At 73.5% G+C, this 113,244-nt stretch carries 94 protein-coding genes and 8 pseudogenes (1 of these 102 only partly in view); 60 read left to right on the top strand and 42 right to left on the bottom strand.

Annotated features, from left to right (window positions below; genetic code table 11):
* Positions 1-2,067, top strand: partial view of a pyridoxal-phosphate dependent enzyme gene (locus ACVV2G_RS16845; RefSeq protein WP_453843498.1) — the 3' portion only. It extends 168 nt beyond the left edge of the window; 2,067 of the gene's 2,235 nt are visible here — the last part of the coding sequence; its start codon lies beyond the left edge, outside the window; its stop codon occupies positions 2,065-2,067.
* Positions 2,068-2,200: 133 nt separating this feature from the next.
* Here ACVV2G_RS16845 and ACVV2G_RS16840 read toward each other — a convergent pair whose 3' ends face one another.
* On the bottom strand, positions 2,201-4,732 hold the full coding sequence (locus ACVV2G_RS16840; protein WP_453843497.1) for an ATP-binding protein: 2,532 nt from the start codon (positions 4,730-4,732) through the stop codon (positions 2,201-2,203).
* An 848-nt stretch (positions 4,733-5,580) separates the two neighbouring features.
* Entirely contained in the window at positions 5,581-6,090 is a 510-nt protein-coding gene (locus tag ACVV2G_RS16835; protein ID WP_453843527.1) for a helix-turn-helix domain-containing protein, read from the bottom strand.
* Between the two features lie 327 nt (positions 6,091-6,417).
* Between ACVV2G_RS16835 and ACVV2G_RS16830 the strand changes: the two genes are divergently transcribed.
* Positions 6,418-6,852: a peptidoglycan-binding domain-containing protein gene (locus ACVV2G_RS16830; RefSeq protein ID WP_453843496.1), complete on the top strand. Its 435-nt coding sequence runs from the start codon at positions 6,418-6,420 to the stop codon at positions 6,850-6,852.
* A gap of 145 nt (positions 6,853-6,997) precedes the next feature.
* On the opposite strand, the gene ACVV2G_RS16825 is transcribed toward ACVV2G_RS16830, so the two are convergent.
* The gene (locus ACVV2G_RS16825) at positions 6,998-7,519 is read right to left on the bottom strand and encodes an ATP-binding protein (protein ID WP_453843495.1); all 522 of its coding nucleotides are present in this window, start codon (positions 7,517-7,519) and stop codon (positions 6,998-7,000) included.
* A gap of 1,062 nt (positions 7,520-8,581) precedes the next feature.
* Between ACVV2G_RS16825 and ACVV2G_RS16820 the strand changes: the two genes are divergently transcribed.
* Entirely contained in the window at positions 8,582-11,353 is a 2,772-nt protein-coding gene (locus ACVV2G_RS16820) for a glycosyl hydrolase (RefSeq protein ID WP_453843494.1), read from the top strand.
* 282 nt (positions 11,354-11,635) lie between these two features.
* Here ACVV2G_RS16820 and ACVV2G_RS16815 read toward each other — a convergent pair whose 3' ends face one another.
* The 4 genes from ACVV2G_RS16815 to ACVV2G_RS16800 form a co-directional block, all read right to left on the bottom strand.
* On the bottom strand, positions 11,636-13,177 hold the full coding sequence (locus tag ACVV2G_RS16815; protein ID WP_453843493.1) for an FAD-dependent oxidoreductase: 1,542 nt from the start codon (positions 13,175-13,177) through the stop codon (positions 11,636-11,638).
* Between the two features lie 23 nt (positions 13,178-13,200).
* Positions 13,201-14,115, bottom strand: a complete 915-nt coding sequence (locus ACVV2G_RS16810; RefSeq protein WP_453843492.1) for an AurF N-oxygenase family protein — start codon at positions 14,113-14,115, stop codon at positions 13,201-13,203.
* A gap of 538 nt (positions 14,116-14,653) precedes the next feature.
* Positions 14,654-15,046, bottom strand: a complete 393-nt coding sequence (locus tag ACVV2G_RS16805) for a hypothetical protein (RefSeq protein ID WP_453843491.1) — start codon at positions 15,044-15,046, stop codon at positions 14,654-14,656.
* A gap of 640 nt (positions 15,047-15,686) precedes the next feature.
* Positions 15,687-16,352 carry a fascin domain-containing protein gene (locus tag ACVV2G_RS16800; RefSeq protein ID WP_453843526.1) on the bottom strand — a complete coding sequence of 222 codons (666 nt, stop codon included), beginning with the start codon at positions 16,350-16,352 and terminating at the stop codon, positions 15,687-15,689.
* Between the two features lie 795 nt (positions 16,353-17,147).
* On the opposite strand from ACVV2G_RS16800, the gene ACVV2G_RS16795 reads away from it, so the two are divergent.
* From ACVV2G_RS16795 to ACVV2G_RS16775, 5 genes are all read left to right on the top strand, one after another.
* The gene (locus ACVV2G_RS16795; protein WP_453843490.1) at positions 17,148-17,393 is read left to right on the top strand and encodes a hypervirulence associated TUDOR domain-containing protein; all 246 of its coding nucleotides are present in this window, start codon (positions 17,148-17,150) and stop codon (positions 17,391-17,393) included.
* A gap of 7 nt (positions 17,394-17,400) precedes the next feature.
* Positions 17,401-17,733 carry a DUF3140 domain-containing protein gene (locus tag ACVV2G_RS16790; RefSeq protein WP_453843489.1) on the top strand — a complete coding sequence of 111 codons (333 nt, stop codon included), beginning with the start codon at positions 17,401-17,403 and terminating at the stop codon, positions 17,731-17,733.
* 177 nt (positions 17,734-17,910) lie between these two features.
* Positions 17,911-18,372: a hypothetical protein gene (locus ACVV2G_RS16785; protein ID WP_453843488.1), complete on the top strand. Its 462-nt coding sequence runs from the start codon at positions 17,911-17,913 to the stop codon at positions 18,370-18,372.
* Positions 18,373-18,445: 73 nt separating this feature from the next.
* Positions 18,446-18,952, top strand: coding sequence for a MarR family winged helix-turn-helix transcriptional regulator (locus tag ACVV2G_RS16780; RefSeq protein WP_453843487.1), 507 nt, complete (start codon positions 18,446-18,448; stop codon positions 18,950-18,952).
* 141 nt (positions 18,953-19,093) lie between these two features.
* Positions 19,094-21,256, top strand: a complete 2,163-nt coding sequence (locus tag ACVV2G_RS16775; RefSeq protein WP_453843486.1) for an MMPL family transporter — start codon at positions 19,094-19,096, stop codon at positions 21,254-21,256.
* 9 nt (positions 21,257-21,265) lie between these two features.
* Here ACVV2G_RS16775 and ACVV2G_RS16770 read toward each other — a convergent pair whose 3' ends face one another.
* Entirely contained in the window at positions 21,266-21,697 is a 432-nt protein-coding gene (locus tag ACVV2G_RS16770; RefSeq protein ID WP_453843485.1) for a PPOX class F420-dependent oxidoreductase, read from the bottom strand.
* 432 nt (positions 21,698-22,129) lie between these two features.
* Here ACVV2G_RS16770 and ACVV2G_RS16765 point away from each other — a divergent pair, with 432 nt between their 5' ends.
* From ACVV2G_RS16765 to ACVV2G_RS16720, 10 genes are all read left to right on the top strand, one after another.
* The gene (locus tag ACVV2G_RS16765) at positions 22,130-22,696 is read left to right on the top strand and encodes a DUF2243 domain-containing protein (RefSeq protein WP_453843484.1); all 567 of its coding nucleotides are present in this window, start codon (positions 22,130-22,132) and stop codon (positions 22,694-22,696) included.
* Positions 22,696-23,640 (top strand): cytochrome c oxidase assembly protein, encoded by a 945-nt coding sequence (locus ACVV2G_RS16760; RefSeq protein ID WP_453843483.1) that lies wholly within the window; start codon positions 22,696-22,698, stop codon positions 23,638-23,640. The genes ACVV2G_RS16765 and ACVV2G_RS16760 overlap by 1 nt, the downstream gene beginning before the upstream one ends.
* An 818-nt stretch (positions 23,641-24,458) precedes the next feature.
* Positions 24,459-25,085 carry a mechanosensitive ion channel family protein gene (locus ACVV2G_RS16755; RefSeq protein ID WP_453843482.1) on the top strand — a complete coding sequence of 209 codons (627 nt, stop codon included), beginning with the start codon at positions 24,459-24,461 and terminating at the stop codon, positions 25,083-25,085.
* Positions 25,086-25,261: 176 nt separating this feature from the next.
* A complete protein-coding gene (locus ACVV2G_RS16750; RefSeq protein WP_453843481.1) occupies positions 25,262-25,894 on the top strand; it encodes an SAM-dependent methyltransferase in 633 nt (210 codons plus the stop codon).
* A gap of 128 nt (positions 25,895-26,022) precedes the next feature.
* Positions 26,023-27,744, top strand: coding sequence for a RecQ family ATP-dependent DNA helicase (locus ACVV2G_RS16745; protein WP_453843480.1), 1,722 nt, complete (start codon positions 26,023-26,025; stop codon positions 27,742-27,744).
* A gap of 200 nt (positions 27,745-27,944) precedes the next feature.
* Entirely contained in the window at positions 27,945-28,133 is a 189-nt protein-coding gene (locus tag ACVV2G_RS16740; RefSeq protein WP_453843479.1) for a hypothetical protein, read from the top strand.
* Positions 28,134-28,154: 21 nt separating this feature from the next.
* Positions 28,155-28,862, top strand: coding sequence for a hypothetical protein (locus ACVV2G_RS16735; RefSeq protein ID WP_453843478.1), 708 nt, complete (start codon positions 28,155-28,157; stop codon positions 28,860-28,862).
* Entirely contained in the window at positions 28,859-29,827 is a 969-nt protein-coding gene (locus tag ACVV2G_RS16730; protein WP_453843477.1) for a DUF6895 family protein, read from the top strand. The genes ACVV2G_RS16735 and ACVV2G_RS16730 overlap by 4 nt, the downstream gene beginning before the upstream one ends.
* The gene (locus tag ACVV2G_RS16725) at positions 29,824-30,744 is read left to right on the top strand and encodes a DUF6895 family protein (RefSeq protein WP_453843476.1); all 921 of its coding nucleotides are present in this window, start codon (positions 29,824-29,826) and stop codon (positions 30,742-30,744) included. Before ACVV2G_RS16730 ends, ACVV2G_RS16725 begins: the two co-directional genes overlap by 4 nt.
* A complete protein-coding gene (locus ACVV2G_RS16720) occupies positions 30,741-31,853 on the top strand; it encodes a serine hydrolase domain-containing protein (RefSeq protein ID WP_453843475.1) in 1,113 nt (370 codons plus the stop codon). Before ACVV2G_RS16725 ends, ACVV2G_RS16720 begins: the two co-directional genes overlap by 4 nt.
* A 220-nt stretch (positions 31,854-32,073) precedes the next feature.
* Here the strand turns inward: ACVV2G_RS16720 and ACVV2G_RS16715 are convergent, their stop codons facing one another.
* The 3 genes from ACVV2G_RS16715 to ACVV2G_RS16705 all read right to left on the bottom strand — a co-directional run bounded on the left by ACVV2G_RS16715 (position 32,074) and on the right by ACVV2G_RS16705 (position 36,449).
* Positions 32,074-33,450 (bottom strand): alpha-lytic protease prodomain-containing protein, encoded by a 1,377-nt coding sequence (locus tag ACVV2G_RS16715; RefSeq protein WP_453843474.1) that lies wholly within the window; start codon positions 33,448-33,450, stop codon positions 32,074-32,076.
* Between the two features lie 215 nt (positions 33,451-33,665).
* On the bottom strand, positions 33,666-35,330 hold the full coding sequence (locus tag ACVV2G_RS16710; RefSeq protein ID WP_453843473.1) for an alkaline phosphatase D family protein: 1,665 nt from the start codon (positions 35,328-35,330) through the stop codon (positions 33,666-33,668).
* Between the two features lie 318 nt (positions 35,331-35,648).
* A complete protein-coding gene (locus ACVV2G_RS16705) occupies positions 35,649-36,449 on the bottom strand; it encodes a class I SAM-dependent methyltransferase (RefSeq protein WP_453843472.1) in 801 nt (266 codons plus the stop codon).
* Positions 36,450-36,852: 403 nt separating this feature from the next.
* Between ACVV2G_RS16705 and ACVV2G_RS16700 the strand changes: the two genes are divergently transcribed.
* The 3 genes and pseudogenes from ACVV2G_RS16700 to ACVV2G_RS16690 form a co-directional block, all read left to right on the top strand.
* Positions 36,853-37,533, top strand: a complete 681-nt coding sequence (locus ACVV2G_RS16700; RefSeq protein WP_453843471.1) for a helix-turn-helix transcriptional regulator — start codon at positions 36,853-36,855, stop codon at positions 37,531-37,533.
* 8 nt (positions 37,534-37,541) lie between these two features.
* Complete coding sequence (locus tag ACVV2G_RS16695; RefSeq protein ID WP_453843470.1) at positions 37,542-38,519, top strand: pyridoxal-phosphate dependent enzyme; 978 nt, start codon at positions 37,542-37,544, stop codon at positions 38,517-38,519.
* A gap of 77 nt (positions 38,520-38,596) precedes the next feature.
* Positions 38,597-38,955 (top strand): annotated as a pseudogene (locus ACVV2G_RS16690) (cupin domain-containing protein); the annotation flags it as partial.
* Positions 38,956-39,100: 145 nt separating this feature from the next.
* On the opposite strand, the pseudogene ACVV2G_RS16685 reads toward ACVV2G_RS16690, so the two are convergent.
* A pseudogene (locus ACVV2G_RS16685) lies at positions 39,101-39,262 on the bottom strand (ABC transporter ATP-binding protein); the annotation flags it as partial.
* A 336-nt stretch (positions 39,263-39,598) separates the two neighbouring features.
* On the opposite strand from ACVV2G_RS16685, the gene ACVV2G_RS16680 reads away from it, so the two are divergent.
* The 4 genes and pseudogenes from ACVV2G_RS16680 (at position 39,599) to ACVV2G_RS16665 (ending at position 49,538) form a co-directional block, all read left to right on the top strand.
* Positions 39,599-40,624, top strand: a complete 1,026-nt coding sequence (locus ACVV2G_RS16680; RefSeq protein WP_453843469.1) for a LacI family DNA-binding transcriptional regulator — start codon at positions 39,599-39,601, stop codon at positions 40,622-40,624.
* A 114-nt stretch (positions 40,625-40,738) separates the two neighbouring features.
* Positions 40,739-42,040: an alpha/beta fold hydrolase gene (locus tag ACVV2G_RS16675; protein ID WP_453843468.1), complete on the top strand. Its 1,302-nt coding sequence runs from the start codon at positions 40,739-40,741 to the stop codon at positions 42,038-42,040.
* Positions 42,041-42,113: 73 nt separating this feature from the next.
* Positions 42,114-42,197: pseudogene (locus ACVV2G_RS16670) on the top strand (PIG-L family deacetylase); the annotation flags it as partial.
* A 537-nt stretch (positions 42,198-42,734) separates the two neighbouring features.
* Positions 42,735-49,538 (top strand): glycoside hydrolase domain-containing protein, encoded by a 6,804-nt coding sequence (locus ACVV2G_RS16665; protein WP_453843467.1) that lies wholly within the window; start codon positions 42,735-42,737, stop codon positions 49,536-49,538.
* A gap of 379 nt (positions 49,539-49,917) precedes the next feature.
* Here ACVV2G_RS16665 and ACVV2G_RS16660 read toward each other — a convergent pair whose 3' ends face one another.
* On the bottom strand, positions 49,918-51,468 hold the full coding sequence (locus tag ACVV2G_RS16660; RefSeq protein ID WP_453843466.1) for a cytochrome P450: 1,551 nt from the start codon (positions 51,466-51,468) through the stop codon (positions 49,918-49,920).
* A gap of 122 nt (positions 51,469-51,590) precedes the next feature.
* Here ACVV2G_RS16660 and ACVV2G_RS16655 point away from each other — a divergent pair, with 122 nt between their 5' ends.
* Together ACVV2G_RS16655 and ACVV2G_RS16650 are read left to right on the top strand one after the other, a co-directional pair.
* Positions 51,591-52,199, top strand: a complete 609-nt coding sequence (locus ACVV2G_RS16655) for a TetR/AcrR family transcriptional regulator (RefSeq protein WP_453843465.1) — start codon at positions 51,591-51,593, stop codon at positions 52,197-52,199.
* 159 nt (positions 52,200-52,358) lie between these two features.
* On the top strand, positions 52,359-53,084 hold the full coding sequence (locus ACVV2G_RS16650; RefSeq protein WP_453843464.1) for a DUF2470 domain-containing protein: 726 nt from the start codon (positions 52,359-52,361) through the stop codon (positions 53,082-53,084).
* A 170-nt stretch (positions 53,085-53,254) separates the two neighbouring features.
* On the opposite strand, the gene ACVV2G_RS16645 is transcribed toward ACVV2G_RS16650, so the two are convergent.
* The 3 genes and pseudogenes from ACVV2G_RS16645 to ACVV2G_RS16635 all read right to left on the bottom strand — a co-directional run bounded on the left by ACVV2G_RS16645 (position 53,255) and on the right by ACVV2G_RS16635 (position 56,358).
* On the bottom strand, positions 53,255-54,289 hold the full coding sequence (locus ACVV2G_RS16645; RefSeq protein ID WP_453843463.1) for a hypothetical protein: 1,035 nt from the start codon (positions 54,287-54,289) through the stop codon (positions 53,255-53,257).
* Between the two features lie 181 nt (positions 54,290-54,470).
* Positions 54,471-55,724, bottom strand: a complete 1,254-nt coding sequence (locus ACVV2G_RS16640; protein ID WP_453843462.1) for an FUSC family protein — start codon at positions 55,722-55,724, stop codon at positions 54,471-54,473.
* Between the two features lie 140 nt (positions 55,725-55,864).
* Positions 55,865-56,358: pseudogene (locus ACVV2G_RS16635) on the bottom strand (FBP domain-containing protein).
* A gap of 192 nt (positions 56,359-56,550) precedes the next feature.
* Between ACVV2G_RS16635 and ACVV2G_RS16630 the strand changes: the two are divergent.
* Together ACVV2G_RS16630 and ACVV2G_RS16625 are read left to right on the top strand one after the other, a co-directional pair.
* On the top strand, positions 56,551-57,840 hold the full coding sequence (locus ACVV2G_RS16630; protein WP_453843461.1) for an ROK family protein: 1,290 nt from the start codon (positions 56,551-56,553) through the stop codon (positions 57,838-57,840).
* A gap of 73 nt (positions 57,841-57,913) precedes the next feature.
* A complete protein-coding gene (locus tag ACVV2G_RS16625; RefSeq protein ID WP_453843460.1) occupies positions 57,914-58,219 on the top strand; it encodes a hypothetical protein in 306 nt (101 codons plus the stop codon).
* Between the two features lie 84 nt (positions 58,220-58,303).
* Here the strand turns inward: ACVV2G_RS16625 and ACVV2G_RS16620 are convergent, their stop codons facing one another.
* The 4 genes from ACVV2G_RS16620 to ACVV2G_RS16605 form a co-directional block, all read right to left on the bottom strand.
* Positions 58,304-59,335 (bottom strand): SDR family oxidoreductase, encoded by a 1,032-nt coding sequence (locus ACVV2G_RS16620; RefSeq protein ID WP_453843459.1) that lies wholly within the window; start codon positions 59,333-59,335, stop codon positions 58,304-58,306.
* A 308-nt stretch (positions 59,336-59,643) separates the two neighbouring features.
* Positions 59,644-60,834 carry an FUSC family protein gene (locus ACVV2G_RS16615; protein WP_453843458.1) on the bottom strand — a complete coding sequence of 397 codons (1,191 nt, stop codon included), beginning with the start codon at positions 60,832-60,834 and terminating at the stop codon, positions 59,644-59,646.
* Positions 60,835-60,895: 61 nt separating this feature from the next.
* Positions 60,896-61,552, bottom strand: a complete 657-nt coding sequence (locus tag ACVV2G_RS16610; RefSeq protein WP_453843457.1) for an HAD family hydrolase — start codon at positions 61,550-61,552, stop codon at positions 60,896-60,898.
* Between the two features lie 45 nt (positions 61,553-61,597).
* Complete coding sequence (locus tag ACVV2G_RS16605) at positions 61,598-62,629, bottom strand: PHP domain-containing protein (protein ID WP_453843456.1); 1,032 nt, start codon at positions 62,627-62,629, stop codon at positions 61,598-61,600.
* Between the two features lie 392 nt (positions 62,630-63,021).
* Between ACVV2G_RS16605 and ACVV2G_RS16600 the strand changes: the two genes are divergently transcribed.
* The gene (locus ACVV2G_RS16600; protein ID WP_453843455.1) at positions 63,022-63,258 is read left to right on the top strand and encodes a hypothetical protein; all 237 of its coding nucleotides are present in this window, start codon (positions 63,022-63,024) and stop codon (positions 63,256-63,258) included.
* Positions 63,259-63,273: 15 nt separating this feature from the next.
* On the opposite strand, the gene ACVV2G_RS16595 is transcribed toward ACVV2G_RS16600, so the two are convergent.
* From ACVV2G_RS16595 to ACVV2G_RS16585, 3 genes are all read right to left on the bottom strand, one after another.
* Entirely contained in the window at positions 63,274-64,521 is a 1,248-nt protein-coding gene (locus tag ACVV2G_RS16595) for a ricin-type beta-trefoil lectin domain protein (protein WP_453843454.1), read from the bottom strand.
* 131 nt (positions 64,522-64,652) lie between these two features.
* A complete protein-coding gene (locus tag ACVV2G_RS16590; protein ID WP_453843453.1) occupies positions 64,653-65,210 on the bottom strand; it encodes a VanZ family protein in 558 nt (185 codons plus the stop codon).
* 175 nt (positions 65,211-65,385) lie between these two features.
* On the bottom strand, positions 65,386-66,048 hold the full coding sequence (locus tag ACVV2G_RS16585) for a DUF4230 domain-containing protein (protein WP_453843452.1): 663 nt from the start codon (positions 66,046-66,048) through the stop codon (positions 65,386-65,388).
* Positions 66,049-66,336: 288 nt separating this feature from the next.
* Between ACVV2G_RS16585 and ACVV2G_RS16580 the strand changes: the two genes are divergently transcribed.
* Positions 66,337-67,290: a ribose-phosphate diphosphokinase gene (locus tag ACVV2G_RS16580; protein ID WP_453843451.1), complete on the top strand. Its 954-nt coding sequence runs from the start codon at positions 66,337-66,339 to the stop codon at positions 67,288-67,290.
* Here ACVV2G_RS16580 and ACVV2G_RS16575 read toward each other — a convergent pair.
* Complete coding sequence (locus ACVV2G_RS16575) at positions 67,256-67,642, bottom strand: anti-sigma factor antagonist (RefSeq protein ID WP_453843450.1); 387 nt, start codon at positions 67,640-67,642, stop codon at positions 67,256-67,258. The genes ACVV2G_RS16580 and ACVV2G_RS16575 overlap by 35 nt on opposite strands.
* A gap of 527 nt (positions 67,643-68,169) precedes the next feature.
* On the opposite strand from ACVV2G_RS16575, the gene ACVV2G_RS16570 reads away from it, so the two are divergent.
* Genes ACVV2G_RS16570 through ACVV2G_RS16550 form a run of 5 tightly spaced genes read left to right on the top strand, consistent with a single transcriptional unit; the run spans position 68,170 to position 72,577 of the window.
* Complete coding sequence (locus tag ACVV2G_RS16570; protein ID WP_453843449.1) at positions 68,170-69,957, top strand: ATP-binding protein; 1,788 nt, start codon at positions 68,170-68,172, stop codon at positions 69,955-69,957.
* A 5-nt stretch (positions 69,958-69,962) separates the two neighbouring features.
* A complete protein-coding gene (locus ACVV2G_RS16565) occupies positions 69,963-70,373 on the top strand; it encodes a roadblock/LC7 domain-containing protein (RefSeq protein ID WP_019327713.1) in 411 nt (136 codons plus the stop codon).
* Positions 70,370-70,741 carry a DUF742 domain-containing protein gene (locus ACVV2G_RS16560; protein WP_453843448.1) on the top strand — a complete coding sequence of 124 codons (372 nt, stop codon included), beginning with the start codon at positions 70,370-70,372 and terminating at the stop codon, positions 70,739-70,741. The genes ACVV2G_RS16565 and ACVV2G_RS16560 overlap by 4 nt, the downstream gene beginning before the upstream one ends.
* Entirely contained in the window at positions 70,722-71,327 is a 606-nt protein-coding gene (locus tag ACVV2G_RS16555) for a GTP-binding protein (protein WP_453843447.1), read from the top strand. Before ACVV2G_RS16560 ends, ACVV2G_RS16555 begins: the two co-directional genes overlap by 20 nt.
* Positions 71,324-72,577, top strand: a complete 1,254-nt coding sequence (locus ACVV2G_RS16550) for a cytochrome P450 (RefSeq protein ID WP_453843446.1) — start codon at positions 71,324-71,326, stop codon at positions 72,575-72,577. Before ACVV2G_RS16555 ends, ACVV2G_RS16550 begins: the two co-directional genes overlap by 4 nt.
* Here ACVV2G_RS16550 and ACVV2G_RS16545 read toward each other — a convergent pair.
* Both ACVV2G_RS16545 and ACVV2G_RS16540 read right to left on the bottom strand, forming a co-directional pair.
* Complete coding sequence (locus ACVV2G_RS16545) at positions 72,561-72,908, bottom strand: hypothetical protein (protein ID WP_453843445.1); 348 nt, start codon at positions 72,906-72,908, stop codon at positions 72,561-72,563. The genes ACVV2G_RS16550 and ACVV2G_RS16545 overlap by 17 nt on opposite strands.
* A 30-nt stretch (positions 72,909-72,938) precedes the next feature.
* Entirely contained in the window at positions 72,939-73,970 is a 1,032-nt protein-coding gene (locus tag ACVV2G_RS16540; protein WP_453843444.1) for a 7-epi-alpha-eudesmol synthase, read from the bottom strand.
* A 530-nt stretch (positions 73,971-74,500) separates the two neighbouring features.
* On the opposite strand from ACVV2G_RS16540, the gene ACVV2G_RS16535 reads away from it, so the two are divergent.
* Complete coding sequence (locus ACVV2G_RS16535; protein WP_453843443.1) at positions 74,501-74,896, top strand: VOC family protein; 396 nt, start codon at positions 74,501-74,503, stop codon at positions 74,894-74,896.
* Positions 74,897-74,948: 52 nt separating this feature from the next.
* Here the strand turns inward: ACVV2G_RS16535 and ACVV2G_RS16530 are convergent, their stop codons facing one another.
* Together ACVV2G_RS16530 and ACVV2G_RS16525 are read right to left on the bottom strand one after the other, a co-directional pair.
* Positions 74,949-75,251, bottom strand: coding sequence for a DUF4235 domain-containing protein (locus tag ACVV2G_RS16530; protein WP_453843442.1), 303 nt, complete (start codon positions 75,249-75,251; stop codon positions 74,949-74,951).
* A 53-nt stretch (positions 75,252-75,304) separates the two neighbouring features.
* Positions 75,305-76,330 carry a glutathione S-transferase family protein gene (locus tag ACVV2G_RS16525; protein WP_453843441.1) on the bottom strand — a complete coding sequence of 342 codons (1,026 nt, stop codon included), beginning with the start codon at positions 76,328-76,330 and terminating at the stop codon, positions 75,305-75,307.
* Positions 76,331-76,542: 212 nt separating this feature from the next.
* Between ACVV2G_RS16525 and ACVV2G_RS16520 the strand changes: the two genes are divergently transcribed.
* Positions 76,543-77,460 (top strand): cation diffusion facilitator family transporter, encoded by a 918-nt coding sequence (locus ACVV2G_RS16520; RefSeq protein WP_453843525.1) that lies wholly within the window; start codon positions 76,543-76,545, stop codon positions 77,458-77,460.
* A gap of 62 nt (positions 77,461-77,522) precedes the next feature.
* Here the strand turns inward: ACVV2G_RS16520 and ACVV2G_RS16515 are convergent, their stop codons facing one another.
* Positions 77,523-77,972: a nitroreductase family deazaflavin-dependent oxidoreductase gene (locus tag ACVV2G_RS16515; protein ID WP_453843440.1), complete on the bottom strand. Its 450-nt coding sequence runs from the start codon at positions 77,970-77,972 to the stop codon at positions 77,523-77,525.
* Positions 77,973-78,490: 518 nt separating this feature from the next.
* Here ACVV2G_RS16515 and ACVV2G_RS16510 point away from each other — a divergent pair.
* Both ACVV2G_RS16510 and ACVV2G_RS16505 read left to right on the top strand, forming a co-directional pair.
* Entirely contained in the window at positions 78,491-79,711 is a 1,221-nt protein-coding gene (locus ACVV2G_RS16510) for a cytochrome P450 (RefSeq protein WP_453843439.1), read from the top strand.
* A gap of 12 nt (positions 79,712-79,723) precedes the next feature.
* Positions 79,724-79,924: a ferredoxin gene (locus tag ACVV2G_RS16505; RefSeq protein ID WP_453843438.1), complete on the top strand. Its 201-nt coding sequence runs from the start codon at positions 79,724-79,726 to the stop codon at positions 79,922-79,924.
* On the opposite strand, the gene ACVV2G_RS16500 is transcribed toward ACVV2G_RS16505, so the two are convergent.
* Entirely contained in the window at positions 79,899-80,507 is a 609-nt protein-coding gene (locus tag ACVV2G_RS16500; RefSeq protein WP_453843437.1) for a TetR/AcrR family transcriptional regulator, read from the bottom strand. The genes ACVV2G_RS16505 and ACVV2G_RS16500 overlap by 26 nt on opposite strands.
* A gap of 132 nt (positions 80,508-80,639) precedes the next feature.
* Between ACVV2G_RS16500 and ACVV2G_RS16495 the strand changes: the two genes are divergently transcribed.
* From ACVV2G_RS16495 to ACVV2G_RS16485, 3 genes are all read left to right on the top strand, one after another.
* On the top strand, positions 80,640-81,074 hold the full coding sequence (locus ACVV2G_RS16495) for a nuclear transport factor 2 family protein (protein ID WP_453843436.1): 435 nt from the start codon (positions 80,640-80,642) through the stop codon (positions 81,072-81,074).
* 9 nt (positions 81,075-81,083) lie between these two features.
* On the top strand, positions 81,084-81,626 hold the full coding sequence (locus ACVV2G_RS16490) for a flavoprotein (protein ID WP_453843435.1): 543 nt from the start codon (positions 81,084-81,086) through the stop codon (positions 81,624-81,626).
* Positions 81,627-81,704: 78 nt separating this feature from the next.
* Positions 81,705-82,673, top strand: coding sequence for an aldo/keto reductase (locus tag ACVV2G_RS16485; RefSeq protein ID WP_453843434.1), 969 nt, complete (start codon positions 81,705-81,707; stop codon positions 82,671-82,673).
* Between the two features lie 40 nt (positions 82,674-82,713).
* On the opposite strand, the gene ACVV2G_RS16480 is transcribed toward ACVV2G_RS16485, so the two are convergent.
* Together ACVV2G_RS16480 and ACVV2G_RS16475 are read right to left on the bottom strand one after the other, a co-directional pair.
* Positions 82,714-83,370: a DUF4232 domain-containing protein gene (locus tag ACVV2G_RS16480; protein ID WP_453843433.1), complete on the bottom strand. Its 657-nt coding sequence runs from the start codon at positions 83,368-83,370 to the stop codon at positions 82,714-82,716.
* 174 nt (positions 83,371-83,544) lie between these two features.
* Positions 83,545-85,920: a SpoIIE family protein phosphatase gene (locus tag ACVV2G_RS16475; protein WP_453843432.1), complete on the bottom strand. Its 2,376-nt coding sequence runs from the start codon at positions 85,918-85,920 to the stop codon at positions 83,545-83,547.
* Positions 85,921-86,985: 1,065 nt separating this feature from the next.
* On the opposite strand from ACVV2G_RS16475, the gene ACVV2G_RS16470 reads away from it, so the two are divergent.
* From ACVV2G_RS16470 to ACVV2G_RS16455, 4 genes are all read left to right on the top strand, one after another.
* Entirely contained in the window at positions 86,986-89,232 is a 2,247-nt protein-coding gene (locus ACVV2G_RS16470; RefSeq protein WP_453843431.1) for a glycoside hydrolase family 9 protein, read from the top strand.
* Positions 89,233-89,330: 98 nt separating this feature from the next.
* Positions 89,331-89,579 (top strand): hypothetical protein, encoded by a 249-nt coding sequence (locus ACVV2G_RS16465; RefSeq protein ID WP_453843430.1) that lies wholly within the window; start codon positions 89,331-89,333, stop codon positions 89,577-89,579.
* 3 nt (positions 89,580-89,582) lie between these two features.
* On the top strand, positions 89,583-89,960 hold the full coding sequence (locus ACVV2G_RS16460; RefSeq protein WP_453843429.1) for a toxin Doc: 378 nt from the start codon (positions 89,583-89,585) through the stop codon (positions 89,958-89,960).
* Between the two features lie 407 nt (positions 89,961-90,367).
* On the top strand, positions 90,368-91,969 hold the full coding sequence (locus ACVV2G_RS16455) for a ricin-type beta-trefoil lectin domain protein (protein WP_453843428.1): 1,602 nt from the start codon (positions 90,368-90,370) through the stop codon (positions 91,967-91,969).
* Between the two features lie 159 nt (positions 91,970-92,128).
* On the opposite strand, the gene ACVV2G_RS16450 is transcribed toward ACVV2G_RS16455, so the two are convergent.
* The gene (locus ACVV2G_RS16450) at positions 92,129-93,298 is read right to left on the bottom strand and encodes a lactate 2-monooxygenase (protein ID WP_453843427.1); all 1,170 of its coding nucleotides are present in this window, start codon (positions 93,296-93,298) and stop codon (positions 92,129-92,131) included.
* 358 nt (positions 93,299-93,656) lie between these two features.
* Here ACVV2G_RS16450 and ACVV2G_RS16445 point away from each other — a divergent pair, with 358 nt between their 5' ends.
* Positions 93,657-94,091 (top strand): protease inhibitor, encoded by a 435-nt coding sequence (locus ACVV2G_RS16445; RefSeq protein WP_453843426.1) that lies wholly within the window; start codon positions 93,657-93,659, stop codon positions 94,089-94,091.
* 146 nt (positions 94,092-94,237) lie between these two features.
* On the opposite strand, the gene ACVV2G_RS16440 is transcribed toward ACVV2G_RS16445, so the two are convergent.
* The 6 genes and pseudogenes from ACVV2G_RS16440 to ACVV2G_RS16415 form a co-directional block, all read right to left on the bottom strand.
* Positions 94,238-94,483: a CDGSH iron-sulfur domain-containing protein gene (locus tag ACVV2G_RS16440; protein ID WP_453843425.1), complete on the bottom strand. Its 246-nt coding sequence runs from the start codon at positions 94,481-94,483 to the stop codon at positions 94,238-94,240.
* On the bottom strand, positions 94,464-95,108 hold the full coding sequence (locus ACVV2G_RS16435; protein WP_453843524.1) for a HemK2/MTQ2 family protein methyltransferase: 645 nt from the start codon (positions 95,106-95,108) through the stop codon (positions 94,464-94,466). The genes ACVV2G_RS16440 and ACVV2G_RS16435 overlap by 20 nt, the downstream gene beginning before the upstream one ends.
* A 30-nt stretch (positions 95,109-95,138) precedes the next feature.
* Positions 95,139-96,170, bottom strand: coding sequence for an iron-containing redox enzyme family protein (locus ACVV2G_RS16430; protein WP_453843424.1), 1,032 nt, complete (start codon positions 96,168-96,170; stop codon positions 95,139-95,141).
* Positions 96,171-96,226: 56 nt separating this feature from the next.
* On the bottom strand, positions 96,227-96,406 hold the full coding sequence (locus ACVV2G_RS16425) for a hypothetical protein (RefSeq protein ID WP_453843423.1): 180 nt from the start codon (positions 96,404-96,406) through the stop codon (positions 96,227-96,229).
* 78 nt (positions 96,407-96,484) lie between these two features.
* Entirely contained in the window at positions 96,485-97,504 is a 1,020-nt protein-coding gene (locus ACVV2G_RS16420; RefSeq protein WP_453843422.1) for a Ppx/GppA family phosphatase, read from the bottom strand.
* Positions 97,505-97,585: 81 nt separating this feature from the next.
* A pseudogene (locus tag ACVV2G_RS16415) lies at positions 97,586-98,121 on the bottom strand (NHLP bacteriocin export ABC transporter permease/ATPase subunit); the annotation flags it as partial.
* Positions 98,122-98,559: 438 nt separating this feature from the next.
* On the opposite strand from ACVV2G_RS16415, the gene ACVV2G_RS16410 reads away from it, so the two are divergent.
* The gene (locus ACVV2G_RS16410; RefSeq protein WP_453843421.1) at positions 98,560-99,900 is read left to right on the top strand and encodes a S1 family peptidase; all 1,341 of its coding nucleotides are present in this window, start codon (positions 98,560-98,562) and stop codon (positions 99,898-99,900) included.
* Positions 99,901-100,060: 160 nt separating this feature from the next.
* Here ACVV2G_RS16410 and ACVV2G_RS16405 read toward each other — a convergent pair.
* Positions 100,061-101,389: pseudogene (locus tag ACVV2G_RS16405) on the bottom strand (PP2C family protein-serine/threonine phosphatase); the annotation flags it as partial.
* Between the two features lie 3 nt (positions 101,390-101,392).
* Between ACVV2G_RS16405 and ACVV2G_RS16400 the strand changes: the two are divergent.
* The 8 genes and pseudogenes from ACVV2G_RS16400 to ACVV2G_RS16365 all read left to right on the top strand — a co-directional run.
* Positions 101,393-103,114, top strand: a pseudogene (locus ACVV2G_RS16400) (ATP-binding SpoIIE family protein phosphatase); the annotation flags it as partial.
* 32 nt (positions 103,115-103,146) lie between these two features.
* Entirely contained in the window at positions 103,147-103,326 is a 180-nt protein-coding gene (locus tag ACVV2G_RS16395) for a hypothetical protein (protein WP_453843420.1), read from the top strand.
* A gap of 157 nt (positions 103,327-103,483) precedes the next feature.
* A complete protein-coding gene (gene rfbB / locus ACVV2G_RS16390; protein WP_453843419.1) occupies positions 103,484-104,461 on the top strand; it encodes a dTDP-glucose 4,6-dehydratase in 978 nt (325 codons plus the stop codon).
* A 68-nt stretch (positions 104,462-104,529) separates the two neighbouring features.
* Positions 104,530-105,051, top strand: coding sequence for a metallophosphoesterase family protein (locus ACVV2G_RS16385; RefSeq protein WP_453843418.1), 522 nt, complete (start codon positions 104,530-104,532; stop codon positions 105,049-105,051).
* Positions 105,052-105,282: 231 nt separating this feature from the next.
* A complete protein-coding gene (locus ACVV2G_RS16380) occupies positions 105,283-105,567 on the top strand; it encodes a hypothetical protein (RefSeq protein ID WP_453843417.1) in 285 nt (94 codons plus the stop codon).
* 210 nt (positions 105,568-105,777) lie between these two features.
* Positions 105,778-106,866: an S-(hydroxymethyl)mycothiol dehydrogenase gene (locus ACVV2G_RS16375; protein WP_453843416.1), complete on the top strand. Its 1,089-nt coding sequence runs from the start codon at positions 105,778-105,780 to the stop codon at positions 106,864-106,866.
* Complete coding sequence (locus tag ACVV2G_RS16370; RefSeq protein ID WP_453843415.1) at positions 106,866-107,495, top strand: MBL fold metallo-hydrolase; 630 nt, start codon at positions 106,866-106,868, stop codon at positions 107,493-107,495. Before ACVV2G_RS16375 ends, ACVV2G_RS16370 begins: the two co-directional genes overlap by 1 nt.
* Before the next feature lie 172 nt (positions 107,496-107,667).
* A complete protein-coding gene (locus ACVV2G_RS16365) occupies positions 107,668-108,582 on the top strand; it encodes an SDR family oxidoreductase (RefSeq protein WP_453843414.1) in 915 nt (304 codons plus the stop codon).
* Positions 108,583-108,584: 2 nt separating this feature from the next.
* Here the strand turns inward: ACVV2G_RS16365 and ACVV2G_RS16360 are convergent.
* Positions 108,585-108,845 (bottom strand): annotated as a pseudogene (locus ACVV2G_RS16360) (hypothetical protein); the annotation flags it as partial.
* 83 nt (positions 108,846-108,928) lie between these two features.
* On the opposite strand from ACVV2G_RS16360, the gene ACVV2G_RS16355 reads away from it, so the two are divergent.
* From ACVV2G_RS16355 to ACVV2G_RS16345, 3 genes are all read left to right on the top strand, one after another.
* The gene (locus tag ACVV2G_RS16355) at positions 108,929-109,729 is read left to right on the top strand and encodes an SDR family NAD(P)-dependent oxidoreductase (protein WP_453843413.1); all 801 of its coding nucleotides are present in this window, start codon (positions 108,929-108,931) and stop codon (positions 109,727-109,729) included.
* A 161-nt stretch (positions 109,730-109,890) separates the two neighbouring features.
* Positions 109,891-110,586 (top strand): L,D-transpeptidase family protein, encoded by a 696-nt coding sequence (locus ACVV2G_RS16350; protein ID WP_453843412.1) that lies wholly within the window; start codon positions 109,891-109,893, stop codon positions 110,584-110,586.
* Between the two features lie 444 nt (positions 110,587-111,030).
* Entirely contained in the window at positions 111,031-111,216 is a 186-nt protein-coding gene (locus ACVV2G_RS16345) for a hypothetical protein (RefSeq protein WP_453843411.1), read from the top strand.
* 577 nt (positions 111,217-111,793) lie between these two features.
* Here ACVV2G_RS16345 and ACVV2G_RS16340 read toward each other — a convergent pair.
* Positions 111,794-113,149, bottom strand: coding sequence for a S1 family peptidase (locus ACVV2G_RS16340; protein ID WP_453843410.1), 1,356 nt, complete (start codon positions 113,147-113,149; stop codon positions 111,794-111,796).
* Between the last annotated feature and the right edge of the window lie 95 nt (positions 113,150-113,244).

The raw sequence follows: 113,244 nt of genomic DNA, 5'->3' as shown, positions 1-113,244 counted from the left end.
GCCCTGCGCGAGGGCGCCCCCATCGTGGAGAGCTCCTCCGGCACCATGGCCCTCGGCGTCGCCCTGGTCGGCACCTACCTCGGTCACCCCGTGCACATCGTCACCGACCCCCGCATCGACCCCGTCACCCTCGCCAAGCTCGAGGCGATGGGCTGCAGCGTGCACGTCGTGGAGGCCATGACCGCGCAGGGGTGGCAGAGCGCCCGCCTCGAACGCCTCGCCGGCCTGATGCGAGACCTGCCGGGCGCCTGGTGGCCGCAGCAGTACAGCAACCCGGACAACCCGGCCGCCTACCGGACCCTCGCCGCCGAACTCCTCGACGACCTGGGCACCGTGGACGTCCTGGTCGGCTCCGTGGGCAGCGGCGGCTCGCTCTGCGGCACCTCCGCCGCGCTCCTGGAGCACCTGCCCGACCTGAAAGTGGTCGGTGTCGACTGCGTCGGCAGCGTGCTGTTCGGCCAGCCCGACCTCGCCACCCGCAAACAGAGCGGACTCGGCAACAGCCTCCACCCCGACAACATCGACCACCGGCTCCTCGACGAGGTCCACTGGCTCTCCGACGACGAGGCCTTCGACGCGACGAAGAGCCTCGCGAGGGAACAGAAGATCTTCGCCGGCAACACCTCCGGCTCGGTCTACCGGGTCCTCGCCCACCTCGCGGCCGGCGCCGCGCCCGGGACCCGGCTCGTCGGCATCATGCCGGACCGCGGGGACCGGTACGCCGAGACCGTCTACCGCCACCGGGCCGCGGGCCCCGTCGCCACCGCCCCCACCGAGGTGCCCTTCGGCACCACCGTCCACCGGTGGTCCTACGCGTCGATTCCGCGCAGACACCGCCCCGTGCTCGTCTTCGTCGAGTCCAACACCACCGGCACCGGCATGCTGGCCCTGCGCACCGCGACCAGGCTGGGCCTCGCCCCGGTCCTCCTGGCCAAGGACCCCGCCCGCTACGCCGGGCTGGAGGGTACCGGCTGCCACGCCGTCCGCTGCGACACCGAGAACGAAGCGGCCGTCCGGGCCGCCGCCGAGTCGGCGGCGGCGGGACGCCCCGTCGCGGGCGTCACCACCACCAGCGACTTCTACCTCGTCCACGCGGCAGCCCTGGCCCGGTCGTTCCGGCGGCCCGGCCACGCCCCCGACACCGCCGCACTCTGCCGCGACAAGTCCCTCAGCCGCGCCGTCCTGGGCGAAGCGGGTGTGCCGCAGCCCGCCCACGTCGTCGTCGAATCCGCCGACGGTGTCGCGGCGGCCGTCGCCCGCGTCGGACTGCCCTGCGTGGTCAAGCCGGCCGACGGCTCGGGCTCGCAGGACGTGCGCTGGTGCGCCGACGAGGCGGGCGCTCTCACACAGGCCGCACACATCCTCGCCACCACCGAGAACGTCCGGGGCCAGAAGCGCGCGGGCAGGGTACTCGTCGAGGAGTTCGCGCGGGGGCCCGAGTACAGCGTGGAGATGTTCTGCACCGGCGGCGAGGCCGTGTGCGTCGGGGTCACCCGACGGACCGCCACCGCACTGCCGTACTTCGTCGAGACCGGGCACCTCTTCCCGGCCGCACTGCCCCCCGAGGCCGAGGCGGAGCTGGCGGAGAGCGCGCGGCAGGCACTCAAGGCGATCGGCTTCGAACTGGGCCCCGCTCACGTGGAGGTCCGGCTGACCCCGGCGGGACCCGTCGTCATCGAGGTCAACGGACGCCTGGCCGGCGGCATGATCCCCGAACTGGTCCGCGCCGCGACCGGCATCGACCTGCTGGACCAGCATCTGCGCGCCGTCACCGGTCGCCCCCTCGCGCTCGAAGCGGACCGTGCCCGCCACGCCGGGCTGCGGTTCCTGACGGCGACGGAGTCCGGACGGCTGACCGGTATCACGGGTGCCGCCGAGGCCGCCCGCGTCCCCGGCGTCGAATCCGTCGTCACCACCGGGGCCCCGGGCCGTACGGTCCGCCCGCCGCGGGACGCCTACGACCGCCTGGGCCACGTGCTCGCCGTGGGCTCGACACCCCAGGACGTCGAGACCGCCCTGAACACCGCGACGGCACTGATCCGGGTGGAGACCACCCCGGCGCCCTGAGTGCACGGCACCGCCGGCCGGCCGAACAGCCGGCGGTGAACCCTCGGGCACCCCGTCACGCCCTGCGCACCGAAGCCGCCCGGCCCGGGCCGCCGCACCCACCGCCGCTCACGCGACGGCCGGACCACGGCGGCTACGCGCCCCGCAGCTCCGGCCGGACGACGCCGCCTCCGACTCCCACCCCTCGCAGCTTCTCCCGAGGGTCGGACAGCCGCCGCAGCACCGCCGCCGAGGACGCGGACGGCGCCGGCGCGGACACCTCCGGCGCGTCGGCCTGCCGCTGCGCCACCCAGGCCGCGATGTGGGCCCGGGACCGCAGCCCCAGCGTGGTGCGGATGTGGCGGATGTGCGTCTCCACCGTGCGCACGGACACATGGATCCGCGCCGCGATCTGGCGGTTGGTCAGGCCCTCCACGATCAGCGCCGCCACGTCCCGCTCCCGCTTGCTCAGCGGATGCGCGGCCCCCCTGCCCCGCGGCTCCACCGATTCCCCGCCGAGCGCCAGGCCCAGCGCCTGCCGCCATGGCATCGCACGACCTGCCTCCAGCCAGGACTCGGCCCGGCCCACGGGCAGTGCGCGCAGCGCGGTCTCACGCGCCTGCCGGACACGCTGCCGCCACCAACCGCTCCCCTCGAAGCCGCCGCCACGTACCCGCTCCGCCACACCCAGCAGCCGTACCCCGCGGTCGAACCGGTAGCCGCGCACGGCGACCAGCGCCAGCCCCTCCAACGCCCGTACGGCATCGGCGTGATGATACGCACGGCAGCGCAACGCCTCGGCGAAGTACTCCTCCGCGCGGTGCGCGTCGCCCTTCTCCAACGCCAGTGAACCGGCGGTGGACAGCACGGGGCTCAGCCACTGCGGTGCCACTCCGTCCCGCAGTACGGGAAGGGCTCGTTCAAGCTCGCGCTCCGCACCGGACGGGTCGCCGCTCTCCAGCCGGTGCCGGGCCAGGGCACCCAGGCTCAGCGCCACGAGGGTGCCGTGGTGCGACCGCAGCCCGATCTCCAGCGCCTCCTCCAGGTCGTCGACCGACGCCCGGCGCTCGTCCCGCATCTGACGCAGGATCCCGCGTACCAGCAGCAGCCTTCCCAGCAGAGGGGAACGGCCCTGCCGTCGTTCCTCCCGCACCGCCCGGTCGATCCGCCGCGCCGCCCCGTCGGGCTCGGAGTCCCGAACGGCCAGGGCCGTCGCCTCCAGCGCCACGGCGCGGTACATGGAGTCCGGCGTTGTCCGCTCCAGGGCGTGCACCACGAGCCCGGCCACCTCGGCGCTCCGCCCCCGCGCCCCCTCCACCGCGGCCAGCGCCCCGGCCAGGAGCAACTGGCGTTCGTCCGAGCCCGCTGCCAGGTGCCGCACCGCGTGGGCGAGGTTGACGCGCTCCTCGGCCAACCGGTCCAGCGCCGCGACCGGCACCACGGCCTCGTCGCGGAACGGAAGGGACATCGTTGTCAGCCAGGCGGTCAGCCGTTCGTACGTCGCCGTGTCCTCGCCCTCCGCGACGAGCCGCTCCTGCCCGAAGCAGAGCGTGGACTCCAGCATCCGGAAGCGAGCGGTGCCGACGCCCGTGCCGGCCAGCGGGGTGATGAGGGACTTTGCCTCCAGGGCGACCAGGAGTTCCGGCAGCGCGACCGCCGCCCCCGGCACGTCCGCCGTGACCGCCGCGGCCGCGTCCGGCCCGAATCCGCCCGGCAGGACCGACAGTCTGCGCAGCAGCGCCTGTTCCACCGGATTCAAGAGCGCGTACCCCCACTCCAGCGCGGCGCGAAGACTCTGATGGCGGTCGTCGGCGAGCCGCCAGCCGTTCGTCAGGAGCGCCAACCGGTCGTGCAGCCTGGAGCGGATCTCGGCCGGCGGGAAGACCCGGACCAGCCGGGCGGCCATCTCGATGGGCAGCGGCAGTCCGTCCAGACGAGCGCATATCTCGGCCACGTCGGCGGCGTTGTCCCGGCTGAGCCGGAAGTCCGGGGCGACGGCGCGGGCCCGGTCCATGAAGAGCGAGACCGCGTCCGAACGCAGACCGTCGGCGAGTGGGTCGACGGACTCGGGATCGCCGAGCGCCAGACCGGTCACGGAGAACACCGACTCGCCGGGCAGACACAACGGCTCCCTGCTGGTGGCGAGCACCCTGAGCCGAGGTCGTCCGGGGAACAACTCGGTCAGCAGGGTTCCGCACGTGTACAGCACGTGGTCGCAGTCGTCCAGGACGAGCAGCCTGTCCGGGGCCGTCGCCGCGCTCCCGTCGGGTTCGTCGCCGAGCGTGTCGAGGATGCGCCGGCGTACCGTGCCGGCGTCCCTGACCGCGCCCAGCCGCACCACCGACACGTCGCTCCGCCGGCCGCGCGCCTCCTGGCCGGCCACCTCCGACGCCAGCCGGGACTTGCCCACGCCGGCGGGCCCGGTCAGTGTCAGCAGCCGTACCTCGTGCAGCAGCCGGGTCAGCTCGACCAGTTCGTCGGCCCGGCCGACGAAGCTGCTCAACTGGGTCAGCAGTTCGCTGCCCAGCCCGGCGTCCACACCGCCGGACCGGTGCCGCAGCCGGTAGGAGCGCTGGCGGCAGGCGTTGGAGCAGTAGCGGGCCCGGGGCTGCGAGGTGCGGGACCGCTTGGTTCGGGTCAGGGAGGTTCCGCAGGTAGCGCACGTGACGGTCGTGGGGGTGGACATGGCACACACCTTTCGTGAGGTCGGCGGGTGCAGCGACGTGCTGTGTTCGGAAGACGAACCCGACTCTGGGGACACGCGAAGGGGCCGGTTCAAATGGGCCGGTCCAAACCAGAAAGGAAACCGGTGCGGCCGGACGCACCGGGACACCGGGGGAGCACGGGGGGAGGGGGGAGGCACGGGCGGGCGCCCGTTGATTGAGAAGAAGCCTTCCAGTGCATCGGCGCGCGATCGGGGCGCGGCCCGCCCGTCGGAAGGGCGAAGGAAAGTGGCACCGTCCGCAGCGGCTACCGGGGTTTCGCCGCGCTCGGCTCGGTCATCTGCCGGTGGGCCGGCCGCATCGGCTCAGCTGCCGGCCGTCGGTGCGCGGGGTATCTGCAAGGCGGGTGGTCACTACCGAACACCGTCTTTCTGCACTGAGATGTGGGGGTGTCACGGAGAACGAATGCCGAGGCGCGGACAGCAGGTTCGCTCCGCGTGATTGCCTCAGAGCCTAGGAATGGCCCAGTCCACGGGTCAAGCAATGCTTTGCACGTACCCAAAAGACTGTGGTTCGGGGGTTCGGTGGGACATCGTTTCCGTTTCCGTTTCCCTTGTGGGGCGGCCCGTTTCGAGCCCGTTTCGGAAGACGTTGCCGCACCATCGGCCGCGTGCAGGCCTCCGGGCGTCGCCGGGCGGACCCGTTTTCGCGGGAAGAAGGTGCCGGATCTCCTCCGTTTCCCCGCCACGGCTCACGACCCCGTTCTCACGGCTCACGGCTCACGGCGGAGGGGAGGGCCTGCGGCTTGACGGCTGCCGAGTCGACTTCTTCCTGACCCTGGTCGGCTATGCGGCGCGGCCGTGCGGAGGCGTCAGGCGGAGGGGTCGGCGTGACTCTGGTCGCGCCAGGCGCGAGGCGTCACTCCGTACGCCTGTTTGAAGACTGTGCTGAAGTGTGTGGCGTCCACGAACCCCCACCTCCGCCCAGTCGCCGCGATGGTGGGCAGCCGCGCGGTCGGTCCGGCCAACTCCCGCCTGCACTCGGCCAGTCGGCGGGTACGGATCCAGTCCCCGAGGCTGATGCCCGACCGGGACAGCACGGTGTGGAGGTGGCGCACGGAGAGGCCCTGCGCGGCGGCGATCCGTGCCGCCGACAGGTCGGGGTCGGCCAGATGCTCCCGGATGTACTGAGTGATCCGCAGGCTGAGTGTCGCCTCCAACGGCCTTCTGGCCAGGCGGGAGTCACCGTGCCCGGACCCCGTGTGGACGGAGGGGTTCTCGGCCCGAGGACGGTGGTCGATGTCGACGGCCACCACGGACTCCCACACCGCGTGACGGACCACTTCCTCCCGGTCCTGCGGCGGTATGTAAGCGGTGTCCAGGACCGGGCTCGCGTCGCGGCCCTTCGTCGGTGGCGGTGACCGAGCCGGCCCGGCAGTCGCCCTTCGACGCCGACGCTTCCCTGGATCAGGGTGTCGGAACTGTCTCGTGCGGGGCAACGGTTTCGGCGGGCACGCGCCGGGGCCCGCCTCGTGGCGCCTGACGCTGTGCACCACTGACAAAGCATCCGGCATGCATGACACAGTCCACGTCGCACGACGCCCCTAGGTTCTGCGGCGGACGTCGTCCCTGGCCTTGACGGCCGTGTGCCGACGGTGTCCGGCTGCGCGGAAGCATGACGTCTTTCATCGTGAAAGGAACTGACAGATATGCGTAAGCAGGGGAGAAGCAAGGTGCTTCTCGCGACGGGGACCCTGCTGGCGGCTCCGGCGGCAGGAGTGGTGACCGCCACTCCGGCCCAGGCGGCAGACGGCGTGTGCACGGGCTCGACCTCGGTCCCCAACGGGTCGACCGGCCGCCACTTCGTCTACCCGATCAACGGCGCCAACTTCACGATCTACTGCTACCCGCAGTACGGGCACTCCGGCGCCGGCGTCAAAGCCCTGCAGAAGAACTCGAACAGCTGCTACGGCGCGGGTCTCGCACTGGACGGCGAGTTCGGACAGGCCACCAGAACCGCTGTGCGAAACGTGCAGAGCAGGATCGGCGCGGCGGTCGACGGCGTCTACGGCCGCGAGACCATGGGCAAGATGAAGTGGGCCTGCTACAGCAACGAGACCGGCGCGCGGTACGGCTGCGTCTGAGACCCGGCACAGCCCTCGGTGTCCCCCCGCCCAACGGCCCTGCTCCGCTCTGCCCTGTCCTGCCTGCCTTGTCCTGCCTGCCCTGCCCTGCCCTGTCCTGTCCTGTCCTGATCCTGTCCGCTCGCCGTGCCGGACGACGCTGCGGTCACGGCTGGTGTCCCGGGTCGTTGCCCGGTGCCCCGTCGAGGTCGTGGCGGCCGGGGCCGGCGGGAGAAGGGGCCTGATGGAGGGAGACCTCGGCCGTGATCCGTTTGCCTTCGCCGGTGTGCTGGACGAGCAGGCGGCTGCTGAGGGCCGCGACGATCTCCAGGCCGTGTCCGCCCACACGGCGGGGGTTCGTCTCCCGGAGCACGGGCATGACGGGGGAGGTGTCCCAGACGGTGATCCGGACCACGCGACCACACGCGAGCGCTTGTACTTCCAGGCGGCCGGGGCCGGGAGCGTGTCGTGCGGCGTTGGTGACCAGTTCACTGACCACGAGCCGGACGTCGTCACCGGCGAACGGCGGCACCGTCACCTGCCGGACGCGGTGCAGGGCGGACAGCAGTGCGTCGGCTTCGGCCCGTGCCCGGGCGGCCGTGGGCGGTGTGCCGCCCCAGGCCAGGTGCCGACGCAGAGTGTCGTCCGGTTCCTGCCCGTCCGCCTGCTTCATAAGCGGTTGAGACATGGAGATCGTCACTCTCAGTTGAATGCTTCTGTACTTCTGCTCCCGCCTGGTGGCGGGCCGAGCACCGTCTACCCGTCCCGGACCGCGTTGTGGAAGGCGTGGGGCCGGGCAAACGGTACAGGCGGTGCCGGTGAAACCTCGAGGGTCGAAGTCCGCAGTGTCGTCCTGGCAGTGAAGAAGGAACCTGCGAGATCCGCAACCCCGAGGGCCGTGAGCATGCGCTGAAGGTTATCGCGGCGTTCGGCGGGACTTTCCCCGGGAACGGGGACCGCTTCGTCGCCCGCCTGTGTTCCGGAGCCCGCGCCGGACGCGGTCAGCTCATCGAAGGCCCCGGACACCGGCGGCCCCGACCGATCTCGAAGTCCGCACCCGGCGCCGCGTACTCGACGAGGCCGCCGAAGCGGGTAAAGGCGCGAGCCACCGCTTCCTCCGGCGTGAGGGACCGGCCGACACAGGCGACGACCAGTCGCCCCGCCCCGGTCGCGCGGGCGGTGTCGCCCGCGTCCTCGGGGTGTGGTGCACCCGGTCGCCCTCGACGGGTACCTGCGCGCTCTCGGCCTCGCACAGCAGTACGTCGCATCCGTCGGCCAGCTGCGTCGGGCTCGTGCAGGGGCCGTGTCGCCGGAGTACCAGGGTCCGGCCGGCGGCCTCGACGCGCAGGGCGAAGGCCGGGGTGCCGTGGGCCACGGCCCGGCTGGTCGGCCTGAGCGGGCCGACGGCCGCCTCGTGTCCGTCTCCGGCGCGCCGTCTCAGCCACGCCGTCTCCGGCACGTCGCCTCCGGCACGTCGCCACGCCGGTCGAGCCGGAAGGGATTCAGGGTACTCACCGGCGCGAGGCCACGGGAGATCCCCGGACACTGCGCGTACCCGTCGTACCCGTCGTACCCATTGCAAACGTCCCTCGCCCGCTCGCGCCGTCAAGACGTGAAGGCGCGACGGACGTGGGCGGGCGTCCATTACTGGCGGTGTTCAACATATTGACATGCGCATTACGGAGGCTTTACGTTCCGGCCATCTGAGAGCGCTCTCAGACTCATCTCCTGTACAGACTTGAGGTGGCGCATGACATCCCCACGCACCAGACCGGCAGTAGTCCTGCTCCTGACCTCGGCCCTCGCCGTCGTCGGCCTGGGCCCGGCCGCGGTACCGGCGGCCGCCGCCACCATTCCCGTGGGCTCCGGCAGCTACTCCGACACCCGGCCACCCGGCACGTCGGGCCCCACCACCAACACGGGAACGCCCGTCACGCCCAAAGTGACCGCCGCCGCCCGCAACCGGCCCCTCCCCAGCAACGACTGGTGGTCCTCCCTCGCCTTCCAGCGCTACGGCGACAACCCGTACTCCACGCCCATGTACGGGCATCCCCTCACCTACCAGGCCACGGCCGGCGGCCTCGACGTCGGCTACCCGACGTCTCCCTCGATCGTCGGTGACGGCCGCCAGTACGAGTACGCCCACAAGCGCGACCTCACCATCGGACTGACCGGTCTCAACTCGCCCGACACCAAGGCCGACGACTGGTCGGACTGGACGGTCACCCCCTACTGGTCCGACGGCGCCCGCACCCTGCGCACCACCATCGGCCACGGCTCCCCGTTCGTGTACGCCAAGGGCTCCGGCGGCAACGCCCAGATCACCACCGCCGGCGCACCCACCGTCTTCGCCGACCAGGGCAACGTCCTCGGCATCACCGTCGCCGGGCACCACTACGCCCTCTTCGCGCCGACCGGCAGCGACTGGAACGTCGCCGGGTCCACCGTCACCGCGGGCCTCGGTTCACGGGACTACTTCTCCGTCGCCGTGCTGCCGTCCACCGGCGCGCTGGCGACCTTCAAGAAGTACGCCTACAGCTTCGTCACCGGCTCGAAGGTCTCCTGGAGCTACACCGGCGGCACCGTCAGGGCCACCTACGCCCTCACCACCGAGGCGAAGGAAGGCACCGAGCGCGGCACGCTCCAGGCGCTGTACCGCCACCAGTGGCTGAACACCACGGACGCCTTGACGCCCTACACCTACGTCTCACCGCGCGGCACCATGAAGGTCCGCGAATCGGCCTCCTTCACCACGACCCAGAAGGCGTCCGCGGTGCTGCCCGCGCTGCCCAGGTCGAACGGTGTCGACACCGCCCGGCTGCGCGGTTACCTGAACGAGGCCGCGAACGCCTCGGACCCCTTCTCCGGTGCCTCGGACACCTACTGGACGGGCAAGGCCCTCGGCCGCCTCGCGCAACTCGTCCCGGTCGCCGAGCAGATCGGGGAGAACGGCATCCGCGACAAGCTCGTCGGGCTGCTCAAGGGCAAGCTCCAGGACTGGTTCACGGCGGGCGGCGCGAACGAGTTCAGCTACGACAAGGACTGGAAGACCCTCACGGGTTACCCCGCCTCCTACGGCAGCGACACCGAGCTGAACGACCACCACTTCCACTACAGCTACTACGTCTACGCGGCGGCGATCGTCGCCCAGTACGACCAGGCCTGGGCCGCCGACTCCGCCTGGGGCGGCATGGTCAAGACCCTGGTCCGGGACACCGCCAACCCCAGCCGCACCGACAGCGCCTTCCCCTTCCTGCGCGGCTTCGACGTCTACGCCGGCCACAGCTGGGCCTCGGGCCACCAGGGCTTCGCCGCCGGCAACAACCAGGAGTCCTCCTCCGAGTCCACCAACCTCAGCGCGGCTCTCGTCCTGTGGGGCTCCGCCACCGGCGACACCTCGCTGCGCGACCTCGGCACCTACCTGCTGACCACCGAGTCGGAGGCGATAGCCCAGTACTGGTTCGACGCCGACGAGCAGGTGTTCCCCTCCTCCTTCGGTCACGACACGGCCGGCATGGTCTGGGGAAGCGGCGCCGCCTACGCCACCTGGTGGACCGCCAACCCCGAGGAGATCCACGGCATCAACGTCCTGCCGGTGACCGGCGGATCGCTCCACCTCGGCGGCGAGAAGGCCGCGATCCGGCGCAACATCGCGGAGATGGAACGGGAGAACGGCGGTCCGGCCGTCGAATGGCGCGACATCCTCTGGGAGTTCCAGTCCTTCGCCGACCCGGCCGCCGCCAGGGCGAAGTGGGACGCGGGCCACGCCGCGTACACCCCCGAGCAGGGGGAGTCCAGAGCGCACACGTACCACTGGATCAACACCCTCGACGCCGTCGGCGCCCCGGACGCCACCGTGACCGGCGACATCCCCACCTCCGCGGTCTTCACGAAGGGGACGACCCGCACGTACGTCGCCCACAACCACGGCTCGTCGGCTCGGACCGTCACGTTCTCGGACGGCAGGACCCTCGCCGTGCCGGCTCGTTCCACCGCGAGCGGCACCGGCACGGGGACCGGGCCGGGGGAACCCGACCCGCCGGCCGGGAACACCTTCCAGCTGCGCAGCGGTGGTGTGCTGACCACGGCGACCGGCGGTACGCCGGGCAGCGACACGATCGCCTCCGGAGGCGGCGCCAACCACGACGGCAGCCCGTACCAGCCCCTCGTCTACGAGGCCCGGGGCGTCGACGGCACCCGCACTCCGGGCGCGGGAACCGCCTTCCGGCTCCAGGTGGACGCCGGCACCACGGTCGGCCTCGGCCAGCAGGCCCGGGTCAGCTACGACCTCACCGGTGACGGCACCTTCGACCGGACCGAGACGTACCACTACTTCGCGACCGACCCGGTCGCAGGCTGGGAGGAGTACACGCAGGCACGCGGCCTGAGGACGGCCACGGGCGCACTGGGCGACCTCAGGGGCGGCACCGTACGCCTCGAGGTCTGGAGCGCCATCGGCAACGGGACCGCCAAGCTCCGGACGAGCACGGACGGCTCCGTGGTCGTGATCCCGTACAGCTGAACCGGCGAACACCGTGCGGCGGGCAACCGTGCAGCTCCGCTGCCCGCCGCACCGGCGTACCCGGACCGGTCACCGGTCCGGGTACGCCGCCGTCACACCTCGGGAAGCCGTCGTGGGCGGACCTTCGCCATCCGGTCCGGCCGCCCCGACCGGCTGCGTGGCAGCCTGCCGGTGCCGACGGTCGGCTGCCACGGAGGGCTGATGCGCGCGGCTGTGGCGGAGGGCTGTTCCGCGCGGCTGTGGCGGACGGGCTGATGTGCGGCGGCTGCGGCGGAGGGCCGGTCAGCGGCGGTCGCGGCGGTGGCGTGCGAGGCGGTGGAACGCCTTCGGCCCCGCGGCCGGAGGGGGCAGTACTCCCGCGACCGCGTCGGCGAGCAGGGTGCCGACCGTTTCGGCCGCGCAGCCTCGGTTGGCGCCGATGCCCCCGGAGGGCCCCCTCTTGATCCAGCCCACCACGTACGTCCCGGCCCGTCCGGTCACCCGGCCGCGCTCGTGCGGAACCGTCCCGGTCGCCTCGTCGAACGGGAGCCCCGCCTGCGGCACCCCGCGGTAGCCGATCGCCCGCAGTGCCATGCCGGCCGGGATCTCCCGCTCACCGGTGCCGCCGGTGACGCGCACGGCGCGCATGTGCGCGTCCCCGCACACGTCCACGGGCGTGGACAGGAAGCGGAACACGATGCGGCGCCGCCGTCCCGCCGCGTGCGGCGGCACGGACCAGTCGACGGCCTCCCGCGCCACGCCCCGCAGCACCGCCGCCTTGTCCTGCGGGCCCGCGGCGTCGATCGCCGCCCCGACGCGCGGATCGTGGTCGTCCACGACCAGGTCCACCCCGGGAAGGTGCTTCAGCGCCAGCAGCTCGGACCGGGTGCACGCGGCGTCCTCGGGACCGCGGCGTCCGAGCAGCACCACCTCGCGCACCCTGCTGCGGCGCAGCTCCGCCAGCGCGTGGCGCGCGACGGTCGTGCCGGCCAGTGTCTCGGGGGCGGAGACCAGGATGCGGGCGACGTCGAGGGCGACGTTGCCGTTGCCGACCACGAGCACGCGCTCGGCCGAGAGGTCGACGGCGTCCGGTGCGACGTCCGGGTGTGCGTTGTACCAGGCGACGAACGTGGTCGCGGAGAGGCTGCCGGTCCGGTTCTCGCCGGGTATGCCGAGCCGCCGGTCCGTCGCGGCGCCGACGGCGTAGATCACCGCGTCGTGGTGTGCGGCGACCTCCTCCGCCGTGACGCCGGCGCCCACCTCCAGGCCGAGGTGCATGCGCACGCGCGGGTGCGTGTGGAAGCGGGCGAAGGTGTCGCCGATCTTCTTGGTCGCAGGGTGGTCCGGGGCCACGCCGTAGCGGATCAGACCGCCGGCGGCCGGAAGGCGGTCGATGAGCGTCACTTCGGCCCGGGTGTGCAGCAGCAGGTCCTCGGCGGCGTACATGCCCGCCGGCCCGGTCCCCACGATCGCGACCCGCAGCGGCCCGAAGTCCGACGGCAGGACCCGTGCGAAGGCCGGCTCGCCCCAGGCGTGGAAGTTCGGTCCGAAGGAGCCCGTCCCCGGCGCCCCCGCTCCCGTTTCCTCCTCGCCGTGCTCGAAGTAGGCCGCGTTGATGCCGGCGTACTCGCGCTGATCGACGGTCAGGCCGTCGACCGGGAAGACGGCGTCCACCGGGCAGGCGTCGGCGCATGCGCCGCAGTCGATGCAGGTCTTCGGGTCGATGTGCAGCATCTCCGTGCTGCCGAAGGCCCGCTCCTCGGGTGTGGGGCGTATGCAGTTGACCGGACAGACGGACACGCACGTGGCGTCGTTGCAGCAGGTCTGGGTGATCGCGAAGGCCATGTCGTCCGCTCGGCTCCGGGTCGTCAGATCAGGTTGGCGCGCTTGTAGAAGAACAGCGCGGGCTTGGTGAGCAGACCCACCGACGTCAGGAACTCCATCAGGCCGGAGCAGCTCGACCGCATCATCGACTTGTGGTGCTCGTTGGCCTTCGCCTCACGCAGGGCGCGGTCCTCGTCCAGTCCGGCGTTCGCGTAGACCTTCCGGTTCACCATGCTGGTGACGATCACGTAGGCCGACACGGCGATCAGGAGCGACTGGATGCGGCGGCGTGTGCGCCCGGCCCGCGCGAGGTGCCTGCGCGTCTCGTCACGGGCGAACTTCATGTGCCGTGATTCCTCGACGACATGGATGTTGTTGATGGTGCGGACGAACGGCACGACGCGTTCGTCGCGCATCCAGTCGCGCTGCATGACGTCGAGGACCTCCTCGGCGACCAGGATCGACGCGTACGCCCCCTCACCGAAGGCGACGGTCTTGAACAGCCGGCCGAGTTCGACCGCCACCCGGTGCGGTCGGTAGGCCGGTGCCCGGAGCTTCTTCGCCCCGCGGGCGAACATGATCGAGTGGCGGCACTCGTCGGCTATCTCGGTGAGCGCCCACTGGAAGGTGTCGCTGGTGGGGTCCTTGGCGTAGATGTCCCGCAGCACCATCTGCTGAAGGATCATCTCGAACCATATGCCGGTGCTCGCCACCGACGCGGCCTCCTGCCGCGTCAGTGCCTTGCGCTGCGCGTCGGTCATCTCGTCCCAGTACGCCGTCCCGTACAGGGTGCTCCACTCCGGGCTGGTCCCGTGGAGGCCTTCGTCGAGCGGCGTCTCCCAGTCGACCTCGGTGAGCGGGTCGTACGAGAGCTGCGCGGACGAGTCCAGCAGCCGGCGCGCAACGCCGTCGTCGGCCGTACGGCTCCTGGTCTTGGGTCGCGAGATGCTGAGGGCCATGTCGGGACTCCTCGAGTCGGTCCGGTCCGGGGTATGCCTCGTCCTCGGCTGCCATTACTGGGGGTAACAACACCTTGTTGACGGACTTTATAGCAAGAGGGGCCTGGTGCATACCCCGGAGTAACCCTCGGCTGTTCCGGCCCGGTCGGCGTGGGGCCGAGGCCTGGGGGCCGGTCGGCCGGGCGCGGCCGGGGGTGCGTCGAGGAGGCCGGGCGCGTCCTGGGAGGCCGGCGGTGAGCAGCGCCTGAGGGCGGGGGAGCCTTCCGCCGTTCCGGCGCTGCGCACCGCGGTTCCGGTGGTGCCCGCGCGACGGGACCGGCTTCGTGGACGTCCCGAGTGCCGGAGTCCTGTCCGTGTCGTCCGGGGGCGTCGCCGTCCCGGGGGCGCCGTCTCGGGGGGCTGGTCGTTGCGGAGGGGGGGGCGGGCGCATCCGGCCAGGTCGCTCGCGCCGCTCACCGCGGTCCGCGTCAGTCGTGGCGCGGCGGAGGACGCTCCCGCCAGGCGCTCTCACCCGGGGAGGAGCGTCGCTCCGCCCGGGTCAGCGGCTGTGCGGTCGGAGCCGGTTCGGCCGGTGCGCCGCGTGACCGCGCCCCGTCGTTTCGTCGGCCGGGCCGACGCCTCCCCGGCCCTCCGTGCGGCCGGCCGGCTCGTCGCGCTCCGCGGTGGCCCGCCTGGCGGTCTCCCTTTCCCTGCGGTGCTTCTTGCCGCGGCGGCGTGCCAGCATCGCTCCGGCGAGCAGCATCCACATGCCCAAGCCGAAGATCAGAGTCAGGGCGATGCCGCCGAGGAACGCGCCGAGCGTGCTGATCGTGAACGGCTGGCTCCCCAGCAGGGTCACCGTGTAGTCCGGGCCACCGGACAGGTTGTACGCGATCAGCAGCCCCGCGAAGGCGGCGGCGCCGGCCATGAGCAGAAGTCCCAGCACCAGCATGGTTCTCACCTCGTCGCATGTGAGGGGGCCCCAAACGGGTTACCCGGAGAAAAGGTGTAAAACGCACCCTGATGGCCTCTGGTGCAGCCGGCAGGCCGGGGGCGGGCGGGGGAGCAGACCGGTGACGGCGGTGACGTAGGCGTGGGCGGCGCCGGCCCGGCAAGGGTCGAAGCGCCCCCCCCGGGGAGACCGGGGGGCTCTCGTCTCACGACCAGACCGGTCGTCCTTCGGTGGCCTCGCGGGCCGGATGGCTTCCGTCGGCGATCGTCGGGATCTTTGCCACGGAGGCGAAGTGAGCGCAGTGAGCCGGTGGTGCGTACTCGCCGGCGTCCGGAGGCCCCGTGCGACCGCGCCACTGCGGGGTTGCCGTTCGAAACCGATGCCGGGCGCCGCCGTCCGCAGGTGCGCACAAGAACGCCGCTGTGCGGGGCGGTGACTGAAATGCCCAGCGGAGACGGTACTTCGCGTGCACCGACCGCCCGGAACCCGGAGGGGCACTCGGTGTCGTGAGGGGGGCCGGCCGGTCCACAGGGCGACGATCCGCCGAATGCCGAACAGACTGTGCCACGCCCCCCTGCATCCAGCCCAACGGCCCACCGGTGCCCGCGAAGACGCGGGCACCGGTGGGCCGTTCGGTCGGTCAGGCGCCGATGTCGTAGAGGACGAACTCCTCCCAGGAACCGCTGATCTCGGCGGAGCGGGCGCGCAGGGCGTACTGGAGCGAACCGGTGTAGCTGTTCTCCATGGTGACGAAGAGCCCGTTCAGCGTGGACTGGAGCGCCCAGCGGTCCGCGCTCTCGCTGTAGTACAGGAAGAACCGCTCCCAGCCGCCCACACTCGTGGAGCGGGCACGCAGGACGTTCTGCGCGGTGCCGGTGTAGTTCTTCTCCACCGCCACGTAGCGGTCGTTCGCCAGGGACTTCAGGGCGTACGTCTCGGTGGCCTCGTCCCACTCGAAGGCGAAGCCCTCCCAGGAGCCACCGAACTCGGCCGAACGGGCGCGCAGCACACCGGTGTTCGGGGCGGCGTAGTTGGCCTCGGCGGCCACGTACCGGCCGTTGCGGACCGACTGCATCGCCAGCAGCTCGGGCTCCTCGGCCGCGGTCGCCGCGGCCTCCCCGGCGGCGAGCGGGACCCGCCGGGCATCCGTCCCCTCGGTGATTCGCGCCAGGCCGGCGGGGTCCACCGCCTCCCATCCGGCGGGCGCGGAGGCCGGCCGGTCGGCGGCCGGGGCCGCCCCGGCCGCGGGAGCGACCAGCGCGGAGGTCGCCAGCACGGCGCTCAGGGACAGAAGGACGGAGGTCAGACGTCTCACAGGATTCCTCAGCTTTCGTCAAACGGATACCGGGGCGGCGAGACAATGGACCCGCGATGGATTCCAGGTCGCTTTCTCAGGGAGTCGGCGGCAGCAATGGAAAGCGGCCATTGCGCACGCGTGACGAAGTGTTTCCCCTGGCGACGAGATCCCCCGAATTTCTCCGCACCCCCCGAAGACTGCGGTCGGCGTCCCTCCCCGGACGCGTCGGCAGCCGCTGCGCCCACTCGGCGAAGCGATCTCAGCATAGTGACGTCGACGTGCGTTTTGGAACGGATCTGTCGGTAAGACGGCGAGAGTCGAACGCAATTGCGTTCAATTATGAATCACGCGGTTTCCCGTTCATGCCCAGGCAATGCACCGTTCCCATGGCGGCCACTGTGCGGGGCCGGGGCGGGGCGGCCGACGGGATCGTCACCATCGAGGGGGGAGGCCCGAGGCCCATCGGACCGCTCGCGGGTGCCGGCGGGGCGCGGCCGAGTGGTGGAACGCCGGCGCCGGGCTCACGCTGTTGCACAGGCGAAGGAGGGCGCATGGTGAGCAACGGGCACGGCCGGGCGCCGCACGTCCTCGTGGCCGGGGGCGGTCTCGACCGGGAGCGCGTTCTCGACGGCGTACGTGGCGACCGACCGCCGGTCGGCCGTGTCGGTGCCGTACAGCCATGCGCCCCTGTGGCCGCCGAGCCGGACCACGCGCCGGGCCGAGGGCCGCTACGTGTGCGGGACCACCGCGCCACCGGATCGGTCCACGACCCCGCGAACGACCGACGAACCGAGGAGCACCGAGATGGCGAAGAACCGCGACAAGGGTCAGCACCGCGACAAGGGCGAAAACATCGAGGAGGGCGACAAGGTCAGCTGGAGCACCCACGGCACCCGGACCGAGGGCGAGGTGGAGGAGAAGATCACCAAGCGGACCGAGGCCGCGGGCCGCACGGTGGACGCGTCCTCCGACGATCCGCAGTACGAGGTCCGCAGTGACAAGTCCGGCAAGTCCGCGGTGCACAAGCCGTCCGCCCTGAAGAAGAAGTGAGGCGGACGTGGACGGCGAGGACCGCAAGGAGACCTGGGACGGTTTCCACGAGCTGGTGAACATGACACCGGCCGAGATGGAGAAGTGGCTGGACTCCGACCGGTCGAAGGACGCCGGGCAGCACCAGGACGGGGGAGAGTCCACCGGGCACGCGTCCGGCCGCCGGATCGTGGAGATCCTGCGGACGCGGAAGGGCGACCTCACGGACGACGACTACCGGCACATGCGCAAGGTCGTCGGCTACATCCGCCGCCACCTGGCCCAGCGACCCTCGGGCGACGTCCGGGACACCCGGTGGCGGTACTCGCTCATGAACTGGGGCCACGACCCGACGACATGACTCCGCGGCCCCGCTCCTCGCCCGGCACACGCCGCGCCCCCACCCCGCGCCCCCACCCCGCGCCCCCCACCCCGCACTCCCGCCAGGCGCTCCGCACCCCCGCCACCCGCCTCGCACCCCATGGCGCACCCCCCACCCCTACCGAAGAAGCACATCGAAGGAAGGAACCGTCCACGCATGGAGGACCAGGACCCGCACCGCCGCCCCGAGGGTCTCGACGACGACACGGTGGCAGCCCTCGGATCACTGTCCAAGGCCCTGGAGACGACCGAGCGTGCCCGTGGGCACCTCTTCTCCTTCCACCAGCTCACCGGCACGGCGGACCTCGAACTGGACCGCGCGGTGGAACTGCTGCGCGAGACGGGCCACCCGGAGTGGGCGGCGCGGGTCGAGCGGGAGATCCTCGGCCGCAACGTCATCCCGGGCCACTGGACGTTCCAGATCGTCGAGGCCTACGACCGGACGTACTACCAGGCGTTCAAGGACCTGGAGCGCGAGGCGGTGGAGCGGCTCGCCGAAGGGCGCGACCACCTGTACGAGGCGGAGATGAAGAAATCCCGCCGGACCCGGGACCACCCGGACCACACGGCCCGCCCCGGCAGCCCCGGCACCCGGCGGCCGGACGCCCCCTTCACCTGACGGCGGCGCCCCGCCCGGGCACCCGGCGGCGCACCCGCGACCGGCACCGTAGAGCCTTCTATACGCTGATCACGTGTCGACAGCGAACCAGCGCGGACAGCACGCGCACGAGCGGGGGACCCGGACCGGGTCCGAGACGGGCGAACTGCAGGAGCTCGCCGCGCGGATGAGGCGGATGAACGGCGAGATCAACCGCCTCGTGCACGGCTTCGCCGGCACCCACGGAGTGCACGCCACCGACGTGCAGGCGCTGGCCGCGATCCTGGACGCGCGGGAACCCATGACGCCGGGGCGGCTGCGCGAGCACCTCGGGCTCACGTCGGGCGCGGTCACGGCCTGCGTGGACCGGCTGGAGCGTGCGGGGCACGTGCGCCGGGTCCGGGAGAGCGCCGACCGCCGTGTGGTCCATCTGCACTACGTGCCCGACGCCCGCGCGGCGGCCCGGACCTACTTCCGTCCGCTGGCCGAGGCGGCGGCCGCCACCTGCGCACGCTTCGACGAGGACGAGATGGCGGTCGTGCTCCGCTTCTTCGCGGCGATGAACGAGGAACTGGGTCTCGTGCGGTCGACCGGGTGCTGATCCCCCGGCGCGTGGTGCATCCGGGGGAGAGAGCCGGGCAGTAGTGAGCGTGTCACCCCGACCCAAGTAATTCAATCATTGAGATTGTTTATGATCGAGTCACTTTTCCGTGCCGCCGGCGACCAGGAGACCTGAACACCGATGTCCACCCCCTCCCGACGGGCCCGCTGGCTCATCCCCCTCGTCCTGCTCCTGGTCTGGCTCGGCATCGGCGGGGCGCTCGGACCGTACGCCGGCAAGCTCGGCGAGGTCGCCACCAACGACCAGGCCGCCTTCCTGCCCCGCAGCGCCGAGTCCACCCGCGTCATCGACGCGCAGAAGGCCTTCCAGCAGGACGAGACCCTCCCGGTGATCGTCGTGTGGACCGCGGAGGACGGTGGCGCCGCCACCGGCCACCGGGCCGAGGCCACCCGGTCGGTGGCCGGCCTGGAGGGGGAGCCCGGCGTCGCCGGGCCCGCGACACCCGCCCTGCCCTCCGACGACGGCGAGGCACTCCAGGCGGTCGTCCAGGTCGAGCCCGGCCTCGGCGACCGCCTGCCCGACGTCCTGGAACGCATCCGCGACGCCGCCGGTCAGGTCCCGGGCACCCGGGCCCAGCTGGCCGGTCCGGCCGCCTCCCAGGCCGACCTCTCCGACGCCTTCTCGGGCATCGACGGACTGCTGCTCGGCGTCGCGCTGACCACGGTGCTGGTGATCCTGCTGCTCGTCTACCGCAGCGTCCTGCTGCCCCTGGTCATCATCCTCGGCGCCGTCTTCGCGCTGGGCCTGGCCTGCGCGATCGTGTACGCGCTCGCCGACCGCGACGTCGTACGCGTCGACGGGCAGGTCCAGGGCATCCTCTCCATCCTGGTCATCGGTGCCGCCACCGACTACGCGCTGCTGCTCACCGCCCGCTTCCGCGAGGAACTGGCCCGGCACCCGGACCGCTTCGGCGCCGTGCGCGCCGCACTGCGCGCGTCCTGGGGAGCCGTCGTCGCCAGCGCGGCGACCGTCGCCCTGGGCCTGCTGGCCCTGCTGCTCAGCGACCTGACCAACAACCGCGCGCTCGGACCCGTCGGCGCCATCGGCATCGTCTGCGCCGTGCTGAGCACGCTCACCTTCCTGCCCGCCGTCCTGGCCCTGCTCGGCCGGGCCGCCTACTGGCCGGCCAAGCCGGTGCGGACCGGTGACCCGGAGGCCGGGCACCGCCTGTGGCACCGCGTCGCCGACCTGGTGGACCGGGCCCCCCGCCGGATCTGGGCCGTGTCGCTCGCCGCGCTGCTCGCCTGCGCCGCCTTCGCGCCGACCCTGTCCTCCAAGGGCGTACCGCTGGACGAGATCTTCGTGAACGACACCCCCTCGGTCGCCGCCCAGCAGACCCTGGCACGGCACTTCCCGGGCGGCTCCGGCAACCCCGCGGTGATCATCGCCGACGCCGACCGGCTGGACCCCGTGCTCGCGGCGGCCCGCGACACCCGTGGCGTCGCCTCCGCGGCCGCGGTGACCGCCTCCGGCCGGCCCGGGGACGGCGCCCCCAGGGTGGTCGACGGGCGGGTGCGGATCGACGCGACGCTGCAGGCGCCGGCGGACAGCGACGCCGCCAAGGACACCGTGGTCCGGCTCAGGACCGCCGTCCACGACGTACCCGGAGCGGACGCCCTCGTCGGCGGCTACACCGCCCAGCAGTACGACACCCAGCGCACCGCCGGACAGGACCGCTCGCTCATCGTGCCGGTGGTCCTCGCCATCATCCTGGTCATCCTGGTCGCCCTGCTGCGCTCCCTGCTGATGCCGGTGCTGCTGGTGGCGACGGTGGCACTGAACTTCCTGGCGACCCTGGGCGTCTCCGCCCTCGTCTTCACCCACGTGTTCGGCTTCAGCGGCACCGACGCCTCGGTCCCGCTCTACGGGTTCGTGTTCCTGGTCGCCCTCGGCGTGGACTACAACATCTTCCTGATGTCCCGGGTGCGGCAGGAGGCGCTGCGGCACGGCGTACGGGAAGGCATCCTGCGGGGACTGACCGCGACCGGCGGTGTGATCACGTCGGCCGGTGTCGTCCTCGCCGCCACCTTCGCCGCCCTCGGGGTGATCCCGCTGGCGTTCCTCGTGCAGATCGCCTTCATCGTGGCCTTCGGCGTCCTGCTGGACACACTCGTGGTGCGCTCGCTGCTGGTCCCGGCACTCGCCCGGGACATCGGCGCCGTCGCGTGGTGGCCCGGACGCCTCGGCCGCGGAGGGCCGGGCGCGGCGGGCGGACCGGGTGCGGCGGACGGACCGGGTGCGCCCGGCGGGGCGCCGGCGTCCCGAACCGCCGACGGCCGCTGACCCGGCGGATCACCCTGCGGAGGCGTCGTCCCCGGCCGGCGGGCGCACCGTGCCGAGGAAGCGGCGTACGACGATCTCGATGACCACCCGCTCCGGGTTCGCCCGGGGCTGCCGGTAGCGGGCCGCGTAGCGGGTCTCCGCGTCGCGGACCGCCCCGGCGTCGTCCCGTACGGTCGCGACGCCCTCCAGGGTGGACCAGCGCCTGCCGTCCACCTGGCCGACCGCCACGACGGGACGCTCCGCCCGCTCGACGTTGCGGACCTTCGCGGTGCCCCGGCTCGTGATGACCCGCGCCGTGCGGGTGGCGTGGTCGTACGTCACCCCGACCGGGACCAGGTGCGGGGTCCCGTCGGCGCGCGGCGTCGACAGGAAGCACACCCGGCGCTCCCGCCAGAACTCCGCGAACTCCCCGCCCGCGTCGAGCCGTTCCCCAGTGTCCATCGGTCCTCCTCGCGCCGTGCCACGATCCGGCCGCGGTCAGCGGCACACCGGGGCCGTCGGTGCCGGGGCGGCCGTCCCGACACCGGCGCCGGGACCGGCCCGGTGCCGCTGTCGCCGCTCACCCCGCCCACCCCGTCCGCCTGCACACCCTACGACGCACCCGTGCCGCGCCCGTCCCGCCCGTGCCGCGCCCGTCCCGCCCGCGGCCGGCGCGGGCGCGGGCAGCCGCACCCGCTGCGGCCGGCCGGACACCCCGCTCACCCGTGTGGTCCCCGGGCAGGGGCCGGCCGGGCTCCGCAAGGGCGATGCCGGCCACCGCGGAACATGACGGGAAACGGCGGAACGATCCCGCCGGGGAGTGACTCCGGGCCGTCGACCGGGAAACCGTGTCCCGAAGGTCCGCGCGCACGCCGACGGGACGGAGTACAGGCGATGGCCACCACGGCAGGGCAGACCCGAACGGCCGGAAGGGCACCGGACGGCATCCGGCTGCCCGGCATCGTCCTCGGGGTGGGACTCGGCGGCTTCGCCGACGGCATCCTGCTCCACCAGCTCCTGCAGTGGCACCACATGCTCACCAGCACCGACCACGACCGCGTCGGTGTGAAGTACTACGACCCGAACACCGTCTCCGGCCTGGAGATGAACACCGTGTGGGACGGCGTCTTCCACACGGTGTGCTGGCTCGCCGTCCTGCTCGGCCTGGGCCTCCTGTACGCGAGGGTCACGCACAACCGGCGGGCGGTGTGGGCCTCCCGGGTGCTGTGGGGCTGGGTCCTGGCCGGGTGGGGGCTGTTCAACCTGGTGGAGGGCGTCCTCGACCACCACGTCCTGGGCATCCACCATGTCCACGGCGGCCCGCACCAGGCGTGGTGGGACGCCGGGTTCCTCGTCCTCGGAGCCCTGCTCCTGGCCGGCGGGTACCTGCTCCAGCGCGGCGGACGGCCCTTCGACCCCGAGGCCCCCCGCGGACCCGGGCGCGCCGGGGGCCGTGCCTGATGGACGACGCAGACCTCGCCTCACCACTGGACCCGCGTCACGGCACGCACCGGGGGACACGGGACGGCGCCCACCCCGGACACCACGACGCTCCGGGCAGCGCCGAGGGCCCACTGGAGGCGGCGCCCACCCTACTGGTCCTCGCCCTTCTCCTGGTCGCGGCCGGCGGTTACCTGCTCGCCGTACGCCGGGCCAGGCGCCGCAATCCCGCCCAGGGGTGGAGCACATGGCGGACGGTGTCCTTCGTCGGCGGGCTGGCGGTGGTGGCCGTCGCCCTGCTGCCCCCGCTGGGGCCGGCCGCGCACACCGACTTCCGGGGGCACATGGCCCAGCACATGCTGACCGGCATGTACGCCCCGACGGCACTGGTGCTGGCCGCTCCGGTCACCCTGGCGCTCCGCGCCCTGCCGCCCTCCGGCGCCCGCCGCGTGACCGCACTGCTGCACAGCCGCCCCGCGCGCCTGCTCGCCCACCCCGCGGTGGCGCTCGCGCTGAGCACCGGCACCCTGGGCCTGCTGTACTGCACGCCGCTGTACGACACGGCGATGGGCCACCCCGCGGGGCACTGGCTGATGAACGCCCACTTCCTGGCCTCCGGATGCCTCTTCGCGTACGCCGTCGCCGGCCCCGACCCGGCACCCGCGCGGCCCGGGGTACCGGCCAGACTGGTGTACCTGGGCGTCGCGATCGCCGCCCACGCCCTGATCGCCCAGGCGATGTACGGCGGGTTCCTCATCCACATCCACGCCCCCGTCGACCAGGTGCGGCAGGGCGCGGAGATCATGTACTACGCCGGGGACGTCGCCGAACTCCTGCTGGCCGCGGCCCTGGTGGCCACCTGGCGGCCCGAGCGCCGGCGGGGACGTCCGCGGGCGGCCCCGGGGCCCGTGCGGGCCGGCTCCGCCTCAGGCGGCGTCCCGGTCGGCCGGCCCGCGTCCGGCTGACCGGTGCCCGGGTGTCCGGTGACTGGGTGTCCGGTGTCCGGCCGATTCCGGGCGTGGGGCCGGCGAGGCCCCGGTTCCACCGCCCGGGATCAGCCGCAGATGCCGGCTCCGGGCGTGCCGGGCCGAGCCCGTGTCGCCGAAGAGCCGGTCCTCCAGGTACGTCATGGTGAACAACAGCAGCCCCATTCCGGGCAGCAGTAGGACGGCAACGATGACCACGCCCGAGGTCCCCCTCCGCTGTGGATGTCCTCTTCCGGGTGCCCGGGACGGCACCCGTGATGGCCCGGTACCGAGTGAAGATGCCGCAACCGTCGGACAAACGAGACAAAGGCCGTGAGAGGTGTGAACCTCACGAAGAGGGTGAGGTGTGCCGTGCGTCATGGTCGAGCCGTCCGCGGGTAGGCGGACCCGACGGCAGACACGTCACCCCGAGGAACGCGGCATTCCGAGCCGATGTCGCTCACCTCCCCACGCCCCGGCCCCACCGAGAATCCGCAGTTGGCGGCCTCGTGGTCGGACTGGTTCGGCGACCACACGGCGGTACTGATCGGGACACCCCTGCGCATCGCGCTCATCGTCGTGATCCTGCCGGTGGTGCGCGCGCTGGCCAAGCGGGCCATCACCCGGGTCGTCCAGCGGGTGCTGGAGCCCCCGGCGGGTGAGTCCGAACACAGCCGTCCCCGACGAGCGGGCCGCGGAGCCGCCGTCCTGCACCGCGACCGGTCCCGGGCACGCCGGCGCCGCGAGCAGCGGGCCCGCACGATCGGTTCGGTGCTCAGCAGCGCCGTGACCATCGTGCTGTTCAGGTCGGCGTGGCCATGGTGCTCGATCAGGTCGGCATCGCCCTCGGCCCGCTGCTGGCCGGCGCCGGGGTGGTCGGTCCGGCGATCGGTTTCGGGGCGCAGAGCCTGGTCGCCGACTACCTGTCCGGCCTGCTCGTCATGATCGAGGACCAGTACGGCGTCGGCGACTTCGTCGACCTCGGCGAGGCCGTCGGGGAAGTGGAACAGGTGGGCCTGCGGCTGACGCACGTACGCGACCTCAACGGCGGCCTGTGGCACATCCCCAACGGCGAGATCCTGCGGGTCCGCAACGACAGCCAGGAGTGGGCCCGCGCGGTCCCGGACGTCCCCGTGACCTACGACGCGGACCTGCACCGGGTCTACCGCGTGCTCGAGGAGACCGGCCGCACCCTCAGCGAGGACCCCGGCTACGCAGACCTCCTGCTCGAAGAGGTCTCGGTGTGGGGCGTGCAGGTGCTGGACGCCGACGGGGTCACCGTGCGCGTCGCGGTCCGGACCGTGCCGCTCCAGCAGTGGGGCGTCACCCGCGAACTGCGGCGCCGGGTCAAGGAGGCCCTGGACGAGGCGGCCATCGCCATCCCCTACACGCGGGCCGTGTGGATGCGCGGCGACGCCCAGGACGCCGGCTTCGCCCCGGGCTGACCACCGGGGGCCGGGCGTACCGGCGCACGGGCCTCCCGCCCGCCGTCCTCCGTGGTTGCCGCACCGGCAACATTTCTCGCGGTCCCGGCCTCCACGGGTGCAATCTGCACGGAGGCGGGCCGCCGACCTCGCGCATTCCGCCGGACAGCCGACCCGTCCGTCACTCCGGAGGAACCATGACCGACACTCCCGCACAGGCTCCCGCGGAGTTCTGGGAGGCCCGTTACCGCGACACCGACCGCGTCTGGAGCGGCCGCCCCAACGAGCTGCTGGTCCGGGAGGCGAGCGGCCTCGCCCCCGGCACCGCGCTCGACCTGGGCTGCGGCGAGGGGGCGGACGCCCTGTGGCTGGCGTCGCGCGGCTGGCGGGTCACCGGAGTGGACATCTCCGCCACCGCACTCGAACGTGCCGCCGCTCAGGCCGCCGACGCCGGGGTCGGCGACCGGGTCGCCTGGGAGCGCCACGAACTGGGCCGGACGTTCCCCGAGGGGACCTTCGATCTGGTGAGCGCCCAGTTCCTGCAGTCCCCGGTCGCGCTCGACCGGCAGACGGTCCTGCGCGGCGCCGCACGGGCGGTGACCGACGGCGGCACCCTGCTGATCGTCCTGCACGCGGGCTGGCCCACCTGGCAGACCGAGCCGCCGTTCGACGCGGTCTTCCCCACCCTGGACGGCATCCTCGCCGAACTCGCCCTGCCGGAAGGCGAGTGGACCGTCGAGACCAAGGAGACCGTCCGCCGGCCGAGCACCTCGCCCGAGGGCGTCGAGGGCCGGCGCGAGGACAACGTGTGGCGGCTCCGCCGCAGGTGACTGCGCGCGGGGCGCAGGGGCGAACGGCCGCCCGGCACCGGTTCCCGCCGACCTGCCCGGGTACCCGGGCCACGGCGCGACCTGCACCGTCGCGTCCGAACCGGGAACCGGCGAGCGAGGGAGCGACGATGGGCGGTCAGAGGTTGTCGGGCGCGGAACGGCGGGCCGCGCGCCTGCGCCGTACCGCCGCCGAGGTGTTCGGCTGGGACAGCCTCCTGCCCGAGCAGCTGGAGGCGATGGAGGCGGTACTGGACGGCCGGGACACCCTCGTCGTCATGCCGACCGGCTCCGGCAAGTCGGCTGTCTACCAGGTCCCCGGCACCCTGCTGTCCGGACCGGTGGTGATCGTCTCCCCGCTGCTCGCCCTCCAGCGGGACCAGATCGCCGGCCTGCCCGACGGTGCCCGCACCCCGGGCGCCGTGGCGGTCAACTCCGACCTCACCGCCGCCCGCACCGAGGCCGCCTGGGACGCGGTGCGCCGGGGCGACGCCCGCTTCCTGTACCTGTCGCCGGAGCAGCTGGCCAAGGACGAGGTCGTGGCACGGCTGGCCGACGCCCGGCCCGCCCTCTTCGTCGTCGACGAGGCCCAGTGCGTCGCCTCCTGGGGCCACGACTTCCGCCCCGACTACCTCCGACTGGAGCAGGGCGTACGGCGCGTGGGCCGGCCCCCGGTGCTCGCCCTCACCGCGACGGCGGCCCCGCCGGTGCGCAGGGAGATCGCCGAACGCCTCGGCATGGACCGCCCCCGGGTGACGGTGACGAGTTTCGACCGCCCCAACATCCGGCTGGAGGTCCGCCGCTTCCGCGACGAGGAGGACCGGCGCCGCGCACTCGTCGAGCGGGCCGCGGCCGAGCCGAAACCCGGCATCGTGTACGCGGCCACCCGCAAGGACACCGAGTACTACGCCGAAGAGCTGGCCGGCCTGGGACTGGCCGCCGAGGCGTACCACGCCGGGCTGCGCGCAGCCGAACGGACCCGCGTCCACGACGCCTTCCTCGCCGGGGACGCCGATGTCGTCGTGGCGACCTCCGCGTTCGGAATGGGCATCGACAAGGAGGACGTACGGTTCGTGCTGCACGCCGCGCTGCCGGGCTCGCCGGACGCCTACTACCAGGAGATCGGCCGCTGCGGCCGGGACGGCGGTCCGGCCCTCGCCGTCCTCCACTACCGGCCCGAAGACACCGGCATGCAGGCGTACTTCGCCGCTCGCGCCCCCGGCCGCGGCGCGCTGTCCGAGGTCGCCGACGCCGTGCACGACCACGCGACCGACCCCGCGGGCGTGGACGAGCTGCGCCGGGCCACCGGACTGTCCCGCAACCGCGTCACCGCGGCGGTGAACCTGCTGGAGGAGTCCGGCGCCGTCGCCACGGGGGAGGACGGAGGCGTCCGCCCGGACCCCGGCACGCCGCCCGACGCGGCGGCGGACCTGGCCGAGGACGCGGCCGACGCCCACCGGCGGACCGACCGGACCCGGGTCGACATGGCCCGTGCGTACGCCGAGACCACCGGCTGCCGGCGCCGCTTCCTGCTCGGCTACTTCGGCGAGGAGTACGAGCCCCCGTGCGGCGCCTGCGACGTGTGCGAGGCGCGCGAGGCCGGGCCGGAGCGGACCGGGGCGCCGGAGACGGAGAAGCGGCCCCCGGCGCCTGCCCACCCCACCGCCTCCGCCTACCGGGCCGGCACCCAGGTGCGGCACGCCGAGTGGGGCGAGGGCACGGTGCTGAGCGAGGACGGCGACCGCATCACCGTCCTGTTCGACCGGGCCGGCTACCGCACCCTGTCCCTGGAGACCCTGGCCGGCCGCGACGACCTGCTCACCGTGGTCCCGGGAGAGGAAGGCGGGGCCTGACCGCGGGGCCTGACGGCCTCCCACCCCGCGCCGCCGGGGCGAAGCAGGGCGTGCACGGCGCCGCGCACGGGCCCCCACCCGACACATGTCCGATTTGTTGAAGAAGTTACCTTCTGAGAATTTTGAGAAGAGAGGCATGCTTTGTGGCCTACCGGACACCTGTGGTGGTGAAGGTGTTCGGCTACCAGAGGGAGATGGACATGCCTTCCAAGGACAAGGTGCTCGAGGAAGTCATCCGCACCGAGAACATCGACATCGAAGCGGCACTCGACCCCGCCGAGCCCGACGGAGTCTTCCGCGACAGCCGCGAGTGCGCCGCGCTCGCCCTCCAGTCCGGAGGTACGAGCCTGCTGCTTTCGCCGCCGACCCCGCGCCCGAAGAAGGGCTGACGGGTCGACGGGAGCAGCGAGATGGAGCAGTCGAGCACGTCAACCCTTCTTGAGGGAACGGTGCTGGACCTCGCTTCCGACGTGGTCTCCGCTCTTCGGAGCGGAGACCACGCGCGAGCGGGGGGCACCCTGGCGGGCGGCGGTGCGGGCGAAGGCGTGGCGCGTGCGGCGATGCGCGTGCTGGGCGCCGACACCCTGCTGCCCACCGCCCTTCTGCGCGTTCCGCCCGACCCCGGGCAACTCGCCGTGTTCAAGGACGCGGTGGCGGCCCACCCGCCGCGCGCCGACGCGGCCCCCACCGTCGTATGGAGCCACTGGGCCATGGCCCGTGCCCTGCGCCGGATCGAACGGCCGCTGGACGCCCCGCCGGACGGCGACCCCGGTGCGGAACCCGACGCCGGCTGGCTCGACGACGCCGGCTGGCAGGTTCTGACCCACCAGCTCGCCGTACTCGCCCCCCTCGCGCTGCCCGGCGAGGAATGCGCGGTCACCCGCGCGGCCCGCAACCGGCCGGTGGACGTCGCCCGCGGCTTCGTACGGGCGGTACGCCGCCGTGACTGGCGGCAGGCGGCCGGAGCCGGACGCTGGCTCACCCTCCTGGACGGGGTGCCCGACAGCCTCGGCCTGGAGACCGGACTCGACTTCGTACGGCTCATGGGCGGCAGCGACCCCCGGGTCACCCTCCAGCTCGAGGCCGCGCGGCTGATGCCGGCCGGAGTGCCGCTGTGAGCGTCCGGCGGGTGGAGGAGGCCGCCCTGGACTGGGTGACCGCGCACCGCGACGGCTTCACGCTCGGCGACGACGCGCTGGCCGCCGACGGCCAGGTGAACCGCACCTGGAAACCCCTGGGCGAGCTGGCCCAGGTCTGCGCCTCCGTGTCGGCGTGCACCGCGCCGTCGGACCCGGTCCACGTCCGGGTCACCGAACTGCTGGACTTCGCCTGGCAGCAGACCCACCGGGGTGAACTGTTCCCGCTGATGCAGTCGCTGGAGCCGTTCGCCACCTACCCGCTGGAGGTGTACGCGGCCTTCGCCTCGGCCGGTCACCGGCACGCCGGCTACGAGGCGTCCGCCGCCGTGGTGGCCCGGACCCGCGGCTGGCGGCTGACCGAGCAGTACCCCACGCGGCGGCTCGGGGTCGTAGAGGCCGAGCGGCGCAGCGGCCTCCGCCCGCACGGCCGGGTACCGCAGGCCCTGGGCCGCACCTGGCTGGGCGGCCTGCCGGAACCGTGGACTTTCGAGCGCGCGGCCGGTTACGCGCTGACCCACGTCGTGTTCCACCTCACCGAGTGGGGACGCACGCCCGAGGGGATGCTCCCGGACCTGGCGGACTACCTGCTGCACTGGCTGCCGCCCTGGCTCGACACCTGCCTGGAGGCCAGGATGTGGGACCTGAGCTGCGAGCTGCTGGCGGTGGCGGCGAGCCTGCCGCACCCACCCGAGCGGACCGTGCTGGAGGACGCCTGGCAGCGGGTCGCGGCGGCGCAGCACCCGTCCGGGGCGATCCCGGAGGAGGGCGCCACCCAGGACGTCACCCAGGACGCCGCCGGGGCCGCGGCCGGAGCCGCCGCCGGCCAGGACCCCTACGCCTTCACCGACTGCTACCACTCCACCCTGATGGCCGTCTTCGCGGCGGCGCTCACCACCGCACGGCTCAGGGACGTGGACCACGCCGGACAAGGAGTGCCGGGATGACGGACACCCGCCTGATCCACCGCGTCGGCGTCGGCGCCCTGGAGTGGCTCTGGACCCACCGCGACGGCTTCCGGCTGGAGCAGGACGTGGACCCCGAGATCGGCTTCCTGGAACGCTTCAAGCCGATCGGCGAACTCGCCCTCATCTGCAAGGTGCTCTTCCGCGAAGGCGTCGCCGGCTCCCGCCAGGCCCAACTGGCCCGGCAACTGCTCGACCACACCTGGCGGGACACCCTCGACGGAGGGCTCATGCTGGTGCGCGGACAGCGCATCGAACCCTTCTCGCCGGTCCCCTTCGAGGTGTACCTGCCGTTCAGGGAACTGGGCTACAGCCAGCCCGAGGTGGAGCGGGCCACGCTGCTCAACCACCGGCTCGACAGCTGGACCCGGTTCCCGGTGACGCCCACCCGGCGCCTGGGACTGTCCGCCTTCCAGCGCCGCTTCGGCCTGCCGGCCCGGCCGCCCGAGGCCGACCTGGTGGGCACCACCTGGCTGGCCGGCACCCCCGAACCGTGGACGGTCGAGGGCCACACCGCCTACGACGTCACCCACACCGTCTTCCACCTCACCGACTGGGGCGAGAACCCCGACGGCCTGCCGGCCCCCGTCGCCGACTACCTCGCCACCTGGCTCCCGGTCTGGATCGACGACTGGCTGGACCTCGAACGCTGGGACCTGCTCGGTGAACTCCTCGTCGTCGACGCCTGCCTGCCCCGGCCCACCCTCGACGAGGCCGCCTGGCAGGGCTTCGCCGCCGCGCAGCAGCCCGACGGCGCCATGCCCGCCGTGCGGACGATGCCCGAGGGGGACCCCGACACCGTGTTCGACATGATCTACCACCCCACGCTGGTCGCCGCGTTCGCCTCCGTGCTGGCCACCTCCCGCGCCCTCTCCGAGCTGGCGCATTCCGCCTCATGACGGGCCGTGCCACGCCCTGGCCCGGCGACCCCGCCGACGACGAGGCCGCCCCGGCGCGGCTTCCGCACCCCGGAACCCCGGGGGCCGGCGGCGACGGGCCCGGCGACGAGGCGGCCCTGCGCGAGCGGCTCGCCGAAGCCGTCGCCGCCTCCGACGCGCCCGACGTCGTCTTCGCCGTCTCCCGGCACGGCCGGCGCACCGTGCACGCCGGAGGCACCGCCCCGCCCCCCGCCGTCCCCCGCGAGGACCTGCGCTACGAGATCGGGTCGGCCTCCAAGACGTTCACCGGACTGCTGCTGGCCCGGCTGATCCGGAGCGGCACGCTCACCGGAGGTGAACCGGCGGCCACCTGCCTGGACCCGGACCGGCCGGCCGGACCGGACCCCGCGACGCTCGCCCACCTCGTCACCCACACGTCGGGACTGCCCGCCCTGCCCCCCGACTTCGTCCCCCGCGCCCTGCCCGCATGGCGCACCAACCCCTACGCCCGCTACCCGGCCGAGCGGTTGACCGACGCGTTCCTGCGCCACCGTCCCAGGCACCGCCCCGGAACCCGCTGGCACTACTCCAACTACGGCGTCTCCGTCCTCGGCCACGCCGTCGCCGCGGCCACCGGCACCGCATGGGAGGACCTGCTCGGCGGACACGTGCTGCGCCCGCTCGGCCTGGGCAACACGGCCCTGCGCGCCGAGGACACCAAGACCGACGCCACCGGACACCGCAAGGACGGCCGCACCCCTGTGCCCCCCTTCGACGCCGGAGGCTTCCAGGCGGCCGGCGCCGTCCGCTCCGGTCCGCACGACCTCCTCGCCTTCCTCGAAGCCCACCTCGACCCGGCGGCCTCACCGGTGGCGGGCGCGCTGCGGGCGGTACGGGTGCCGGTGCTCAGGCGCGGGCCGGGACACCGGCACGTGCACACGATGGGCTGGTTCCGGCACCCCGCGGACGGCGGGCCGATGTACTTCCACAGCGGTGCCACCCTGGGCCAGCAGGCGTTCCTGGGCTTCCGGCCCGACACCGGCACGGCCCTGGCCGCGGTGTGCACCCGGCGGTTCCGCGCCCGCGACCCGTTCATCGCCACCGCCTACGCGTTCCTCATGGGGGGATAGACGGGGACAGGCGCATTCCTCATACGGGGGCAGAGGGGGCAGAGGGGGCAGAGGGGGTAGAAGGGATAGGCGGGGCAGACGGGGGTGGGCAGAGGAAGCCGGGGGCGGACGGGGGTGGGGACGGACGGAGCGCGCGGCGGTGGGGACACGTACGGACGCGGGGGCCGCCGCGTGAAGCGGAGACCCCCGCGCCGAGTGCCGTACGGCGGTTCACCGCCCGTCACACACGCTGCCACAGGGCCGGCGTGTTCTCGGGCGACCAGACGCCCTGCGCCTGGTGGTTCTGCAGGCAGCGGTACCGCAGGCCCGAGTGGGACACCGTGGCCCCGGTCTCGTAGACCCGGCCCGCGGCCCACGCGTCCGCCGCCGCGTTGTCCTGCGGGGCCGGCGTCGCGGACTCGCCGGAGGTGGTCCTCAGGGTGAGGCCGAAGTCGCTCAGCAGCGGGTTGATCGGCTGGTAGAAGGTGGTCCCGCCGTTCGTGCAGTCCCCGGAGCCGCCGGACGTGGTGCCCTGCGCCTGGGCGCCCGCGACGAAGGGACCGCCCGAGTCGCCGGGTTCCGCGCACACCGTCGTCTCGGTCAGCCCGTCGACGGTGCCCTCCGCGTAGCTGACGCTCGTGTCGTGCTGCTGGACCGTGCCGCAGTGCCATCCGGTGGTGGAACCGGAACGGCACACCGACGCGCCCACGAGCGCCTCCACCGACCCGGCGACCTGCACCTTCTGGTCATCCTGCGCCTGGACGTCCGGGGTGGCGGTCCAGTCCGCGTTGACACCCACCCAGGCCATGTCCTTGCCCGGGAACACCGACGCCTGGAACGTGCCCTGGTCCGCTTCGTTGAACCCGGTGGTCTTCGCGCCCGGGCCGCCGCAGTGCCCGGCCGTCGCGAAGCCCTGCTGCTGGTCCTTGGTGACGGAGAACCCGATGGAGCAGCGGGCCCGTCCGTCGATGTAGTAGGCCTCGCCGCCGACGAGGTCCGCCAGCACCCGCGGCCGGTGCACCGAGACCCTGACGCCGATGTCCTGGCTCTCGACCCCGGCGGCCTCGGCGAAGGCCGCCGCGGCCTGCTCGCTGGTGGCCTGTACCACGACCCGGTTGGCCTTCACGTCGACGTACCAGACGGGCGTCCGCGGGGTCTGGGTGCGGACGGCGGCGGTGTCCAGCTTCTCCTTGACCGCCCGCAGCTCACCCAGTCCCCTCGCCACGACCGCGGCCTTGGCGCCCTGGGCCTCGATGGCGGCGGTGTCGGCGGCGTCGGTGGTGGCGACGGTCAGTTCGGAGGAGGTCGCGCCGCTCACCCAGGCGCCGGCGAAGCGGTCTCCCAGCGTGTTGCGCAGCATGCCCGCGCGGGTCCCCGCCTCCGCCTCGTTGACCAGCCGGGCCGACGCCTGGCCCGGGGTCAGCCGCAGGTCGCGCTCCATCGCGCGCAGCACCTGCGCCGACGGCCCGTCGGCGCCGAGCGTCCGGGCGGCGCCGGGCTGCGGCCCCGGAGCGGGGGGCGGTGCGGCCGAGGCGGCCGCGGGGAGTGCGGTCAGGACCAGGGTGCCGAGCGCGGTCAGGGCGGCGCGGCGGCTGCGCGCGGCATGTCCGGCGACCATACGATGTGCCTCCTTCAGGGGCTGTGCGGAACAGCGGGATCAGACAGCGGGATCAGACAGCGGGATCGGTGAGTGACCGTCGGTCACGGTGCGACTGCGGCGAAATCACAGTCCTTGCCGCAGAGATCCGCGGCGATGCCGGATCCGGGCGTCTTTCGCGCTATGGGGGTCGCGGTGGGTGCCAAGTGCAGTACGCGGACGCGCGCGGGCCGCGTTCAGGCCGGCTTCAGACCCGGCGCGCCGGCCTCGGTGACGAAGGACGCCGCCGTGGTGATGGGGGCGCCGGGCGTGCTGATGGCGGAGACGGTCCGGAAGTCGAGACGGGTCGACTGACGGTCCAGTTCGGCCCGGACGTAGCCGCGCTTGGCGTTGTAGAACTTCATGTGCGGGTTGGCCCGCATGTACAGGTCCCAGTTGGCGGGCTGCTCGACCCCGTCCCGGCCGCTGGCAACGGACGTGCAGGTCACCTCGGTGCCGACGGTCGCGGACGCCGGGTCGTCGAAGTTCTCCTTGACGTCGAGGGCGTAGCCCACGTGTACGTCGCCGGTGAGGATCAGCCAGTTGTCGACCCCCGCCGCCTTCGCCCCGGCGACGACCCGGTCGCGGGAGGCGCGGTAGCCGTCCCAGGCGTCCATGGAGAGCGCGGCGTCGGCGGTCACGTCGAACTTGCGCTGCGAGAAGCAGACCTGCTGGGGCATCACGTTCCACAGCGCGGTCGAACTCTGCCAGCCGCTGAGCAGCCACTGCTCCTGCGCGGTGCCGATGAGCGTGCGCGCCGGGTCGTCCGTCTCCGGCCCGGGCGGGTGCGGCCGGTCGTCGTAGGCCTGGTCGGAGCGGTACTGGCGGGTGTCGAGGATGTCGAACTGGGCCAGCGTGCCCCAGTGCAGCCGGCGGTAGAGCTGCGCGTCGGGGCCCTGGGGGAGCTGGGCGGCGCGCAGTGGCTGGTTCTCCCAGTACGCGCGGTAGGCGGCCGCCCGCCGCAACAGGAACTGCTCGGGCGGGATGGCGTTCTCGGGGATGCTGCCGGCGTAGTTGTTCTCGGTCTCGTGGTCGTCCCAGGTGACCACGAAGGGGTGCGCGGCGTGCGCCGCCTTGAGGTCCTCGTCGCTTTTGTAGAGCGAGTAGCGCAGCCGGTAGTCCGCGAGGGTCATGGTCTCGCGGTTGAAGACGTCGGGCAGCACGACATCGGTGTAGCGGCGTTCCCCGCCGGCCGGGTTCACCGCGTACTCGTAGAGGTAGTCGCCGAGGTGGAAGACCACGTCGACGTCGTCCTCGGCGAGGTGCCGGAGCACGGTGTAGTAACCGTCCTGGTAGGCCTGGCAGGCGACGGCCCCCAGGGTGAGGCTCGACGGGGCGCTGCCCGCCGCGGGCGCGGTGCGGGTGCGGCCCGCCGGGCTGAGCCAGGCACCGGTGCGGAAGCGGTAGTAGTACACCGTGCCCGGTGTCAGTCCCTTGACGTCCACGTGCACGCTGTGGCTGTACTCGGCGTGGGCCTCGGCGGTGCCCCGGAGCAGTACGGCCGCGAAGTACTCGTCGAGGGCCACCTCCCACTCGACGGTGACCCGCTCCGTGCCCATCCCGCCGCCCTCCAGGAACGGTTCGGGCGCCAGCCTGGTCCACAGCAGCACCGAGTCCGGCAGCGGATCGCCGGAGGCCACACCGAGCGTGAACGGGTCCTTGGTGATGCGGGCCGCGTCGAGCTGGGGAGCGGCGACCGCGCCGCGGGCCGGCAGGTTGGTGGAGAAGGCGAGCGCGGCGGCGGCCGCGGTGACGGTGAGGAAGCGCCTGCGGCCGAGGTGCCGGGCGGCGGCGCCCATCACGGCGTCGTGCGGGGAGAAGGCGTGCTCGGCCAGTGCGCTGTGACGGCCCGTGGGCGCCATCTGGTGTCCTCTCGTACGGGGCGGGCGGTCCATGGACGAGCGGCACGGGGGCCGGGTGGGCCCCGGGCGGTCGCCCCACGCACGCCGGCACGGGTACGTGCCCCCGGGGGCGGTCCGGTGTGCGCGGTCCGTGCCGGGGCCCCGTCGCGCTGTGGCGCCGACCCGCGATGCGCGGACCCCGCATGCTAAGCAGACAAAACGGGAGAAACTGTCAGGACTTGCGGAGCGATCACACAGGAGGACGTACGCGGATGTGCCGACCCGCGCCCGTCGGGGCCGGACGGACGGTCCGGCGCCCGGGGTGTCGCGGCCCGCCGCCTACGACGGCAGCGGCGAGCGGCTGACGCGGATCTTCGACTGGCCGTGCGGCCGGCGCTCCCAGTCCGCCATGAAGCGGGCGTGCAGGTTGTGCTGGGCGGCCAGCGTGAGGAGCGTGTCGGTGCGGTAGTAGAAGTCCTCCCCGAGCACCTGGTGCTCCGTGTTCTCCGTGCGGTCGAAGGTGAAGTCGAAGAACCCGGTGTCGGTCAGGACGCGGCCGACGTGCGCGAGGCACTCGTCGATCACGCTCGGCGGCGAGTGCGAGAAGACGCTGTGCGCGTGGACCACGTCGAAGTGGCCGCCGGGCAGGAAGTCCAGCCCGAGGTCCCCGACGAGGGTCAGGTGGGGCAGCTTCGCCTGGAGGCCCCGCTCGGTGAGGGTCCTCTTCGCGGCGATCAGGATGTCCGGCGAGATGTCGATGCCGTAGTAGTGGGCGGTGTCGAGGTGGTCGATGAACCGCCAGCCGCCGCGCAGGTTGCCGCAGCCGATGTCGAGCATGCGGTGCTCGGGGCGCAGGCCGTGCTCGACCAGGTAGTCGAACTGCATCCGCCCGAGCGCCAGCCAGCGGTCGTGGGTCCGGCTGCCGACCGCGGCCTCCGGGTCGCGGCGGGTGTCGGACGCCATCACCGCCCGGTAGTAGTCGACGTGGCGCGGGTGCCTGAGCCGCAGCCACGCGTCCCGGCCGGCCCGCAGGACATGGGGGCCGACGCGGTCGGGGTGGCGCAGCGCGTACCGGACCTTGTGGGGGAGCGAGGCGCGGTCGCTGCGCAGCTTCTGCGGGGACCTGGCGTCCTGGGGCATGAGCGGGTCGACCTCCGGGTGAGGGGCTGGGCGGTGAGGAGGGTGCCGCGAGGGTGTCAGACGCGGCGGCGCGGCGAGGGGACCGCGGTGACGGTGAGTCCCGGGCGGTGCCACCCGGCGGGGCCGTGCCGGTCCACCGGAACGCCCGGTGTCCTCGGGCCGGGTCCACCCCGGCAGGGGCGTCCCGGCCGCCGGGCCGTGCACTCCTTCGGCGCGCGGCCGGACGGGTCGTGGAGGCGGTGCCGGTCGGTGTCACGGTGGCGCACGCCCCGGCCGGACGTGGAGTGGTGGCGCACGCCCCGGCCGGACATGGAGCCGACCGGACGGGCATCGGTTGGACTGTCAGTCCAGCCCATGGACGTGTAGTCTCGGCCTCCTCGGGCGTCGAGCGGAGAGGCACCTCGTGCACGGAACGGCCCCGGACGCCGAACGCGATGCCGTCCTCGCCGCGTTGCGCCCCGTCGTCGACGGCATCGCGGCGACGTTCGGCCCGGTCTGCGAGGTGGTCCTGCACGACTACCGGCGCCCGGAACGATCGGTCGTGGCCGTCGCCGGCTCGGTGACCGGGCGGACGGTGGGCGGGGCGATGAGCGAGATCGGCATGCGGGTGCCGGCCCGCGGCGACGAGGCGCGGGACGAGCTGAACCACGTCACGCGGACGCACGACGGCACCCTGCTGAAGTCCTCCACCATGGTCCTGCGCGACTCCACGGGCGCCGTCTTCGGAGCCCTGTGCGTCAACCTGGACGTCACCGCCGTCGGCCGGGCCCAGGCCCTGCTCGGAGCCCTCGCCGGAGCCGCGGGCGCGTCCGCCGACCCGCCGGCGACCACCTTCGGCGACGACATCGACCAGGTGGTCGACGCCATCGTGGACGCCCACCCGCTGCGCCGGGACCGGAGCTGGACGGCACTGGACCGCGCCCAGCGCCTGGCCTTCTTCCGCGACCTCGACGGACGCGGCGTGTTCGCCGTACGCCGCTCGGTCGAGCAGGTCGCCGCCCGGCTCGGCATCTCCCGGGCCTCCGCCTACCACTACCTCGCCCAGGCCCGTGCCGAGCCCGGCCCGGCCGCCGACTCCCCCTGAGGACACGCGTGACGACCACCACCCCGCCGGTCACCCTCGACGACGTCCGTTCCGCCGCCGCCCGCCTCGAAGGCGTCGCCCACCGCACCCCGGTCATGCGCTCGCGCACCCTGGACGCCCTGGCCGGCGCCGAGGTCTTCCTCAAGTGCGAGAACCTCCAGCGGGTGGGGGCCTTCAAGTTCCGCGGCGCCTACAACGCGGCCTCGCGGCTCACCCCGGAGCAGCTGTCCCGGGGCATCGCCGCCTACTCCTCCGGGAACCACGCCCAGGCGGTCGCCCTCGCCGCGCGCGAGCTGGGCACCACCGCCGTGATCGTCATGCCCGAGGACGCGCCGCCCTCCAAGCGCGCGGCCACCGCCGGGTACGGTGCCGAGATCGTCACCTACGACCGCTACACCGGCGACCGCGTCGCCGTCGCCGAGGCCCTGGCCGCGGAACGGGGGCTGAGCCTGATCCCGCCCTACGAACACCCGCACGTCATCGCCGGACAGGGCACGGCCGCCCTCGAACTCGTCGGGGAGACGGGGCGGCTGGACGCGCTGATCGCACCGGTCGGCGGCGGCGGACTGATCGCCGGGAGCGCCACCGTGGTCAAGGGCCTGCACGCCGGCACCCGGGTGATCGGCGTCGAGCCGGAGGCCGGCGACGACACCAAGCGATCCCTGGAGGCGGGCCGGCGCGTCACCGTACCGGTCCCGCGCACCATCGCCGACGGCCAGGCCCTGCACACGCCGGGCGAACTGACCTTCTCCCTCAACCGCCGGTTGCTCGACGAGGTCGTGCTGGTCCGTGACGACGAGATCCGGGACGCGATGCGGTTCGCCTTCGAGCGGCTGAAGACCGTCCTCGAACCGAGCGGCGCCACCGGACTGGCCGCCCTCCTCACCGGCCGCGCGGGCCCCCTGCCCGGCCGGGTCGGCGTCATCCTCTCCGGCGGCAACGTGGACGCCGGCCGCTTCGCCGACCTGTGCGGCGGCACCCGCTGACACCGTGCGCCCCCCCGGACGGCGGCGCCGGGGCGCCGGGCGGACGACGGAAGGCGGGGCCGGGAAAGAGGAGCGTCATGTTCGAGGCGAAGACGCTCGACAAGCCGGACGAGCGGCGTGATCCCCCCCCGCGGGCACATCGAGGCCGTGCTCATGGAGGGACTCGACGTCGCCGTCGCCACCTTCGAACCGGGCTGGCGCTGGTCGGAGTCGGTGGCGCCCATCGCGGGCACCGGCAGCTGCATGATCGACCACAACTGCTACGTGGTCGAGGGCCGTGTGCGTCCGCAGGGACGACGAGGGCACCGAGAGCGAGGCGGGCCCCGGCGACGTGTGCGTCTGCTCGCCCGGGCACGAAGCCTGGGGCGTCGGCGAGGAGCAGTGCGTGGTGTACGACTTCGCCGGAGGCATGGCCAAGGAGTACGCCAAGGCCGACCAGACCGGGAGCCCGTGTCCCGCCGGCGATGACCGGGGCAACGACGGAACGACGGAAGGGAGGGGGCCAGGAAGGCGGACAGCAGCGTCGCGAGGAACCGTCCGGGGCGGTGCCGGATCGACCGCAGAGCCGGTACGGACATCGCTCACATCCCCGTCGGCACGTCGTCGCCGAGGTGCGCGAGCCGCTCCGCGACCGCGTCGGGGGCCGGGGCGTCCGACCGCCCCGCCAGCCGCCCGTCGGCGAGGAGGAGGACCGAGTCGGCGACCGGATCGTGCGTCACCCTCACCACGGTCCGGCCGTGCACCAGCGCCACCCTCCCGGCGCGCGTCCTTGCCCGCCGGAAAGCCGGCCTCGGCGCCGCGTCCGGTCCGTAGTCCGACCAGCGCGCGTCCGGTGCCCGGTGCCCGGTGCCTGGACGGAGCGTGTCGTCGACGCAGGCCGAGGACGGGGCGACGCGTACCGCGGCTCCTCGGACCGGTCGCGTCGAGCGGGCGGAAGGTCCCGGTCTCCGGGGGGGAGCGCAGGGTGGTCCGGACACGCGGTCCGGGGCAGGAGTACGCCGCGGGTAATGTGAAGGTCTCCCGCCCGCCCCGTGTCCCTGGCGCACGCTCCGTAGTCCGACCCTGGAGGTCCCTGCCCGATGGCCCATTCGGTGGGTATCAAGGACGTCGCCCGCGCCGCCGGAGTGTCCGTGGGCACGGTCTCCAACGTCATCAACCGCCCCGACACCGTCGCGACCGAGACCCGGGCACGCGTGCTGTCCGTGATCGACCGGCTCGGGTACGTCCGCAGCGAGTCCGCACGCCAGCTCCGCGCGGGCCGGAGCCGCATCATGGGACTCCTCGTCCTGGACATGGGCAACCCGTTCTTCGTCGACGTCGCCCGTGGGGCCGAGCGGGCCGCGCGGGACGCCGGGCTCGGCGTGATGGTCTGCAACAGCGACCAGAACGCGGGGGAGGAGGCCGAGTACCTCTCGCTCTTCGCCGAGCAGCGGGTCCGCGGCGTCCTGCTGACCCCGGCCGACGCCACCGGCCGCAACATCGAGGGCTTCCGGCGCCACAACATCCCCTTCGTGCTGGTCGACCGGGTCGCCGAGGGTGCCACCGAGTGCTCCGTCTCCGTCGACGACGTCGCGGGCGGCGCGCTGGCGGTACGTCACCTGGTGGACGCCGGGCACCGTTCCCTCGCCTACGTGAGCGGCCCGCCCGGCCTCCACCAGGTGCGCGACCGCCGCACCGGCGCCCTGAACGCGCTCGCCGAGGCCGGACTCGCCCCCGAAGCCCTGCGCGAGCTGCCCACCGAACGCCTCGACGTCGCCGCGGGCCGGGACGCCGGGGCCCGTCTGCTCGGCCTCGTCGACCGGCCGACCGCCGTCTTCTGCGCCAACGACCTGCTCGCGCTCGGCGTCCTTCAGGCCCTGTACGCGGCCGGCGTCCGCGTGCCCGAGGACCTCGCGATCGTCGGCTACGACGACATCGAGTTCGCCGCCGCCGCGGCCGTGCCGCTCACCTCCGTGCGCCAGCCCGCCGTCACCATGGGCGCCCTGGCCGCCGAACTGCTCCTGGAGGAGACGGGATCGCAGGGCACCGACCGGGCCCACACGCACCGGCGGGTCGTGCTCCAGCCCGAGCTGGTGGTGCGGCGCTCCAGCCTCGCCGCGCGCTGACCGGTCATCCGGCACGATGTCGTGATCCCGGGGCCGACGGCCGCGGGGCCATGTGCTGAACTGGGGCCCGGCCGGGACATCCGGCCGTCGCATCCGTCCGTCCCGGGAGCCCCGTTGACCGTCAGCTACCGCCAGCCCGGCGTCGTCCTCACCGACCGCCGATTCACCGTGCCCCTCGACCACGCCGACCCCACCGGCGAGACGATCGAGCTGTACGCCCGTGAGGCCGTCGCGCGCGACAAGGCGCACCAGGACCTGCCGTGGCTGGTCTACCTCCAGGGCGGTCCGGGCTTCGGGGCGAACCGTTTCGTCGGGCGCCCCGCCTGGCTCGGCCGCGCCCTGAAGGAGTACCGCGTCCTGCTCCTCGACCAGCGCGGCACCGGCGCCTCCACGCCCGCCAACCGCCAGACGCTCCCGCTGCGCGGCGGCCCCGCAGAGCAGGCCGACTACCTCACCCACTTCCGCGCCGACGCCATCGTCCGCGACTGCGAGGCGATCCGCCCCGAGGTCACCGGCGGCGCCCCGTGGGCGGTCCTCGGCCAGAGCTTCGGCGGCTTCTGCACCGTCGCCTACCTGTCGCTGGCCCCCGAAGGGCTGAACACCGCCCTGATCACCGGCGGCCTGCCCTCGCTGGACGCCCACGCCGACGACGTCTACCGGGCCGCCTACCCCCGCATCGAACGCAAGGTCGTCGCCCACTACGCCCGCTACCCGCAGGACGTCGAACGCGCCCGCCGCATCGCCGACCACCTGCTCACCCACGACGTCGTCCTGCCGAACGGCTACCGGCTCACCGTCGAGGCCTTCCAGTCCCTCGGCGCCATGCTCGGCGCCGGCGACGGCAGCCACCGCCTGCACTTCCTCCTGGAGGACGCCTTCGTCCGCACCCCGCGCGGACACGAACTGTCCGACGCGTTCCAGGAGCAGGCACAGGGCCTGCTCTCCTACGCGGGACACCCGCTCTACGCCCTCGTGCACGAGGCGATCTACGGCCAGGACGCGCGCCCCACCGACTGGTCGGCGGAGCGGGTCCGCGCCGAGTTCCCGCGCTTCGACGCCGCCAAGGCCCTGGCCGGCGACGAACCGCTCCTGTTCACCGGCGAGTCGATCCACCCCTGGATGTTCGACTGCGACCCGGCGCTGCGCCCGCTGCGCGAGACCGCCGAACTGCTCGCCGCCCGCACCGACTGGACGCCGCTGTACGATCCCGCCCGCCTCGCAGCCAACGAGGTGCCGGCCGCCGCGGCCGTCTACCACGACGACATGTACGTCGACACCGCCCACGCGCTGACCACCGCCCGCACGATCCGCGGCCTGCGCACCTGGGTCACCGACGAGTTCGAGCACGACGGCGTACGGGCCGGCGGCCCCCGCGTCCTGGACCGGCTGCTCGCCCTCGCCCGCGACGAGGTCTGACCGGCCCGGCGTCCGAGTTCCGGGCGGGGCGCCGGCGGGCAAGACGGAGCCGACGACCACGCAACTGGAGCCCATGCCCGGCGACTGGCGGCGCGCGCTGGCCGTCGTCGCCCACCCGGACGACCTGGAGTACGGCCGCTCGGCGGCGATCGCGTCCTCGAAGGCTGCGGCGAGCGGTTCGGCGTCGACGACGACACGCTGCGTCCGCTGGTGGGGGGGAGTCCGCTCCCGCGGGAGGCCATGAACCACTGGGCCTCCACGGGCGCTTTCAGCGTCCACGTCGGCTACCTGGGAGATCAGCGAGGCGCTGCTGCCCTGTGTCTGGGCAAGGCCATGGACGGCCCCGCGTCCTGGGCCGGCGACTCCGCGGTCCGGAACGGAACGCCATCGAGATCCGCGACGGAGTCGTCCTCATCCCCTTCCAGTACCGGAATGCCGAGTACCAGCACCGCACGGTGGACGAAGCGGCACGAGCTGACCAGGTCGGCCGAGGCCATCGTCGCGTACCCCCTGTACGGGAGATGTTTTCCCGTTGTACGACTGCTCCGTATCTGATGGCGGAGGCTGTGCACGCGGCGGCGGCAGTGGTGACAACGTTGTCTCGACGGAGCCGGAGCGTGCGTGGATATCGCGATGCTGGAGAGGTTCCGTGTTCACAAGATCAAAAACAGGCCCGAAAAGCCGTAGAAGACCCATGAGGTGCACCGCCGCACTGCTGGCCGGCGCCCTCGGTCTCGCCACCCTGTCCGGCGTCACCGGTACGGCTGCAGCGGCTCCGCAGGCGTCGTCCGGTGGCAAGGACTACACGGAGCTGGTCGACCCCTTCGTCGCCACCGCCGGTGACGACGGCAACGACCTGCCGGGTGCCCAGGCGCCGCACGGGCTGGCCAAGGTCAACCCGATGACCACGCCGGACCGCAACCACTCGGGGTACGACTACGACGAGGACCACATCGCCGGGTTCACCGCCACGAACCTGGACGGCGTCGGCGGTTCCGGTGGCGGCGGTGACCTGCTGGTCGTGCCGACCTCCGAGCAGTACGAGAGCCGGCCGGCCACCAGCACGTACGCGCACGCGTACAGCCACGACGACGAGACCGCGACGCCCGGCTACTACCAGGTGGGCCTGGACGCCCCCGCCGGGACCATCGACGCCGAGATGACGGCGACGACGCGCACGGCGCTGGAGCGGTACCGCTTCCCCGCCGGGGCACGGCCGCAGCTCGTGCTCGACCTTGCCAACAACTTCACCAGCCGCACCCGCGCGACGATGGACGCGACGACGCTCGCGGACGGCACCACCGCGATCGACGGCCTCATCGCCGGGTCGTTCAACGGCGCCTCGTACCGCATGTACTACCACGCCACCACCAACGTCCCCGTGACCTCCCTGGAGAGCTGGGGCGGCGACGGCAAGCTGACTGACGCGACCTCGCAGGACGGCACCGACACCGGCGCGGTGCTCGGCTTCGACCCGGCCGACGGCGACGACATCGAGCTGCGCGTCACCCTCTCCCCGATCAGCGCCGAACAGGCCGCGACCGACCAGGCCAATGAGGTCGGGGGCGCCACCTTCGAGCAGGTGCGGGCGGCGGCGAAGGCCGCCTGGAACAGCACCCTCGGCGCCGTCGCCGTACAGGCGTCCAGGACGGCCGATCCGGACGCGACGCTGACCAAGCAGTTCTACACCCACCTGTACCGCATGTACGCGCTGCCGGTGAACGCCACCAGCACCAGCGGTACCTACCGGGGTGTCGACGGGGCGGTGCACAAGGCGAACGGGTTCACGTACTACGACGGCTGGTCGTCCTGGGACGACTTCCGCAAGTTCTCCGTCGAGGCGTACATCGACCCGGCCACCTACCGGGACATGGTGCAGTCGGCCGTCATCCTGTTCGCCGACGCCCGCACCGCGGGCAAGAGCCTCAGCAGCCTGACCCACTCGGTGCCGACCGTGCGCTGGGAACGGCTGGCCGTCGTCATCGCCGACGCGCTGTCCAAGGGGTATGACGGCTTCGACCGGCTGGACGAGGCGTATCCCGCGCTGAAGTCGTATGTCGGGTACTACACCGGGACGCAGTTGCGGCAGGGATACATCGCGGGCGATCCCGGTACGACCGTGCAGCGCGGGTACGACCAGTGGGCGCTGGCGATCATCGCGGACGCGCTCGGCAAGGACGCGGACGCCGCGAAGCTGCGCACCCAGGCGACGATGGCCATCGACAACCTCGTCAAGCCGGCCGCCTGGACGGCCGCCGACGGCACCGAGGTCGGCCTGCTGACCCCGCGCGCGGCCGACGGCGACTGGCAGAGCGCCGACTACGAGAAGTTCGAGGCGGCCGGTCTCTACCAGGGCACCCTGTGGCAGTACAACTGGTACGACGCCTACGACATGGACGGCCTCATCGAGGCGATGGGCGGCACCGAGGCGGGCCGGGCCGCCATCGAGCACATGTTCGGCGAGGACTCCGACGCCGACGACGGCTCGACCATGCTGCACTCCAACGCCAACGAGATCGACCTCCAGGCGCCCTACCTCTTCAACTACGTCGGTGAGCCGAGCCTGACGCAGAAGTGGGTGCGCTCCATCTACACCGGCGAGACCTGGAACCGGTACATCGCGACCGGGTCGACCGATGAAGCGCCCAGTTCCGGCGGTGAGTTCACGCCACCGGTCAAGACCAAGGTCTACGAACTCGCCCCGGACGGCTTCCTGCCGACCATGGACAACGACGCCGGCACCATGTCGACCATGTTCGTCGCCGCCGCGCTGGGACTGTTCCCGGTGACCGCCGGGTCCAGCCAGTTCCAGATCGGCAGCCCGTTCTTCGACTCCACGACGATCACGTATGCCAACGGCAGCCAGTTCACCGTCAAGGCCGACGGGGTGTCCGCCCACAAGTACTACGTGCAGCGCGCCACCCTCAACGGCAAGCGGTTCGACAACACCTGGCTGGACTACTCGCAGGTCATCGCGGGCGGCTCCCTCGACCTCACGATGGGTGCCAAGCCGTCCTCCTGGGGTGCGAAGACCGAGCCCGCGTACTCGTTGAGCACGAGCACCGACGACGGTGACACCGGGCCGGGCAAGGGTACGTCCGTCCTGGCCGCCCGCCCGGCCAGCGTCGACACCGACGCCGCCGGGGCCGTGCACGACAGCGTGCGGCTCACCCTGTCGGGCAAGGCGACGTTCGCCGCCCGCAAGGGCACCAGCCTCACCAAGTCCGGGGCGGCGTCCGTCACGGGTCTTCCGGACGGTGTGACGGCCGACCTCCGGGTCACCGGCACGCGTACGGCGACCCTCACGCTCACCGGCAGCACCGAGACCGACGTCCGCCTCGGCCTCACCTTCCGGGACGCGGCCTTCGCCCACAAGGTCCCGGCCTCCTCCGTGACCGGCACCGGTGTGTCCGTGACCGACCCCCTGCGCATCTCCGCCGCCGCGGTGCAGCGCGAGGCGCTCAGCGACCTGACCGGCCAGGCGTCCCTGGTGCGGGAGGGCAACTACTCCGACGGCTCCCACACCGTCTTCCGGTCGGCGCTCGAACGGGCCCGGACCGCCCTCGCGGACAGCGACGCGGCCACGTCCACCCTCATGGCCGCACACGACGCCTTGCGGTCGGCGATCGACGCGCTCACCCTCGACGAGGGCGGGTACGCCGTCCTCCAGGCGGAGGACCCCGACCAGAAGGAAGGCCCGAGCCTGGTCAGTGAGGCGTACTACTCGGACGGCGACCTCGGCGGTGTCACCGAGGGCTCGTGGGTGCGCTACTCCGGCCTCGACTTCGGTGGCGTCGCCCCGCAGAGCATCTCCGTCCGGTACGCCAACTCGCAGGCCACGACCGCGACACCGAGCAGTGTCGACGTGCACGCCGGGGACGCCTCCGGTCCGGTCGTCGCCACCGTCTCCCTCCCCGGGACCGGCGGCTGGCAGTACTACACCACCGTCCAGGCGGCCGTCACCGACCCGGACGCGCTGCTGGACGCCTCCGGCGTGACGTTCGTGTTCCACGCGCCGTCCGGCCAGCAGTGGGTGTCGAACTTCGACTGGTTCCAGTTCTCCCCGGACCACGTCCCGTCGTCCGGCTCCACCACGACGCTCGCCACACTCACCGCGGCCAACTCCACCACCACCGGCAACGGTTCGGCCGCGCTCAAGCTGTCCAACGGCATCTTCGAGAACGTCACCAACGGCGCCTGGGCCGAGTGGCGAGGCACCGACCTCGGCGACGGCGCCGACACGGTCGCCGTCAGCTATGACAAGCCCAGTTCCCGGGCGGCGTCGGACTCGCACATCGAGCTGCACCTCGGGACGAAGGACGGTGACCGGACCGTCGCCATCCCGCTCGACTACACCGGCTCCGGCTGGGGCACCGTGGCCACCACGACCGTACCGCTGGACCCGGACGTCTTCACCGAGGTCCAGAACGTGTACGCCACGTTCGTCTCCAGCACCCAGACCGACGCCCAGCCGTACGTGGCCAACGTCTACTCCCTCACCCTGACCCGCAGCGCCGACACCCCGGTCGGCTTCGACGCCACCGCCTGGCAGGCGAACAGCGGCGGCGGGCTCAAGAGCGAGACGGCCACCTGGAGCGACGCGGGCGCCGCCACCAGCCTCGGCGGCACCTACGACGGGGCCTGGCTGGACTACGGCGACCTCGACTTCGGTACCTCCGCGAAGAACACCGTCACCCTCACCTACGTCAACAACTCCGCCCGCTGCGGCACGGGTTCCGCCGTCCAGCTCTATCTGGACTCCTTCGACGCGGACAGCCCCGGTACGCCGTACGCGACCGTCCCGCTGCCGGTCACCGGCAGCTCGTGGTCGTCGGGCGGCACGACCAGCCTGGCCCTCCCCGAGGGGATCACCGGCACCCACCGGGTGCACCTGCGGCTGACCACGACCGCGGACTCCGCGCACCCGTACGTCGCCAACCTGGGCCGGATCACCTTCGCCCACGCCGAGACGCCCGCCGGCACGGACAGCACCGCGCTCGGCAAGGCGATCGAGCAGTACGCGGGTCTCGCCGCCGACGCGGACCGGTACGGCACGATCGACTTCGGGGTGTACGAGCGCGAGCTCGCCGCCGCCCGTGACCTGCTCGCCGCCGCCGACGACGCGACGCAGCTGGAGGTCGACACGCGGACCCGGAGCCTCACCCTGGCCGCCAACCAACTGGTCCCGCTCCCGAGGCTGAAGCTGGAGGACCTGGTCAGCGCCGCGGCGGCACTGAACAACGCCCGGTACACGGACGCGTCCTGGTCGGTGTTCACCACCGCCCGCACCGCAGCCCAGGCGGCCGTCGCGGACGACGCGGCGACCGACGCGACCCTGACCGCCCGCTACCAGGCCCTCGACCGCGCGATCTCGGCGCTCCGGACGCAGCGCAAGACGGCGCCGACCGCGCCCGACGCGGTGTCGGTCACGGCGTCCGGCAGCAGCGTGACGGTCGCCTGGTCCGCTCCCGAGGACGACGGCGGCTCCCCGGTCACCGGCTACGAGGTCACCCTCAGCGGCGGCCACCAGGTGCGGATCGACGACCCGGCGACCCGGGCCGCCACCTTCACCGCCCTGAAGGACGGGGCGTCGTACACGGCCCGGGTCCGCGCGGTGAACGCCGTCGGCAGTTCGGACCGCAGTGCCGCCACCCAGCCCGTCGTCACCGGCGACAGCAGGCCCCAGACACCGACCGTGACCGGCGTGGTCACCGACGGCAAGCGGGTCCGGGTGACCTGGCACGCGGCCGGTGACGGCGGACACCCGCTCATCGGCTACACGGTGACCCTCGACGACGGCACCACCGTGTACGTGTCCGGCACCACGGACACGGCCCTGCTCACGACCGGGAGCGGAGCGAAGACGCACACCGCCACCGTCACCGCGGTCAACCTGGCCGGTGCCTCGGACGACAGCACCGACCCGACCACGGCCGCCACCGACGACCCCACCGGCTACGAACCCTCCCCCTTCCCCGACGACACCCTCGGCGCGGACTACGCGTCCGACTCCTGGCCGCAGACCGACGACGGGAGCGACTACTTCACCAACCTCCTCAGCGGCATCGACGGCCTCGGCACCGACATCCTCGGCGCCGACACCGGGACCGACGCGCTCACCGCGGAGAACGACGAGATCACCGTACGTATCAACAACGCGGCGACCCAGGCCCAGGTCGACCGGGCCGAGGTGGACGCGAACAGCAGCGGCACCGTCACCATGGCCGACGGCCTCGGCTCCCGGCTGGGCGAGATCTACCTCGACGCCCTCAACGGCGGCGACCTGCCGAAGACGAACGCGCTGTTCGGCCGGGTCACCCAGGACCTCGACACCCACGACGCGGCGAAGGAGCACTACGACTACCCGCGCCCCTACGTGCGGCTCGGGTTCGTCGGTGACGGCGGGCAGATCTACGAGTCGCAGGACGGCGGCTACAGCGGGCTGGCCGGCCAGGGTTCGTACCCGAGCGGTCACACCTACGGCGGCTTCGAGGCGGGCACCATCCTCGCCACGCTGCTGCCGGAGCTGGCCCCGTCGATCCTGGCCCGCGCCTCGGAGTACGGCGACAACCGGATCGTCCTCGGCTTCCACTACCCGCTCGACGTGATGGGCGGCCGGATGACCGCCCAGGCGACCGTCGCGCACCGGTGGGCGGACCCCGAGTTCGAGAAGCTGCTCACCCAGGCGCACACCGAGATGCGGAACGTGCTGCTCGCGGCGTGCGAGGCGAAGGGATACGGCGACACGCTCACCGAGTGCGCGGGTGACCCGTACGCCGGGCTGAGCACGGCCCAGGCCATCGACCTGTACACGCAGCGGCTGACGTACGGCTTCTCCCAGGTCGGCCAGTCCGGCCGGGCCCTCGACGCCCCGTCCGACGCGGCGGCGCTGCTGATCACCGCGTTCCCGGAGCTGACCGCCGAGCAGCGCACGCAGATCCTGGAGCAGACCGCGACCGACTCCGGCTACCCGCTCGACCTCACCGCCGAGGGCGGGGCGAGCTGGCAGCGGATCAACCTCGCGGCGGCGATGGCGGCGGACGTGGTGGTCAACGCCGATGGTTCGGTGACGGTGACCAACTTCTCCGACGCGACGAAGGCGAGCGTCGCGGACGCCTCCGCCATCACCGTCGGGGGCGTGCCGATCGACGGGTTCGACCCGGATGTGTCGACGTACGTCGTGGACCGGCCGACGAACGGGAAGCTCCCGGCGGTCGGCGCGGTGCCGGCCGAGTCCGGCGCCCGGGTGAAGGTCGGCACCGGCAGCGACACGGTCTCGTCGTCCACCGCCGGGTTCACCACCCGCACCGTCACAGTGACCTCGGCCAACGGAACGGTGGTGCGCACCTACACGGTCGGCTTCCAGCGGGCGGACCACGATCGCCGGCCGTCCTGGAACACCGGCGTCGGCGGCATCGACCGCGGCGGCTCCGACGGCACCGGGCTCTGGTCACCGGCCAGGGAGTGGGAGGTGACCGCGGGACGCGCGTCCCGCTGATCCGGCGCGGCACCCCGCCGCCGGTGTGACGGCCCGGCCGGTCACGCCGGCGGCGTGCGTCGCGCGGGGGCGGAGCCGGGTGGCCGGCGTGGCGGCGCCGCGGGTCAGGGGCGCGGACATGATGTCCGCGACGCTGGTACGGCCGGCGACGTGGGCGTCGAGCCGGCGCCCGGGCCGGCGGCACCCGGGACAGGGCGGTGTGGAAGACCCAGCGTACGTGCGCGGGTTCCTCACCGGGTACGCCGAGGCCGCGGGCGAGCAGTTCGGCGGGAAGCCGCGGTGACCTTCGAGGTCTTCACCCGGTAGTGGCACGGAAGGGGGTGGCGGGAGCCGCGGAAGCGGCCCGTGTCCGCGACGGACGGCACCGTACCGCCGGGGATCAGTCGGCCACCCGGTGCACGGGACAGCGGGGCGCCGAGGCGGCGTCCCCGGTGACGGCCGCGCGGTCCGCTTCCGTACCGGGCCGGTCGCTCCCGGCCCGCCGGTCCAGGTGCAACCGCAGCCCCTCCGGCATCAGGGTCAGCCGCTCGGTCACCCGCAGCCGGTAGTCCGGCTCGGGCCGCAGTGCGTAGCGGCGCAGCAGCAGTCCGAGGACCAGCGTCGCCTCGTGCAGCGCGAACTGCCGCCCGATGCACGCCCGCGCCCCCGTCCCGAACGGCTTGAAGGTGTGCGGGGCACGCGCGCGTACGGCCCTGGCGTCGAAGCGGTCCGGGTCGAACTCCTCGGGGTCCGGCCCCCACACCTCGGGGTCGCGGTGCAGCATCCCGGCGAGCACCAGCGCCCAGGCGCCGCGCCGCATCGGGTGCGTACCGTCCAGCACCGTGTCCTCGCGGGCCTCCCGCGCGAAGGCGGGCGCGGTCGGCCACAGCCGCAGCGACTCGTCCAGCACCCGGCGCACGTACCGCAGTTTGGCCACCTGCCCGTAGCCGGGCGCCTCGGTGTCACCCCATAGGCGGTCCACCTCGGCGCGGGCCCGGGCCGCGACGTCGGGGTGCCGGGCGAGGTAGTGCAGGGCGAAGGTGAGCGCTCCCGAGGTGGTCTCGTGGCCGGCCACCAGGAAGGTGATGACCTGCCTGCGGACGTTCTCCGGCGAGAGCCGCTCGCCGGTCTGCGGGTGGGCCGTCTCCAGCATCCGGTCGAGCAGGTCGCCCGCTCCGGCCCCGCCGCCGGCCGCCCGGCGGGCGTGGACCAGGCCGTCGACCGTGTGGTTGAGGTAGGCGATGTCGGCGCTGTTGCGGCGGCTCGCACCGCGCAGCAGCCAGGGGGCCAGCGGCGCGGGCACGGTGTTCAGACGCTGCGCGTGGGTGAGCGTGCCCACCATCGCGGTCACGAAGGGATGGGGACGGGACCGCTCGAAGGAGCCGAAGTCGTGTCCGAACCCGGTGCGCGCGATGGTCTCCAGGGTCAGCTTGGTCATGTCACCGGGCACGTCCACCGCCCGGCCCGCCGCCTCGGCCCGGTCCCAGTGGTCCGTGAGCCGTGCGGCCACGTCCAGCATCATCCCGTGGTAGCCCGCCATGGCCTCCCGGCTGAACCCGGGCGCCAGCACGTCGTGCGCGAGCTGCCAGTTGGGCTCGTGGTTGTACGCCGTGAACAGTCCGTCCCCGGCGACCGGCCGCAGGTTGGCCACGCCGAGTCCCACGTGCTTGGCGAACCGCTCCTCGTCCGCGAGGTCGGCGGCGAGGGAGGCGCCCCACACGAAGACGAACTCCTTGCCGAAGGCCCGCCGCCGGAATATGGGCCCCAGCCGCGGGGCGTAGTGCAGCGAGTCCTGCATCGGGGTGTGCCTGCTCGCTCCGAACACGTCCCCGAGCAGGGGGAGCCGGTACGGCGGGCGGGGAATGCGGTGCAGCTCGGGCCAGCCCAGTTCGGCGCTGCGGAAGCCCTTCGGCGGTCCGCCGGGTGCCGGTGCGTTCGTCGTCTCCGCCATGACGCGATCTCCCTTGACGCAGCGGTGTGCCGCATGTGCAGAGGCAAGCGTGTTGTACATGGATTCAATAACGCGCCTCAGTCTCGTCCCGTTGTTGAACCGGCGTCAAGTAAGGTGCGGGCATGGCCGCGAACCAGGGCGAGCGCACCCGCCGGAGGCTCCGTACGGAGGACCGCCGGGAGCAGCTGCTGGCGGTGGGCGCGCGGCTGTTCTCGGAGAGCCCCTACGACGAGGTGCGGATCGAACAGGTCGCCGAGATCGCCGGCGTCTCCCGGGGCCTGCTGTACCACTACTTCCCGAACAAGCGGGACTTCTTCGCGGCGGTCGTCGAGCGGGAGAGCGCGCGCATGCTGCGGATGACGGCGGCCGTGCCCGGTGTTCCGGTTCGTGAGCAGCTCACCGCCGGCCTGGACGCGTACCTGGAGTACGTCCGGGCCCACGCCCACGGCTACCGCGCCTTCCATCGCGCCGACGCGGCCGGGGACCGGGCCGTGCGCCGGGTCTACCGCAACGCGCTGGCCGCGCAGGAGCGTCAGATCCTCGCGGCCCTGGCCGCCGATCCGGAGTTCGGTCCGGGCTTCGAGGAGCGCGCCGAGGTGCGGCTGGCGGTGCGCGGCTGGCTGGCCTTCACGACCGCGGTCTGCCTGGAGTGGCTGCGGGAGTCGCAGCCGGCCCGGGCGCAGGTGCGGGAGCTGTGCGCGCGGACCCTGCTGGGTGCCATCGCGCCGTGAGCGCCGCCGTTGCCCCGCGCAACGCGCCCCCGTTCTGCCGAAGCGCGTCGTCCCGGCGCGGTGGAGAGGTCTCGTGGAGAACACGCGTCCTGGTTGGCGCACGCGGCGATCTCCGATAGGTTAGGTGAGCCTTACCTAATGAAGTGATGGAGGTTGGGGATGGGTGACAGCCACACCTGGACGGCCGCGCCTGCCGCGGCGGAACAGGCCCGTTCCGTGCTCGCCGCCGCCTGGTCCTGCGCGGTGACCGCGGAGGGCGGCCGCGAGGAGTTCGTCGGCGCGCACACCGTGTCCGACGACGGCCGGGTGCTGCTGCACGTGCCCGAGGACAGCGCGCTGCTCGCGGCGGCGATCTGCGCGCCCCGCGGGGAACCGTCCGCCGTGCTGGAGTTCGCCGACGTGGCGCCCGTCCCGGTGCGGGGGCGGATCAGGGCCCGACTGTGGCTGGCGGGCTGGTTCGCCCTGGAGGACGGCCACTTGGCGTTCCGGCCCACGCGCGTGGTGCTGCGCCGGCCGTCCGGTGCCGTGGTGGTCGACCTCGACGAGTTCGCCACCGCCCGGCCCGACCCGCTGGCCCTGGCCGAGGCGCGGCTGCTGACCCATCTCGCCGACTGCCACGGCGACGCGGTGGAGCGGCTGACCCGGCTCGTCGACACCGACAGCCTGCACGGCGCGGTCCGGGTCCGGCCGCTCGCCGTCGACCGGCACGGGCTGACGCTGCGCATCGAGCGCGTCCGCTCCCAGGGGGACGTACGACTGCCCTTCCACGCGCCCGCCGACGGCGTCGCACAGCTCACGGAGCGGATGCACACGCTGCTGGCACAGGCGAGCGCGGCCTCCTGCCCCCGGGCCCTGCATCGGCAGCGTACGGACGGGGACGGGTGAGGCGAACAGCGCGCCCACCGGGGGGCGGTTCGCCCCCGCCCCCGCGTGGACACGGTCCGTCCCGTGCCGGTGGTCCGTCCCGTGCCTGAGGCACGCGCCTGAGGTCCGTCCCGTGCCGGTGGTCCGTCCCGTGTCCGTGGCCCGCTCCGGCGTCCGTCGTCGGCCCGCGGTTACCAGTCCCCGTCCTCGACCGGCACACCCGGGGCGTCCTTCAGTGGCCGTACCTGCTGCGGCGCGGGCGTCTGCCACGGTTCGTGGTCGTCGCCGATCCAGTCCCCGACCGGCTTGACGTCCTGGAGCGGCTCGGTGGGCGCGAGGTCGTGGGCGTCCTGGTCGTAGTAGTCGTACCAGGGCAGACCGGCCTGCGTGTACGCCGCCCGGTCCACGGGGGAGGGCGGAGGCGCCTCGCCGGTGATGTGACGCCACTGCGGCGGCGTGACCAGATGGACGAAGACCCGGCCCGCGGGCCGCTCGGCCCAGTCCGCAAGCGGCCGTTCGTCCCGGTAGACCTCCTGCCGCATGGAGCCTCCGACGCCGAGCCCCATGGCGGGCGCCGGCCGGGCCCCGGCCGCGCCCGGGGCCGCCGGGGCGGCGGCCATGGGCATCGCCGCGCCGTAGGCCCCGCCCGACCGGGCCGCCCTGCGCGCGGTCTCCGCCCGGCGCCGTTCCTCCTCCCGCCAGCGGGCCAGCGCCGCCTCGCCCAGCGGGAAGGCCTGCAACTGGACGCCGCCCCAGACCTCCGCACCGGTGACCTGGCCCTCGACGGTCGCACCCATGCCGAGCGGCACCGCCACGAACTGGCGCACGGTACCCGCCCCGGAGTTGATGCCGTCCAGCCAGGGCTGGCGGGGGAGCACCACGTAGTTCTGCGGGTCACGGGCCAGCCGGTCGCTCCAGGGCCTGCCCGAGACGGCGCACACCTTGCCCACCCCGACCTGGAGCGCGGCGGGCTCCGTCGTGCCGGCGAAACTCAGCCACATGGCCTCGCGCAGGTACACCGGCAGCATCACGCCGCCGCGCGCCCGCCACGCCTCGGGCACGGTGCCGGCGTAGTCGGCGACCCGGCGGACCGGGAACTCCCCGAGTCCCGGCGGCAGCGGGTGGGTGCCCGTCTCGGGCAACCGCAGGGTGCGGATGAAGCGCACCGCCGCTCCGCCCGGCAGCAGCAGCCTGTTCCCGTCGATCCGCACGCTCGTGCCGGTCATCCGTACGCCCCCTTTTGTTCCGTCGGCGGACCTCGGTGTCTGCACCGGCCCCCGCCGTCCTCCATGGTCCCGCACCCGGGCACGGTCGCGAACCCGAGCATGCTCCGAGTCCGAGTACGGTCCCGAACCCGAGCATGCTCCGACTTCGAGTACGGTCCCGAACCCGGGCACGGTCCCGCACTCAAGAACGACGCGCGGCAGCCTTCCGGTTCCGCTTCCGGAGCCGGGACCGCACCCGATCCCGCGCCCGGGTCAGCCGCGGCATGCGTTCGCGCTGCTCGTGGGTGTGGCGGTCCAGTTCCTCCAGGAGCCGGCGGGAGCGGTGCTCGGTGTCCATCTCGTCGATGATGCGGTTGACCTCGGTCAGTACCGCACCCCGCAGATGCCACTGCCGGGCGTCGCGCCGGACGTCCTCCAGCAGCAGTCGGGCGAGTTTGTCCCGGGTGACCGCCGCCTGGCGCAGTTCGGCGGAGAGGCGTTCCTCCGCGGACTCGGCGTCGTCGCTGGCGCTGGTGGTGACCAGGACCGCGAAGCTGACCACGGCGTCGGCGATCTCGGCCAGGAGCTGCTGGACGGTGGCGCCCGTCTCGGCCGGGAACAGGGGCTCCGGCTCCCGCTCCTTCGCGAGGTCGGTGAAGGTCCGGGCGAGGACCCGCATCACCACGGTGCAGATCTCCAGGGTGTCCAGGCCGGTGCGCAGCACCACCCGGTGCAGCAGCCCTTCGCGTACCCGGGGGTTGAGCCGCAGGCTGTCCTCCGCCTGCCGGAGGTCCTCGTCCACCTCGCCGATGTCGTGGTCGAGGCGGCGGGCCTCGTGCAGCCGGGCCGCCGCCTGGTGGAACGGCGTGCTGTCGGCGGCCTCCTCACCCATGCGCAGCATCAGCTGCCGCACCCGCCGGGCCAGCCCCTCGATCGACTCGCCCGCCTGCTCCACCCACACCGGAGGGGCGAGCACGAGGTTGAAGGCCAGTCCGACGACGGCCCCGATCAGCGTCTCCACCACCCGCGCCCACGCCAGGCTGCCGTGCGAGGTCACGCCGAGCACCAGCATCGCGCTGATGGCCACCTCGGCCACGAACTCGTGCGCCCGCACCAGGTGCCCGACACCCAGCGCCGCCACGATCAGCAGGGCCAGACTCCACCAGCTGAGCCCCACCAACTGGCTGAAGGCGATGGCGACCAGGACACCGGCCACCACGGCGTTCACCCGGCGGAAGCTCATCTTGAGCGTGGCGTACAGGGTCACCTGGACGACCAGCAGCGCGGTCAGGGGCGCGGTGAGCGGCGCGGCCGACTTGTCGGGAGTCAGCCGCACCGCGATCACATAGGCGATCGACGCCGCGGCGGCCGAGCGCAGCGCCTGCACGACCAGGGGGTCTCTGAGCCATTTCACCCGCCGCACGGCCGACGCGGCCCGCTTTCGTACATCCCGCATCCTCGGGCTGTTCCCTTCCCCAGGCGCATCGAACGTATCCGGACAGGACGGTAACCGGACAAAGGGGGTAGGAACGGTTCTCACGCGCCGCGCGCCACCGGCCGTCCGGAATCTTCGGACGGTCCGCCTCGCCGAGAGAATCACGCGGTCACCTTGCCGAGGAACGCGGACAGGCGGCCGACGGTACGGGCGACCTGTTCCTCCAGGGAGAGGCTCTCCTCGAAGCGGGCGCCGCCCTCCGGGACCTTCCTGCCGCGCAGGTACAGGGAACAGGCGAGGTCGGTGCACATGTACAGGCCGACCGCGTTGCCCTCGCGTCCGGCCGGGCCGGCCTTGCGCGCCGTCATCAGGGAGACGCCGCCCCGGGGGTGGGTGGTGAGGCACAGTGCGCACATGCCGCGCCGGAGGAAACCGCGCCGGCGGGCTGGAACCGCAGGGCCACGCCGGTGACGCGGCCGTCCCCTTCGGTGACCGGATGGCTGCGGTCGGGTGCGCCCGGATCGCGCCAGCCCAGGAAGTCGAGTGCGTCCCAGGGGCGGGCGTCCAGGTCCCGGGGGATGTGCAGGCGCTTGGCCTCACCCCTCGAGCAGTTGATGGACGAACCACGGCCGACCTGCTCGGTGAGCGCTCTCACGGGAACCCCTCTGTGCGGAGACGTGCGGAAACCTGGGGGCCCTAGGTTCGCCCAGCCCAGGGAGGCCGCGAAGGGGGAGCCAGTGATGTGCGGGAGCGCGAATTCATAGCATGAATTAAGTAACGAGGGAAGTCGCGTGCCGCAGCCCGTCAGAGGTATGTTGCAGACCGGGCACATCACGGGAGGCGCCACATGGCGGGGCGGAACGGGCGCACGGTACGCGACCTCAGGAGGGCCAACCGTACGGCCGTGCTGCAGCGGCTCTACTTCGATGGACCGCTCAGCCGCTTCGAGCTGGGCCCCGCGACCGGGCTGAGTTCCGGGTCCGTCAGCAACGTCGTCGCCGACCTGGCCGCCGACGGCCTGGTGGAGGAGGCCGGCAGCGTCGACTCCGACGGCGGCAGGCCCCGCACCCTGCTGCAGGTGGCCCCCGGCAGCGGCCACATGATCGGTGTGGACGTCGGTGAGACCCGGGTGCGCGTCGAACTGTTCGACCTGACCCTCACCGAACTGGCCCGCGCCGAGCGCCCGCTGACCCAGCAGCGCTACGACGTCGAGGTGATCGTCGGCCACATCCGCGACGGCGTCACCGAGGTGCTGGCAGTGGCCGGCCTCGCACCCGAGCGGCTGCTCGGCGTCGGGATCGGCGTCCCCGGCATCGTCGAGCACACGCCGGACCGGGGCGCCGTCGTGCACGGCCAGACCATCGGCTGGGACGCGGTCCCGCTGGAGGCGCTGCTCCGCGCCGGCTCCCCGCTGCCCGACACCGTCCCCCACTTCATCGACAACGGCGCCAAGACCCTCGGCCAGGCCGAGATGTGGTTCGGCGCGGGACGCGGCGCCCGCAACGCGGTCGTCGTCCTCTTCGGCTCCGGTGTGGGCGCCAGCCTCGTCACCCCCGACGTCGAGCAGGGCCGGGCGGTCGAGTGGGGTCACCTGACGGTGCGGGTCAGAGGACGCCGCTGCCGCTGCGGTGCGCTCGGCTGCCTGGAGGCGTACGCGGGCGCCGAGTCACTGCTGGCCCGCTGGCGGGAGGAGGGCGGCCGGGTGCCGGAGGGCACCGACGAGGAGACCGCCCTGACCGCCCTGCTCGCCGCCGCCCACCCGGCCGACGACCGGACGGCCGACCCGGTCGCGCTCGCCGTCCTGGAGGAGACCGCCGAGTACCTGGGCGCCGGCCTGTCCGACCTGATCAATCTCTTCCAGCCCGAGCGCATCCTCATCGGTGGCTGGGCCGGACTCCAGCTCGGCACCCGCTTCCTGCCCGCGGTACGCCGTCACGCGGTGTCGTACGCGCTGCGCCACCCCGCCGAGAAGGTGACGGTCGATCTGGGGCGGCTCGGTCCGGACGCGGTGACCGTCGGCGCCGCGATCCTGCCGCTGGCCGACTTCTTCGCGCGCGGTGGCCGGCGCCCCCAGCCGGAGCCCGACCACCCGGCCCCCGCCTGGCGCACCGCCCTCGAGGAGCGGGCCCCGCACTGATGTTTCGCTGGTCACCGCGGAGGTACCCGGCGTCGCTCGGACCATCCGCAGGACCGTGGAAAAGGAGCGCGCCGTGACCGACCACCGCCTCGAAGGACCGGGCGAGTCCGGTGACCCCGTCCCGCGGGACATGCCGGACCAGCAGGCCGGCCCCGGTGACGACCCCTGGGAGGCCGCCGCCCCCACCCGGGAGCAGCTCGAGCAGGGTCAGCGCCCGGAAGGCGACGAGGACACCGGGACCGACGACGAGAGGGCGGACGAGGCCGGTGCCGGTACCGACGTCCCCGACACCGACGAGGCCGGGACGGGCCGTCGGGGAGCCCCCCGCCCGGGGGCGGGGCAGTCCGGACAGCCGGTGCCCGACGAGTCCTCCGGCTGACGACGCTTCCGCGCGACGGGCCCACGACGGGCCGGTGGCCTCCGCCACGGCGGGGGACACCGGCCCGTTCCCGTCTTCCGGCACTCAGCCGACCTTGCGCCCCCGCAAGGGCTCGGTGGCCGCCCCGGCGCCCTGCTGGAAGCCCTGGAGGAACTCCTCCAGTACCGCCGTGGCCGTGTGCACCGGACGCCAGCCCAGCTCCGCCCGGGCCCGGGTGCAGTCCATCAGCGGCAACCGCAGCACCGCGTCGAACAGGTGCGGGGAGGCGGGCAGCAGGTGCAGCCCCCACGCGGCGGCGATCGCCGAGCGGGCCGCGGTTCGCGGCAACCGCACCGGACGCGCCCCGAACATCTCGCCGAGCAGCTCGGCGTCGACCGGCGGTTCGGCGGCGAGGTTGAACGGGCCCCGCGCGTCCTGCGAGCGCACCGCCAGCCGGTACGCATGCGCCGCGTCGTCGGTGTGGAGCGCCTGTACCCGCAGCCCGGGGACGTCCGGCAGGAAGGGGAGCAGCTCCGGGCGCGCGAGCGGACCCGGCAGGAACCTGCCGCCGAAGATCCGGCGCTGCTCACTGGCCGACTCCCGCTTGAAGAGGAAGGCCGGGCGCATCCGCACCACCCTGATTCCCGGGTGGTCGCGTTCGAAGACGTCCAGGACCCGCTCCAGGTAGGCCTTCTCCCGGCAGTAGGCGGCGTCCGGCCAGCCGTGCGTGGGCCACGACTCGTCCACGGCGTGGTCCTTGGGCCCCGGCGAGTACGCGCCGACCGACGAGGCGTGCACCAGCGCGGGCACCCCGGCGGCGGCCACCGCCTCGAAGACCCGGAGGGAGCCGAGTACGTTCGTGCGCCAGGTCGTCGCCGGGTCGTGCGTCGGCTGGAAGGCCCAGGCCAGGTGCACCACGGCGTCGGCGCCGGCGAGGTGGCCGGTCAGCTCGGCCCGGTCCGAGGCCAGGTCGACCGCCACCCACTCCGTCTTCGGGGGCGTCCACTCGGGAATCCGCCGGGCCAGCCCCACCACGGACCCGACCTCCGGGTCCTCCGAGAGGAGCCGGACCACACTGGTGCCCACGTTGCCGGTGGCACCCGTGACCACGATCCTGCTGCCCGCCGTGCTGCTCACCTTGCGCTCCTCTCGGTCACGTACCCGTGCGGATACCCGTGCGCTGGGCACCGGGTACCCGTATCGGCGAAGGGGCACGCAAGGAGAGGCCCCGACCGCGACGGGGGAATCACGATCGGGGCGATCAGGGGCGGACACGGAGGGCGGTCGCCTCTCGGCGAAAGGCTCCACAGGGCTTCAGCCGAACGATCGTCCCTGTGGGCGGAAGGTGAGGCCCGGGGACACTGTCCCCTCCGTGCCCACGCCTTGTTCAACGGGGGAGGGTCCGCCGGTGTTCCGCCGGCTGTCGTGTTTTGAGGTGATGTGAGTCACTGCGTCCGGGGTGCGGGGACGATCTCGGCCCACAGGTTCTCGGCCTGCAACAGCAGCGTGCCGAGGACAGCGGCCTGTGCGGCCCCCTGTCCGGCGTGTTCGCGCAGCCCTTCCTGCAGGCGCTGGTGCAGCTCCTCCATGGTCGCCTCCGTCGCCTCCTCCGGACGGGACCCGGCGGCCTCGCCCAGCATCCGGTCGGCCTCGGTGCGGCACGCGTCGCCGATCAGGCACAGCAGCTGCGCGTAGAGGTCCAGCACCGGTCCCTCGGGCGGGGCGGGGGTCCGCTGCTCGTCGGCCGCGACCGACAGCGTCCGGGTCAGCGCCGTGATGTGGCCGGTGACGCGGTTCCAGCGCTGGTCCTCCTCCTCGGGAGGGACGGCGGTGGGCGCGCGGTTGAGCAGCCGCAGCGGGCCGTAGGTCAGGCGCAGGCTCTCCTGGCTCCAGGACCGCGCCGACCGCAGTGCCTCCGCACGCCGCTGCATTCGCGCGGACGTACTCGACCAGCCGGTGGCGGTCTGCGCGTCCCACTCGGTCTTGTGCAGGTCCTCCGCGACCGTGTGCAGGACGTCGCCCGCCTCCCGCGCCAGAGCCGCCAGGTTCTCCCGCACGTCGCGCAGATGGATCGGCGGCAGGACGAGGGCGTTGACCGCCACGCCGATGAACGCGCCGAGTGCCGCCTGCCCCAGCCGGTGCCCGACCGCCGAGGCCGACACGGCCGTCCCCGAGACCAGGACGAACACCGCGGTGGTGGCCGCGTAGATGCCCTGCTGGCCGAAGCGGGACCAGTTCGCGACGAGCATGAGCACCGGCAGCGACAGCGCCAGAGCCCCCGTGTGGTCGTCGGTGAGGACCTGCGCCCCGGACGCCAGCAGCGCCCCGGTGCAGATGGCCGCGAACTGCTGCGTGGCGAGCCGGACCGAACTGTAGACCGTGGCCTGGACGAGGACGAGCGCGACCCAGGGCGCCATGAGCGCCATCGGGTCGTCCATCCAGACGCCCGCCACGAGCCAGGCGAGCAGGGCCGCACCGGCGGCCTTCAGCGACTGGACGACCAGGTCGCGTTCACGGCCCGGCCCCCGCCAGGCGGCCCCGGCGGCCCGCCCGACGACGACCGCCTCCCGCCACACCGCGTCCCATGGCCGCCACCCCCGAAGTCTCTGCCTGCCCGTTCCTGTCACAGCGGTCATGCGGTACCGGGTTTCCACGAGACCGGCCGGTACGTCCGGATGTGATCCACGACTCGGCGGCTCACGCGAAGGGGCTCCGCTCCAGGGAGCCCAGCAGGTCGGCCGGGTCGGCGTAGACCGCGTCCGCGCCCGCCTCCTCCAGGTCCGCCCGGGGCAGACCGCCGCACAGTACGGCCACGCAGCGCACCCCGGCCCGGCTGCCCGCCCGCATGTCCCAGACGGTGTCGCCGACGAAGACCGCCCGCTCGGCCGGCACCCCGGCCAGCTCCAGGGCGTGCTCGACCGGCTCGGGTGCCGGCTTGCCCGCGCTGACGTCGTCGGCGCTCGCGGTGGCGGCGATCGCGTCGTCCGCGTCGATCGCCCGCCGCAGCGCGCCCAGCTCCGGACCGCCGGCCGAGGTGGCGAGGACCACCTTCCAGCCGTCACCGGCCAGGCGGCGCAGCAGCGCGCCCGCGTCCGGCAGCGCCGGCAGGCGGTCGAAGTACTGCCCGTACAGCGCCTTGTGGGCGGCGCTCAGCTCCGCGTCCTGGTCCGTGTCCCGGTCCTCGCCCAGCAGGTGCCCGACGAGGTCGGTGGAGGCGAGGCCGACGGCCCGGTGGATGGCGTGCATGGGCACGCGGTGCCCCGCCTGCCGGAACGCCTCCCACCAGGTCGCCACATGCAGGTGATTGGTGTCGACGAGGGTTCCGTCGACGTCGAACACGGCCGCCCGTTCCATGTACTGTTCCCTTCCTGGTCCGTGGATCGCCCGGCGGGTACCACGTCAGCCGCCCGCCACTCCGGACGGTGTACGGCCTTCCCGGGTCCAGGCCAGCAGCTCGTCCCGCGACCACGTGGTGACCACGCGCTCCGCGGGCACCCCGCACTCCTGAGCCCGCGCGCACCCGTGGATCTGCCAGTCCAGCTGGCCGGGCGCGTGCGCGTCGGTGTCGACGGAGAACAGCACGCCCGCCGCCACCGCCCGGCGCAGCAGCCGGCGCGGCGGGTCGAGCCGCTCCGGCCGGCTGTTGATCTCCACGGCCGTGCCGGACTCCGCGCAGGCGGCGAACACCTCCTCCGCGTCGAACTCCGACTCCGGCCGCCCCCGTCCGGTCAGCAGTCGTCCGGTGCAGTGCCCGAGAACGTCCGCGTGCGGATCGCGTACGGCGGCCACCATGCGGCGGGTCATCGCGCGGGCGTCCATCCGCAGCTTGGAGTGCACCGACACCACCACGACGTCGAGCCGCTCCAGCAGTTCCGGTTCCTGGTCGAGCGAGCCGTCGTCGAGGATGTCGCACTCGATGCCGGTCAGCAGCCGGAACGGTGCCCAGGTCTCGTTGAGCGCGGCCACCTCGTCGAGCTGCTCGCGCAGCCGCTCGGGGGAGAGCCCGCGGGCCACCGTCAGCCGCGGCGAGTGGTCGGTCAACGCGGCCCACTCGTGTCCGAGCGCCGCCGCGGTCCGGCCCATCTCCTCGATCGGGCTGCCGCCGTCCGACCAGTCGGAGTGCAGATGGCAGTCGCCGCGCAGCCGCTCCCGCAGCCGCTCGCCGCCCCGGGCGAGCGGGGTGCCCGCCTCGCCCTCCAGCCTCTCCAGGTAACCGGGCGCCTGCCCGGCCAGGGCCTCCCGCGCCACCTGTGCCGTCTTGGGACCGACCCCCTTCAGCGACTCCAGGGAGCCGGCCCGCTCACGCAGCTCGGCGGCCGGCAGCCCACCCAGCACCCGGGCCGCGGTACGGAAGGCGCGGACACGGTACGTCGGTGCCTGGGACCGCTCCAGCAGGAACGCGATCCGCTCCAGCGCCTCGACGGGTTCCATCGGCGCCTCCTCCGTACTCGTCCGGCTCGTCCGTACTCGTCCGGCTTGGTCCGCTCTCGGCTTGGTCCTCCTCCGGCACGTCCAGGGTTCCCCAGTGCCCCGGGGCCCGCACCACGAGCGGGCGGTTTGCCCGTACCGCGTCCGGACAACTGGGTTCCCCGCGCGGGGCCGAAGTGCCGGGGGGCGCCGAAGAGCGTCGAGAAGGAGGCCCGGCCTGCCCAGCCCCGGACCGTCCGGCGCAAAGGTGGCCGACCTGGCCGGCCCCTTCCTGTGCGGGCAGAACGCGGCCCGGCGCATGATCCGGCAGGGGAGGGCGGCCGGATCGCATCCGGCGAGCGATGCCCGGCGGCGGCCCCGAGCGGGAGCGGAGCGTTGCGGCCTACCCTCGATGCATGACCGAAATCGACGCCCCGCACATCGGCGGACCGCGGGTTCTCGTGCTCCGGGTGCAGCCGGGCACGCCGCCGTTCCGGATCGTGGAGATCGACGGCCAGGTGGTCGGCGAGGCCAGGGGCGTCACCGACGTCCTGGAGGCCGCCGCGGCCTTCGGCATCACGGTCCACGACCTCGACGACCCGGACGTGGTCCGCTGGGTGGGCGGGGACAAGTTCACCTGGATGCCGCACTGACCCCGCCCGGGTGCCTCAGCCGACCGTCCACTTCTGGTTGGCGCCGCCCGTGCAGGTCCAGATCTGCAGCCGGGTGCCGTTGGCCGAGCTGTTGCCCGCGACGTCGAGGCACTTGTCGGCCTGCGGATTGACGATGTCGCGCGCCGCGGTGACGACCCACCGCTGGGCCGCGCTGCCGTTGCAGTCCCACAGCTGGACGACGGTGCCGTCCGCCGTCCCGCCGCCGTTCACGTCCAGGCACTTGCCGAGCGCCCGGACCGTGCCGTCGGAGCCCACCGTCCACCGCTGGGCCGCGGTGCCGTTGCAGTCGTAGAGCTGTACGGGGGTGCCGTTGGCGGAGTTCGCCGCGGCGACGTCCACGCACTTGCCGGCCAGGCCCCGGATCGCGCCACCGGTCCCCGAGTCGCTCGTCGTCACCGACACGTGGTCCACGACCAGCGACTGCGGGAAGACCGTCGAGCCGTCCGGGTCGCCGGGCCAGTAGCCGCCGACCGCCAGGTTCAGGATCAGGAAGTACGGCCTGTTGAACACCCACTGCTTCCCGCCGAGGTCGGCCGGGGTGCGCCGCTGGTAGACGTTGCCGTCCACCGACCAGGTGATCGAGTCGGGCGCCCAGTCGACGGCGAAGGTGTGGAAGCCGTCCGCGAAGGCCTGGCCGCCCGGCAGGGTGTAGCCGGCGCCGATGCCGCCCGAACCGGAGTAGCCGGGGCCGTGGAGGGTGCCGTGCACGGTGGAGGGCTCGAACCCGACGTTCTCCATGATGTCGATCTCACCGGAGTCCGGCCAGTTGACCGGGGTGCCCAGCATCCAGAACGCCGGCCACATGCCCTGCCCGCGCGGCACCTTCATCCGGGCCTCGACGTGCCCGTACTGCGCCGTGAACCTGCCCGAGGTGTTGAGCCGGGCGGAGGTGTACTGGCAGGTTCCGTACCAGCACTGGTAGTTGGCGGGATTCTCCTTGCGGGCCGTGATGACCAGGTGGCCCTGGCCGTCCAGGGCCGCGTTCTTGTTGCCGGAGGTGTAGTACTGCCGTTCGTGGTTGTTGACGTTGTCGCCGGTCTCGACCTGCCACTTCGAGGAGTCGACGGCCGCGCCGGCGGGTCCGTCGAAGGTGTCGGAGAACGTCACGGCGGCGGCCGCGGCGCCGGCGGACCCGGTGGCCGCCGGTTCCGCCTGGGCGGGGCCGGACACGAGGGAGGCGGCCAGCCCGGCGGACAGGGCGGCGGCGAGGAGACATCTGCGGAGCAGGCGTGGACGGGCCACGGCTCTCCCTTCCGTACGGCGTCCCGGGGGCGGGAGCACCGACCGAGGTGGGGGGTAGGGGTGTCTCCTCTTGATTTAAGTGGTGAACTAAGGGGTGGTCAATACCTTGGTACGGACCACCCGGCCTTCCCTCAGGAGCGGGGGCGGCGTGCGTGCACCGCGCGGCTCATCCGCCGGCCCAGGAGCAGGTAACCGATCAGCGCGCCCGTGGTGTTGAGGATGACGTCGTCGACGTCGAAGGCCCTCCCGGTGACCAGGGCGCCCTGGGCGAACTCCACCAGCAGCATCACGACCGCCGTCAGCAGCAGCACCCGCAGCACCCCGCGCGTGCGCGGGGCCACGACCGGAACCAGCACGCCGAAGGGGACGCCCAGCAGCAGGTTGCCGCCGATCTGTTTCACGGCGTCACGCAGCGCGGGCTGGTCCAGATAGGCCCTCAGCGAGCGCCCGGGATGCATGTTGGTGTGCGTCAGCGCCTCCGAGGCGGGGGAGGGGTGCAGGGTCAGCCGGGCCAGCACCACCGCGAACGCCACCATGAAGACGAAGGCGCACGTCATCGCCAGCAGGCGCAGCGGGAGGGGGAGCGGGCGCCGTTCGCGCCGGTCGGCTTCCTCCGGTTCGGGGGCGCGCGGGGTCTTGGCGGTACGGGGGCGCAGTAGGGAACGCGGCCCCGTTGCGGCACGAGCCATTCGGTCCTCCAGTCGTCAACTTCCCTGCATGGTCGGCCGGTTACCCGCCGAATCGCCGAGGATGCGAGGCGAGCCGTGGAATCCGGGCCCCGGCCCGCCCCGCCCCCTCCGTCCACCCCCGGCCGGACCGGTTTTCCCGGCGGTTCCGGCCGGGGCGCGGGTGAGGTCCGCGCGTTCAGGTCCCGTAGGTCACCCGTACCTCCTCGAAGCCGAGGGAGCGCAGCAGGCCCTGGAGCATCGCCGTGGTGTTGGTCTCGGCGCGCGCCTTCAGCTCGCTGTCCTTCGCCGCGTCACCGATGTGCCGGGCCGCGAGCTTCTGCACGGCCTGTTCACCGTTCGGGTTGTCCGAGAACAGGTCGCCGAGGCGGTCGAGGAGCCCCCGCTGCTTGGACACGGCGTAGGAGCGGTCGGGGTCGAGGGCCGGTTCACCGAGCGCGGCGTGCGGCAGCCGCAGCGTGGCCGAGGTGCGGTCGTCATCGACCGTCACGTCGTTCTCGCCCACCTTCCCGAGGTCGACGTAGGCGTCGACGGTGCCCGCCCCCACGTACAGGGTGCGGGTGCCGCGGATCGCGTCGGGCAGCAGCTTGGTGTCCTTCTCGAGGTCCACGACGACCTGGAAGTTGCCGGACGCGGCCTCGTAGCGGCTGATGTCCTGGATGGACTCCAGCAGGGCCGGACCCGAGCGGTCCCGGGTCTCGGAGCCGAACAGGTCCTTCAGACCCGGCACGACACTCAGCCGCAGTCCCGCGAAGAGCACGACGAGCACCAGCACGAGCGCGCTCAGCACCTTCGCCCAGCCGGGCATGCGCCCAGGGTGGTTCCTGATGGGAGTCGTCATGGCGACGGCCCTCCTTCCTATGGTCCGGATGCCCTCCATCTCCCCGCACAGGCAGAGCAGTTGACGGCCGAAAGAAAGCACCGGGGTTCGGGGGCGCAGGCGTGGGACGGTCCTCGGAAACCGTGGGCCGAAAGGAGCACCGGGTGACCCCGAGGAGTCGGCGCGTGCGGGGGGTCCCGACCTGAGGAAGCCGACGGCTTCCGCCTGGCGACCCCTCCCGGAATCCGTGCGACCGGATGTCCGTAAGCTGAGGTCCCCGGTCGGTCGGGATCACGCGAGGAGCGGTCCGTGCGAGACATCGCCGTGTTCAGCGGTAGTGCCCACCCCGAGCTGGCCGAGGAGGTCTGCGCCCACCTGGGTGTGCCCCTCAGCCCCACCCGGGTCAGCCGCTTCGCCAACGACTGTCTGGAGGTGCAGCTCCAGGCCAACTGCCGGGAGCGGGACGTCTTCCTGATCCAGCCGCTGGTCAAGCCGGTCCAGGAGCACCTCGTCGAGTTGCTGCTGATGTGCGACGCGGCCCGCGGGGCGTCGGCCGGCCGGATCACCGTCGTCATGCCGCACTACTCCTACGCCCGCTCCGACAAGAAGGACGCCCCGCGCATCTCGCTCGGCGGGCGTCTGGTGGCGGACCTGATGGTGGCGGCGGGCGCGAGCCGGGTGCTGGCCATGACCCTGCACTCGCCCCAGGTGCACGGCTTCTTCTCGGTGCCGGTCGACCACCTGCACGCGCTGCGCGAACTGGCCGCGCACTTCCGCACGTACGACCTGTCCCGGACCACGGTCGTCTCGCCGGACCTCGGCAACGCCAAGGAGGCCGCCGCGTTCGCCCGGATGCTCGGCGCCCAGGTCGCGGCCGGTGCCAAGCAGCGGTACGCCGACGACCGGGTCAGCATCAGCACCGTGATCGGGGACGTCGCCGGGCGGGACGTCATCGTGCTCGACGACGAGATCGCCAAGGGCAGTACGGTCCTCGAACTCCTGAGCCGGCTGCGGGAGGCGGGGCCGCGCACCATCCGCGTCGCCTGTACGCACGGGCTGTTCGCGGCCGGCGCGCTCAAGCGGCTCAGCGAGCAGCCGGACGTGCTGGAGATCGTGTGCACCAACACCGTGCCGGTGCCGGCCCGCGACCACACGGAGAAGCTGCGCGTGCTGTCCATCGCCCCCGCGCTGGCCGAGGCCGTGCGTCGTATCCACAACGGCGAGTCGGTCAGCGCCCTGTTCGACGCACCGCCGACCGGGTGACGCCGAGCGCGTCCGCCACGGTCGGCCGCGGCGGCAGCAGCCGCGCCAGACCGGTGATCCGCAGCATGCGCAGGGTCAGCGGGTGGGTGCACACCAGGTGCACCTGCCCGCCGTGGTCGAGCACCCGGCGACGGGCCCGGAACAGCAGCCGCAGCCCGGAGCAGTCGAGGAACTCGATCCCGCCGAGGTCGAGCACGACCGGGGCGCCGGGGCGTTCCGTCTCCCGGTCCAGGTGCGGGGCGACCTCCGCGGCCGACGCGATGTCGATCTCGCCCCGGAGCTCCAGCACCGTGTGCCCGTCCTCCCGGCGCACGCGCAGATGTCGGGTGGGCGACGCCAATTCCTGCCGCACGGCGACCTTGCCTCCAGCCTGTTCCGTCACTCAACTGACCGCTTCGCCCGGGAAGTTACCCCGATCGAGCGAGTTTGATCATGTGTGCTTGACATATGTCATCCAAATTTCGCAGCCAGGTCGATCGGTCGCCCACGACGGCCGCGGACCAGTCGGTCACCGACGAGCCGAGGAGCCGAGGAGGCGAGCAGTCGACTGCGAGGACGAGCCTGCCCGTGGTGCGCTCGGACCGCCGAGGACGGGACGTCCTGGCCGATGGCTCGCATGGTGTTCACGTCGCTCATGGTCACCCGGCTCGCCCTGCTCCGCCACGTCGGGAAGCAGTGTGTACGGTCCCTGGCGGAGCGTGACGGAATCCTCACTTCCACCAAGCCTCGAAATTGATCATTTGAGCTTCCCAACCGATAAGCTCCCTGGCGGCGCTGCGAGTTGACGTGATCCAGACGGGTCGGCTCGCGGTGCGTACTCATGAGTGCGGTCCCCTTGCACACCCCCCATGTTCGATCGTTCTGGTTCGAAGGATGCAGATGGAACTCGCCACTCCGCCACCGGCGGCGCGGGCCCCTGTCGCCTGGCACGGCTGGTGGCTGATGCCACTGGGCCTGGGCGGCGGGACGGTGGCCGCCACGTTCATGAGTTCGGAGCGACTGGCCACGGCCGCCGCCGGTGTGGTGGCGACGGCGGCGGGCACCGTCTGTGTGCGCCTCCTCCTGCGCACCCGCGCACGGCTGCGCCGGACCGAGCACGCCCACCGCGCCGCCCAGACCGAGCGGGCCCAGCAGTGGCAGCAGCACGTGTCCGGCCTGGAGCGCCAGTTCTCCGCCGAACGGGCCGCCCTGGACGCACGGCTCACCGAGCAGGCGCAGGCGTACGAGACGCGGCTGACGGAACACTCCCGGGCCGGTGAGGACCGGCTGGCCGAGCAGGCCGCGGCCTACGAGACCCGCCTCGCCGAGCAGGCCGCGGCGTACGAGACCCGCCTCGCCGAGCAGGCCGAGGCCTGGCAGGAGACGCTGGGTCACCAGCTGGCCGCGGTGTCCCGGCTCGCCGACGAGCAGCTGCCCGACGCGATGCGCAGGCTGCGCGCCGGCGACGCCATCGACGACGTCCTGCCCACCGTCGAGCAGTGCGCCAAGGTCGGTGCGGACCTGCAGGCCGAGCTGCGCAAGGTCCTCAGGACCGCCCTGATCGGCGTCGAGGCGGAGTTCGACCGCTCGACCTCCGCCGAGCAGGCCGTCATCGGCGTGGGCAACCGCATCCACGTCCTGACCAGCAAACTCCGCGCCCGACTGCACGAGTTGCAGGGTGAACACGGACGGCTGCCGGCCGTCGCCCGTGGGCTGATGGAGCTCGACCAGGCCATCGGCCCCGCCGACTGCCTCGCCGCCAGCATCGGTGTGCTCGGCGGCTCCGACCGCCCGGGCCGGCAGTGGCAGGAGCCGCAGCGCCTGCTGAGCGTGGTGCGCGGCGGCATCGGCCGGATCAAGGACTTCCACCGCGTCGAGCTGCGCCACCTGCCCGAGCTGGGCGTCGACGGCGGTCTGGTGGACCACCTCACCCTGGTCTTCGCCCACCTCCTGGACAACGCCGCGCGCTACTCGCCGCCCACCGAGCCGGTGATCGTCTCCGGCAAGGAGGTCCCCAACGGGGTCGGCATCGAGATCCAGGACTCCGGCAAGGGCCTCAGCGAGGAAACGAAGCGCGAGGCCGTACACGCCCTCGCGGGAACCTCACCCGGCCCGGGACTCGGCGGCATCTCGGAGGACGCCAACATCGGCCTGCGCGTCGTCGGAGCCCTCGCCCGCCGCTACGGCATCCGTGTGACCTTCGCCGACTCGCCCTGGCTGGGTACGTCCGTCGTAGTCGTTGTGCCGCACAAGTACTTCGGTCCGCTGCCGGCCGCCACCACGGCCGGTACTGCCCCGGAGGCCCGGCCGGACACCGCACCGCTCGTCGGCGCGGCACCGGCACCGCGCCTCGCCACCGCCCCGGCCGGCGGCGACACCGCGGAGACCGCTGGGGCCGGCGGCGACACCGCGGAAACCACCCCCGGCGGCCTGCCCAGGCGCCGGAGCAGGCGCGAGGAACCGGCCGCCGGACGGGCCCCGGCGGCCGTGACCGCCGACCGGGCCGGTCCGGCCGCCGTCGCCTCCGTCCCGCCGGACGCCTCCTTCGCCGGCCTCGCCGCCTTCGCCACCGCCGGACGCGAGTGTGCCGCTACGGCCGGCGCCTCCCCGTCGGCCGTAGCGGCAGCCCTCCCCGCCCCGACCACCGGTGGCGCGTCCACCGAGCACCGCACTGAAGAGAGCGACTAGTCCCCATGACGCACCAGGGAACCGACGTGAGCTGGGCGCTCCGCGACCTTGTCGAGAGCATCCAGGAGATCCGCTTCGCCCTCGTGGCCTCCAGCGACGGCAAGGCCATCACCTCCTACGGCGCCGAAGACCCCGACGACGTGGACCGCTTCGCCGCGGTGGTGGCCGGACTGCAGGCGCTGGCCCAGCCCGTCGCCGAGCAGTTCCCGCAGCACGCGGGGCAGTTGCGGCTGGCGATGATCGAAGTGGACGGCGGGCACCTCTTCGTCGTCCGCGCCGGCCTGGAGACGTATCTGGGCGTCCTCGCCCGCGAGGGCCTCGACCAGGGCCTGCTGGGTCATCAGATGCGCGACCTGGCCCGCAGGATGGGTGAACTCCTCGGCACCACTCCGCGCCAGGAGGAGCACTCTGGATGAGTGCTCCCCGCCGGCCGTCCGACCCGTCCGGTCTCGAGCGCTACTACGTCCTCACCGGAGGACGCAGCGGGCCGGGCGGTTCGGCGTCGACCCTCGACGTGGCGACCCTCGTGGTCTCCCGCGCCGCGCCCTCACCGGGCATGCAGCACGAGCACGAGGAGATCCTCCGGCGCTGCCGCGAACCGCTGTCGGTGGCCGAACTCGGCGCCCACCTCCACCTGCCCTTCAACATCCTCGCGGTGCTGCTGTCCGACCTGCTCCAGGCGGGCCGCGTCGAAGCCCGTGATCCCATCCCGGCGCACGGCGCCGGCCGCGGGCCCGACCTCGCGCTCCTTGAGGAGGTACTCAGTGGACTTGAAAGGCTTTGACGGCCCCGGGGCACCGGCGGCCGGGGACACCCGCTCGGTGAAGGTGATGATCGCCGGCGGCTTCGGCACGGGGAAGACCACCATGGTCCGCTCCGTCAGCGACATCAAGCCGCTGACCACCGAGGAGACCCTCACCGAGGCCAGTGCCGGCGTCGACCGCCTCATCGGAGTCGCGGACAAGACGCAGACCACCGTGAGCCTGGACTTCGGCAAGATCAGCCTCAACGACACGCTGATGCTGTACCTGTTCGGCACCCCGGGCCAGGAGAGGTTCTGGTTCCTGTGGAACGGCCTGTTCAAGGGCGCGCTCGGCGCGGTCGTCCTGGTGGACACCCGCCGGCTGGCCTCCAGCTTCCGCGCGATCGAGGAGATGGAGCGGCAGAGGGTCCCCTTCGTCATCGCGCTCAACGTCTTCCCCGACTCCCGCCCCTACCCGGTCGAGGAGATCAGGGACGCCCTGGACGTTCCGCCGCGCACACCGGTCGTCGCCTTCGACGCCCGTGACCGCGCCGCCAGCCGCGACGTGCTGGTCACCCTGATACGGCATCTGAAGGACCGCTCGCCCGCCGCCCCGGAGTCCCGATGAACGACGACCAGACCCCGTCAGGCCTCACCGGCGGCGGCTGCCCGGTCGCCCCCGGTGAGGGCGTCACCCGGCTCTACGGCCCCGAGGCGGCGACCGACCCGCACGACATCTACGCGCGGCTCCGCAAGGAGTACGGTCCCGTCGCGCCGGTACTGCTGGAGGGCGACGTCCCCGCCTGGCTGGTGCTCGGCTACCGGGAGAACCGGCGGGTGCTGGACAACCCCTCCCGGTTCAGCCGCGACTCGCGGATCTGGCGGGACTTCCGGGACGGCCGCGTCGAGGCGACGTCCCCGCTGATGCAGATGGTCGGCTGGCGTCCCGACTGCGTGTCCCAGGACGGCGAACCGCACCGCCGGCTGCGCGGGGCGGTCACCGACAACCTGTACGCCGTGGCCGGCCGGGGCATCCGCCGGCACGTCACGCACTTCGCGCACAAGCAGATCGACGCCTTCGCCGACGCCGGCCGCGCGGACCTGGTGGCCGACTTCGCCGAGTACCTGCCCATGCTCGTCCTCACTCGCGTCTTCGGCCTCGCCGAGCGGGAGGGGCGCACCCTCGCCGAGTCCAGCAGTCAGGTGATCAAAGGCGGCGCGGACGCCCTCACGCACAACGAGCGCATCATGGGCATCCTCGGTGAACTCGCCGCGCGCAAGCGCGCGGAGCCCGGTTCCGACTTCGCCTCCGGCCTCATCGGGCACCACTCCGGCCTCGACGAGGACGAGATCGTCAACCACCTGCGCCTGGTGCTGATCACCGCACACACCACGACCAGCAACCTGCTGGCCCGGGCGCTCCAGCTCGTCCTCACCGACACCGCCTGGCTGTCCGGCCTGGTGAGCGGGCAGCTCAACCTGTCCACGATCGTGGAGGAGGTGATGTGGAACTCCCCGCCGCTCGCCGTGCTGCCGGGCCGGTTCGCCACGGCCGATCTGGAGCTGGGCGGCTGCGCGGTCAAGGAGGGCGACCTGCTCGTGCTGGGTCTCGCGGCCGGCAACCACGATCCCGAGGTCCGCCCCGACACCGCCGTCTCGGTCCAGGGCAACGCCTCGCACCTGGCCTTCAGCGCGGGCCCCCACGAGTGTCCGGGGCAGAACATCGGCCAGGCCATCATCGAGACGGCCGTCGACGTCCTGCTGCACCGCCTGCCCGGGCTGCGCCTCGCCGTGCCGCCGGGCGACCTGACCTCCACGGCCTCCACCTGGGAGTCGCGGCTGGACAGTCTGCCGGTCGAGTTCACCGCCCCGGCGTAGCGGCCGAGCGGGTCGACGCCCTTCGGCGCTCGACCACGCCGAAGGCCTCCGGTGTGCGGAGCCGCCCGGGACCGCGCCCCACGGAGGGGCGCGACCCGCTCCGGGCCACCGACGCGGACCGTCCGCCGTACCGGCGCCGCCCGTGCGCCGTACGGCCGCCGGCCACCGCCGTACGGCCGCCGGCCACCGCCGTACGGCCGCCGGCCACCGCCGTACGGCCGCCGGCCACCGCCGTACGGCCGCCGGCCACCGCCGTACGGCCGCCGGCCACCGCCGTACGGCCGCCGTACGTCCGTTGACCGGCGGTGCCGGACACCCCGGTGCCCGGCACCGGGGTGTCCGGCCGGGCGGCACCGCCGTCTCACACGGCCAGCAGGTCGTCCACCGACCCCCGCCCGGCCAGCTCCGCCGTGGCCACCGGGCCCTCCTTGACCGCCGCGTAGCGGCCGGTGGTCAGCGCCCACTCGTAGTTGCCGTTGATCCAGTGCTGGATGGCCTCCACGCCCATCGTCACCCGGGCGCGCTCCTCCGCGTCCAGGTCCAGCTCGTCGCACATCAGCGGCACCCGGCGCTCCAGGGCGACGTACTCGTCGAGACGGCCGGTCGTCATGCGGTACGCGGTGTCGGCGGCCTCCTGCCACGAACAGCCCCGCTCCCGGTGCAGGACGGCGATGAGGTTGTGGCCGTCACCGCGTCGCCGCTCGCGCTCGAAGGAGTGGATGTCGTTCATGAACCCGATGGTGTCCGCGGCCAGATCCCGCAGCCGCTCCATCAGCGGATGCGCCATCGCCGCGGCGGGCACCTCGAAGCCGCGGCTGCGTTCGCCCGCGTCGATGCTGTGGTGGATGCCGACCGTACGGCGCCGGAAGACGGCGTACTCGTCGACCCCGAGCGTCCCGGCCCGGCCGCCGGCCGCCAGGTCGACCTCCTCGCAGTGCGCCACCAGGAACCGGCCCCAGGAGGCTGCGAACCGCGACCTCCAGGTCAGGGACATGCCATCCGAGAGATGGGCCCAGACCTCCGTCCAGGCCAGGGTGACGGGGCACACCACCCGTGGCGGGGTCCCCGCGGGGCGCAGCGGTGTGACGATCAGCTCCCGCGCCACCTCCGCTATGCGCTCCGCCCGGTCCGGCCGGCCTGCGTCGAACTGGTCGTCGAAAAGGAAGGCGAGGGAGAACCAGTTCATCAGGACGACCATGTCGTCCGCCGAGGCGTGGGGGTAGGTGCGGGCGGCGGCCTGCGCCAGGTCCCAGGACCGGTACTCCTCGAACCCGGTCCGGCTGCGCACCAGGCCCCACTCGCGCACCCAGTGCAGGTGCCGCTCGCGGGCGGGGGCGAGGTGCGGGCTGACGGGGGTGTCGAAGGGGAGGTCGAAGCGAACGTCCTGGGACATGTGTTTCCTTTCGGGAGACGGAACGCAGAGTCCCCCCGCCCTGCGGCCGGGCGACCGCAGGGCCGCCCGCGCTCTCGAACCGGGCTTCCCGCACGGGAAGTTGAACGGAGAAGCGATCCGAGGCTGCCCCGACCCTAAATGATCTACGCGGCACCCGCTGGTGATCTTGGTTACTGCAAGGAGGATGACGACCCCCGCCGGGTGCGCGTCGGCGTCGGACCGACCCGGGACGCGGTGATGGCCGAGGGCACCGTCGAGACCGTGGAGCCCGCCGAACTGCCCATACGGGGCGCCGAGTCGTACGCCGCCGGGGCCGGCATCGACCCCCGGAAGCGCGCCGCGCCCCACCGGTCCTCCCGCGTCGTCCCGCGGCGCGGCCGAGCCCGGCCCGAGGCCGACGGGCCGGAAGGACGCGAGCTGATGCGCGGCGGCCGGTGGCCGCCGCCGACTGATTCGGCCGGGCCGGGATATCCGCAAGGAGCAGGGCGCGGGGCACGACCGCCCCGCGCCCCGAATCCTTCGGAGGAGACATGGCACTGGTCAACGCGGGCTACGTGGTGCTCGACTGCGCCGAGCCCGAGAGGCTCGCCGAGTTCTACAAGGGACTGCTGGGCGCGGAAGAGACCGAGGCGACCGCCAACCGGATCGAGATCCTGGGGCCCCGCGGCTTCCGCATGGCGTTCCGGCGGGACGCCAACGCGGTCCCACCGAGCTGGCCCCGCCCCGAGAACTCCCTCCAGGCGCACCTGGACTTCGTCGTGGAGGACCTGGACGACGCCGAGCGCGCGGTGGTGGGGCTCGGCGGGCGCCCGCTGGAGGCGAAGGACCATGCGGGCCCGCACGAGGAGCGTGGCTTCTCCGATCCCGCGGGCCACTCCTTCACCCTGCGCCACGGCATCGCGCCGACGGCACCCAAGCAGGGCTAGCGCCTGCCGGGTGCCGTCGGCGGTGGGGGACCGGCCGGACCCCTCGGTCCGGTCAGTCCCGGCCGCCCTTGCCGTCGGCCGGCCAGATGCCCGTCGAACGCTCGACGGCCTTGGCGCCGGCCCGGTCCACGGCGCTGCGCACCGTGGCGAAGATCGCGCCCTGGATCGCGGCGGCCAGCAGGACCTCTCCCCAACCGCGGTCGGGGTCCAGCGCGTCGGGCGCGTCGTCCTCGTTCCGGAGCACCTTCCAGGTCTTCTGGAAGGCCATGCCGGCCAGCGCGCCGCCCGCCCAGCCCAGCACGAAGCCGACGGGCTTGTAGGCGAGGGGGAGCGACTTCTTCTTGTTCTTGCCCACGTGGGTCTCCTTGGATCGGGGTGGGTCGAGCGGGGCTCGGGTCGGTGGTGCGGTCAGGGCCTGCCCCGGGCGGGCACCGCCTCGTCGGCGCGGACCGGCCCGGGCGGTGTCCCGTCGCCGAACGGCCGGCCGCCCAGCTCCTCCCGGTGATGGGGCGTGAGCCAGCCGGCCAGGTCGGGTCCGAGGGGCACGACGGCCGTCGGGTTGATGCCGGTGTGCACCTGGTAGTAGTGGCGTTTGATGTGGTCGAAGTCGACGGTGTCGCCGAAGCCGGGGGTCTGGAACAGGTCGCGGACGTAACCCCACAGCACCGGGTTCTCCGTGATCTTCCAGCGGTTGCACTTGAAGTGGCCGTGATAGACGGCGTCGAAACGTACCAGTGTGGTGAAGAGCCGGATGTCCGCCTCGGTGATCGTGTCACCGACCAGGTAACGCTGCCGTTCCAGCCGGGGAGTCAGCTCCTCCAGGCGCCGGAACACAGCCGCGCAGGCGCTCTCGTACTCCTCCTGGCCGGTCGCGAAGCCCGCCCGGTAGACGCCGTTGTTGACGTCCTCGTAGACGCCCGCCATGACCTCGTCGATCTCGTCGCGCAGGGCGTCCGGAAAGAGGTCGGGCGCGCCCGGCCGGTGGAGGGACGTCCACTCGGTCGCGAAGTCGAGGGTGATCTGCTGGTAGTCGTTGGTGACCAGCTTCCCGCTGGGCACGTCCACGACCGCCGGCACGCTCACTCCGCCCGGATAACCGGTCTCCCTCCGGTCGTAGGCCTCGCTGAGGTAGCGGATGCCGAGGACCGGATCGCGGCCGTCCGGGTCCAGGGTGAAGCGCCAGCTGCGGTCGTCCTGGATCGGATCCGTGACCGCCAGGGACAGGGCGTCCTCCAGCCCGAGCAGCCGCCGTGAGACCAGGGCGCGGCTCGCCCACGGACAGGCACGGCTCACCACCAGCCGGTAGCGGCCGGGTGCCACGGGCCAGCCGTCCCGGCCGTCCGCGGTGATCCGGTCCGCGAAGTGGCTCCTGGACCGTTTGAACGCCTTCCTGCCGTAGCCGCTGTTGCCGGGCGTCGCGCCGTCACCGCTCATGGCCCTGCCTTCCGGTCGTTCCTGTGCTCTGCTGGACGCGTTCCCCGTTTTCGGCCGTCGGCACTGGCCGACGGCGCACAAGGCGGGTGTGAGCCCGGCCGGCCGAGGGCATTCGGCCCCTCGTGACTGGGACAGCCTCGCAAGACAAGACCGACCGTAAGACCGAACGCGACACGGAGGACGGCGCCGACCGCAGGACGCGCGTCACGGTCCTGGTCGCCCTGGCGGCCAATCTGGTGATCGCCGTGGCCAAGGCGGTGGGGGGATTCCTCGCGGGCTCGCCCGCGCTGCTGTCGGAGGCGGCGCACTCCGTGGCCGACAGCATGAACGAGGTCTTCCTGCTCGCCGCCCTGCGCCGCAGCCGCCGCGCCGCCGACCGCAAACACCCCTTCGGATACGGCAAGGAACGGTTCTTCTGGTCCCTGCTGGCGGCCGTCGGCATCTTCGTGATGGGCGGTTGCTTCTCCATCTACCAGGGCGTCGAGGCCCTGCGGACGGGTGCCGAGGAGGACCTCGACGGTTACGTGGCGGGGCTGATCGTGCTCGGAGTCGCCCTGCTCGCCGAGGGGACCTCCCTGCTGCGGGCCCTGTACCAGGTGCGGGGCCAGGGCGGGATCGCCACCGGGCTGCGCGACCCGGCCCTGCGCACGGTCGTCGCCGAGGACGGCACCGCGGTGCTCGGCGTGTCCCTCGCGATGACCGGCATGATCCTGCACATGGTCACCGGCCAGGTCGTGTGGGAGGCCTGCGCCTCGCTCGCGATCGGCGCGCTGCTCGTGTACGTGGCCTACCGCCTGGGCCGCGAGGCCCGCGACCAGTTGATCGGCGAGGCCGCCGACCCGGAGGCCAGCGGCCGGATCCGCTCGCTGCTGCGGGCGCAGCCGGAGATCGACAGCGTCGAGGCGCTGTTCACCATGAAGACCGGGCTCGACTCCACCCTGGTGGCCGCCCGCATCGACCTGGTGCCCGGTCTGGACAGCGAGCGCGTGGAGGAGGTCGCCGTGCGTATCAAGAAGTCGATCGCGCACACCGTTCCCGAGGCGCACCAGATATTCCTCGACGTCACCGACCGGCCCGCGCAGGAGGCAGCGGAAAGCCCCGCCGCGACGGGGGAACGCGGCGGGGCCTGAGGGACGCGTTCCCGGTCGCCGGCGGTCCATGCGCGCGAACCGGGAAATCCCCCCCGCCCGGGTCAGCCGCCGTCGGCCGGCTCCAGGACGAACACCGGGATCTCCCGGTCCGTCTTCTCCTGGTAGTCGGCGTACGGCGGATACGCCGCGACGGCACGCTCCCACCACGCGGCCTTCTCCGCGCCGGTGACCTCACGGGCCGTCATGTCCCGCTTCACCGGGCCGTCCTGGAGCTCCACGTGGGGGTCGGACGTGACGTTGTGGTACCAGACCGGGTGCCGGGGAGCCCCGCCCAGAGAGGCGACCACGGCGTAGCGGCCCTCGTGCTCGACGCGCATCAGCGGTGTCTTGCGGATCTTGCCGCTCCGCGCGCCCCGGGTGGTCAGCACGATGACGGGCAGGCCCGTGTCCAGGAGGGTCGTGCCCTTCGTCCCGCCCGAGCTCTCGTAGAGCTCGACCTGTTCGCGCACCCACTGCGTCGGGCTGGGTTCGTACTCGCCGTCAAGAGGCATGGCATCCGTCCCATCATCGCGTCGTACGGCCGGTCGGCACCGCGGTCCCGCGAGGGCCGGTGCCGCGTTCCTCCCTACCGTATTGCGCCCGCGGACTTCCGGTGCGGTGCCTTCGCCTCGCGCGTCCCCCACCCCACCACAAGCCGTGCGGCACGGTCGTGTCGCCGGCCGCCCGCCCCTGCCGGCCCCGAACGGCTCCTGGCCGACGGCGGAGCACACCAAGGCGTCGGCGGGATCCGGCGGACCGGTGCGGCCACCGGGCGGCCCCATCCAGCCACCTCCGTCCCGCACCCGGCCGTGCGGGACGGCCCGGCGGTCCGTCACCACGTCCACGGGGACGGCCTCGCCGTGGCCCGGGCGTTCGCCCCGGGCCCCTGTCCGGTGCGGTGCCGGCCGGGCGGCGATCCTCGGCCAGTCCGCTCCCGTCACCGATGTGGCCGACTTTCCCGTCGCCACCTAGATGCCTGAGGCATCTAATGAAGATCGGCACGACGCACCCTTCGTCTGCGAGGTCTTCCATGACGGACACCGACACGACGACGTCCGGGGACACGACGGCACCCGTCGCCTTCCCGCAGGACCGGACCTGCCCCTACCACCCTCCCGCCGGCTACGACCCGTTGCGCGCCGCCCGGCCGCTGGCCCGGATCACCCTCTTCGACGGCACCCCGGCCTGGCTGGTGACCGGACACACCGCCGCCCGCGGGCTCCTGGCCGACCAGCGGCTGTCCACCGACCGCAGCCGCGACGGCTTCCCGGCCACCTCGGCGCGCTTCGCCGCGGTACGCGACCGCAGGACCGCGCTGCTGGGCGTCGACGACCCCGAACACCGCGTCCAGCGCAGGAAGGTGCTTCCGGAGTTCACCCTCAAACGCGCCGCCGCGCTGCGCCCCCGCATCCAGCGGATCGTCGACGAGCGGCTCGACGCGATGATCGCGCAGGGCCCGCCCGCCGAGCTGGTGACGGCCTTCGCGCTGCCCGTGCCCTCGATGGTGATCTGCGCCCTGCTCGGCGTCCCCTACGCCGACCACGAGTTCTTCGAGGAGCAGTCCCGCCGGCTGCTGCGCGGCCCCCGGCCCTTCGACACCCGGGACGCCACCGACCGACTGGAGGCGTACCTGGGCGAGCTGATCGACCGCAAGCGGGAGGCGCCCGGTGAGGGACTGCTGGACGACCTGGTCCGGCACCGGACGGGCGAGGACGCGGCCGACCGGGAGGAACTGATCGCGCTGGCCCTCATCCTGCTCGTCGCGGGCCACGAGACGACCGCCAACATGATCTCGCTGGGCACCTACACCCTCCTGGGCAACCCCCGGCGACTGGCCGAACTGCGCGAGGACCCCTCGCTGCTGTCCGGCGCGGTCGAGGAGCTGATGCGCGTCCTGTCGATCGCGGACGGGCTGCTGCGGCTGGCCACCGAGGACATCGAGGTGGACGGGCAGATCATCCGGGCGGGCGACGGGGTCGTCTTCGCCACCTCCGTCATCAACCGCGACGAGAACGTCTACCCCGACCCGGACGCCCTCGACTGGCGCCGCCCGGCCCGTCACCACGTCGCCTTCGGGTTCGGCATCCACCAGTGCCTCGGCCAGAACCTGGCCCGTGCCGAGCTGGAGATCGCCCTGCGCACCCTCTTCGAGCGGCTGCCCTCGCTGCGCCTGGCCGCCCCGGCGGAGGAGATCCCCTTCAAGCCGGGCGACACCATCCAGGGGATGCTGGAGCTCCCCGTGACCTGGTAGGAGGCTTTCGGCATGCACATCGGCATCGACCAGGACACCTGTATCGGCGCGGGCCAGTGTGCGCTGACCGCCCCGGACGTGTTCACCCAGGACGACGACGGCTACAGCGCGGTCCTGCCGGGCCGGGAGGACGGCGGCGGCAGCGCGCTGGTGCGGGAGGCGGCCCGGGCGTGCCCCGTGGGCGCCATCACGGTCTCGCAGGCGGTGGGCTGACCCCGGGACGGTCCGCGCTCGCGCCGCCCGCCCCCGCGGCGTCCAGCAGTACCCGTGCCGCCTCGCGGGCCTCCCGCGCGGGTCCCGTGCCGCCCGTGACGCCCGCCGACACCATGGCGCCCTCGGCCAGCAGGAACAGCTGCCCGCCCATCGCGGCGGGCAGCCCCGCGTCGGCCACCAGGCGGTCGAGGAACGTGCGGAACGCCTCCTTGTGCGCCCGCACCCGGTCCGCCACGGGGGCGGACGTGGCCCCCAGTTCACCGTACGCGTTGATCCACGCGCAGCCGCGGAAGTCCGGCTCGGCGAACCACTGCCCGAGCCAGTCGAAGACGGCCAGGATCCGCGGGCCGGCCTCCTGATGCCGGCCGACGTACTCCGCCAGCCGTCCCCGCCAGCGCTCGTCGCGCCGCTCCAGGTACGCCACCACGAGCTGCTCCTTGGCCGGGAACAGCCGGTACAGACGCTTGAGGGAGACGCCGGAGGCGCCGCGGACGTCGTCCATGCCGACGGCCTGGACGCCCCGTCCGTAGAAGAGCCGCTCCGCCGCGTCCAGCGCCCGCTCGCGGGCGACCTCGCCGTCCATGGTGACCTCTTCCCCGACGTGTTCCCCGACGCGGCCCGGAGGGCTGCCCCTTGACGAGAGAACGGGCGTTCTCCTACGGTACCAGCCAGCTGGAGAACGCACGTTCTCTCTTCTCTGCACGGAGGTTCGACCATGACGACCGACCGTCCGCCCCTCCCGCCGTTCACCCGTGAGACCGCCGCCCGGAAGGTGCGGGCGGCCGAGCACGCCTGGAACACCCGCGACCCGCACCAGGTCGCACTCGCCTACTCCGAGGACTCCGTGTGGCGCAACCGCGACACCTTCCTCACGGGCCGCGCCGCCATCGTCGAGTTCCTGACCGCCAAGTGGGCGCGCGAACGCGACTACGCGCTGCGCAAGGACCTGTGGGCCTTCGACGGCCACCGGATCGCCGTCCGCTTCCAGTACGAGTCCCGTGACGCCGGCGGGCAGTGGTGGCGCTCCCACGGCAACGAGCTGTGGGAGTTCGACGAGCACGGCCTCATGACCCGGCGCGAGGCGAGCATCAACGACGTGCCCATCGAGGAGTCGGACCGCCGCATCCTCGGGCCGCGGCCCGTTGAGTAGGGTTCCGGGATGAGCGAACAGGCCGGGAGCGCCGAAGCACCCTTCCTCTACGTCGTCGTCTGCGCCGCCGGCGTGGCCTCCGGCGTCACCGAACTGGTCACCGCCGCGCAGGAACGCGGCTGGGAGGTCGGCGTCTTCGCGACCCCGGTCGCCATGGGCGGGTTCTTCGACACCGCCGCCGTCGAGGCGCGGACCGGCCGCCCCGTCCGCTCCGCCTGGCGCCGCCCCTCGGAGCCGCGGCCCTTCCCGGCTCCGGACGCCGCCGTGGTCGCCCCCGCCACCTTCAACACGGTCAACAAATGGGCGGCCGGCCTGGCCGACACCCTGGCCCTGGCCACCCTGTGCGAGGCCTGCGGCCTGGGCGTCCCCGTCGCCGTCCTGCCGTGCGTCGCCGACGCGCTGGCGTCCCATCCCGCGTACCGGGAGAGCGTGGCGCGGCTGAGCGGGATGGGCGTGCGCTTCGGCGACCCGTACACCGGGGAGGCGGGGGAGGGCGGCGGCCTCCCGGACTTCGCCTGGCGGCGGGCGCTGGACCTGCTCGAACAGCGCTGACCCGCCCGGCCTCCGGGCCCGCGCGAAGACGTACGCTCGCGACTGTCACCGATGATCCCGAAGACAGGAGCAGCAACGATGCGGTACGTGAAGCTCGGTTCGACGGGCCTGGACGTCTCGCGGATCTGCCTGGGCTGCATGACCTACGGCGTGCCCGACCGCGGTACGCACGGGTGGACCCTCGACGAGGAGGCCTCGCGCCCGCTGATCCGGCAGGCGCTGGAGGCTGGCATCACCTTCTTCGACACGGCCAACGTCTACTCCGACGGCACCAGCGAGGAGATCGTCGGCAGGGCGCTGCGCGACTTCGCCCGCCGCGACGACCTCGTGCTCGCGACCAAGGTGCACGGCAGGATGCGGCCCGGACCCAACGGCGGCGGGCTGTCCCGCAAGGTGATCATGACCGAGATCGACCACAGCCTGCGGCGCCTGGGCACCGACTACGTCGACCTCTACCAGATCCACCGCTTCGACCCCCACACGCCGGTCGAGGAGACGATGGAGGCGCTGCACGACCTGGTGAGGGCGGGCAAGGTCCGCTACCTCGGGGCCAGTTCGATGTACGCCTGGCAGTTCTCCAAGATGCAGTACACCGCCGAGCGGCACGGCTGGACGACGTTCGTCTCCATGCAGAACCACTACAACCTCCTGTACCGCGAGGAGGAGCGCGAGATGCTGCCCCTCTGCGCGGACCAGGGCGTCGGTGTGCTGCCCTGGAGTCCGCTCGCCCGCGGCCGGCTCACCCGCGACTGGGACACGGCCACCGAGCGCAGTGCCACCGACGCCTTCGGCAGCACCCTCTACCAGGAGGGCGACCGGGCCGTGGTCGACGTCGTCACCCGCATCGCCGGCGACCGCGGCGTGCCACGGGCACAGGTGGCCCTCGCCTGGCTGCTGCACCGGTCCGCGGTGACCGCGCCGATCGTCGGCGCCTCGAAGCCGCGGCACCTCGAGGACGCCGTGGCGGCGGTCGAACTGGAGCTCTCCGACAAGGAGACCGAGGAGCTGGAGCGGCCCTACGCCCCGCACCCGGTCGCCGGTCACTGATCCCCGCCCCGGCGCCCCGGGGGCCGGGGCGGCGCTCGCCTCAGGGGCCGGTGCCCGCCTCCAGGGCGGTGACGGACACCGAGGACTCGTCGCCGCCCACCGGGACCTCGCCGGCCGTCCACTCGACCTCGATCGGGTCCCGTTCGTCCGGCGGGGTGACGAGCAGCGCCGCCGGGGTCGCGGTGCGGGCTCCGCTGATCTGCGGGCTGGAGAAGGAGAGCCCGGCCCACGCGCTCTTCCCCGGCGTCAGCGTGAGCGTCTCGGGGGAGGCGGGCGCGCGCTCGGGGGCCGGGCCCAGCTGCTTGCCGGAGGCGTCCACGAAGGCGGCGCCCGGATAGCCGCGCACGGTGCAGGTGCGGTCGGAGGTGTTGGTCAGCACGACCGGGAAGTTCCGCTGGCCGGCGCCCGGGTCGACGCGGCCGACGGCCGCGCGCAGCTCGGAGGTGTGGCACCGCCCGTCGGTGCGGGCAGAGGCGGAGGCCGATCCGGCGGTGTCGGCGGGCGCGGTGCCGGCGGTGGGCGCGGAGGCGGTGCCGGAGCCGGGGTCCGGGCTCGTCGCCTGCGGGGTCCTGGTGGCCCGCGGGGTGCTCGTGTCCGGCGTGCCGCTCTCGTTCCCGCAGGCGGCCAGTGTGCCGAGGACCACGACCGCGCTCGCGAGCAGGGCCGTCCGGCGTAGCGGCCGGGACGTGTTCGCCATTGCTTCTCCACCCTCCCGTCGGGTCTCGCGCACGCCCGCCGCGGGAGACGGCGCCGTACGCCCTGGGCCTCCGAGTGTCCCGCGCGCGGGCCGGGAAACGAGGGCGCGCGGCGGTGACGGCAGCGCTGCGACGCGGGGCGAGGACCCCGTCCGCCCGCCCGCGCGCCCCCGGGCTCACTCCTCGTCGAGCAGCGCCAGCTCCGCCCAGATCGTCTTGCCCTCGGTGGTGTGCCGGCTGCCCCAGCGCTGGGTGAGCTGGGCCACCAGCAGCAGACCGCGGCCGCCCTCGTCCCAGGTCTTGGCCCGGCGCAGGTGCGGGGCGGTGTGGCTGCTGTCGGAGACCTCGCAGATCAGCGTGGACGTGTCGTGGATCAGCCGCAGCCGGATGGGCGGGGAGCCGTAACGGATGGCGTTGGTGACCAGCTCGCTGACCACCAGCTCGGCGGTGAACGACGCCGCCGACAGGGCCCAGCCGGACAGCTGCTCGACGACCTGCTTGCGGACGGGGGCGACGAGTGACGGGTCGGCCGGGATGTCCCAGGTGGCGACCTGACCGGCGGGCAGCCCCCGGGTACGGGCCAGCAGCAGGGCCACGTCGTCGGCGGCGCCGCCCGTCGGCAGCAGCGCGTGCAGCACCCGGTCGCACATCGCGTCCAGCGAGTCGGCGGAGGGCGCCAGCGCCTCGCGCAGCAGCGCCTGACCGGCGTCGGCGTCCCGGTCCCGGCTCTCCACCAGCCCGTCGGTGTAGAACGACAGCACACTGCCCTCGCGCAGTTCGAACTCGGCGGACTCGAACGGCAGTCCGCCCACGCCCAGGGGAGGCCCCGAGGGCAGTCCCACCTGGCGGGGCCGTCCGCCCGGCGGGACCAGGAAGGGCGCCGGATGTCCGGCCCGGGCCAGCGAGCAGCGCCGCGACACCGGGTCGTACACCGCGTACACGCAGGTGGCGCCGACCTCGCCGGCACTCTCGTCGCCGGACTCCTCGGACAGCCGGACGACCAGGTCGTCGAGGTGGGTGAGCAGTTCGTCGGGCGTCAGGTCGATGTCGGCGAGGGTCCGCACGGCGGTGCGCAGCCGGCCCATGGTGGCCGAGGCCTGGATGCCGTGGCCGACGACGTCCCCGACGACCATGGCGACCCGCATGCCCGAGAGCGGGATGACGTCGAACCAGTCGCCGCCGACCCCGGAACGCGCCGCCGGGAGGTAGCGGGAGGCCGCCTCGACCGCGGCGGTGGGCGGCAGCCACCGGGGGAGGAGGCTGCGTTGCAGCGTGAGCGTCGACTCCCGCTCGCGGGAGTAGCGGCGGGCGTTGTCGATGCAGACGGCGGCGCGGGCGGTGACCTCCTCGGCGAGCAGCCGGTCGTCGTCCGTGAAGGGGTGCGGCCGGCGGAACCGGGTGAAGACCGCGACGCCGAGGGTGGTGCCGCGGGCCTGCAGCGGTACGGACATCGTGGAGTGGATGCCGTACTCCGCCACCCGCCGGACGCGGACGGGATCCCACTCCCGCCACCGTTCCAAGTCGCCGCTGGGCACGGCGGCCACGATCGCGCGGCCCGCGACCAGGCAGTCGGCCTGGGGCGAGCCGGCCGGGTAGAAGTCCAGCCGCCCCGGCTCGGCCACCGCCTCCGGGCAGCCCGGGTTGACCGACTGGTGGGCCGCGCGGCGCAGACCCGCCGGCGGGGCGGGCACGGTGGCCGGCTCACCGCCGTGGTCCTGCGCGTCCAGCAGGTCGACGCTCACGAAGTCGGCGAGCGCGGGGACGCACACGTCCGCCAGCTCCTGGGCGGTACGGGTGACGTCGAGCGTGGTGCCGATGCGCACGCTGGCCTCGTTGACCAGGTGCAGCCGCTCCCGGGCGAGGTGCTGCTCGGTGAAGTCATGGGCGCTCACGCAGAGGCCGCGCACCTGGCCGCCGGCGTCGCGCAGGGGCGCGATGCGCGCGTGCCACGCGTGGGCGCGGATCTCGCCGGTGGCCTTGAGGTGGGTGTGCATGTCGTCCGTGCAGCCGGTGTCGAGCACCCGCCGCAGGCGTCGTTCGAGTTCCTCGTTCTGCGGCCGGCTGCCGAGGTCGGTGGGCCGCAGGCCGCGGACCCGGTCGGCCGGGAGACCGAGGAGTTGGGCCATGACGTCGTTGACGCCGCGCAGCCGGAGCCGTTCGTCGAAGATCATCGTGGCGCAGGGGGACTGGGCGAGGGCCGACGCGAGCAGCGGGTCGTCCGAGTGGCCGGGGCCGCGGTCCAGCGGGGCGACGGCGAGCCACGTGCCGGGTCCGCCGTCCGGCGACGGTCTGCGGTGGGCGAGCACCCACACGGACACGGTGCGCCCGTCGAGGTGCCGCAACGCCAGCGTGCCGTTCCAGCGATCGTCGCCGGGGCCGGGCAGAGGTCCGCCGGCGCCGGCCAGCAGACGGGCGGCGGGGCGTCCCACGACGTCGGCGGTCGGGTGGCCCAGCAGCAGGCGGGCCCCCTCGTTCCACTCCCTCAAGGTACCGGAGTCGTCGATGACGACGCGGGCCGTGGCGGCATCGTCGAACGGGTTGACCGGACTCATCGTCGCCACTCCATTGCGCACACCCACAGTGAACAGCGTGTCACCTGGGCCCCAGCGTAGTGCGTGCGGGCGCCGGGCGGACCCGAACCACCAGGCCCGCCCGGCCCCGGCGACGCAGGCGCCCCGGGCCCCCGGGCCGCACGGGGCAGAGAGGGCTTTCTACGCCCGTGACGGGTGCGTATGTGCGGCGTCAGAATCTGTTTGTTCGCGACCAGTTGTGAGTAGTTCCGGGCGCTGACGGCTTGGCGAGGGAGGTCCGCTCATGACGGTCGCCCGCGGACCGGCTCCGTTCGCCGCCACCGCCGCGCCGGCGGCCGGGGCGGCGCCGGGCTCCTCGCCGGCGTGGGCCGGGGACGTGGCGGCGGGAGGTGCGGGCCGCAGTGTCGTCGCGCCGCGCGACGGCCGGCCCCGACGGGGCCGCCGACGACACGGCCGACGCCGCCGGCCCCGCGTACGACGACTCGGCGTGGCGTGAGGTCGCCGTCCGGCACGAGCCGGAGCAGGGAGCAGACGCCCACCACCGGGCACGGCACCACCGGCGGGACCGGATTCCCGCCGGGCGGCCTCGGCTCGTACCGCCTCGCCCTCACCCTGCCGCCCGCCCTCGCCGGGAAGCGGATACCGGTCGGGTTCGACGGTGTGTACATGGAGGTACCGCTCCACCCCGCACGCCCCGCACGCCCCGCACGCCCCGCACGCCCCGCATGCCCCGCATGCCCCGCGCAACCCGTACGCGCCGCACGCCCCGCCCACCGAACTGCGCGTCGGCGGACGCGCCGTCGGCACCTTCGACGCGGTGCGCGGCTCCCGCGTCCGCCTCCCGATGGCCGGCCGCCGTCCCGGTGATGGTGGAGGGGTGATCCGCGTCAGCCGCCCGGAGGCTCCCGCGGCCCGGGTCCCGCACCTCGGGCTCCGGACGGGAAACCAGTCCCGTCCGAACCGTTGACGGAGTGTCATGTCTGCCACAAGCATGGCCTGCAACCTTTTTGGGAGCGCTCCCATAGCCGTGAACCCCTTCCCGACGACGTGAGCGTCACCCCCGCACCTCCCTTGAGGAGCCCAGACGTGAGAAGACGCAGAACCGCACTCGCCGTCTCCCTGACCGCCCTGCTGGCGGCGGCCACCACCGCGCTGCCCGCCGCACCGGCCGGGGCCGAGGAGACCGAGCAGGTCAGGAACGGCACCTTCGACGACGGCACCGACTCCTGGTGGACGAGCGGCAACGTCACCGCGGACGTGTCCGGCGGCCGGCTGTGCGCCGACGCCCCCGGCGGCACCGCCAACCGCTGGGACGCGGCCGTCGGCCAGAACGACATCACCCTGGTCGCGGGGGAGTCGTACCGCTTCTCCTTCACCGCGACGGGCACACCCGCCGACCACGTGGTCCGGGCGATCGTGGGCCTGTCGGTGTCCCCGTACGACACCTACCACGAGGTCAGCCCGCAGCTGAGCGTCTCCGGGAACACCTACTCCTACACCTTCACGTCCCCCGTCGACACCACCCGGGGCCAGGTCGGCTTCCAGCTCGGCGGCACGCCCGACGCCTGGCGGTTCTGCGTCGACGACGTCTCCCTGCTGGGCGGGGTGGCGCCCGAACCGTACGTGCCGGACACGGGCCCGCGGGTCCGGGTCAACCAGGTGGGCTACCTGCCGTCCGGTCCGAAGAACGCCACGCTCGTCACCGACGCGACCTCGCGCCTGCCCTGGCGGCTGAAGGACGACGGCGGGCGGACCGTCGCCCACGGCTGGAGCGTGCCGCGCGGCGTGGACGCCTCCTCCGGGCAGAACGTCCACTCGATCGACTTCGGCCGCCACAAGAAGCGCGGCGAGGGCTACACCCTGGTCGCCGACGGGGAGACCAGCCGCCCCTTCGACATCGGCACGGCCGCCTACGAGCGGCTGCGCACCGACTCCGCGAAGTACTACTACACCCAGCGCAGCGGCATCGCCATCAGGGACGACCTGCGCCCGGGCTACGCCCGCCCGGCCGGACACGTGGGCGTGGCGCCGAACCGGGGCGACACCGAGGTGCCCTGCCGGCCGGGCGTCTGCGACTACACCCTCGACGTCTCCGGCGGCTGGTACGACGCCGGCGACCACGGCAAGTACGTCGTCAACGGCGGCATCTCCACCTGGGAGCTGCTCAGCACCCACGAGCGCGCGTTGCACGCCCGCACCGGCGACCCGGCGAAGCTCGGCGACGGCACGCTCGACATCCCGGAGAGCGGCAACAAGGTGCCCGACCTCCTCGACGAGGTCCGCTGGGAGCTGGAGTTCCTGCTCAAGATGCAGGTGCCGGACGGGCAGCCGCTGGCCGGCATGGCCCACCACAAGATCCACGACGAGGCGTGGACCGGGCTTCCGCTGCTGCCCGGCGACGACCCGCAGAAGCGCGAACTGCACCCGCCGACCACCGCGGCCACCCTCAACCTGGCCGCGACGGCGGCGCAGGCGGCCCGCCTCTACCGCCCCCACGACCGCGCGTTCGCCGCGAAGGCGCTCACCGCGGCCCGCGAGGCCTGGGCGGCTGCCCTGGCCCACCCGGACGTGCTCGCGGACGAGAACGACGGGGTCGGCGGCGGGGCCTACCCGGACACGCGCGTCGACGACGAGTTCTACTGGGCGGCGGCCGAGCTGTACCTGACGACGGGGGAGCGGGACTTCAGGGAGTACGTGCTGAACTCCCCGGTCCACACCGCCGACATCTTCGGACCGCTCGGCTTCGACTGGGCCCGCACCGCCGCGGCGGCCCGGCTGGACCTCGCGACCGTGCCGAACCGGCTCCCCGGCCGGGACCAGGTGCGCCGCTCCGTCGTCCAGGGCGCCGACCGCTACCTGGCCACCCTGAAGGCACACCCGTACGGCATGCCCTACGCGCCCGAGGGCAACGTCTTCGACTGGGGCTCCAGCCACCAGGTGCTGAACAACGCGGTCGTCCTCGCCAGCGCCTACGACATCACCGGCGGCTCCAAGTACCGTGACGGCGCCGTCCAGAGCATGGACTACATCCTGGGCCGCAACGCGCTGAACATGTCGTACGTCACCGGTTACGGCGAGGTCAACGCCCACAACCAGCACAGCCGCTGGTACGCCCGGCAACTCGACCCGTCGCTGCCCGCCCCGCCCGACGGCACCCTGTCCGGCGGGCCGAACTCGAACATCCAGGACCCCTACGCGCAGAGCAAGCTCCAGGGCTGCGTCGCCCAGTTCTGCTTCATCGACGACATCCAGTCCTGGTCGACCAACGAGCACACCATCAACTGGAACGCCGCCCTGGCCCGGATGGCCTCCTTCGTGGCGGACCAGGGCTGACCGCACCCCCGAACCGCCCGCCTCCCGCGGTACCGCCGTGACACTGTCCTGACCTGCGGCAATTTACGGGTAAGTACCCGCGCGGTACCGTGGGAGGCATGCCAGCCCTGAACGTGGAGTTCAGCGACCGCGAGCTAGAGGACCTGCGGCAGATCGCCAAGGAACGCGGTACGTCGATGAAGGCGCTCGTGCGGGAGGCCGCCGCCGCCGACATAGCCCGGCACCGGGCGCTGCAGGAGGGGGCGGAGGCCTTCCGCCGGTTCTTCTCGGCCCACGCCGACGAGTTCGCGGCGGCCTTCCCCGACGACGAACCACCGCCCCTGCGGCGCGAGGGGCGGGCCGCCTGACCCATGGCACCGCTCCTGCACATCGACGTGCCCTGGCTGCTCCAGCGCCATGAGGAAGTGCTGCCGGAGCAGCCCGTCATCAACGACTTCTCCGCGCTGGTCGCCGCCGTCGCCCGGCACCGCGTCGACCCGCCCCGCCTCGGGGTGGACTCCGACCCGGCCTGGCGGGCCGCCGCCCTGCTGCACGCCCTCGCCGTGCTCAAGCCGCTGCCCTCGGCCAACGCCCGCTTCGCCTGTGCGACGGCGGTCGCCTACATGTACGCCAGTGACGTGGGCATGGACCCGCCCTACGGCGCCCTGGTCGACCTCGCACGCGACCTGATGTCCGGCAAGGCCGACGTCTACGGCGCGGCCGACCGGCTCCGGTCCTGGCAGATCTGACATCCGGGCGCCGGGGCGTGCGCCGGGAGGCGTGGCGCGGCGGTCCGCGCGGGTCTTTCCCGAGGGCGCACGGAACGCACGGGGTGCGCGGGGTGCGCGGGCTGTACCGGCTGCACGGGGAAGGCCGAAAGCCGGTGCAGGTGCCATGAGTTCCCGGGAAATCTGACCTTCTTTCAAAGAAGTCGTGTGTTGTCCGGTCGCCTTGTTGACCATGAGTGGTTTGTGCGAGAGTGAAGCACCCGGGGGGGTAAAGGCCGGGTTTCGCACGCGTTTTGGTGAGCCGGGTCGGTCTTCGCCCTGGCGAATGCACGCTCCCCACACCGCGCCCAAAAGGTACCCACCCATCGGGGTGCCCCCTTTCGGCGCCGGAACTTCTGAGTCACCTGTGCGTGGGAAGGAACATCTCAGTGCCCACCCCCCACCCCCCTCGGCCCGCGTACCCGCCCTCCGGCGGGGACCCCGGGGAGTCCGACGAGTCGCTGGCCGCACGGCTGCGGGACGGTCCGGAGAGTGACGCCGCCCGGTCCGGGGCACTGCTGATGGCCCGACACTGGCAGCCCGCCCATGACTACGCGGCCCTCTGTCTCGCCACGTCGGGGCAGGTCACCGCCATGGTCACCGCCGCCGCCTGGCACCGGGTGCTGGACCGTCTCGGTCAGGGTGAGCCGGCCACGGCCCTGCGTCCGCGACTGCTGGTGGCCGTGCGGGACACGGTCCGGCAGTGGTCCGCCGACGACGGGGTGTCCGCCGTTCTCCCGCAGCTGCTCAAACCGGCCGGCGGACGTGGCATGCGGGCGGCGAAGTCCCTGACCCCGGAAAACCGCACCCTGGCCGCACGGGCCTTCGCCGCCCTTCCCGGACCGGCCCGTTGTTTGCTGTGGCACACGGAGGTCGAGGGTGAGCCCCTGTCCGTCCCGGCCGGTCTGCTCGGCATGGACACCGACACCGCGTCGGTCACGCTCGAACAGGCGCGTGAGAAATTCCGGGAGGGTTGTCTGCAGGCCCATCGGCAGCTCGCGCCGACCCAGGACTGCCGTTTCCACAGTCGGCTCCTCGACGTTCCCATCCGCCGGGGAGGTGCTCTGCTGCCGGATGTCCGCAAGCACCTGGCGGACTGCCGGCACTGCCGGCACGCGGCCGAACAGCTCGGCCACTTCGAGCGCGGGCTGGGCACGCTGATGGCCGAGGCGGTGCTCGGCTGGGGTGCCCGGCGCTACCTCGACTCCCGCCCGGGCCGCGCGACCCTGGGCGGGCTCGCCAAGGGGGCCGCGCGGCACCGGAGCGGGCGCCCGGGGCTGCTGGCCCGGATGCCCGGGCCCCTGCGCGCGACACCGGGCCGGCCGCGCTCCGGCCGCTCGATGCTCAGGGAGTTCGGCGCGGCGTCCGTCGGCGTGCTGTCCGTCGTGCTCGTGGTGAGCGTGTGGTCGTACGACGGCGGCGCTGACCCGGCCGCCTCCACCAGCGCCGTCGGCGGCGCGGCGGCGGCCTCCGGGACCAGCCGCCCCGCACCGCCCGGCTCGGCGGGGCTGCCCACGGCGCCGGACCGGACCCGGCTGCGCAACACGGCCGCGGACCTCTGCCTCGACGTGCGGGACGAGCCGAAGGCCGGCGTCGGTGCCCGGCTGGCGACGTGCTCCGACGCGTGGACCCAGCAGTGGACCTACGAGGACGACGGCCTGCTGCGCAGCGTCGCCGACCCGGGCCTGTGCCTGGACTCGCAGGCGGACGCCGGAGTCGTCGTCCTCGGCACCTGCGCCGACGGGGGCACCGAGCGGGGCGACGACGTGCGCTACGACCTGTCCGGCCCGGGGGAGCTGGTGCCGCGCCGGAACAGGCAGCTCGCCCTCGCCGCGACCACCGCCGCGCCGGGCGCCGACGTCGTCGTCACGGTGCGCGACGGTTCCGACGGCCAGCGCTGGCGGAGCGAGCCGGTGCGGACGGACGCCTCCCGGTCCACCGTCGGTACCGGCGCCCCGGACGCCCGGAGCGTGGAGTTGCCGGGCGGCTGAGGGCCGGCCCTGACGGGGTCCACCGGGGCGGCCTGCGACCCGCCCCGCGGACCCGCGACGCGTCGGGCCGCCGACGCGGGCGGTCCGGCCGTGGACCGGGGCGGCGCACGGAAGGGGCCGGCGGAGCGCTCGGCGGCCGCCCTGCGGCGCAGCAGCCGGTCACCCGGGATCCTCGACGAGGTCGGCGGGGCCCGGCGTGGCCGGTGAGGCGTGCCCCGACAGGGCCAGGGTGAGGTCGAGTTCGGCCAGCAGGCAGCGGATCACGTGCTCGACGCCCGCCTGCCCGTCGAGGCCCAGACCGTAGACGTAGGGCCGGCCGAGGAGCACCGCCCGCGCCCCGAGCGCGAGCGCCTTGAAGACGTCGTCGCCGGTGCGGACGCCGCTGTCGAACAGCACGGTGAGCCGGTCGCCGACGGCCTCGGCCACGCGCGGCAGCGCGTCGGCCGCCGCGACGGAACCGGCGACCTGGCGACCGCCGTGGTTGGAGACCACCACGCCGTCCATCCCGGCATCGGCGGCCATCCGGGCGTCGTCCGGGTGCAGGACGCCCTTCAGGACGATCGGGCCGTCCCAGTTCTCCCGCAGGAACGCCAGGTCCGGCCAGGTCTTGGCCGGGTCGGAGAACATGCCGACGAAGTGCATCACCGCCGCGTTCGGGTCCTCGTGCACGGGTTTCGCCAGCCCCGCGAGGAACGCCGGGTCGGAGAAGTAGTTGGCGGTGCCCACGCCGTGCAGGAACGGCAGGTACGCCTGGTCCAGATCGCGCGGGCGCCACGACAGCAGCGGGGTGTCCAGCGTGACGAGGAGCACGCCGTACCCGGCCGCCTTCGCGCGGCCCAGGAAACTGCGGGTCACCTCGCGGTCCTTGGGCCAGTACAGCTGGAACCAGCGTTCGGCGTCCCCCATCGCCTCGGCGACCTGCTCCATGGGGGTGCTGGACGCCGAGGACAGGACGTAGGGCACGCCCTGCGCGGCGGCGGCCCGGGCGGCGGCCGGTTCCGCGTCCGGATGCATGACCGACAGGACCCCGACCGGCGCCAGCGCCAGCGGTGCGGGCAGCGGGCGGCCCAGCACCTCGACCGAGAGGTCGCGCTCGTGCACGTCGCGCAGCATGCGCGGCACGATCCGGCGCCGGTCCAGGGCCGCCCGGTTGGCGCGGGCGGTGCTGCCGTCGCCCGCGCTGCCCGCGACGTACCCGACCGGCCCGGGCCCGAGCCGCAGCTCGGCCAGTCCCTCCAGCCGGGTCGGATCGGTGGGCAGGCGCGGCACGGCGCCCGTCATCCCGTTCAGGTAGATCTCGTACTGGAAGTCCGCCCAGTGCTTCGCCATCCCCGGTCCCGCCTCTCGTCGTCGAGCTCGCGCCGTCAGCACCCTACCCGCGGGTACACAGAGCCGGACCACCGCGCGAACGGGCACGGTTCGGGGGTGTTTCAGGCCTATCGGTGAACGCGCGGATCACGCCATCCGGCCCGTTCATGCCTCAATATCCGATCAAGAACCGCCCAGTTCCGGACTTGGAACGTTCGAATTCCGTGACATCGCGCCACTGATTCAACACGCAAGGTTACCGAAACCCATGGGGTCGATATGAGTTTCGGCGACGGACTCGGCAGACTCGCGCTCGCCGTTCCGGCACCGACCGAGCCGGGCCGGCGACACCCTCGTATCGAGCGGAAGGATGCACACAATGCGGAACACCGCGCGCTGGGCAGCGACTCTGGGCCTGACGGCCACCGCCGTCTGCGGGCCCCTCGCCGGAGCCTCTCTCGCCTCCCCGGCCACCGCCCCCGCGTCGCTCCAAGCCCCCTCGGCCCTCGTGCTGACCATCGGGCACGGAGAGAGCGCTGCCACCGCCGTACCGCTTCGCGCGGTCACCCTGACCTGCGCCCCGACGGCCTCCGGAACCCACCCCGCCGCCGCCTCGGCCTGCGCCGAACTGCGCCGCGCGGGCGGCGACTTCAACGCCCTCGAGGCGGACACCGGCGTGCTGTGCACCCGGGAGTACGCGCCCGTGGTCGTCACCGTCGACGGGGTCTGGCAGGGCCGGCGCCTGTCCTACGAACGCACCTTCGCCAACGAGTGCGTGAAGAACGCGGGAAGCACGAGCGTCTTCACGTTCTGAGGACCGGGACCGCCCGGCCCGTTCGGCGTGACCGGCGCTCGCTACTGGGGAGTGCGAGCGCCGCCGTACGTAAGGCGCGGTCCCGCACCGGGGACGGCGGACGGAGTGGGGCCGTCCGCCGTTCTCCGGTATCCGGGGCGCCGAGGTCAGTCGGTCGCCGGGCCGTCGCCGGTGCCGGACGACCTGGCGCGGTGGCTCGTGTCGCACCAGGGGTAGCGCCGGCTGCGGCGACAGGTGCACAGGGCGACCTGGAAGCGGTCGGAGGACACGGTGGTCCCGTCCTCCAGCTCCACCTCCACCGGGCCCTCCACCAGCAGCGGCCCGCGGCGCTGGGCCTTGACCCGGCGTGGTGGGCCGGCGGGACGAGGGGTCTCAGACGGGGAGTTCGGCACGGACGACCACCAGCTCCTCCTCGTTCTCGGCCAGGGACAGCAGTCCGCGCTGGCGCAGCCAGCGCTCCCGGCCGCGCACCACGGGACCGAACGCGATCCGCTGCCGCCGGGTCACGGCCGCCTTCAGACCCGCCTCGCGCAGCTGCCCGACGGTCCGCCCCGGATCGCTGAGCGCCGACTGGACGAGCAGCAGCACACCGCCGGGGCGCAGCAGGGCGGGCGCCTCCCGGCAGATGCGGTCCAGGACCAGCCGGCCGTCGTGCCCCGCGTCCCAGGCCCGCGCCGCACCGCGCGGCCGGCGGCCACCGGCCGGTGCCGGCACGTACGGCGGGTTGGCCAGGACGAGGTCGAACGACTCGCCGCGTACGGGCGTGAAGAGGTTGCCGTGGCGGACGCGGATCCGCAGCCCGGCCCGGACGGCGTTCACCCGGGCCGCACAGACCGCCCGCCACGACACGTCCACCGCGGTCACCCGCGCGCCCCGCCGGGCCGCGGTCAGGGCCAGGGCGCCCGAGCCGGTCCCCACGTCGAGTACGGCCGCGGCCGGGGGCAGCGACTCGTCGGACAGCGCCCCGGCCAGCAGGGCGGTGTCCTCCTGAGGGGCGTAGACGCCCGGAAGCACCATGAAGTTCACGGAACCCGCGTACCCCACCGATCAGGAAATATGGGAGGTTTCGGAAGACTCGTGGTGCGTCCGGGGCAGCGGGGTGCGCAGGGACGAGCGGCCGGCCCGCCAGTCGGCGAGCAGCCGGGCGCCGAACCGGTCCTCGACGAGTCCGGTGGCGTCGATGCCGAAGGCGACGTCCGCCGCGAGGTGCGGCTCCTGCTCCAGCAGGCCGTCGATCACCTCGTGCCGCACGATCTGCTCGTGCACCGCGTCGGCCTCGACGTGCTCGTCGTAGAAGTGCTCGGCGGCCGGTCCGGCACCGGTGCGGCGCATCGCCTCGGCGAGCCGCCGGGAGCCGGGCGACGAGGTGATCTCGACCGCCGCGAAGTGACCCACCAGCGCGCCGCGCAGCGACCGGTGCAGGCCGAACAGGGACATCATGTTCACCGTGGCCAGGCACTCGGCGGACGCCGCGTCCAGATGGCGTCCGTACGTCGTGTCCAGGCCCAGGTCCGTCATCAGGTCGGCGAACAGGCGGGCGTGCACCCGGTCCGGACGGCCGCCGCCGTACTCGTCGAACTCCACCGCAGCCATCGCCGCCTTCGCGCGCCCCCACAGCCGGGGCAGCACCCAGGCGTGCGGGTCGGCCTCCTTCAGGTGGTACAGGGAGCGCTGGGCCGCGTACTCGCGCAGGTGCCACAGCTCGCCCTCGTCCCGCAGGAAGTGGCTGACGCCCTTGCCGTCGACCGGCTCGACGAGCAGCGCCCCGACCGCGTCCTCCACGGTGTCGTGCACCTCGGTGTCGGCGCGCAGCGCGGACAGGAAGCGGTCCTCCAGCGCGGCCCGGACGCGCAGCAGGCCGGGGTCCCATTCGAGGTCGGGGGAGACCCCGGCGAAACCCCGGTAGTGCAGCTCGTAGCACTGGTACAGGGCTAGCTGCAGGTCGTCACCGTACGCCGGCGCGGCGGCGGCGTCCTCCGGGCCGGGCAGCGGGCCCGTGCCGAGCAGGTACGCACCGACGGCCGCGGAGAGCGGGCCCCGGGCCGACGGCGGCTGTGGTCCTTCGAGGTCGTACTCCATGACGCCACGAGTACCCGGCGACCGCCCGGGCACCCCCGCCGCCCGTGCGTCGCGCGTCACTCCTCCCCGGCGTCCTTCTGTGCTCCGGTGTTCGGCGAGGTGGCGTCCCCGGCCTCGCCCCGGCGCGGTCGCGCGTCGGACTCGGCGTCACGGGGCCTGGCGTCCCGGATCTCGCGCAGGACCTCCTCGACGGCGGTCTCGGGCTGCTCGTGGGCGTGGTCGCCGTTCTGGGACACGGATGTCTCCTCTCCTCGTACGGTGGGCCGGATCGTCGGTTCGTTCGTCACGGCGCGGGTGTGGGCCGCCGCGCCGCGTCAGCTGGTCGTGGCCGCGATGCGCAGGGCGGCCGTCGGGGCGGGGTCCTGGGCGGTGGCCTCGTCGTTGCGGCGGATGACCTCCGCCCACCAGGACGGTCCGTCCTCGATGTGGCGCAGCAGGATGCCCTCCCGGATCGCCCAGGGGCAGAGCGTGACCGTCTCCAGTCCGGTCAGCTTCATCGCGGTGTGCCCGACCACCGCGCCGGCCAGACTCTGCGCCGCCCGCGGTGCAGAGATTCCGGGCAGCCGGGCCCGTTCGGCGGCGGACAGCGCGGCCAGCCGGCCGACCGCCTCACCCAGGTCCGAGCACCGCATCTGCCGCTCCACGAACGGCCCGTGCCGCCCCGGTGACGCCCCGCACAGCCGCCCGAGCTGCTGGAAGGTCCGCGAGGTGGCGACCGCGGTGCGCGGCCCCTCCCAGCGGATCCGCGCCGCCACGTCCCGCAACTGATGGCGGACCTGTCGGCGCAGCGCCTTGACGTGCTCCGGCGGCGGCGCGTCCTCACCGCCCTTGAGGAACTCGTGGGTCAGCCGTGCCGCACCGAGCGGCAGCGAGGCCACGAAGTCGGGCAGCCGGCCGCGGCCGAAGGCGACCTCCAGCGAGCCGCCGCCGATGTCGAGCAGGGCGAGCGGACCCGACCGCCAGCCCATCCAGCGCCGGGCCCCGAGGAACGTCAGCTCCGCCTCCACCTCGCCCGGCAGGGTGCACAGGGCGACCCCGGTGCGGTCGCGGACCGTGCGCAGCACCTCCAGGCGGTTCGGCGCGGCACGCACCACGGCCGTCGCGAAGGCCAGTGGGCCGGCCGCGCCCCACCGGGCCGCGGTCCTGCTCGCTCCTTCTACCGCCTCCACGAGCCGCTCCACGGCCTCCTCGGGCACCGGGCCGCCCGGCTCGACCTGCTCCGACAGCCGCAGCCGCCACTTCGCGGTGTGGACCGGCAGCGGTACCCCGCCCTCGGCGTCCGCCACCATGAGGCGGACCGTCTTCGATCCCACATCCACGACGCTGATACGCATGAGGGCGCAGGTACCCAATTATCCGACGCTCCAACGGCACGGCCGAAAACGGCACCCCGACGGGCAGGCCGGGAGCCGCGCCGCCCCGGCCCGCCGGGGCCGCCGGGCCAGGCCGGTCGCCGGACGGACGGCCACACAGCCGCCGCGTCGCCACAGCAGCGCCACCGGCGCGCCCGACAGCGCCCGGTGTCCGACCAGCGGCCCGACGTCGTCCCGCCACCAGCGGTCCTCCGGCCGGACCGTCCGGGTACGCACCCGCGAGGCGACGGCGACCCGCTCCACCGGGTCCGTCCGGTCGCTCTCCGCGCCGTCGCGCGCGGGCTCGGCGAGCGCGATCCCGCAGGAGCGGGCGACCAGCCTGCGGGCCGCGTACGTGGCGTCGGCGTCGGCGGCGGCCGTGGCGCGCCACCCCGGCCGCTTGCCGATGGCGGCCAGCAGGGTCCGGTCGGCCTGGGCACGTGCCGCCTCACCTGCCTTGATGCCGGCCGCCGTGCGGGACTCGTGGGTGCACTCCAGCTGCTCGGTCCAGCGGTCCAGCGGTCCAGCAGCCGGTACTGCCGGTCGACCATGCCCTGCCACGGCGCGGGGTCCACCAGCAGGTCCGGCCCCCGCGGTGCGATGGATCAAAACACGCGGCCCGTCCGCGCTTCCACTCAATCAACCCCTCCCACCAGGGCACTTGCGAAGCCCGAGGCTGCAACCGTGCAGGCCCGCGCATGCCTTGGCGGCGACTTCTTCACACGGGTCGCGACGGCCCGCGCGCTCCCTTGCCCCCGGCGGGCGGCACCGGCGCTCCGGCTCCCAAGGCCCGCAGGTCGCCGTGCGGTTGTGCAGATCCTCCAACGGGGGTGACCGGGTTGGGCCTGCGCTGTGCAGATTCACTGAAGCCGGGATTCCGGTCCCCGCCCGGAACGGAACGTCCCCGGCCGGATGCGCAGCGTGTCGGTCCGGTGGGATTGAACGGTTCGCCCGGCCCGCGCGTACCAACAGCCATCCAGGTGCCCCCAACAGCCGCCGGACGGCGGCGCGGAGCCCGTCCCAGGAGGTCGAGAAGGTTGAGTCACAAGCGCATTCCGAAGCGCAGGGCCGCGATGGCGGCAGGTGGTGTGCTGGCGCTCGGCGCGGCCGCCGTCCTGCTGCCGAACGCCAACGCCTCGCAGGACGGCGGATCCTCCGGCGACACCGCGTCGCCGAGGACCCTCAAGGCGGCGGACGCGCCGGATCTCGCTTCACAGCTCGCCGGCCTGCTCGGCGACGCCTTCGCGGGCTCGTACTACGACGCCGGCGAGCAGCGGCTCGTCGTCAACGTCGTGCCCGGCGGCGACGACCAGGTCGTCGTGCGGGCGAAGAAGGCGGGCGCGGACGTCCGCGAGGTCGACAACAGCATGGGCGAGCTGCGGAACGGCGCGCGGACCCTGAAGTCCGAGGCGACCATTCCGGGCACCGCATGGGCCATCGACCCGCGCACCAACAAGATCCTGGTGACCGCCGACCGCACCGTCACCGGCACCGCGTGGGACCGGCTGGAGTCCACCGTCGACGGCCTCGGCTCCGGCATGGCGACGATCAGGAAGTCCGCCGGCACCTTCAAGACCTTCGTCTCGGGCGGCGACGCCATCTTCGGCGGCGGCGCGCGCTGCTCCCTCGGCTTCAACGTGACCGCGGGCGACGGCTCCCCCGCGTTCCTGACCGCCGGTCACTGCGGCGTCGCGGACGACCAGTGGTCCGACGCGCAGGGCGGGCAGCCGATCGCCACCGTCGACCAGGCCGTCTTCCCCGGCGAGGGCGACTTCGCGCTCGTCCGGTACGACGACCCGGCGACCGAGGCGCCCAGCGAGGTCGACCTCGGCGACCAGACCGTCCCGATCAGCCGGGCCGCGGAGGCGGCGGTCGGTCAGCAGGTCTTCCGCATGGGCAGTACGACCGGACTGGCCGACGGCCAGGTCCTCGGCCTGGACGCCACCGTCAACTACCCCGAGGGGACGGTCACCGGCCTCATCCAGACCGACGTGTGCGCCGAACCGGGCGACAGCGGCGGCTCCCTGTTCACCCAGGACGGCCTCGCGATCGGGCTGACCTCCGGCGGCAGCGGTGACTGCGCGGTCGGCGGGGAGACGTTCTTCCAGCCGGTCACCACCGCACTGGAGGCGGTCGGTGCCACCCTGGGCGGCGACTCGGGCGGCCAGGCGGGCGCCGGGGAGGCCGGTGCGGGCGACCGGACCGGGGGAGAGCCGGCCGGGGGCGGTGACGCCGTCGGCGGTGAGGACGAGGCCGGCGGTGGACACGGTGCCGGTGAGGACGCCGGTGCGGAGGACGAGGACGCGGGCGCCGGTGCGGGTGACGGCGATGACGGCACGGGTGCCGGCGGTGGATACGGCTCCGGCCTGACGGGCTGATCCGGAACGCCCCGCATCCGCCGCGCGCCCACGGGCCCCGGCCGGCACCCGACGGGACCGGTCGGCGGTGGGCGGTCCGCCCCTCCGGCGGGAGGGACGGACCGCCGCACGGCGGGGCGCCACCGAGGCCGCCTCGCCGAGGGGTGACAGGACCCTCGCCTCAGCCCCGTGCCCGGAGCAGCATCAGGGCGATGTCGTCGGGCCGTTCCTCCGCACCCGTCTCGTCGCACACCAGGCGGTCGGCGAGTTCGTCCAGCGGCAGGTCACCGGCCCCGGCCAGCCGGTGTCCCAGACCGGTGAGGGCCTCCTCGAAGTCGACGCCGGGGGACTCCACCAGCCCGTCCGTGTAGGAGGCCAGCAGGGGGCCGGGGACGAGGTCGATCTCCGTGCACGGATACGCGGCCGAGGGGTCGATGCCCAGCAGGGGCCCGCCAGGCAGGTCCAGCACCTCCACCCGCCCGTCCGGACGGCGCAGCAGCGGCGGCGGATGCCCCGCGCGGGCCAGTGCCGCCCGCCCGCGCGCCGCGTCGAGCCGCAGGTACAGACAGCTTGCGAACAGCTCGGTGCCCAGGTCGATCAGCAGCCGGTTGGTGCTGCGCACGACGTCCTCGGGCGCCTGGCCGACGGCCGTGTAGGCGCGGACGGCGGTCCGCACCTGGCCCATCAGTCCGGCCGCCGTCACGTTGTGACCCTGCACGTCCCCGATCACCGCCGCCGACGCGGCCCCGTCCGGCACCAGGTCGTAGAAGTCGCCGCCGATGTCCATGCCGCGGGTGGCCGGCAGATAGCGGGCGGCGGCCTCGACGCCGGGCAGGGCGGGCAGCGAGTGCGGCAGCAGGGCGTCCTGCAGCCCGTGCGCCAGCCGGTACTTGGCGTCGTAGAGCAGGGCGCGGTCCAGGGCCTGCGCGACCAGCCCGGCCAGGCTGGTCAGGATCGCCCGCTCCTCCGTGGTGAAGGAGCGCGGTCGCTCGTAGGCGAGCACGCACGTGCCCACCGGCCGCCCCGAGGCGATCAGCGGAAGGAACGCCCAGGCCGCGAAGCCGTCGTTCGTGCCCCCTCGCTCCGGGTACAGGCGCCGCAGCTGCTCCCAGGACTCGAAGAACCCGGGCACCCCCGTCCGGAGGACCTGCGTGCCCGGGATGCGTGCGGTGAGCGGCGTGCCGTCGAAGCGCTCCGCGGCGTGCGCGTCCGGATACCCGCGGTGTCCGAGGACGTGCAGCCGGCCGGCCCGCGAGCCGAGGACGACCAGGCCCTGACTGCCGACCGTCGGGGCGATCTCGTCCGCGATCAGCCGCACCACGTCCCGCACGCCCACCGCCTCGGACAGCGCGCCGGTCAGACCGACCACCTGGGAGATCGTCACCAGCCGCGACGGGGCGGTCTCGGCCGCCACCGGTTCGGCGGGCCCCGGCCGCGACACTCCCCGGGCCCGGCTGACGCGCACGCTGAGCCCGGTCCTGGTCGGGTACAGCCGGAACGACAGCCAGTCGCGACCGACGTGGCCCGCGTCCAGCGCCTCGCCGCCGCGCTGGCCACCGCCGGCACCGTCCGCGACGTCAGCCATGCCGTCGTCGCGGCCCTGCGCAGGCCGCTGCGCGCCGACCGGATCGCGCTGGCCGAGCTGGAGGGCGACCGGCTCGTCGTCACCGTCCTCGACCCGCCCGAGCCCGAGTCCTGGCCCGAGCTGTGGCGGCTGGAGTGGCGCACCGAGTGGCCCGACGCACCGGTGCGGGCCATGCCCACCCTCGCCGCCGCGCTGCGCGAGGGCCGCGCCCGGATCTGGCCCCCCGGCACCGGCGAGCTGGAGCCCGCGCCCGCCGACGTCGGTCCCGGGGGCCTCGCCGTACTGCCGCTGCCCGCCGACGGCCGCATGGCCGGTGCCTGCCTGATCGGCTGGGACGCCCCGCACGAATTCGGCCCCGACGAGCGCGCCCTGCTCACCGCCTCCGCCGGCCTCGCCGGGCAGGCCCTGATGCGCGCCCACGCCTTCGACGCCGAGCACGAACTGGTCGGCATGCTCCAGCGCCGGCTGCTGCCGCGCCGGCTGCCGAAGCTGCCCGGCGCGGTCGCCGTCGCCCGCTACCTGCCCAGCACGGCCGGACTGGAGCTGGGCGGGGACTGGTACGACGTCATCCCGCTGCCCGACCACCACGTGGCCCTCGTCATCGGCGACGTCCAGGGGCACAGCGCCGCCGCCGCCACCCTCATGGGCCAGATGCGTACGGCCCTGCGCGCCTAGGCTGTCGAGGGCCACCCGCCGGACGTGGTGGTCTCCCACGCCAACCGGCTGCTGATGGACATGGAGACCGACCTCTTCGCCACCTGCGTCTACGTCGACCTCGACCTGGAGGAGCGCTCCGCCTGGTGCGTCCGGGCCGGGCACCCGCCGCCGGTGCTGCGCCACCGCGACGGCACGACGGAGATCGCGGAATCGAAGGGCGGTCCGCCGCTGGGTGTGATGACCCATACCGACTTCCCGATGAGCCCGCTGCGGCTGCGGCTGCGGCTGCGGCTGCGGCCCGGCACGCTGATCGCCCTCACCACGGACGGGCTCGTGGAGTCCGCCGACGCCGACATCGACGAGGGCATGGACCGCCTCGCGCACGCCCTGGCCGTGTCCGACCCCGCCCACCTCGGGCTCGTCGCCGACGCCCTGCTCGGCAACGCCCGCCGCAGCGACGACGTCGCCCTGCTGCTGGTGCGCTACGACGGCATGGCCGTGCGCCCGCTGCGGGAGAGCTGGTCGGTGTGGCGGCTGCCCGAGGCCGTGCGGCACGCCCGCCGCTTCACCCGGCGCGTCCTGCGCTCCTGGGGCGTGCCGGACGACGACGTCGACGGCGTCCTCCTGATCGTCTCCGAACTGGTCACCAACGCCCTGGTCCACACCGACGGCCAGGTCCGCCTCGACCTCACTCTGATCCACGCCCGGCTGCGCGTCGCGGTCGCCGACGCCTCGCCCCGCACGCCGGTCAAACCGACCCGCATCGGCTGGGAGGCCACGGGCGGACGCGGCATCCTCCTCGTCGAGGCGATGTCGGCGACCTGGGGGACGCTGCCGGTCGGCGGAGGCAAGCAGGTGTGGAGCGAGATCCCGCTGCGCCGCGCCCCCGCACAGGTGCCGGCGCCGCCGACGCGGTCACCCGGCCCGGCCCCGCACCCCAGGGCGCACGCGACCGGTGTTTCGCCGGAGGGCGCACGGGGACCCGCCGAGTGACGGCCCCGGACGCAGAAGGAAGATGATGCCCCATGACCACGGAAACCGTCGACAAACCCGTCGTCCGCCGTTTCGAGACGGGGTGGTCGAAAGCGCGACGCCTGCGGAGCCGGGTCGCGGTGCGCACCTGGATACCCGCCGTGGAGGAGGACGGCGCGTCTCGCGCACCGCGAACGGGCCAGGAGTCGAACATCGTCAGGGGCGAGGACTGAAACACGCCCCGGGGCGGTAGCAACCGCCCGGCGCGCCGGCCCCGGAGCCGGCGCGGTGCGCGTCCGGGCCGGCCGCGGACCGACGGGGGCACGCGGGTAACGTCGGTCCTCCGCCCACCCGTCTCCCCACCGCACGCAGCAAGGCACAGAACCGCCCATGAACCTTCTGGTCACCGGCGCCGCCGGATTCATCGGCTCCCGGTACGTCCGGACGCTCCTCGCCCCCGGCACGCCCGAGCCGCCGCGGATCACGGTGCTGGACGCCCTCACCTACGCCGGTACCACGGACAACCTCGAACTCGGCCACCCGCGGCTGGACTTCGTGCACGGCGACATCCGCGACGCCGCACTCGTCGACAAGCTGATGGCCGGGGCCGACCAGGTGGTGCACTTCGCCGCGGAATCCCATGTGGACCGCTCGATCGACTCCGCCGCCGACTTCGTCCTCACCAACGTCGCCGGCACCCAGACCCTCCTGGACGCGGCCCTGCGCCACGGGGTGGGGCCCTTCGTCCACGTCTCCACCGACGAGGTGTACGGCTCCGTCGACTCCGGCTCGGCGACCGAGGAGCACCCGCTGCGGCCGAGTTCCCCCTACTCCGCCTCGAAGGCGTCGGGCGACCTGCTGGCCCTCGCGTACCACCGCACCCACGGCCTCGACGTACGGGTGACCCGCTGCTCCAACAACTACGGCCCGCACCAGTTCCCCGAGAAGCTCGTGCCGCTGTTCGTCACCCACCTCCTCGACGGCCGACGGGTCCCGCTGTACGGGGACGGCCGCAACGTCCGCGACTGGCTGCACGTGGACGACCACTGCCGGGGCGTCGACCTGGTGCGCACCCGGGGCCGGGCCGGCGAGGTCTACAACATCGGCGGCGGCACCGAGCTGAGCAACCGCGACCTGACCGGCCTGCTCCTGGACGCCTGTGGCGCCGGGTGGGACCGGGTCGTGCACGTCGCGGACCGCAAGGGCCACGACCTGCGCTACTGCGTCGACTGGAGCAAGGCCCGCGACGAACTGGGCTACCGGCCCGGCCGCGACTTCACGGCCGGGCTGGCCGCCACCGTCGTCTGGTACCGGGACAACCGGGCCTGGTGGGAGCCGCTCAAGCGGCGCACCGACGGGGAGCCGTGAGCCGCACCCACGCACGCCGCCGCCGGGGACGAGAGGCCCCGGACTCCGCTCCCCGCTACGCTGGCCCCGTGCGCCTGCTGCTCATGTCCGACACCCACCTGCCGAAGCGGGCGAGGGAGCTGCCCGCGCCGCTGCTGGCGGAGGTCGCGCGCGCCGACGTCGTCGTGCACGCGGGGGACTGGGTCGACACCGCCACCCTCGACCTGCTGGAGAGCCGCAGCCGCCGACTCGTCGGCGTGTACGGCAACAACGACGGCCCCGACCTGCGTGCCCGGCTGCCCGAGGTGGCCCGGGTCGAACTCGACGGCCTGCGCCTCGGCGTCGTCCACGAGACCGGGGCCGCCCGGGGACGCGAGGCACGCTGCACCGCCCGCTTCCCGGACCTCGACGTCCTGGTCTTCGGGCACAGCCACATCCCCTGGGACACCAGCGCCGACAGCGGCCTGCGCCTGCTCAACCCGGGATCGCCGACCGACCGCCGACGGCAGCCGTACTGCACCTACATGACGGCCGTGATCGCCGACGGCCGGCTCCGGGACGTCGGACTGCACCGGCTGCCGCCCCGGCAGGCGGCCACCCGCCGGGGCTGAGCCGGTCCGCCGGCCCCAGCCGTCACCCGCGCGCGGCAGAGCCCCGGCGGGCTTCCCGGGTACGCGCCGGGAGCGGCGAGCCCGCGTACCCCGGCAGGCGGGCGACGATGCCGCCGTCCCTCCCTCGCCGCCCGGCGCGCGGCGTGACGTCTCCGGTCCGGCCACTGGTCCTGACGGGTGAGCGGCGTCGCCCGCCCGTGTCCGGCCCGGCCCGGCGGCGTTGCCCAGGGCATGATCTCCACACGACGTATCGCTGCCGTTGTCGGACTCGCCGCCGGGGTGACCGGTCTCGCCGCACCGATGGCGGGCGCGGCCGACGGGGGCGCGCCGGGTACCGGCAAGCTCAGCGTGACGAAGACGCTGGACTCGCTCGCCGTGAGCGACATGCCCGCCGAGGACCGGGCCCGGCTGCCGCGCCCCTCCCAGCAGCTGAACCGGCTCGACGACCTCAATCAGCTCCGCCAGTTCACCGGCCTGGTCTCGCCGGTGTTCGGCGCCGTCCCCGCCCTGGGCTGACGGCCGGAACGAAGCCGCCGTCGAGGGCCGCCCGATGCCGGGCGGCCCTCACGCGTGTCCGCGCGCGTCCGCACGCATCGGCCGCCCGCGGCCGGGAGGCACGCGGCCGCCGGCTCAGCGGGGCCGCGCGGACCTCGTGGTGCGCCCGACCGATCAGTTGCGCGTAGGGTCGGACGGAACGCGGAACGGCCGAAGAAGGGGTCAAGCACCATGGCGCAGGAAGTACGCGGCGTGATCGCACCGGGCAAGGACGAGCCGGTGCGAATCGAGACGATCGTCGTACCCGATCCCGGCCCGGGCGAGGCCGTTGTCAGTATCCAGGCATGCGGGGTGTGCCACACCGACCTGCACTACAAGCAGGGCGGGATCAGTGACGACTTCCCCTTCCTCCTCGGCCACGAGGCGGCGGGCGTCGTGGAGTCGGTCGGCGCCGGTGTCACCGACGTGGCCCCCGGCGACTTCGTGATCCTCAACTGGCGTGCGGTGTGCGGAAGGTGCCGGGCGTGTCTGCGCGGGCGGCCGTGGTACTGCTTCGACACCCACAACGCCGAGCGGAAGATGACCCTCGCCTCGACCGGCCAGGAGCTGTCCCCGGCCCTCGGGATCGGTGCCTTCGCCGAGAAGACGCTGGTCGCCGCCGGACAGTGCACCAAGGTCGACCCGGCCGTCTCCCCGCAGGTGGCCGGCCTGCTCGGCTGCGGTGTGATGGCCGGCATCGGCGCCGCGATCAACACCGGGAACGTCGGCCGCGGTGACACGGTCGCCGTCATCGGGTGCGGCGGCGTCGGGGACGCGGCGATCGCCGGCTCCCAGCTGGCGGGGGCAGCGAAGGTCATCGCCGTGGACATCGACGACCGCAAGCTGGAGACCGCCCGGGGCATGGGCGCCACCCACACCGTCAACGCGCGCGAGACCGACCCGGTCGAGGCGATCCGCGAGCTGACCGGCGGCTTCGGTGCCGACGTCGTCATCGAGGCGGTCGGCCGCCCGGAGACGTACCGGCAGGCGTTCTACGCCCGCGACCTGGCCGGCACGGTCGTCCTCGTCGGCGTACCGACACCCGAGATGAAGCTGGAACTGCCCCTGCTGGACGTCTTCGGGCGCGGCGGGTCGCTGAAGTCGTCCTGGTACGGCGACTGCCTGCCCTCCCGCGACTTCCCGATGCTCGTCGACCTCCACCTCCAGGGCCGCCTGGACCTGGACGCGTTCGTCACGGAGACCATCCGGCTCGACGAGGTGGAGCAGGCCTTCGAGCGGATGCACGCCGGTGACGTGCTGCGTTCGGTGGTGGTGCTGTGATGGCCGCCCGCATCGAACGACTCGTCACCTCCGGGCAGTTCAGCCTCGACGGCGGCACCTGGGACGTCGACAACAACGTCTGGCTCGTCGGCGACGACCACGAGGTGGTCGTCATCGACGCCGCCCACGACGCCGACGCGATCGCCGAGGCCGTCGGGGACCGCCGGCTGACGGCCATCGTGTGCACCCACGCCCACAACGACCACGTCAACGCCGCACCCGCCCTGGCCGAGCGCACCGGCGCCACCATCTGGCTGCACCGCGACGACCTGCCGCTGTGGCAGCAGACCCACCCCGACCGGGACCCCGACGCCTGGCTCTCCGACGACCAGGTCATCGAGGCGGCCGGCGCCGACCTCACCGTCCTGCACACCCCCGGACACGCCCCCGGCGCGGTCTGCCTGTACGACCCGGGCCTGGGCGCCGTCTTCACCGGCGACACCCTCTTCCAGGGCGGCCCCGGCGCGACCGGCCGCTCCTACTCCCACTTCCCGACCATCATCGACTCGATCCGCGACCGGCTGCTGGTGCTCCCGCCCGAGACGAAGGTCCTCACCGGCCACGGCGACCCGACCACCATCGGCGCCGAGGCACCGCACCTGGAGGAGTGGATCCGACGCGGACACTGACGCCGGTCCGGCTCACCGGTCCGGCTCACCGGGTCGGCGGTCCCGGTGAGCCGGACCCGACACGCCGGAGACACGCGTAAAAGGTGACAGAGGACGTCCGGCTTTCCCGGCACTCTCGTCCACGAGGCCCGCTCGCACGGGCCCGTGGACGAGAAGAAACGGGAGGCCGGACATGGCACGCTCACTGGAGGGCAAGGTCGCGCTCGTCGCCGGGGCGACCCGGGGCGCCGGACGCGGTATCGCGGTGGAACTGGGCGCGGCCGGCGCCACCGTCTACGTCACCGGCCGCAGCACCCGGGCCCGGCGCTCGGAGTACGACCGGCCCGAGACCATCGAGGACACCGCCGACCTGGTCACCGAGGCCGGCGGCCACGGCATCGCCGTACCCGCCGACCACCTCGACCCGGCGCAGGTCGCCGTGCTCGTCGACCGCATCGCCCGCGCCCACAACCACCTCGACGTCCTGGTCAACGACATCTGGGGCGGCGAGCACCTCTTCGAGTGGGACACCCCCGTCTGGGAGCACGGCCTCGACAACGGACTCCGGCTGCTGCGCCTGGCCGTCGAGACCCACGCCGTCACCAGCCACCACGCGCTGCCCCTGCTGCTGCGCCGCCCCGGCGGGCTGGTGGTCGAGGTCACCGACGGCACCGACGACTACAACCGCGACCACTACCGCAACTCCTTCTTCTACGACCTCGCCAAGACGTCCGTGCTGCGTATGGCCTTCGCCCTCGGCCACGAACTCGGACCGCGCGGCGCCACGGCCGTCGCGCTGACGCCGGGCTGGCTGCGTTCGGAGATCATGCTCGACCACTTCGGCGTACGGGAGGAGAACTGGCGCGACGCCCTCGACCGCGTCCCGCACTTCGCCATCTCCGAGACGCCCCGCTACGTCGGCCGGGCCGTCACCGCCCTCGCCGCCGACCCGGACGTGGCGCGCTTCAACGGCCGGTCCCTCTCCAGCGGGGGTCTCGCCCGGGAGTACGGGTTCACCGACCTCGACGGCAGCCGCCCGGACGCCTGGCGCTACGTCGTCGAGGTGCAGGACGCCGACAAGCCGGCCGACGTCACCGGTTACCGCTGACGGGCGGGGTCCCGGGCGAGGGTGGCCTCCGCCTGTGCCGGAGCGGCCTCCCGGGGGGTCAGGGGGTGCGGGCGCGGGTCGTCGCCGAGGTGGGCGGCGACCCGGTACGTCAGCGTGACGGACGCCTTCGGCGTCCGCGCGTAGCCGGCGTGGACGGCGAGCCGCCGCTCCTCCCCGCGGGCCGCGGTCTCCCGGCGGAACCGGTCCCGGCCGCTGCCGACCACGGCGAGGTACGAACCGGGAGCACCGATGACGACGTCCATGAGCGCGGGAGGTCGACGCGCGGGACCGGACAGCGGCGCACGGTGTCCGCCCGGGTGATCGCCTCGGCGGTACCGTCGGGCGCATGACGGACACACGGCGTTTCACGGACCACGCGGCACTCGTCACGGGCGCGGCCCGGGGCATCGGCGCGGCCACCGCCCGCCGGCTCGCCACCGAGGGAGCACGGGTGCTGCTGACCGACGTGGACCTCCCCGCGGCGCGGCGGACGGCGCGAGAGCTGACGGAACAGGGGCTCAGCGCCGAGGCGTTCGTCTGCGACGTGCGCGACCGGACGTCCGTCGAGGCGGCCGTGGCCCACGCCGTGGACACCTTCGGCGCCCTGGACGTGCTGGTCAACAACGCCTACGCGTGCACGCCCGACGCCCCGCTCTTCGAGGACGAGCCGGACGAGGCCTGGGCCCGCGACCTCGACGTCACCCTCACCGGCGCCCACCGCTGCTGCCGGGCGGCCCTGCCCCACCTGGCGGCCTCCGGGCGCGGTGCGATCGTGAGCATCGGCTCGGTCAACGGCGTCCAGGACTTCGGCAACCACGCCTACAGCGCGGCCAAGGCCGGCCTCGCCTCCCTGACCCGCACCCTCGCCGGCCACGCCGCCCCGCGCGGCGTCCGCGTCAACCTCGTGACGCCGGGCACCGTACGCACCACGGCCTGGGAGGGCCGGGACGAGGAACTGGCGGCCGTGCGACCGCTGTACCCGCTGGGGCGGGTCGGCGAACCCGACGACATCGCCGCGGCCGTCGCCTTCCTCGCCTCGCGCGACGCGTCCTGGATCACCGGCACCACGCTGGTGGTCGACGGCGGTCTGACCGCCGTCAACACCGGGTTCCGGCAGGCGACCAGGGAAGGGGGCGGTACGGACTGACGGCGCGGGCCGGGGCGCGCCCGACCGCGTTTGTCACCGTTTCGTCGCGACACGGGCGCGGTGGGCAACCGTCACGGCCGGACGGCGGTCTAGCAGGCGGGAATCGCACCGCGGGCGGCCTTCCGCCCGTTCCGCCGCTTCGACGCGAAAGGCTGACCGCCATGGGGGACATACGCAGACGAGGAGCCGCCACACTCGGGCTCACCGCACTGGTGGCACCACTCACGCTCGTGCTCGGCGCCGCACCGGCCCAGGCGGCGAGCTGCACCACGCAGACGGGCCCGCACCAGAAGAAGGTGGAGAAGTTCCTCGGCCGCCCGGCCGACGGCAAGCAGTCCACCGCCGACTGCAAGGCGATCCGCGCCTTCCAGTCCAAGCACGGCATCACCCCGAACATCGGCTACGCGGGCCCCATCACCTGGGGCGTGATGAACCTCATGCAGAAGCAGAAGGCCGTCGGGAAGAACCCGAACAAGTCGGGCAAGTGCCCGGTGAACAAGGGCCGCATCGCCTGCGTGGACCTCACCCTCCAGCTGAGCTGGATACAGGACGGCAAGAAGCTCGTGTACGGGCCGGTGCCGGTCCGCACCGGGCGCAACGGCCACGAGACCCGCACGGGACTGAAGAAGGTCTACTGGCGCAACATCGACCACCACTCGACCCTCTACGACGTGCCGATGCCCTACAGCCAGTTCTTCGACGGCGGCCAGGCCTTCCACTCGGCCGGCGTCAGCATGTGGAACCCGCCGGGCTCGCACGGCTGCGTCAACATGACGGAGAGCGACGCCAAGAAGTACTGGTCGCTGCTGAAGAAGGGCGACGACGTCTTCGTGTACGGCCGCAAGCCGGGCACCTGAGCGGATCGGGGCGCCCGGCCCGCGCCTCCGCGTCGCGGCTGACGGGCGCCCCGGCATCCGCTGCCGGGGACAGGCCGCCACCGGCTGTGACCTGAACCACGGGGAGATCCTCGCGTCCGCTGCGGAGGAGCCCCGACCGCCCGAAGTGGTGCACGACACGGTTCGCGGCGACCGGCGTCCGGGCCGCGCCGGCCGGCCCGAGGGTCACGGCGTCCGGCCTCCGCGGCCGGGGCGCACGGTGTCGTGCCGAACCTCCGGCTCCGGCTGCCGGCGCCGGGGCCGGTACGGAGGTGAACGGGCGGGCCGTGTGCGGCAGGACACAGGCGCGGTGAACGAACTCGCCGACAGGTCTTGACAGATGAGGAGATGGACGTGACCAGTAACACGGTCTGTTATGTCCGTTTTTCTCGCGATTACTCACATCGCCTTCACGCCCGGCGCCGTATGCTTCACAGCATGTCCACCACTGTTGAACCCTCCTCCGAGCGATCGGCTGCCGAGGTCAACGAGGAGATCCGGGCCCTGTGGCTCCGGTCGGGCGGGATACTGAGCGTCGAGCAGCGTGCGGAGTACCAGCGGCTCGTCCTGGAGTGGGCCGCCGCGGCCCCGGACCCCGTGAAGGCCGCCTGACCGGCGCCTGAGACTCCTCGGCGCATCGGCCCACCGGCCCGGGGTTCCCCACAGGACGGGTGTCCTTCTCGCACTGGCCTCAGCCGTCTGCCACGGCGTCGTCGTCCCCCGCTTCTCGGCCCTCGATCGAGCCGGGCGGTGCTCCCACCGCCGGCGGCCTGCTCACCCGGCGCGTCCACGGCGCCGCCGTCTCCTTCCCCGGTGAGGCCGGCGGGCTCGGCCTCGCCGTGCGTGCCGCTCTCCTAGTTTCTCCTCGTGCCCTCCCCCAGTAGGTCCGCCCCGCGGACCTACTGGGGGAGGCGCCGCCCTGTCCGGCCTGGGCAGCGGCGCCGCCACGCACGTCCTCGACCGGTCCTGAGCCGCGGCGCCATGAGCGTCGTCGTACCGGTGAGCGCCGTCACAGGCGACGCGCTGTCCTTCTGTGCGGCGTACTCGTCCTCGGGAGCGCCCCGACGCCCTCGCCCGGGTGGGATCGCCGTCACCGTGCCCGCGCTCGGTGGCCCCGGGCGCGGCCGGAGGCGTGCGGCCCGCCCGCCGGGGATGTGGCCGCGCGGCCCGCCCCGGCCCCTCCCGCCGGTCACCCCCACGTCGCCGAGTAGTGCCGTCGGTAGGCCTTGCGGTCCTGGTCCGCACGGATCCACCGGGTGGCCACCAGGGCGACCACGCTGCCCGCGACGACGAGCATGCCGGGGCCGACGTTGCGGCGGTCGGTGAGGCGGGAAAGCAGGGGAGACCCGTCGACGCCCGTGACGGACGCCGTGCCCCCGGGCGCCGCGGCGGCGCCGCCCCCGGTGGCCGCCGGTGACGAGGGCGCGGATCCCGCCGCCCCCTCCCGCGTCGAGACGAGCAGCCGGACGCCGAGGGACGCCATGGCTTCCGGCAGCGGCTGGAAGAACGTCGTGCCCCCGTCGTCGCAGTCGCCGCTGCCGCCCGACGTCACACCCAGCGCGATGCCCTCGGAGAACATCGGCCCCCCGCTGTCCCCGGGTTCGGCGCACACGTCGGTCTCGATGAGGCCGGACACCGTGCCCTCCGGGTAGTTGACCGTCGCGTCGAGCGCGGTCACCCGGCCGTCGCGCAGACCGCTGGTGCTGCCACTGCGGAACACGCGCTGTCCGACGGCCGGTTCGCCCAGACCCGTGATCCGCACCCCCTTCCCCTCACCGACCGCCACCACGTCGGCGCCGTCGCCCGCCCTGCCGTTCGCGTACTCCACCAGGGAGAAGTCGTCACCGGGGAAGCTCCCCGCGACCGTCCTGCCGACCTGCCGGCCGCCCCCCTCGTCACCGAACCAGACGGACCCCGTCGGTCCGCAGTGACCGGCGGTCAGGATGAACTCGCTCCGTCCGTCGGTCACGTTGAAGCCCGCCGAGCAGCGTCCCGCCGTGGAAAGGATCGGCTCGGCGCCGTTCAGGCGCGTGGTGAACTCACCCGGGGTGCGCTCCATGCGGACGAAGCCCCCGATGTCCTCCGCCACGCCCGTCAGGCGCGACCAGTCGTCCCCGGAGACCGTGCTGTCACCCCGTACCACCACCTCGTTGGCGCGGTAGTCGAACGCCCAGGCCGTCCCGGGCACCCGGGGCACCGAACGCAGCGTGGCGGCCGCGGACTCCAGCTCGGACATGCTGTGCCGCACGACCTTCGCCTCGGCGCCGGCCCGTCGCACCTCCCCGGCCGTGCTCCCGTCGGTGACCGCGACCACCGGCCGCCCGTCGGCGTCGAGCCAGTGCCCCGCCGTCCGGGAGGCGCCCAGCCGTGACACGAGCTCGGCGCCGGTGCCGGGCACCGTCCGCGCCAACGTGTGCGGCGCGGCGGACGGGCCGGGCGGTTCGCTCGCCACGGCCCGGGTGACCATCGTCCCCCCGAGCAGGAGTCCCCCGACGGCCGCCAGCTTCGCCGTTCGCCGGACGATGCGTCGTCGTGCGTGCCTCATGCCTGCGCTCCCGAACCCGACCGCGCGGCGTCGCCGCCGCGGGGGCCTCCGGACGTCGGGCGCCCTCCTCCCATACGGGGACGGGCGCGCCGGTG

The organism is Streptomyces sp. JK94, from assembly GCF_053613315.1.
Note: the sequence above shows the minus strand (reverse complement) of the source record. Positions and strands in the feature narration are given on the sequence as shown.

What these genes read in the sequence shown, in the direction of transcription:
- ACVV2G_RS16640 (WP_453843462.1), bottom strand. Translation starts at nt 55,724, where the DNA reads ATGCGGGATGTACGAAAGCGGGCCGCGTCGGCCGTGCGGCGGGTGAAA.
- ACVV2G_RS16820 (WP_453843494.1), top strand. Translation starts at nt 8,582, where the DNA reads ATGACATCCCCACGCACCAGACCGGCAGTAGTCCTGCTCCTGACCTCG.
- ACVV2G_RS16355 (WP_453843413.1), top strand. Translation starts at nt 108,929, where the DNA reads ATGACGGACACACGGCGTTTCACGGACCACGCGGCACTCGTCACGGGC.
- ACVV2G_RS16715 (WP_453843474.1), bottom strand. Translation starts at nt 33,450, where the DNA reads ATGGTCGCCGGACATGCCGCGCGCAGCCGCCGCGCCGCCCTGACCGCG.
- ACVV2G_RS16460 (WP_453843429.1), top strand. Translation starts at nt 89,583, where the DNA reads ATGGCACCGCTCCTGCACATCGACGTGCCCTGGCTGCTCCAGCGCCAT.
- ACVV2G_RS16505 (WP_453843438.1), top strand. Translation starts at nt 79,724, where the DNA reads ATGCACATCGGCATCGACCAGGACACCTGTATCGGCGCGGGCCAGTGT.
- ACVV2G_RS16665 (WP_453843467.1), top strand. Translation starts at nt 42,735, where the DNA reads ATGAGGTGCACCGCCGCACTGCTGGCCGGCGCCCTCGGTCTCGCCACC.
- ACVV2G_RS16720 (WP_453843475.1), top strand. Translation starts at nt 30,741, where the DNA reads ATGACGGGCCGTGCCACGCCCTGGCCCGGCGACCCCGCCGACGACGAG.
- ACVV2G_RS16740 (WP_453843479.1), top strand. Translation starts at nt 27,945, where the DNA reads ATGCCTTCCAAGGACAAGGTGCTCGAGGAAGTCATCCGCACCGAGAAC.
- ACVV2G_RS16815 (WP_453843493.1), bottom strand. Translation starts at nt 13,177, where the DNA reads ATGGCCTTCGCGATCACCCAGACCTGCTGCAACGACGCCACGTGCGTG.
- ACVV2G_RS16710 (WP_453843473.1), bottom strand. Translation starts at nt 35,330, where the DNA reads ATGGCGCCCACGGGCCGTCACAGCGCACTGGCCGAGCACGCCTTCTCC.
- ACVV2G_RS16590 (WP_453843453.1), bottom strand. Translation starts at nt 65,210, where the DNA reads ATGGCTCGTGCCGCAACGGGGCCGCGTTCCCTACTGCGCCCCCGTACC.
- ACVV2G_RS16830 (WP_453843496.1), top strand. Translation starts at nt 6,418, where the DNA reads ATGCGTAAGCAGGGGAGAAGCAAGGTGCTTCTCGCGACGGGGACCCTG.
- ACVV2G_RS16600 (WP_453843455.1), top strand. Translation starts at nt 63,022, where the DNA reads ATGACCGAAATCGACGCCCCGCACATCGGCGGACCGCGGGTTCTCGTG.
- ACVV2G_RS16560 (WP_453843448.1), top strand. Translation starts at nt 70,370, where the DNA reads ATGAGTGCTCCCCGCCGGCCGTCCGACCCGTCCGGTCTCGAGCGCTAC.
- rfbB (WP_453843419.1), top strand. Translation starts at nt 103,484, where the DNA reads ATGAACCTTCTGGTCACCGGCGCCGCCGGATTCATCGGCTCCCGGTAC.
- ACVV2G_RS16380 (WP_453843417.1), top strand. Translation starts at nt 105,283, where the DNA reads ATGATCTCCACACGACGTATCGCTGCCGTTGTCGGACTCGCCGCCGGG.
- ACVV2G_RS16660 (WP_453843466.1), bottom strand. Translation starts at nt 51,468, where the DNA reads ATGGCGGAGACGACGAACGCACCGGCACCCGGCGGACCGCCGAAGGGC.
- ACVV2G_RS16375 (WP_453843416.1), top strand. Translation starts at nt 105,778, where the DNA reads ATGGCGCAGGAAGTACGCGGCGTGATCGCACCGGGCAAGGACGAGCCG.
- ACVV2G_RS16345 (WP_453843411.1), top strand. Translation starts at nt 111,031, where the DNA reads ATGCTTCACAGCATGTCCACCACTGTTGAACCCTCCTCCGAGCGATCG.
- ACVV2G_RS16535 (WP_453843443.1), top strand. Translation starts at nt 74,501, where the DNA reads ATGGCACTGGTCAACGCGGGCTACGTGGTGCTCGACTGCGCCGAGCCC.
- ACVV2G_RS16515 (WP_453843440.1), bottom strand. Translation starts at nt 77,972, where the DNA reads ATGCCTCTTGACGGCGAGTACGAACCCAGCCCGACGCAGTGGGTGCGC.
- ACVV2G_RS16445 (WP_453843426.1), top strand. Translation starts at nt 93,657, where the DNA reads ATGCGGAACACCGCGCGCTGGGCAGCGACTCTGGGCCTGACGGCCACC.
- ACVV2G_RS16645 (WP_453843463.1), bottom strand. Translation starts at nt 54,289, where the DNA reads ATGACCGGCACGAGCGTGCGGATCGACGGGAACAGGCTGCTGCTGCCG.
- ACVV2G_RS16680 (WP_453843469.1), top strand. Translation starts at nt 39,599, where the DNA reads ATGGCCCATTCGGTGGGTATCAAGGACGTCGCCCGCGCCGCCGGAGTG.
- ACVV2G_RS16805 (WP_453843491.1), bottom strand. Translation starts at nt 15,046, where the DNA reads ATGCTGGTGCTGGGACTTCTGCTCATGGCCGGCGCCGCCGCCTTCGCG.
- ACVV2G_RS16370 (WP_453843415.1), top strand. Translation starts at nt 106,866, where the DNA reads ATGGCCGCCCGCATCGAACGACTCGTCACCTCCGGGCAGTTCAGCCTC.
- ACVV2G_RS16430 (WP_453843424.1), bottom strand. Translation starts at nt 96,170, where the DNA reads ATGGAGTACGACCTCGAAGGACCACAGCCGCCGTCGGCCCGGGGCCCG.
- ACVV2G_RS16810 (WP_453843492.1), bottom strand. Translation starts at nt 14,115, where the DNA reads ATGGCCCTCAGCATCTCGCGACCCAAGACCAGGAGCCGTACGGCCGAC.
- ACVV2G_RS16450 (WP_453843427.1), bottom strand. Translation starts at nt 93,298, where the DNA reads ATGGCGAAGCACTGGGCGGACTTCCAGTACGAGATCTACCTGAACGGG.
- ACVV2G_RS16395 (WP_453843420.1), top strand. Translation starts at nt 103,147, where the DNA reads ATGACCACGGAAACCGTCGACAAACCCGTCGTCCGCCGTTTCGAGACG.
- ACVV2G_RS16570 (WP_453843449.1), top strand. Translation starts at nt 68,170, where the DNA reads ATGGAACTCGCCACTCCGCCACCGGCGGCGCGGGCCCCTGTCGCCTGG.
- ACVV2G_RS16475 (WP_453843432.1), bottom strand. Translation starts at nt 85,920, where the DNA reads ATGAGTCCGGTCAACCCGTTCGACGATGCCGCCACGGCCCGCGTCGTC.
- ACVV2G_RS16650 (WP_453843464.1), top strand. Translation starts at nt 52,359, where the DNA reads ATGGGTGACAGCCACACCTGGACGGCCGCGCCTGCCGCGGCGGAACAG.
- ACVV2G_RS16705 (WP_453843472.1), bottom strand. Translation starts at nt 36,449, where the DNA reads ATGCCCCAGGACGCCAGGTCCCCGCAGAAGCTGCGCAGCGACCGCGCC.
- ACVV2G_RS16525 (WP_453843441.1), bottom strand. Translation starts at nt 76,330, where the DNA reads ATGAGCGGTGACGGCGCGACGCCCGGCAACAGCGGCTACGGCAGGAAG.
- ACVV2G_RS16615 (WP_453843458.1), bottom strand. Translation starts at nt 60,834, where the DNA reads ATGACCGCTGTGACAGGAACGGGCAGGCAGAGACTTCGGGGGTGGCGG.
- ACVV2G_RS16435 (WP_453843524.1), bottom strand. Translation starts at nt 95,108, where the DNA reads ATGGTGCTTCCGGGCGTCTACGCCCCTCAGGAGGACACCGCCCTGCTG.
- ACVV2G_RS16510 (WP_453843439.1), top strand. Translation starts at nt 78,491, where the DNA reads ATGACGGACACCGACACGACGACGTCCGGGGACACGACGGCACCCGTC.
- ACVV2G_RS16485 (WP_453843434.1), top strand. Translation starts at nt 81,705, where the DNA reads ATGCGGTACGTGAAGCTCGGTTCGACGGGCCTGGACGTCTCGCGGATC.
- ACVV2G_RS16745 (WP_453843480.1), top strand. Translation starts at nt 26,023, where the DNA reads ATGGGCGGTCAGAGGTTGTCGGGCGCGGAACGGCGGGCCGCGCGCCTG.
- ACVV2G_RS16605 (WP_453843456.1), bottom strand. Translation starts at nt 62,629, where the DNA reads ATGGAACCCGTCGAGGCGCTGGAGCGGATCGCGTTCCTGCTGGAGCGG.
- ACVV2G_RS16585 (WP_453843452.1), bottom strand. Translation starts at nt 66,048, where the DNA reads ATGACGACTCCCATCAGGAACCACCCTGGGCGCATGCCCGGCTGGGCG.
- ACVV2G_RS16655 (WP_453843465.1), top strand. Translation starts at nt 51,591, where the DNA reads ATGGCCGCGAACCAGGGCGAGCGCACCCGCCGGAGGCTCCGTACGGAG.
- ACVV2G_RS16755 (WP_453843482.1), top strand. Translation starts at nt 24,459, where the DNA reads ATGGTGCTCGATCAGGTCGGCATCGCCCTCGGCCCGCTGCTGGCCGGC.
- ACVV2G_RS16540 (WP_453843444.1), bottom strand. Translation starts at nt 73,970, where the DNA reads ATGTCCCAGGACGTTCGCTTCGACCTCCCCTTCGACACCCCCGTCAGC.
- ACVV2G_RS16785 (WP_453843488.1), top strand. Translation starts at nt 17,911, where the DNA reads ATGGAGGACCAGGACCCGCACCGCCGCCCCGAGGGTCTCGACGACGAC.
- ACVV2G_RS16795 (WP_453843490.1), top strand. Translation starts at nt 17,148, where the DNA reads ATGGCGAAGAACCGCGACAAGGGTCAGCACCGCGACAAGGGCGAAAAC.
- ACVV2G_RS16465 (WP_453843430.1), top strand. Translation starts at nt 89,331, where the DNA reads ATGCCAGCCCTGAACGTGGAGTTCAGCGACCGCGAGCTAGAGGACCTG.
- ACVV2G_RS16365 (WP_453843414.1), top strand. Translation starts at nt 107,668, where the DNA reads ATGGCACGCTCACTGGAGGGCAAGGTCGCGCTCGTCGCCGGGGCGACC.
- ACVV2G_RS16630 (WP_453843461.1), top strand. Translation starts at nt 56,551, where the DNA reads ATGGCGGGGCGGAACGGGCGCACGGTACGCGACCTCAGGAGGGCCAAC.
- ACVV2G_RS16350 (WP_453843412.1), top strand. Translation starts at nt 109,891, where the DNA reads ATGGGGGACATACGCAGACGAGGAGCCGCCACACTCGGGCTCACCGCA.
- ACVV2G_RS16420 (WP_453843422.1), bottom strand. Translation starts at nt 97,504, where the DNA reads ATGCGTATCAGCGTCGTGGATGTGGGATCGAAGACGGTCCGCCTCATG.
- ACVV2G_RS16480 (WP_453843433.1), bottom strand. Translation starts at nt 83,370, where the DNA reads ATGGCGAACACGTCCCGGCCGCTACGCCGGACGGCCCTGCTCGCGAGC.
- ACVV2G_RS16840 (WP_453843497.1), bottom strand. Translation starts at nt 4,732, where the DNA reads ATGTCCACCCCCACGACCGTCACGTGCGCTACCTGCGGAACCTCCCTG.
- ACVV2G_RS16735 (WP_453843478.1), top strand. Translation starts at nt 28,155, where the DNA reads ATGGAGCAGTCGAGCACGTCAACCCTTCTTGAGGGAACGGTGCTGGAC.
- ACVV2G_RS16775 (WP_453843486.1), top strand. Translation starts at nt 19,094, where the DNA reads ATGTCCACCCCCTCCCGACGGGCCCGCTGGCTCATCCCCCTCGTCCTG.
- ACVV2G_RS16765 (WP_453843484.1), top strand. Translation starts at nt 22,130, where the DNA reads ATGGCCACCACGGCAGGGCAGACCCGAACGGCCGGAAGGGCACCGGAC.
- ACVV2G_RS16565 (WP_019327713.1), top strand. Translation starts at nt 69,963, where the DNA reads ATGACGCACCAGGGAACCGACGTGAGCTGGGCGCTCCGCGACCTTGTC.
- ACVV2G_RS16610 (WP_453843457.1), bottom strand. Translation starts at nt 61,552, where the DNA reads ATGGAACGGGCGGCCGTGTTCGACGTCGACGGAACCCTCGTCGACACC.
- ACVV2G_RS16760 (WP_453843483.1), top strand. Translation starts at nt 22,696, where the DNA reads ATGGACGACGCAGACCTCGCCTCACCACTGGACCCGCGTCACGGCACG.
- ACVV2G_RS16495 (WP_453843436.1), top strand. Translation starts at nt 80,640, where the DNA reads ATGACGACCGACCGTCCGCCCCTCCCGCCGTTCACCCGTGAGACCGCC.
- ACVV2G_RS16825 (WP_453843495.1), bottom strand. Translation starts at nt 7,519, where the DNA reads ATGTCTCAACCGCTTATGAAGCAGGCGGACGGGCAGGAACCGGACGAC.
- ACVV2G_RS16340 (WP_453843410.1), bottom strand. Translation starts at nt 113,149, where the DNA reads ATGAGGCACGCACGACGACGCATCGTCCGGCGAACGGCGAAGCTGGCG.
- ACVV2G_RS16725 (WP_453843476.1), top strand. Translation starts at nt 29,824, where the DNA reads ATGACGGACACCCGCCTGATCCACCGCGTCGGCGTCGGCGCCCTGGAG.
- ACVV2G_RS16490 (WP_453843435.1), top strand. Translation starts at nt 81,084, where the DNA reads ATGAGCGAACAGGCCGGGAGCGCCGAAGCACCCTTCCTCTACGTCGTC.
- ACVV2G_RS16770 (WP_453843485.1), bottom strand. Translation starts at nt 21,697, where the DNA reads ATGGACACTGGGGAACGGCTCGACGCGGGCGGGGAGTTCGCGGAGTTC.
- ACVV2G_RS16550 (WP_453843446.1), top strand. Translation starts at nt 71,324, where the DNA reads ATGAACGACGACCAGACCCCGTCAGGCCTCACCGGCGGCGGCTGCCCG.
- ACVV2G_RS16750 (WP_453843481.1), top strand. Translation starts at nt 25,262, where the DNA reads ATGACCGACACTCCCGCACAGGCTCCCGCGGAGTTCTGGGAGGCCCGT.
- ACVV2G_RS16500 (WP_453843437.1), bottom strand. Translation starts at nt 80,507, where the DNA reads ATGGACGGCGAGGTCGCCCGCGAGCGGGCGCTGGACGCGGCGGAGCGG.